Source organism: Mycobacterium sp. NGS49 (assembly GCF_059812565.1).
Window position 1 is genome coordinate 1 of record NZ_JCALCX010000023.1, and the last position, 104425, is coordinate 104425.

Sequence of the window (104425 nt, forward strand, 5' to 3'; positions counted from 1 at the left end):
ATCGACCCGATCGGGGTGGGTGCGTTCACGCTGCCCGACATCACCACCGCGCAGTTCTCGACGCCGCCGATCCAAATCCCGCCGATCGGTCTGGCGCCGTTCAACACGCCGCCACTGACCATCCCGAGTATCCATCTGCCAAGCACTTTGATCACCGAATTCAACATTCCCGCCGCACCGGGATACCTGAACTCGAGCGCAACTCCGTCATCCGGATTCTTCAACTCCGGCGCCGGTGGCAACTCCGGGTTCGTCAACAACGGCTCTGGCCTGTCGGGGTGGTACAACTCCAATGGTCCGGGCCTGCTGGGCGGATCGGGCTTCCAGAACTACGGCGGCCTGATCTCGGGCCTCAACAACCTGGGCAGCGGTGTCTCTGGAATCGCCAACACCGGCGTCCTCGATCTCGCGCTGAGCAGTTTCGTGTCGGGCTTTGCGAACGTCGGCAACAACTTGTCGGGGCTGTTCTTCCTCAGCACGACATAAAGCTGACCCCATCAACGCAATTCGCGCCTGCCCTACCGGGAGGCGCGAATTGCGTTGTGGCGACAGGGACGATCAGTCCTCCTTGAGGACCAACTTCCGTAGCGCCACCCGGTCCGGGTTCAACAGCTCCTCGATGCGCGGCTTGTTCACGTCGGCGACGATGATCTCCCCGACCTCTTGGTAGACCTCGCTGAAGATGCCGTGCGACTTCATCTTCTCGGTCTGGTACTGGTTGTCCTCGGTCGGCGTGACGTAATACACCGCGTCAGCCTTGAACCGGTGCACCAGCCAGAGGTGGATCAACGTCATCAGCCGCTTCTGCCGCAGCTTCTCGGCGAAGGTGTTCTGGTCGCGCACCTGCAGGATGCTGCGGCCGTGCCGGTCCTTGATCGGGTCGACGACGACGTTGGCCAGCTGCTCGTCGCCCTCGCCGTAGATTCCGAGTTCCAGCACGTCCGAGCCGGCGCGGCGGGGCCGCAACGTGACCCGCAACTTCTCGCCCAGCTGGTAGTGCTCGCTCCACAGCGCCAGCCACTCCTCCAGCAGCTTCTTGGGCACCTCGGTCTGCACCAGATGCTGGTGCTGGGTAGAGCCTTTGCCCATCGATTTGGTGGTCGCGGTGCGACCCGACGACGCGGCCAGGGCCGCGTCGCTGCGCGGCCCACCGACCAGGGTCTGCGGGGTGCGGTAGGGCGATTCGACCAGACGCATCTTGCGCTGCAAGCGGGCCAGCGCCAGCATCCCGTCCTGCCTGAGGTTGGTCGCGAACTCCTCGGCGGCCACCCCGTCGATCTGGTGCCCGCCGTAGGTGATGAAGTTGAAGACGAAGCCCATCTTGCCGAGCTCGACGGGGAACTGGCGCATCTCGTCGTCGGTCATCCCGGTGGTGTCCCAGTTGAACGACGGCGAAAGGTTGTAAGCGAGCATCTGGTCGGGGAACACCGCATGGATCGCCTCGGCGAATTGGCGCGCGTCAGCGAGGTCGGCGGTCTTGGTCTCCATCCAGAGGATGTCGGCGAAGGGTGCGGCGGCCAGTGACTTGGCGATGGCATAGGGAATGCCGCCGCGGATCTGGTAGTAGCCCTCGGGGGTCTTGGCCAGCTCGCAATCCCAATTCGCGTCGGCACCCAGTTCTTTGGCCTTGGCGCGCGCGGCAAAGAGGGACGCGGTGGAGGCGAACTCCCGCCATTCCGCGGGACTCATGCCCGACGGTTCGCCTTCGCTCTCGCCGAATTCGAGCTTCTCGGCCACGGCGTCGCCGTAGGTCATCACACCGGCGGCGTCCTCCCAGGCGGCGACGAAACGCGACTCGACCTCGTCGTACACGTCGTCGATCGACAGTTCCGCGCTGTCACGCCACTTGTTGATGGCCTCAGTGACGAGTTCGAGAATTCCCTGGCGTTCCAGCCACGCGTTGGCGGCCGCATATTCGGCGTCACTGAGCGCATACAGCAGGTGGCCGTTGATCTCCTCGACACCCTGGTCGTAAAAGCGCCGCATCATGGCCAGGAAACAGCTCTTGTACGACGGGATGCTCAGGTTGGTGGCGCCCAGCAGGAACGGCTGGTCGCGCTCATCGCCGCGGCTGTCGATCAGGTTGGCGGCCTCGGCGTCGGTGCGGGCCACGATGATGCCGGGAACCCGCATGATGTCGAGCTGGAATCGGGCGGCGTTGAGTCGCTTGATCTGCTCGTCCGACGGCACCAGCACCTTGCCACCCTGGTGGCCGCACTTCTTGGTGCCGGGGCGCTGGTCCTCGATGTGGTAACCCGGTACGCCGACCTCGACGAAGCGCCGAATGAGGTTGCGAACGTGCGGGTCACCGCCGTGACCGGTGTCGGCGTCGGCGATGATGAACGGCCGGTAGTCATACCAGGTGGCCGACGCCCGCTGCCGCTCGCTCATGTTGAGCCGCTGGTACTCCTGGTTGCGGTCGGCGGTGAGCAGGGCACGCACCAGGACCGCGGCATCGTCGGGCACCTGGCTGAGCGGATAGCTGGCCAGGTCGGGCCCGGGGTCCTCGGTCGTGGAACCCTTCGCCGAGGTCGCCCAGCCACCGAGATAGATGCCCTCGATTCCCATCCGCTTCATGCTCACGGCCTGGCCCGGTGAGTAGGGGCCGAACGTGGTGATGCTCTTCTGCTCGGCGTACAGCTCGCGCAGGCGCTCGTAGAAGGCGGCGGCCGCTTCGCGTGCCACGGCGTAGTCGGTGGGGATGGTGCCGCGCTGCTCGACGACCTGTCGGGCGGTGTAGAGGCGGGTGATGCCGTTGAATCGCGGGCTTTCGAAGTACCGCTGGGTGGCGGCTAAGTCCTGCTCGAACGGTGATTGGACTGCGTTGTCCGTTTCGGCGATGGCCATGGCCTTCTCGCTCCTCCTAAGCCCCGGTTCCGCTGACGCAGTGAGTGTATGCCCCCCGGGCGTGAGCTAGATCACCGGCCGAGGCCCGCGCAGTGCCCCCCGGCTACTAGATCGGTTCAGTCCGACGTGCTACTGAGCCGGTTTGGGGTGGCCGGAACCCGCAGTGGTCCGGATCCGCACGTTTCGCTTGCCGGAAGAGACCGCCAAAAACTCTCGCTGACAATGGCTTTCGCATCAAACACCTCGGCTACGCGGCGGCCGCGCTAAACCCCTCGCGGAGTCGGTTGCGCAGGCGTACCGTACCCGTTCATGCAGGCCGAATTGCGCTTTGACCGGTGGTTTCTCCCGTTAGCGGTGCCGCTCGGGCTCGGACCCGGACACAGTGAGCTGTGGGTCGAGGCCGGCAACCTCCACGTCAAGATGGGGTGGGCGTTCACTACCGACATCCCGCTGACGTCGATCAAGAAGGCTGAAGCGAGCAATGCGCGGGTCTTCGAAGCGGGTGTGCACTTCAGGGGCTCCCGGTGGCTTGTCAACGGTTCGCGTAAAGGGTTGGTGGAGCTGACGATCGACCCGCCGGCTCCGGTGAAGTTCTGGCTCAAGTCGATGATGGTCAGTTCCTTGATGCTCAGCGTCACCGAACCCGACGCGCTCGTCTCGGCGTGTACCTCGGCTGCCCGGTAGCACGCAGCTCAGTCGCCGTGACCCGCGGCGTGCATGCGCAGCCAATTTTGTTGGCTGCGGACGAACTCCGCGTCGACCACGCTGCCATGTCCCGGCACGTAAATGGCATTTGGGATCGTCAGTAGCCGGCCGAGGGTGACCGGCCAGGCCGTCACGTCGGAATCGGCGTCGATTGCCGGATCACCGGATTCCTCGATCAGGTCTCCGGTGAACACCACGGTCGGATCCTCCCGTCGGCGGGCCGGCGCCCTGACGACCAAGTCAGCGCGGGTGTGGCCGGCGCCCAGGTAGGCGACGGTGACGGTCCGGTCACCGAGATCGAGGACCGCGTCCCGTATTCCATGCTCCGGTACCCGCAAGGCCGCGATCGCGCGATCGATCGCCTGGGCATCCGCACCGTGTGCCAACGCGTCGGCGCGCAACTGTTCGGTGGCCGAGGAAAGGTAGTCCTGCACCTCGGGTGCGCAGTAGATCTGGGCTCCGGTGAAAACCGAAGAGCCCAATACATGGTCGAAATGCTGGTGGGTCAACACGACGTGACTCACCGGGCGATCGGTCAGCCGGCGGACGTCCGCCGCGACGGCTCGGGCCTCTTCCAGGGTGGTACCGGTGTCGATGAGCAGCGTTGCGGTGTGACCGCAGACCAGGCCGATCGTGACGTCGCAGAACGGCAGGCGACAGCGGTACACGCCGTCGCTGAGGTGTTCCCAGACGTGGTGCATCAAACCGGAATCTGCGAGTCGTCGCTCACCTGCGAAACGCTAGATGGCGGCCGCCATCCGGTTGCGGGTAGCCATCCGGCGTGTATTAAGGAGACGTGTTCGAGGATGCGACTCATGAGCAGGCCTGTGCGATCCTCGCGGCCGCGCACCGCGTGGTCCGACACGCGACCGATCCCGCCGATCCCCGCTCGGGTCGGGGCGACGGCGTGGTCGTAGCCGCCGGTCGGTTGCTTTTCCGCCCGGCCGTTGACGTCGAGGTCGGTGCCCTGCCGCGAATCGAACCGCAGGACTTGGCGCGTGCCGTCGGATCGGACCGTGATCTGGCCGAGCATGCGGCGGCGCTCATTGCCTGCGCGTCGCTGGCCGACGGGCAGATCGACCCGCAGCGGCTGCGCAAGGTTGTCGAGTATGCACACGCCATGCATGTCCGAGAGGGGTGGGTGCGAGACGTCCTGCAGGTGGCTCGGGGCCGGCTGGCCTGGGCGATGGCCGACATGGCGAGGCGCAACGTGTCAACCTTCCCCGGTTGGGCGCGCCCCGACGACACCATGCCGCCGATGCTGCCCTATGAGGCGCAGACCGACGACGACAAGCGCCTGGCGGCGCGCTTCCTGGAGCTGGAGGAACTGCCCAAGGCCACCTTCGGTCATCAGTTCTGGGCACACTTCCGTAGGCACGGCTTCGGCTTTCCGGGTGAAAAGGAGGCATTCACAGGGCTGTTCGCGGTGCCGCACGACGGCTTGCACGTGCTGTCGGGTTACAGCACCTCGATCCAGGGCGAACTTCTGGTGAGCACATTCACCGGCGCAATGCATCGACGCGACGCCTTGCGCGCGCATATCTTGCCGGTCATCTTCGAGTGGCATGTCGGCCACGAAGTGAACGGTATCGGCGCGCAACAGGGCGCGCTGGACCCGGAGAAGTTCCTGGTGAGTTGGCAGCGCGGCGCGTCCACAACCGCCGACGTGCTGTCGCCGGACTGGGACTTCTGGGCGGTCGCCGCACGCGACCTGGACGAGCTGCGCGCCGATTACGGCATCACGCCACTGCTGCCGGCTCACGAGGCGGACGGCGAAGAGGTGGTCGTCGCGGGCAAAGCTGACCCACACGCGACCTGAGGCGTCGGACGAAGTTGACATGTCGGAATTTCCCGACATATATTCAGCGGGTGGCCAACTCCGACCGCATCTGTGATCGGATCTTCACGGCGCTGGCAAATCCGGTGCGGCGCAGCGTTCTTGAGATCTTGAGCTGTCAGCCCCTGTCCGCGGGGGAACTCAGTGAACGGTTCGAGCTCAGCCGGCCCGCCGTCGCCGAACACCTCAAGGTGCTCCGCGATGCCGGGTTGGTCGCCGATGAGGCACAGGGCCGTCGACGCATCTACCGGTTGACCGCGGAACCCTTGGCCGAGCTCGGTGACTGGTTGCATCCTTTCGAAAAACTCTGGCGGGCAAGGCTTGTGGCGCGCACGGAAAAGGCAGACAACGAGTAGACCGCCACCGGCGGTTCAGAGATTCCGAACCAAGGAGGAACCACATGCGCTCAGTCGTCATCACCAGGCATGGCGACCCGTCGGTCCTGCAGGTGCAACAGCGGCCTGATCCGCCACCGCCGGGCCCGGGCCAGCTACAGGTCGAGGTCCGGGCTGCCGGCGTCAACTTCGCCGACCACCTGGCGAGGGTCGGCCTGTATCCCGACGCACCCAAGCTCCCCGCGGTCGTCGGTTACGAGGTCGCCGGCACGGTGAGCGCTGTCGGCGACGGTGTCGATCCCGGCCGTGTCGGCCAGAGGGTCTTGGCGGGAACGCGCTTCGGCGGCTACTCGGAAATCGTCAACGTCGCCGCCGCCGACTCGGTGGCGCTGCCCGACGCGGTGAGCTTCGAGCAGGGCGCCGCGGTACCCGTCAACTACGCCACCGCGTGGGCCGGTCTGCATGGTTACGGGTCGCTGCGCGCCGGCGAACGGGTGTTGATCCACGCCGCTGCCGGTGGTGTCGGCATTGCCGCCATCCAGTTCGCCAAGGCGGCCGGCGCCGAAATCCACGGCACCGCATCGCCGGGCAAGCACAAGCGGCTCGCCGAACTGGGCGTGGACCGCGCAATCGACTACCGCCAAGACGGTTGGTGGAAGGGCCTGGAGCCCTACGACATCGTGCTGGACGCACTGGGCGGCACCTCGTTGCGGCGGTCCTATCACCTGCTGCGCCCGGGCGGACGGCTGGTCGGCTATGGGATCTCCAACATGCAGGAAGGCGAAAAGCGGTCGCTGCGCAGGGCCGCGCCACACGCTCTGGCCATGCTGCGCGGTTTCAACCTCCTGGACCAGCTCTCGGAGTCGAAGACGGTCATCGGGCTCAACATGCTCAAGTTGTGGGATGACCGGGGCAACCTCGGGCCCTGGATCGCGCCGCTGAGTGAAGCGCTGCACGACGGGACCGTGTCGCCCGTCGTGCATGCCGCCGTGCCGTTCGCGGAGGCTCCGGAAGCGCATCGAATCCTGGCGGCCCGGGAGAACATCGGCAAAGTAGTGCTGGTTCCCTAGCGGGTGGTTTCATTCGGCGCCGGCAGGGTTATGTTTGCGGCATGGCTGTCACCGAGTCCCGGGAGGTCGTCATCGAGGCGACGCCTGACGAGATCATGGATGTGTTGCTCGACATCGAGACGCTGCCGGACTGGTCGTCGGTGCACAAGACGATCGAAGTCCTGGAGCGAGATGACCAGGGTCACCCGCTCAAGTCGCGGCAGGTCGTCAAACTCGTAGGATTCACCGAAGAGCAGGTGCTGGCCTATGTCGTCCACGACGACGGCGTGAGCTGGACATTGCTCGAGGCCAAGCAGCAGAAGGCTCAGGAGGGGCGCTACACCCTGACCCCCGACGGCGACTCGACGCGCGTGCGATTCGATCTGACGGTCGAATTGAGTGCGCCGGTGCCCGGATTCTTCGTCCGGCAGGGTGCCAAAGCACTGATGGACACGGCCACCAAAGGCCTGCGCAAGCGGGTCCTCAAGGTGAAAAAGGGCGGCTAATTCGCGCTGGACGCGTCCTCGAGTGCTTGATATGCGGCGTTGTATCCCGGCGTGAAGGTGATGCCGGGTCCGCCGTGGCATCCCGCGCCGCCCAGGTAGAGCCCGGTGATCGGTATCGGGAGATCCAGGAATCCGTTGGGCCCGGGACGATTTGGCCCCATCAGGTCCGGGTGCAGCAGCCCGTGGCAGAAGTCCCCGGCGGGGGCGGCGAACATGGTGTCCATGTGATAGGGGGCGAACGTGATGTGGCGGATCACGATGTCCTTGAAATTCGGCGCGAATCTGCTGATCTTGTCGATAACCCGTTGCGCCATTTCGTTTTTGAGATGCCCGTGCCGGTCGCGGGGGACCTCCACCGGGAACGCGTACGCATAGGCGCTGGCGGCGTGCTTGCCGGGCGGTGCCAGGCCCGGGTCGTGCACCGACGGGATCTGCAGGCCCATCGACGGGTTGTCCGGCACGATGCCGCGGCGACAGTTCTCCCAGTGCCGCTGCTGCTCTTCCGGTGAGCCGAAGATGCCGACCGACATCTGCATGCCCTCGCCGTTCAACAGCTCGTAGGGCGGCGCGAACTCGGGCAGTCCGTCGAGCGCGAAGTGCATCTGGATGAAGGAGGCCCGGTGATCCCGGTCCGAGACGCGTGAAATAAGTTCGGCCGGAAGATGTTCGGGATCGATCAAGCCCGTCAGGGTGAGATCGGGCGCCAGGTTCGACACCACAACGGGCGCGTTGACCGTCGAGCCGTTCCGCAACCGAACGCCCGTCACCGCGCCGTGGTCGACGAGTATCTGCTCGACCCTGGCACGGAACCGGATTTCGCCGCCATGCGAGAGGAAAAGCTCGCGCAGGTGTTCGGTCAGCGCGCCGATGCCGCCCTTGAGCTTGGTCATCATCGACGTGCTGTTGTCCGGCACTGCCAGGGCGAAGGCCAGGCAGGTCGCGCTACCCGGCGTATAGGGCCCTCGGTAGGTGGAATTCACCGCAAGGAACGCCAGCATGCCCCGCATCACCGCATGCTTGTCCTTGTCCGGCAGGCAGCGGTCGATGACGTCCATCGCCGACCCGAACAGCATCTCGTGAATCGCCCGCCGCTCCGGCTCGTTGGCCGCGCAGGCGTACATCTCGTCGAGTGTCTTGGGTGGTGTGCGAACATCGAAGCGTCCCAACGCCTTCGCGGGGCCCTGGCTCCAGGCGATGAGCTCGGCCATTCCGGTGACCGCTTCGAAGCCGTGCTTCTCGCCCAGGTGCGTCATCAACTGCATCGGGTCGCGGTAGAACACCATCGGCTCTTCCCCATGTTCGCCGATGTTGGTCGACATCACCTCGGGTTCCACGGTGGGCAGCGTGTCCAGACCGAGCTCCTTGATGATCTGGTGCGCCGTCGGGAACTGCACCGAACCGGCGATCTCATACCGGAAGCCGTCGATCAACTCGACGGTCGCCGCCATTCCCCCGGCGTAGGTGTTGGCTTCCAGGCAGACCGTGCGCAGCCCCGCCCGCTGCAGGATCGCTGCGGCGGTAAGCCCGTTGTGCCCCGCTCCCACCACGATCGCGTCGTAATCAGTCACCGCGCCGACCTCCTCGCTGACCCTGCGTGTGGCAAGATTATGTCAGTACTGACACAATCGGAAGATGTCAGCACTGACTAGTTCGGGTCGGATATCTTCCGGTGTGCAGCTGCGCGCGCCGATGAACGGTCACGAGATCCGTCGCAGGTCGACGCGCGAGGCGCTGCGGGGGGCGGCGCTGAAAAGCTTTGCCCGCAAGGGATTCGCGAACGTCACCGTTTCGGAGTTGGCGCGCGAGGCAGGTGTCACCGAGCGCACCTTCTTCCGGCATTTCCCGACCAAGGAAGCGGTGCTGTTCCAGGACTACGAAACGCAGCTGGAATGGCTGTCCGAGGCGCTGGCGCAACGGCCGGCATCGGAATCGCTGTTCGACGCGGTGCTCGCGAGCGTTGCCGCCTTCCCGCACGATCTCGAAGTGGTCCGGCAGGCCGCCACCGCCCGCGCGGAGCTGATCAGTGCCGAGCGCATCGCCGTGCATCTGCGGGTGGTGCAGGCGTCATTCGCCGCCGTCCTCACCGGTTTCGTTCGGGCCCGGCACCCCGAGTTGCCCGACATCGAGCTGGCCGCCGAAGTGGCGGGTGCGACGCTGGCGGCGGCTCTTGTTGTGGCGGTTGAGCATTGGGGCCGCAACGGTTGCCATGACGACCTCGGCGCGCTGGTGGCCGGCAGTCTGGACCTGGTTCGCTCCGGGTTGGCCAGGTGCTGCTGACGGCCGCGCCGGACAAACGTCTGCCCCGCCCGGCTCGCACCGCGGGATTGCCTGGCCCGACGGCGGCGTTAACACAACTATGACGCTGAGAACCCGTCTCACCGATCTCTTCGGCATCGCACACCCGATCCTGCTGGCGCCGATGGCCATGGTGTCGGGCGGGCGGCTGGCCGCAGCGGTCAGCGCGGCGGGCGGCCTGGGCATCGTCGGCGGTGGTTACGGCGATCCGGAATGGTTGCAGGCACAGATCGCCCGGGCCAAAGGTGAGCGCGTCGGATACGGCTTCATCACCTGGAGCCTCGCGCGCGCACCGGAGCTGCTCGAGACGGTCCTGGCGCAGCACCCGCCGACGGTCATGCTGTCGTTCGGCGACTTGGAGCCGTTCGCGGGGCGCATCCACCGGGCCGGCGTGCCGTTGACCGCCCAGGTGCAGACCCTCGCCCAGGCGCGACGCGCCCTGGATGCCGGCGCGGACATCATCGTCGCCCAGGGCGGCGAAGCGGGAGGGCACGGGATGAGCGTGCGCTCGTCCTTCACTTTGGTGCCCGAGGTGGTGGACCTGGTGCACGCTCGGTCCGCCGCAACGCTGGTGGTGGCCGCCGGCGGAATCGCCGACGGCCGCGGGCTGGCGGCGGCGCTGGCGCTCGGTGCCGACGGCGTGCTCGTGGGCACCAGGTTCTGGGCGGCCACCGAGGCGCTGGTGTCGCCGCGAGCTCGACAGCGGGCCATCGCGGCCGGCGGCGACGACACGATCCGCACGCGGGTCTTTGACATGGTGCGGCAACGAGATTGGCCTGACGGCTATGATCTGCGGTTGGTCAGCAACGCGCTGATCCGGCGCTGGCACGGCCACGAGGACGACTTGCGGGCACAGCTGCCCGATGCGGTCGCCGCCTATCAGAAGGGCGTCGCCGCCGAGGACTTCGATGTGGACACCGTGCTGGTCGGTGAGGCCGCCGGACTCATCCACGACGTGCTGCCCGCGGCCGGCATCGTGTCGGCAATGGTGACCGATGCGGCTCGAATCTTGAACCGCGGCAACGCTCAAGAATGTTGAGAAATCAATTCGGCGAGCAGGTTCCGATCGACCTTGCCGGTGGCGTTGTACGGAATGTCGTCGACGACGGCCAGCCGTTCCGGCAGCTTGAAGTAGGCGATCGTGGTGCGGCAGTGCGCCCGCAACTCTTCGAGCGTCACCGGCGCCCGGGTCACGATCGCAGCACCGACCCGCTGGCCCAGTTCGTCGTCAGCCATTCCGGCAACCGCGACGTCCCTGATCGCCGGGTGGGAGCGCAACGCCTCCTCAACTTCGATCGGCCCGAACTTCTCGCCGCCGCGGTTGATGGTGTCGCGCAATCTGCCGCTCGGATAGATGTACCCGTCGGCATCGACGCGGCCCAGATCGCCGGTGCGCAACCATCCCGCAACCGCGTTGACCGGGGAGTTCACCCACAACTCCCCGACCGCGCCCTGCTCGACGTCGGCGCCGGTTTCCGGGTCGACCACTCGCACCGCGACTCCCGGCAGCGGCCGTCCGACCGACCCGGCCCGAGCCGGATCATGATGATCCTCCGGTGTCAGGTGCGCGTAGGTCCCCAGTGTCTCGGTTTGGCCGAACACGTTGGTGAACGCCACCTGTGGAAGAGCGGCTATGGCCTTGCGCATCAACGCCGTCGGCGCGGCCGCGGCGCCGTAAGTGATCCCGGCCAGCGACGACAGATCGGTGTCGGCGAAGTCGGGATGCTGCAGAATCCGGTGCAGCATCGTCGGCACCAGAAACATGCCGGTGACCCGATGCTGCGACGCCAGGCGCAACCACTCGCCCGCCTCGAACCGCTTCTGCACCACCAGCGTGTTGCCCGAGTACAGGCTGGCGAGCAGCCCCAGCGAACCGCCCACGTGGAAGTAGGGCACACACATCATCACCGGGACGGGTGGTGTGTCCGGCGAGAAGGCCTGCGACGTCCTGCCCAGGCGCGCGGCCAGCTGACGACCGCGGATCTCGACCGCCTTCGGCAAGCCGGTGGTGCCACTGGTGAACAGGACCATCGCCGCACGACCGTCGTCGCAGGCAGGGTCCGCCAGTTCGGGCACGTCCACTCCGATGAGATCCGCGGCCGTCAGCGTCGTCGCGGTCGCCGGGAGCCGGTCCTGGAACGCCTCCCCTGCCACCACCACCCCGCAGCAACCGGCGCTGTCGAGCAGTGCGCGCACCTCCACCGGAGTCAGCGCGGGGTTCATCAGTGCCGCGGCCGCACCGATGCGCGCCGCGGCGAGCAGCGACGCGATCGCCGGCGGGCTCGCCGCATCGACGACGCCGACCCGATCACCGGCTCTGACCCCGGCCGCGAGCAGCCCCGCAGCGCACCGCCGCACGGCTACACCGAGCGTGCCGTAGCTGATCCGCTCACCGTCGATGATCAGTGCAATCCGCTGCGGGTCTGCGGCCGCGGCGGCGTCGATGATGGTCCCGAGATTCATGGGTCTCAGGACAGGGGCGACCAGGTGGACGTGCGCAGCAGTCGGCTGGTCCATTGGTCGCGCAGGTCCAGCGCGTCGTGCAGCCAGGTGCCGGGTGTGCGGTATTCGGCCGGGATGTGGGTTCGGAGCAGGTCGAGCAGCGCCTCGGGCCGGCTGATCCGTTGCATCAGAATGACTTCCCTGCGCAGGTGGCTGCCCAGCGCGGGTTGGAACGAGGCGTCCATCGTCAGCATGGACGACGGCTGCTCGAGGCTGCGGGCGTACACCTCGCCGCACCGGACGATGTACTCCTCGAACTTGTCCTCGTAGGGCCACATGGTGTCTTCCATGTACAGGCTCATGTCGTGTTCACGCCCGTCGACGGGCACCTCATCGAAATTCACATCCTGCATCGGCGACCAGGGCAGCGGCACCATCAACTTGGCATCGACGCCGTGCCGCAGCTCGTCGGTGTGACGCATCCAGTCCCGTAGGTCACCCTGCTGGACCCGTTTGGTCAACCGCTCCCAGGCTGCTCCGTCGCGCACCGCCGTTACCGTGATGACGGTATAGGCGGGTCCGCTGCCTTGGGCCTGATTGGTATACCAGAGCAGTCGCGCTTCGTCGCCGGCACCCAGCATGGGCATCCAGCCGTCGCGAAATGCAGTCTCGAATTCGTCCTCGCTGCGGCCTCGCACCGTGTGGACCTCGTGCATGAAAAGCAACGCCACTACCTCCCGCGCGGCGCTGCCTTCCGAACGCCCGCTCGCTATGGGCAGGACGGTAGTAGCAGCGATTCCTGATGTCCAAGTCGGGTCGACCCCGGCGTCAATTGCCACCCAGAATTGCAGCGCCGAGGCCGTTCGAGCATGCCGCGGTATTTTCAGACGCGGACGGGCTCAGTGAAGGGGACGGATGGACATCGCTTCGGTCGACGAATTGCTCACCACTACCCGGGCGGTGCGCAAGCGCCTCGACCTGACCCGGCCGGTAAGCCGTGACGTGATCATGGAATGCATTCGCCTGGCGATGCAGGCGCCCACCGCCAGCAACGCCCAGGACTGGCGCTGGTTGGTGGTCAGCGACCCGGACAAGCGTGCCGCAATCGCCGATATCTATCGCAGTGTCGGCGCCGAGTATCTGGTCCACGCGGAAGCGAACGCGGCAGATCCGCAGACCCGGCGCGTCTACCGCAGCGCACTGCGCCTGACCGACACGCTCGCTCAGGTCCCGGTACATGTCATTCCGTGCCTGCTGCAGACCATCGATGAAACCAATCGGCTGGTCGCCGCGTCGGCCTGGGCCTCGATCATTCCGGCCGGCTGGAGTTTCCTGCTGGCGTTGCGCTCGCGCGGTCTGGGCTCAGCTTGGACGACGATGCACCTGGCCAAGGAACGTGAGGTGGCTGCGGTGCTGGGCATTCCGAGCACCGTCACCCAGGCCGCCCTGTTCCCGGTGGCCTACACGATTGGGACGGATTTCCGGCCTGCGGCGCGGCCGCCGGCCGAAACGATCACCTTCTGGGACGAGTGGGATGCACGCGCAACGCCGGGTTAGAAATCGGCCGCACCGGCCGCTAAGCTGATTAGTTATGGGCTCTAAGCAAAGGGCGGTACGCGCTGGTGCTGCAGCGCTGACGATCGTCGGCTGGCTCGCGGCGGCGGGTGTCGCCGGCGCCGATCCCGACCCGGTGCCTTCGCCGGCTCCCACTCCGGCCCCCGGCGCACCGGCGCCGGCCGGATCGCCCAAGACGACCATCGATCACGACGGCGTCTACAACGTTGGCACCGATATCGCACCAGGCACCTACAGCTCGGCGGGGCCGGTGGGTACCGGCACCTGCTATTGGAAGCGGACGGGCAACCCCGACGGCGCGCTCGTCGACAACGCGATGACCAAGAAGCCTCAGGTCGTTCAGATCCTGCCCACCGACAAGACGTTCAAGACCAGCGGATGCCAGCCCTGGCAGCCCTCCAGCGATGCTCCCCCGCCCGACGTTTCGGGTCCGCAGCTGCAGGCCGGGCTCGGAATACTCAACGGGCTGCTCGCCCCCGGCGGTCACTGAGCCTGATACGCCGTGTTCAGGCAGGCGGAGCCAGCGCCGCCTCGACAGTCGTGTACATCGGCAGCAGACGGCGCAGGCCGCACGCGGCAATGGTGCGGGCGACGATCGGCTGGTTGCTGACCAGCCGCAGATTGACGCCCCGGCGACGGCAACGCACCGACTCCTGCGCCAGCACCGCGTAGGCGCAGGAACCCAGGAAATCCAGCTCGCGGATGTCGATCACGAACGGCCCGGGCGCAATCGCGATCGCGGCACTCCTGCTCACCAGCCGGTGCCAGACGGTCTCGTTACTGGCGTCGACGTCGCCCCCGACATGCACCACCACTGCCGACCCGGTGCACTCGGTTACCGCCCGCAATCCGCTGTTCGGGTCGGTCAATTGCGTACTGAGCCGCGTACTCGAAGGACCTGGCGATGACCCGATCGCGACAGTGTTCATCTTCGGCGGTATCCCGTCTTCGTAGGGCAGCGTGGTTCGTATACGTGCCGAGAGACAGCGTAGATGTTCGGCGGACTTGGCAGGCGGTCTTCGTAAGCACGGTGTTAATCAGCATATGTGCAACAGGGCCTGACAACATAGGGTGTCCACGCGAAATTTCTTGAGGTGGCCGGCCGTTTCAGTTCCGCCGCCGGGTGGCTCGCCGAGTGAGCAGCGACAGCAGCCAGCTAACGATCGACAATGCGATCGCTGCCTTTATGGCGGTCCACCAGAAGTGGTCGATCTGCAGCCCCCAGTGGGTGGTGTCTTTGGTGATCTGTTCGGTAATCCACAACATGAACGCATTGATGACGATGTGAAAGAGGCCGAGGGTCAGTACGTACATCGGTATCGCCAGAATTTGGACGATCGGCTTGACGATGGCGTTGACGAATCCGAAGAGTACCGCGACGACGAAGACGATGCCGATTCGTTGCAGCGTGGTGTTACCGCCGACGAAGGTCAATCCGGGCACGAGAAGGGTGACGATCCATAACGCGAGCCCGGTCAATGCCGCGCGCAGCAGAAATGGCACCATGCGCCGATCTTGCCACCGCACCCGGCGGCGGGACGCTCAATTCAGCCCGTAGAAGCGCAGCGCGTTGAGACCGCCGATCTTCTCGCGCGACTGCTCACTGATATCGGGCCGCTGCCGCAAATGCTTCGTGCTTTCCGGCCACTCCCCGTCCCAATGTGGGTAGTCACTGGCGAACATGATGAAGTCGTCGCCGAGCACATCGATCACGCCGGGCAGGATGGGCTCTTCCGGTTCGCAGGTCACCCAGATATTGCCGGCCCGCAGATAGTCATGCGGATCCCGCCGCCAGCCGCGTTCGATCCAGTCGCCGCGCTTCTCGAAGTGCTCGTGCAGGCGATCGATGAAGAACGGAACCCACCCGGCGCCCGCTTCCAGAAAAGCGACCCGCAGATCGGGATGGCGGTCGAAGACACCCCCGGAGACCAGTGCGGTCATCGCAGTCATCTGGTCGAACGGAAAGCTGATGCAGTGCACCTGAATGTAGTTGGTGAAGCGGTCGACTCCGATCTTCGGCAGGTGAACGCCGGGCGCGCCGTGAATGCCCAGCGGCATGTCCAGTCGCACCGCTGCGGCGTAGAAGGCATCGAGGTCGGGGTGATCGAGATTGCGCGTCTTCAGCGCCGGAGGAACCAGGGTGGCGACCAACCCGAGCTCTTTGGCCTCGGCCATGATGTCAGCGGCCACCGCTCCGTGTTCAATCGGCGTCACGGCGACCCCGCGTAACCGGCCGTGGCTCGGGGCACAGAAATCCGCGATCCACTGGTTGTACAGACGGGCGAAACCGGCGGCGAAATCGGGATCCTCGAGGCTCGGCACGCACAGCCCGAGGCTGGGATAGAGCACCATCGTGTCCAGGTGGTCGCGCTCGGCGTCGGCCAGCACCCCCTCTGCGGTCGAGCAATTGATGCCCGGTGCCCTGGTGATGCCGTGTTCGGGGGGACATCCCGCGCCCGGCCCTTCGTCTTCGGGGTAGTTGCGCCCTTCGATCGTCAGCCGCGGCCGGCGATCATTGCTCAGCTGCACTCGATCGGGCCAGCGTTTCAAAGCTTCGAACGCGAGGGTGGAGTTCTCGGCAACATGTCCATCGGCGTCGATGATCCGCATAAGTCGGGAACATACTCCGCCGCGCGGCGGACTCGCGGTATCGCGACGGTTAGGCCACGATGCTCTCGTGGCCACACAGCGGTTGACCAGTGACCAGCGCAACTCCTTTCTGGCGGCGTTCCTGGGCTGGACGATGGATGCTTTCGACTTCTTCATCGTCGTGCTGGTCTACGCCGACATCGCCGAGACGTTCCACCGCAGTAAGACCGAAGTAGCGTTCGTCACGACGGCCACGCTGGTGATGCGACCCGTCGGCGCCCTGGTGTTCGGGCTGTGGGCCGACCGCGTCGGCCGCCGGCTCCCCCTGCTGGTCGACGTGCTGTTCTACTCGGTGGTGGGATTCCTGTGCGCCTTCGCCCCCAACTTCACGGTGCTGGTGATTCTGCGATTGCTCTACGGCATCGGGATGGGCGGGGAATGGGGGCTGGGCGCGGCACTGGCCATGGAAAAGGTGCCCACTGAGCGCCGCGGCTTCTTCTCCGGCCTGCTGCAGGAGGGCTACTCGTTCGGATATCTGCTGGCCAGCGTGGCCTCGTTGGTGGTGATGAACGGGTTGGGTCTGTCCTGGCGCTGGCTGTTCGCGTTGAGCATCATCCCCGCCCTGATCAGTCTGATCATCCGGTATCGGGTCGAGGAGTCCGAAGTATGGGAGGCGGCGCAGGATCGTATGCGGTTGACGCAGACCCGACTTCGCGACGTGCTACGCGAAGCCAAGGTGATCCGCCGATTCTGCTATCTGGTCTTGCTGATGACGGCTTTCAACTGGATGAGTCACGGCACCCAGGACGTCTACCCCACGTTTTTGAAGGCGACCAATGACCACGGCGCGGCGCTGTCGAGCGCCACCGCGCGGTGGATCGTGATCGCGTACAACGTCGGCGCCATCATCGGCGGGCTGGCGTTCGGAACTTTGTCCCAGCGCTTCGGCCGCCGCTACACGATCGTGTTCTGTGCGGTATCGGCGCTGCCGATCGTGCCGATCTTCGCCTATTCGCGCACCGCGGCGATGCTGTGCCTTGGGTCATTCCTGATGCAACTGTTCGTACAGGGCGCCTGGGGCGTGATCCCGGCGCACCTCACCGAGATGTCCCCCGACGCCATCCGCGGCCTGTACCCGGGCGTGACCTATCAGCTCGGCAACCTGCTGGCCGCGTTCAACCTGCCGATCCAGGAGCATCTGGCCGAAACGCACGGCTATCCCTTCGCCTTGGCGGTGACGATCGTGCCGGTGCTGGTGATGGTGGCGTTGTTGACGCTGGTCGGAAAGGACGCCACCGGAATACGGTTCGGTTCCTCCGAGAGTGCCTTTCTGCCGGCTAAGTGAGCGGTTGACTCGGCACTCAGCACCCGACTTCCAGCGGATGACGCCAGCGCAGACGGCGGAAGCGTGCGAATCCACGGTCCGCGCTCAGCCACGTCGCGTTGTTCTCCAGTGAGTAGGCCGCCAGGTAGGCATCGGCGATGTCGTTGCCGCGCGCGTCGACGTCGGCGGCGAGCTGGCGAAACAAGCCCCAATGGCGCCGCCCGGCCGCCAGCTGCATCGCCGCCGGGGCGGCAAGTAGGGCGTCGACCGCTTGCCACGCTTCATTGGCAGCCGTCGGTTCGGAAAAGATCCTGCGGTTGGAGACGACCCGTACGAAACCACTGAGCGTCAGGTCGGGTAGACCCAGGGGCTGTTCATCGTTGGCCAGCCGCTCGAGCAGCCGTCGATAGTCCGAATGTTCCGGCAGATCCTCCCGGTGCGCATACACCAGGACGTTGACGTCAACGCACAGCATCGACTTCGGCGCCTTCGTCCATCGACTCGGCGAGGGCAGCGTTCGACGACAGGTCCACCCCGGCCCGCAGCCCGCCCCGGCCTGACGTCCGGACCACGTAGGGTCCTGCGCTGCGCTGCTCTGATGCCGTGAGACCGCGACGTACCGCGTCCTCCAGGACGGACGCCACGGTGCGCCCGGTACGGGCGGCCTGTGTCTTCACCTGGCGATAGAGCTCGTCATCGATTCTGATGGTGGTGCGCACGTATCACCTTAGCATCACCCGGAGGCATAAAGATGCTCGCCGCTGGCCCGCCGAATCGCCTACTGAGATTCGCCACCGGAGAGTGCGGTCAACAGCAGGTGCATGGCCACGGTGGTCGAGCGTTCGCGGACGTCGGAGCGGTTGCCCGGCAGCCGTAACGTGCGGGTGACGTTCGGGCCGTCGCTTCGTGCAACGGTGAAACAGACTGTCCCGACGGGCTTTTCATCGGTTCCACCGCCCGGGCCGGCGATTCCGGTGATGGCGACGGCGGTGTCGGCCTCGAAGCGCTTCAGCGCGCCCGCGGCCATCGCTTCGGCCACCGGTTCGGATACCGCGCCGTTGGCTTCGATCAATGCGGCGTCGACGCCGAGCAGTTCCGTTTTGGCGTCGTTGGAGTATGAGACCACCCCGCCGGCAACGTAATCCGACGATCCGGGGCGCTCGGTCAGCCGCGCCGCGAGCAGGCCGGCGGTGCAGGATTCGGCCGTCGCAATCCGGCGGCCCGTCAACAACCTGGCAACCAGATCGTCGACCTGCGAGCCGTCTTCGGAGAAAACCTGGTCGCCGTGCCGATCGCGCAGCAACTGGGTCAGCTGCGCGTAGGTTTCGCTCGCGTCGGGCTCGTAGCGTGTCACGATTTCCAGCTCGCCGCGCCGCAGGCAGGTGGTGATCTCCAGCGCGGCGAAGCCGGGGATGGCGGTTTCGGCGTCGCGCAGGGTCTCGGCCAGCCCCGACTCGGGCAGCCCGAACATCCGCACCATCTCCTGCCGGTAGACGGTGCGGCCGGCGATCGCTTCCTGCACCCCGGCGGTGTCGATTGCCTTGCGCCACATGGGTTGCAGCTCGCGCGGGGGCCCTGGAAGCACCAGCACCGTCGGCGGGCCCGGCACCACCACGCCGGGTGCGGTGCCGACCGGATCGAGGACCTGCGACCCCAGGGGAATCATCGCCTGTTTACGGTTGGCCGCCCGCACCGACTCGAACTTGCCCGGTTCCATCAGTGCGGCAAAGGCGGGATTGCGGGCCATCATGGCCTTCAGGATCTCGGCGATCCGATTCTCCAGCGCTTCGTCGAGCACCAGATCGCGCCCGCAGAACCGGGCCACCACTTCGACGGTCATGTCGTCGGCCGTCGGGCCCAGGCCGCCGCTGGTGATGATCAGATCCACACCCTGGTCGGCCAGGAACCGCAGCTGAGCCTCGATGTCGGCGGGTCGGTCACCACAGATGGTGATGTGGGCCAGTTCGACGCCCAATTCCAGCAGCCGGTCGGCCAGCCACGGGCCGTTGCGGTCCTGGACCCGTCCGGTCAGAACCTCGGTGCCGGTGACCACGATGCCTGCGCGTGCGCTCACCGTGACGAGCCTACGCACCCTGGCGGCCCGTACGTCACCGAGCACTCGCCGGGGCGCAGCTGATCGGAGGTGTCTTTTATTACCGCGTCAGCAACACTTCATCGCGACGTCGATCCAGGCTCGGCAAGCTGGACGGTCACACGACGATGCCGTTTAGGCCCGTAATTCCGCCCGCACCGCCGGCACCGCCGGTGCCGCCGCCACCGCCGACACCCGGTGTCGGAGTGCCGCCGACGCCCGCCTTGGCATTGCCGCCGTTGCCGCCGTTGCCGCCGCTAATCCCCTTGCCTGAGCTATCGCCGCCCTTGCCGCCATCACCACCGGTGCCGAACCCACCTCCGGTGGTGGTCCCGAAACCGCCGACCCCGCCGCTGCCGCCCGTGGTGCCGTCACCGCCGTCGCCGCCGTTGCCGCTGGTCGCCGCAGCTGTGGAGCCAGCGTTGCTGATCTGCGCGGTGCCGCCGGTGCCGCCCTTTCCTCCGCTGCCGGTGGTACCGGTGCCGCCGTCCCCGCCGGCGCCGGAGTTGACGTTTCCGAGCCCACTGGAAGATGCCGATCCGCCGTTGCCGCCGTTGCCGCCGTTGGTGGCGCCGTCGCCGCCCTGACCGCCGTTGCCGCTGGTAGCTGTGGCCTTGGAGCCAGCGTTGCTGATCGTCGCATTGCCGCCGTTGCCGCCGTTGCCGCCGTTGGTGGCGCCGTCTCCGCCGGAACCGCCGTTGCCGCTGGTGGCCGTGGCGGTGGAGGCAGCATTGCTGATCGATGCACTACCGCCGTTGCCGCCCTTTCCCCCGGTGGTACCGGTGCCGCCGTCCCCGCCGGCGCCGGCGTTGACGTTCCCGGTCCCAGTGGAAGATGCCGTTCCGCCGTTGCCGCCGTTGCCGCCATTGGTGGCGCCGTCACCGCCGTTGCCGCCATTGGCGCTGGTGGCTGTGGCCGTGGAGACGGCGTTGCTGGTCGACGCAGTACCGCCGGTGCCCCCGTTTCCGCCGGCGCCGGTGGTGCCGGTGCCACCGTTGCCGCCGGCGCCGGAGTTGACGTTTCCGATCCCACTGGTAGAGGCCGACCCGCCGGTGCCGCCGTTGCCGCCATTGGTGGCGCCGTCACCGCCGGTGCCGCCGTTGCCGCTGGTGGCTGTGGCCATGGAGACGGCGTTGCTGATCGACGCAGTACCGCCGGTGCCGCCGTTTCCGCCGGTGCCGGTGGTGCCGGTGCCGCCGTTGCCGCCGGCGCCGGAGTTGACGTTTCCGATCCCAGTGGTGAAGGCCGACCCGGCGCTGCCGCCGTTGCCGCCGTTGGTGGCGCCGTCACCGCCGGTGCCGCCGTTGCCGCTGGTGGCTGTGGCCGTGGAGACAGCGCTGCTGATCGACGCAGTACCGCCGAAGCCGCCATTTCCGCCTTTGCCGGTAGTGCCGGTGCCGCCGTTGCCGCCGGCGCCGGAGCTGAGGTTTCCGATCCCAGCGGTGGAGGCCGACCCGGCGCTGCCGCCGTTTCCGCCCGTGGTGCCGTCACCGCCGTCACCGCCGTTGCCGCCGGTAGCCGTGGCGAAAGATGCGGCATTGTTGATCTGTCCAAGACCGCCGCTGCCGCCGTTGCCGCCGATGCCGGTGGGGCCTCCGCTAATGCCATCGGCGCCGTCCCCGCCGGTGGCGTTCCCCGTGCCGCCGTTGACCGCCGAACCGCCACCGCCGCCGGCCCCGCCACCACCGGGTCCCGTTCCGCCGGTGCCGGCGGCCCCGCCGAAGGCATCGCCCGCCCCGGAGTGGGACGCTTGACCGCCGGTGCCGCCGCCGCCGCCGGTGCCGGTGGTGGCGTTGCCGCCGTTGCCGCCGGTGCCGCCGATTGCTGCAGCGCTGTTGCTGCTGGAAAACGCGTTCCCACCGGCCCCGCCGCGGCCCGAGAACGATGAGTTGTTGTTGCCGGTGCCGCCGTTGCCGCCGGCGCCGCCCTTGGCGGTCGCGGTCGACGCGGCATTGGAAATGTTTGCGTTACCGCCGGTGCCGCCGCTGCCGCCGTTCCCGGTGGAACCGGTGCCGCCGTCGCCGCCTGTTCCGGGTGCGACGTCTCCGATCCCGACGGTCAATGCGGCCCCGCCGATCCCGCCGTTTCCGCCGTTGGTGGCGCCGTCACCGCCAGCCCCGCCCGCCCCGCCGGTAGCCGTGGCGGTGGAGGTGGTGTTGGTGATCTGTGCCAGACCGCCGTTGCCGCCAATTCCGCCGATGCTGGTAGGACCGGCGTTGGCGCCGCTGTCGCCACCGGCGCCGCCCCGACCACCGGTGGCGGTCCCGGATGCGTTCTGAACTGCGTTGCCGCCGTTGCCGCCGTTGCCGCCCCTGCCGGTGTCAGCTCCGTTGCCGCCATCCCCGCCGTTGCCGCCGGTAGCTGCCGTTGCCATAGAACCGGCGTTACCGCCGGCCCCGCCGTTACCGCCGATGCCGGTACCAGCGGCATCGCCGCCGTTCCCGCCGTTGCCGCCTTTGCCGTGCGTGCCGCCAGCGCCGCCGGCCCCACCTTGGCCGCCGTTGCCGCTGACGGTTTCGTTGTAGCCGGCGCCACCCGTCCCACCGTCGCCGCCGGCGATGATGGCCCCGCCCACACCGGTCGCGCCGGCCATCGCTCCGGCGCCGCCGGCCGCCCCTCCGGTGCCGCCGCCGCCCACCAAGCCGGGGTTGCCCCCGTTGCCGCCGCGGCCACCTGCAGTGGCTGCGTTCGGGCCGGCCCCGCCAGATCCGCCGTCACCGGGCGCCCCGGTATCCCCGCCGGCACCGCCGGCCCCGCCGTCGCCGTTTACGCCCGCAGCGCCGAACAACAACGATCCTTTACCGCCAGCACCGCCCATCCCACCGGAACCGCCGCTGCCGCCGTTGCCGCTGTCGCCTCCGTTGCCGCCGTTGGCACCCAGAGTTGTGGCGTTCCAACCATCGCCGCCAGACCCGCCGGCGCCCCCGGCCCCGCCGACCCCACCCGCGCCCCCGGCGCCGCCGGCGCCGAATAACAGCCCGGCATTGCCGCCGGCCCCGCCGGTACCGGCGGGGCCCCCGTCGCTGCCGCCGATGCCGGTGGTCCCGTTCGGAGATACCGGGGTGCCCGGGGTGCCAGGACCACCCGGCGTCCCCGCAGCCCCGGCCCCGCCGACTCCGCCGGCCCCACCGTTGCCGAACAGCAGCGCGCTGCCCCCGAGTCCGCCGGCGCCGCCTTTGACGCTGGCACCGCCAACTCCGCCGGCGCCACCGGCCCCGCCATCACCCCACAACCACCCACCGGTCCCGCCGGCACCGCCGGCGCCGCCACCAACCCCGCCTGCACCGCCGACACCACCAGCACCGAGCAGCCCCGCTGCGCCGCCGGCCCCGCCGGCCAGCCCCGGCGCACCTGAACCCCCGTTACCGCCGTTGCCCCACAAAATCCCGCCCGCCCCACCGGCTGCCCCGGTACCCGGTGCCCCATCGGTGCCGGGCCCGATCAGCGGACGCCCCAACAACGCGTTGGTGGGGGTATTGATTACGCCCAGCACGGCTTCTTCCAGGGTCTGCAACGGTGTGGCCCCAGTTGCTTCGGCCAGCGCATACGAACCCCCGGCAGCGTTCAATGCCCGGATGAACTGCGCATGGAACGCCGCCGCCCGCGCACTGATCGCCTGATACTGGCGGGCGTGGTCAGAAAACAGAGCCGCGATTCCCGCCGACACCTCATCACCGGCAGCGGCCAGCATCCCGGTGGTCGGACCCGCAGCCAATATCTGGGCCGCGCTCAGTGACGAACCGATGCTTGCCACATCAGCTGCGGCCGCCGACAGCATCTCCGGAATTGCCAGGACATAGGACATCGTTACCTCCACAGCCCCCGGTCGGTTATATCGGCCGGCCGATCGTATGCCGGATTGGCCAACAGCGAAAGACTTATCCGAGCCTCTTTGGTCCGTGTCAGGCGCCAATCGACGATGAATTGATTCCGCGCGGGTTGTCGAAACGAGGGAAGCGCACTCTGATTGGAATGAATTCAGTTCTCAGGCACTGACCAGCCCTGTGCGGATGCGCTACCGAAAACAACCGTGCGACACATCAATTCTTGCTGCGGATACTTCGCCATCGAGACCTCGACCGCCGGCCGGGCAACCGCGGCATGTCGCAGCACAGCGACACAATTGACCGCTCCACTGATAGTGAGTTCTGTTGTTTAACAGTGACATACGCTATAGCTGGCCGGTGCCGGCAGGTTACCTTCAGGTGATCTTCCACCGCTACCGCGTTGCGGCGCCAGCGGATTGCGTCGGTCGCTGGCGCCATGAAGAATCCGCGTCATCCGATGATCGCGATGCGGCAGCGCCACGCACACTTGGGATCAAATTGAATTCATATAATACGGCGAAGTACAGCCATTGGCGAAAGTGTCGAGCCCAGGCTGACACACAATACGCAAATCACATTCAAAAGTATTCGCCAATTCGGTCCGCAGGGCCAGTCAAACCATCGCATTCCACAGGGTCGCCCGCGCCTTCCGAACCAACGAGACCGGGCCGTCGCCGCCACTACTCGCAGCCGCAGACGACCATTCCGGAGGAGTCGGTGTTACGGAAATGACGACGAGGCGTTAAATGTAGGAAACGTCGACTAACTCAGCCGGCGTATTTCCCAGTTGCTCGTTCTGTTCCAATCGTTTCAGCCAGGCTGGTCGGGCTACCCTGGCTGACCTCCGCGTCCTGGACCCGTCCGGTCAGAACCTCGGTGCCGGTGACCAACGATGCCTGCGCGTGCGCTCACCGTGACGGCTTACGCAAGTGCGGTCAGGCCGTCAGACAACCGTTCCATCCAGGCCCGACGGACCCGGAAATGCGCCGGGACCGCCGGCGCCGCCGGCGCCGCCGCTGCCGGGTAAGGCGTTGACAACGTTGGCCGAGGATGCATCTCCGCCGTCTCCGCCGGCACCACCGTTGATCCCGTCGGCCGAGCTATCGCCGGCGTCGCCGCCGTTGCCACCGATAGCGGGCCCGGTGCCCTCGGTGAACCCGGTACCGCCATCGCCGCCGGTGCCGCCGGAGCTCCCATTGCCACCGGCTCCACCGGCCCCGGCCGTGACGGTAGCCGTCGAAGCGACGTTGGCTATCGCCGCTGTTCCCCCGATGCCGCCGGCACCACCTGTCCCGGTGCTTCCGGTGCCACCGGCGCCGCCGGTACCGCCCGTGGAGTTGCCGGTGCCTGCGGTCGCGCCGCCACCGCCGCTGCCGCCGTCGCCTCCGCTGACGCCGTTTCCACCGTTGCCGCCGGTGCCCCCGGTAATGGCACCGTTGGACAGGGAGTTGGCGATTGCGCCCAGGCCGCCGTTGCCGCCGTTGCCGCCGGCGCCGGCGGTTCCCTCGCCGCCCTGGCCGCCTGCGCCGGTGATCACGTTTCCCGTTCCGTCGTGGGTGGCGACACCGCCGTCGCCACCGCGCCCGCCGGCGCCGCCCTTGCCGCCGTCGCCGCCGTTGCCCGCGGTGACGGTGCCGTTGGACGTGGCATTCGTGCTCTGCGCGCTACCGCCGTCCCCACCCCACCCACCGGTGCCGGTGCTACCGGCGGTACCGCCCAGTGCTCCGGCGCCGCCTATCGCATTGCCGGTGCCGCTGTTGACGGCAATACCACCGGTGCCGCCGACCCCGCCGCTGGCCGGACCGCTGCCTCCTACGCCGCCTTCGCCGCCCGTTGCGGTGCCAGCGCCGCCGTGCGTACCCGTCCCGCCGCCGCCGCCCCCGCCACCAGCGCCGCTGCTGGCCGCACCGCCTGCGCCGCCCCGGCCGCCAGTGGCCGTGGTGGTGGCGAGGCTGCTGTTGGACAACGCGTGGCCACCCGATCCGCCGCTGCCCACGAAGGTGCCGGCGTTGTCCACGCCCGCACCGCCGGCCCCTCCGGTGCCACCGATGGCGCTGACGTTAGAAGTCGTGCTGAGTATCGACGTGTTGCCTCCCTGGCCGCCGTGCCCGCCGCCGGCGGCCGTGCCTGTGCCGCCCGCTCCCCCGGCGCCTGCGGTGGCGTTGCCGGTCCCGTTGGTGGTCACCGAACCACCGATTCCGCCGTTGCCGCCGTTGGCGCCGGTGCCACCGGCTCCACCATTGCCGGCTGTGGCGGCGCCGGCGGAGGCCAAATTGCTGATGGTGGCGGTGCCGCCGTTGCCGCCGTCGCCGCCGGCGGCCGTACCTGCCTGACCGCCCGCCGCGCCGTTGCCTGCGACAACGCTGCCGGTCCCGGTGGTGGACGCGTTGCCGCCGCTCCCGCCGACCCCGCCGAAGGCGCCGCCGTCTCCGCCGATCCCGCCCTTGCCGCCCGTAGCGGTAGCCGTGGAGGCAGCGTTGACGATCGTGGCCAGGCCACCATTGCCGCCCTGGCCGCCGTTGTTGGCGGTGCCGGCGCCGCCAGCGCCGCCGGTGCCGCCGGCGGCGGTGCCGACTCCGCTGTTCGAAGCCTGACCGCCACCCCCGCCCTGCCCCCCGAAGGTGCCACCGACCCCACCGGCTCCGCCGTCTCCGCCGGCGGCGTTGCCGCCGGCCGCCGTGGTTACGAACGCGGAGCCACCTGCGCCGGCGTTGCCGCCGAGGGTGGCTCCGGCCCCGCCGTCGCCACCGGTCCCGCCCCTGGCCGGCCCCGTACCGGTATTGCTGGCCAAACCGCCATTGCCGCCGCTGCCGCCGGATCCGGTGCTGCCGGTGCCGCCGTTTGCACCGGCACCCCCGCTGGCGCTGCCGACTCCGGCCGCGCTGGAAACGGTCGCTTGGCCGCCACCGCCGCCGGCCCCGCCCCCGGCGCCGTTGCCGCCGGTCCCGCCGTCGCCGCCGATGGCCGATCCGGTCGCAGCGACGGCGAGGGCTCCGTCACCGCCTTTGCCGCCGGCACCGGTGGTGCCGTTGCCGCCGGCCCCGCCGGCGCCGCCGGTAGCGGATCCGGTTCCATCGTTGGAAACGACCGCTCCATTGCCCCCGTTGCCGCCCACGGTGCCGTCGCCACCCGCACCGCCGTTGCCGCCGGTCACGTTGCCCGTGGCGGTGCTCCCGAAGAGATGCATGCTGCCGGCATTGCCGCCGTTGCCGCCGTTGCCTGTTGTCCCGCCGCTGCCGCCTTTTCCTCCGTCGCCACCGATCAGGATCCCACTGGCGTTCGCAGAGTCTCCCCCACCGCCCGTACCGCCATCGCCACCGCCACCGGGGCCGTCGCCGCCGTTTCCGCCCGCACCTGCAATGGCTTTGCCGGAACCTCCGATAATCAGTCGGGCACTACCGCCGCCGCCGCCCGAACCGCCTACGCTGCCGTTACCACCGGCACCGCCACCGCCACCGATGGCCGTTCCCGTAGCAGAGGCGTTCGTGATGTCCCCGTCGCCACCCGTTCCGCCGATTCCGCCTTTGCCGGAGGTGCCACCGCTGCCACCGTCGCCACCGGCGCCACCGGTGACGTCGACGGTGGCTGACGTGCTGCTGGCGCTACCGCCGCCGCCGCCCGCACCGCCGCCGGCGGCGCCGCTGCCTCCGGCTCCACCATCACCGGCAACGGCCTTGCCCGTGGCGACGGCGTTGTTGATCACGGCGTTCCCGCCGGTGCCACCGTTGCCGCCGGTCCCGGTATTGCCGCCGCTGGTGCCGTCGGTTCCGGCGCCCCCGGTCGCGTTTCCGGTGCCGTTGTTCGTTGCGGTGCCGCCGTTTCCGCCGTTGCCACCGCCGGTAGGTCCAGTACCGCCCACCCCGCCGGCACCGCCGATCGCGTCTCCGGTTCCTGAGTTGGTGGCGGTGCCACCGGCGCCACCGTTACCCCCGCGACCGCTACCCGAGGTGCCGCCCTTGCCGCCGTCGCCGCCGATTGCGTTGCCCGGGCCGAGGCTCTGGCCGCCGCCACCCGTGCCGCCGTTGCCACCGGCGCCGGTGCCGGCGGCGTCACCGCCGTCACCGCCATTGCCGCCGATCCCGGCGATCAATCCGCTGCTGCCGCCCGCTCCGCCGTTGCCTCCGGCACCGGAACCCGGCGCCGAATTACCACCGGCACCGCCGATTCCGCCGTTGCCGTAGCTGCCACCGTTCCCGCCCGCGCCGCCGTTGCCCCCGGAGGTGCCCGGAGCAGCAGCGGTGGCGTCATAGCCGTGGCCGCCGGCACCGCCATTGCCGCCGTTACCCGCGATGATGGTGCCCGCGACCCCGTTCGCTCCGGCGCGGGCACCAGCGCCACCAGCCGCACCACCGCTACCACCCAGTCCGAAATTGCCGGGATCGCCACCGTTGCCGCCCTTACCGGCAAGGGTGGTGGCGTTCCCGATGCCACCGGTACCGCCATCGCCGGGTGCCCCGGCGTTTCCGCCGACACCGCCGGCCCCGCCGTCGCCGGCAACCCCCTGCGTGCCGAAAAGGGCCGAACCGCGTCCGCCGGCACCGCCCATTCCACCGTTGCCGCCATCGCCCCCGGTGCCACTGTTGCCGCCGGCGCCGCCGTTTGCACCGTCGGTGTTGGCGTCCCAACCGGCGCCGCCCACGCCGCCGACTCCACCCGCACCGCCAACCCCGCCCTGCCCACCTGCACCACCCGAGCCGTACAGGACGCCGCCATTGCCCCCGGTCCCGCCTGCCCCGGCATTCCCGCCGCCACCGCCCGGTCCCCCGGGGCCGCCCGCCACAAAGGCGGTGCCCGCGGCGCCCGCAGCACCGACGGCGCCGGCCCCGCCGGCGCCACCAGTGCCGCCGGCCCCGCCGTTGCCGAACAGCAGTGCACTGCCGCCGCTGCCGCCGGCACCGCCGTTGGTGCCGATCGCCCCGATCCCGCCGGCCCCGCCGGCACCGCCATTGCCCCAGAGCCATCCGCCCGTGCCGCCGGTGCCACCCACCCCGCCACCCACTCCGCCGGCACCGCCCACTCCGCCGGCGCCGATCAGTCCTGCCGCGCCGCCGGCACCGCCGGGCCCACCGGGCGCGCCCGATCCGCCGGCACCGCCGTTGCCCCACAGGATCCCACCCGCTCCGCCGCTCTGGCCGGTCCCGGCTGCGCCGTTGGTGCCGTTTCCGATAAGCGGACGCCCTAGCAGCAGGTTGGTCGGAGCATTGATCACCCCCAGCACGCCCTCTTCGATGAGTCCCAACGGCGTGGTGCTGGCGGCCTCGGCGGTCGCGTAGGACGATGCCGCGTTGCTCAACGCCCGCACGAACTGCGACTGAAATGCAGCCGCCTGGGCGCTCAGTGACTGATAAGCCACACCGTGGCCGGAGAACAACTCGGCAACCGCGGCCGAGACCTCGTCCCCGGCCGCGGCCAGCAGTCCGGTGGTATGCGCTGCGGCGGCGAAATTGGCCGCAGTCAATGACGAGCCGATACCCGCCGCTTGTGCTGCTGCTGCTGTCAACAATTCCGGTGCTGCGATCACGAATGACATCGTGTGGCTCCCGACTGGCGACCCGATGGGCAAAAATGTGCCCACAACTATTACCAGCCGCTACGGCAAAATTGACCGTATCGATCAATTGAATTTCAGGTGATTTGCGAACCGGTCAAAGCGCATCCGCACATGTGTCCCGACCGAAGCCCCGGTTGGGAACGGGGCTTGGCCGCTACCCGCTATTCGCCGTCAACCCGACCAGGTTGACCCGGCTGTCCCGGCTGTCCCGGCTGTCCCGGCTGTCCCGGCTGTCCCGGCTGCCCTGGTTGACCGGGCCTCCCGTCGCCGCCCGCTTGGCCGCCCTCGCCGGGGGCACCGCCAAGGCCGGGCTCGCCGCCGTCGCCGCCGTGGCCACCGTCGCCGCCTCGGCCGCCGTCGCCGCCTCGGCCGCCATCGCCGCCGCGGCCACCGGCACCGCCCCGGCCGCCGGCGCCACCGGCGCCGCCCCGTCCTCCCGCACCGCCCTGCCCCGCAGTCATGCGTTCCCAGCCGGCTTCGTGACGAAGTAAGCCATAGTGTGTGCCTCCTGTAAGCCGGGCGAGTTCCCCGGTCCGCGTCAAGCTACCCCATTCGAGCGACAATCAACTGACTGCCGGCTATACCGTCCATGGCCTCCCGCGCCGGGCAGGCCTTGCCGACAGCCTCAGCCGTCAGACAGGTGCCGCTCCACGGAACGCACCTTCTGCGTTATCGCGTCCGTCACCCCGGCGCGCCAGTCCGCCTTGATCACGGTGCTGACCCGGGGTGCCCGCGCGGCCACCGCCTCCACCGCCCGCTGCACCACGGCCATCACTTCGGCCCAACTGTCGCCTTCGATGACGGTGAACATCGCATCCGTCTGGTGGGGTAACCCCGACTCGCGAACCACCCGGACTGCCTCCGCGACGATCTCGCCGACACTCTCCCCCACACCCAGCGGCGTGACCGAGAACGCGACGAGCACAGACACCCGCCGAGCGTACCGGCCGTGGCATGGCAGCATCGAAGTCCATGCGGGTTTTGGTGCAGCGGGTCGTCTCGGCCGCGGTGGTGGTGGACGACCAGGTGGTCGGCGCCATCAAGCCGTCGGGACAGGGCCTGCTCGCCTTCGTCGGCGTCACTCACGGCGACGGTCCCGAGCAGGTGCGGCGCCTGGCTGAAAAGCTCTGGACGCTAAGGATTCTCGACGACGAGAAGTCGGCCTGCGACGTCGACGCACCGATCCTGGTGGTCAGCCAGTTCACCCTGTACGCCAACACCGCCAAGGGCCGCCGGCCGTCCTGGAACGCCGCAGCGCCGGGGGCGGTGGCCGAGCCCCTGGTGGCCGCCTTCGCCGAAGCGCTGCGCGACCTGGGTGCGCACGTCGAGACGGGGACCTTCGGCGCGCACATGCAGGTGGAGTTGACCAATGACGGCCCGGTGACCTTGTTGCTCGAACTCTGACGGGTACGTTCGGGTGTATGACTCCGCTTGAATCAGGGCCTGAATCAGGGCCGGAATTCGGATCTTTGCGTTCCGACGACGACCAGTGGGACATCGTCAGTGGCGTCGGCTACACCGCACTGCTCGTCGCGGGCTGGCGTGCGGTGCACGCCCTGAGCGCGCGGCCGCTGGTCCGCGACGAATTCGCGCAGCATTTCATCACCGCGGCCGGCGACCCGTACCTCACCGGATTGCTCACCAATCCCGGGACCTCAGCAGACGAAACCACCTTCCCGCGTCTGTATGGCGTGCAAACCCGATTCTTCGACGACTTCTTCACCAACGCCGGCGAAATCGGTATCGACCAAGCCGTGATCGTCGCCGCCGGGCTGGATTCGAGGGCATATCGCCTTGACTGGCCCTCGGGCACAACGGTTTTCGAGGTAGACCTACCGAAGGTGCTGGAGTTCAAGTCGCGCGTGCTCGGCGAGATGGGCGCCGAGCCCAAGGCGCGCCGGGTCGAGGTCGCAGCCGATTTGCGCGCCGACTGGACCGCTCAGCTCGCCGCGGCCGGCTTCGACCCGCAGGTCCCGAGCGCCTGGTCGGTGGAGGGTCTGTTGCCCTACCTGACCGGCGATGCCCAAGAAGACCTGTTCGCCCAGATCCACGAGAACAGCGCGTCGGGAAGCCGGCTCGCCCTGGGCGCCCTGGGATCTCGTCTGGACCACGAGCAACTCGCCGAACTGGAACAAGCGCACCCCGGCGTCAACATGTCCGGCGATGTCGACTTCTCCGCCTTGACCTACGGCAACCCCGCTGATCCGGCGCAGTGGCTCAGGGATCACGGATGGTCTGTCGAGCCCGTCCGCAACACGCTGAACCTGCAGGCCGGCTACGGATTGACCCCGCCCGCCGTCGACGTGAAAATCGACGGTTTCATGCGCTCGCAATACGTCACGGCGACCCGTTGACCGGTCCGAACGCGGCGCGCGCGACGTGGCGTCGGTAGTAGCGCCGGCCGTGCATGCGTTGGTAGTGCCATACCGCTGACGGCAGCGCTCCCCGGTGATGCAACCAAAACCTTTCCGGCACCGTTGAACTGGGCTCACGACGCCCAACCGCGACGTCCGCGACGACGACCCCCCGGCCCTCGGCGCGCGCGGCCAGGACGCTGCCGTCGGCCGCCACGATCATGGTGCCGCCTTCGAACCGACCCGCATATCCCAAGGGCAGCCATGGCATCCGGCACCGCACAGCGCCCGCGTGTGCCGCGTGCAGGACCGGGGCACCCACGTAGCCGGCGAAGGACGCGGCCGCCCGCCGGGCTGTGGACGCATTGCGCTCTTCCATCCGGCGAAAGGCCGCCCGCGGCCACCAGTCCGGGATCGACCACCACCCCGAACCGGTCATCGCCAGATCGATCCGGCCACGCAGCCGACGTGCCGTCTGGGTGCGCATCAGCTCCCAGCACACCGCCGCGCCCACCGTCAGGTTGCCGACCTCGATGACGCCGTCGTCATGGCCGCCGACGTAGAAGGCGTTCTCCCACATGGTCGGCAGGTCTTTGTCATGCCGGCCCACCACGCCGTCCGACGTCACGACCAGATAAGCGTTGCGGACATCGCCGTCGTCGTCCCGCACCAGCAGCGAGCCTCCGATCATCACCTCGTGGCGCCGCGCCAGAGCCACCAGCAGTTCGGTGGCCTTGCCATCCACCGGCAGCGCCGCATCGGCCAGCTCGGGCCAGAATCCGATACCGGTGGTGAAGAATTCCGGCAGGGCGACGGTCTGCGCACCGGCAGCAACCGCCTCCTCGACCAACTGCTCAACGCTGGCCAGGTTGGCGTCGACGTCGGCCGGCACCGCTTCGAGTTGGATTGCGGCACAGCGCATAGAGGCCATGCTGCCACACCCGGCTAGGGCTTCAAAAGAATCTTGACGTCAGACCCGGATCGCGCCGCCGCCGTCGCGTAGCCTTCGGCCGCCTCGTCCAGTGGCAGTGTCGTCGTGAATATCCCGTCGACATCCAGGCGGCCGGACTGCAACAGGGGGATCAACTCCGGCCAGGTGCGCTGCACCGGTGCGGTGGTCCAGCGCACGGTGATGCTGCGAATCAGGCACGCCAATGCCGGGAAGGGAAACGGCTGCAGGTCATGGACGCCGACCACCGAAACAGTGCCGCCCGGCCGGACCGCGTACAGCGCGTCGGTCAGGGACGCGTCCGTCGCGACGGCATCGATCACCGCGTCGGCGCCACGCCCTCCGGTAGCGGCCAGGATCGACTCCACGGTCGATGAGGCGATCGGGGTGGCACCCCAACCGGTGGCGCGCTGCAGCCGCCCCGCGACGCGATCGACCGCGAAAACGGTTGCGGCACCTTGGGCGAACGCGCTGCGCAACGCGCATAGGCCGACCGCGCCCAGACCGATCACCGCGACCGTGCCGCCCAGCGGAATGTCGGCCCGCTGTGCCGCCGCCCATCCGGTCGCCAGGTTGTCGGTGAGCAGCAACGCCTGCTCGGTGGTGATGCCCTCGGGAATCTTGCGCACCTGGAAGTCGGCGGCGTGTACCGCGAGCAGATCGGTCTGAGCGCCGGGAAGCGCGCCGCCGCCGAAGATCTGCAGACCCGAGTGGCACATCACGGGGTCATTGGTCGCGCACCCGGGACACGCACCGCAGCCGGCCACCGAGGACACCAACACGTCGTCTCCCACCTTGACCGAGCGAACGTCAGGGCCGGCCTCAACCACCGTGCCGATGGCTTCGTGACCAAGCGACACCGGTTCGGGCAGTGGATAGTCGCCTTCGTAGAAGTGCAGGTCTGATCCGCAGATGCCGGCGGCGCTCACGGCGACGATCACACCGTCCGGTCCGGTGAGCGCGGGGTCGGGCCGGGTCTCGACCCGGATGCTGGCGGGCCCGTCGATGACTACGGTACGCATTCACTTCTCCTGTCGCAGAACGAAATCGGACCAGACCGGTTCCCGCACCGCCGCCCAGTATTCGTGCAGGCGCCACGGGCTGACGGTGTGGATCTCCCCGTCGGCGTTCTTGAAATAGGAATGCTTGACGGCGGGGTGCGACCACACCATCTTCTTGATCTCGGCCTGGGTCCGGCGATGCCACCGCTCGGCCGCGTCGGCGGTGGGCTCCAGTGCCACGATGTGATGCTCGGCCATGTGCTGCAGGCACCGGTTGATGTAGCGCATCTGCAGTTCCGACTGGAAGATCAGGCTGCCGCCGTGTGCGAGGTGCGTACCCGGCCCGTAGACCAGGAAGAGATTGGGAAATCCCGGCACCGTGATGCCCAGGTGCGCGTAGGGCCGGCTGCCCCACCACTCGCGTAAGTCAATTCCATTGCGGCCGATGATCTTCAGCGGCCACAGGACGTCGGTGTGCCGGAAGCCGGTGGCGTAGACGATCACGTCGACGTCGTGTGTGACACCGTCTTCGGTGACGATGCCGCTCGGCGTGATCCGTTCGATCGGTGCGCGGACCAAGTCGACGTCGTCGCGCTGCAGGGTCCGCAGCCAGCTGCCGTTGTCCTGCAAGGTGCGCTTGCCGGTGGCCGGGTAGTCGGGCATCACCTTGGCCAGCAATTCCGGGGAGCCCTCGTCGATCTGGCTGGTGATCCACTGGCTGAACATCATGCGTGCCGCGGCGTTGATGTCGCTGACCGCATAGTCCTGACCGGCATAGTTCGGGTCGCTGCGGGCCGCGTCCAGTCCTTTGTCGGCACCCGGCCACAACAGCAGGAACCGGTACCACCGCCCGTAATACGGCAGGTGTCGCATCGCCCAGCGCGCGCCCTCGCCGACCTCGTCGTGATACATCGGGTTCGGGAACATCCACTGCGCGGTGCGCTGGAAAACCGTGAGGTGCTCGACCTGACCGGCGATCGCCGGAGCGATCTGGAACCCGCTGGCACCGGCGCCGACAAGGGCGACGCGCTTGCCGGTGAGGTCCACCGAGTGATCCCAGGCCGCAGAGTGAAACGACGGCCCGGCGAAGGTGGCGGCTCCCGCGAAATCGGGAACGTAGGGTCGATTCAGCTGACCGACCGCCGTGATGACCGCCCGCGCCCGGATCGTGTTGACCACGCTGTCGGGACCGCGTAACGACACGTTCCACACGGCTTTCACGTCATCCCATTCGGCACCGAGAACTTCGGTGCCGAACCGAACATGAACGTCCAGATCGTGCCTGGCCATCACCGCGGTGAAGTAGCTCTGCAACTCGGGCTGCTCGGCGAAGAAGTGCGTCCAGTCGTTGTTGGGTTCAAAGCTGTAGCAATAGAAGTGATTCGCCACGTCGACCCGCGCGCCGGGGTAGCTGTTCTCCCACCAGGTCCCGCCGGGCCCGTCGTTCTTCTCGAGGATCGTGAACGGAATGTTGGCCTGCTGCAAACGGATTCCGGCCAGGATTCCGGATTCACCGCATCCGATCACCACCACCGGGAAGCCGGCCATGCTTTCGGGTGGCAACGCCACGGGACGGCGCGGGTCAACTCCCTCGAGGTCCATCTCCTCGCGCGCCAGCGGCAGATAGTCATCGGGAACGTGCTCGCAGGCCGCCCAGTCGAGCATCTCGCGGATCAGGTCGTCACTCAGCGGCGCCGGTTCCGGACAGCCGCGATCGCGGTAGTCGGTGAGCACCGGCAGCGCCTCGGCCCGCGCCCTGGCTTTGTCCTCCTCGGACATGAATCCCTGCACCTCGTTGAGGAAAAGGCCCATCTGCTTGAAGTCGCGGATGAAGCGCGGGTCGCCGGTGATGTGCACCAGCGACAGCAGCAGCGTCGGGATGCTGACATCCTGCAGTGCCGCGGCGACGTCCGGCGTGGACGTGGTGAAGGGTTCCCCGGCGTACCGGCTGCGCATCTGGTGCGGTCCTTTCGGTGGGTCGCAATTACGCTACGCTTCGTTTCGTAATTGGCAGCCTTACGGTACCCGCGGTGCCATACCCGGTTCAAGGGTGTCCGCCTGCCCCGGTGCGTGCGACGATCTCTCCGTGGAGCGTGACGGCCCGGAAGAACGCATCGCCGACGCCGTGGCTGCGGCGTTGCGGGCGTCGTCGGGGGCAACGTTCGATCCCCACCGCGCACGTTGCGCCCAGCGTGCGCGCCGCAGGGAACGCATCGGTGAGACCGCCGCCAAGGTCGCACTGCTCTTCGGGATCTGCGTGGGGGGCGCCGCGGCGGTGACCTCGGTCGTCCCGGCCACCGCTGGGTGGACAAGCCCAATCGTCTGCCGCGGCGGGGCCGACCTGGCGTACACCGCCTCGCGCGTTACCGATAAGTCCGGCCGGTCGAGCACCAGCGTGGCCTTTCAGTGCCTGGACGAGGCAGGTGGGTATGACGCAAACATTCTCGCGATCGGCGTGCTGCAGTCCCTGTTGGTCGCGTTCGTGCTGGGCACCGCCCTGTTCGCCTGGCGCATGATCGAGCGACGGCGGGCCGGCGACGGTTAGCTCCCCGGCCGCGACAACGGAAGGCGGGCACTAGATGGCACCGCTCCTGACCGCCTGCAGTGGGTTTCTGCTCGCCGTGCTGTGGATGGACCTGATCTTCGATGTGCAGGTGTTCGGGCACCGCAACGGCGCCGACCTGCCCGAAACCGTGCTGGCCTCCATTTCGGGCTACTATCGCCGCGCCACCACCACCTCTCGGCCGATGAGCCGGCTGATTGGACTGGTGATGGTGATGTTGTTGAGCGCGTTGGCATTTGAAGCGGTGCACGGCAACGGCCCAGGCTGGCTGCTGCTCACGTCGGCCGGGACGGCGGGTGTTCCGGTAGGGCTGGCACTGGCGCACACCGTACCCACCGCGGTTCGTCTGGGCGGTCGTGTTGACCCGCCGGCCGTGCAGAGCCGCCTGGCGCGCGCCGTGTGCCGCGATCACCTCGTCTGCTTTGCCTGCATGCTCGCATTCCTGGTGCTGTGGGTGGCGTACGGCCTGGTGATCTGAAGGGGCCTAGTCGCAACACACAAGACCTGGCTGGCCTTGTCGACAAGACTGGTATTAAACTAGAACACGTTTCAATTTTTGCGTCGGTCCCGCGCCCCACAGGAGTAGGCATGCATACCGCCTTATGCGATCAACTCGGTATCGAATTCCCGATCTTCGCTTTCACCCACTGCCGCGATGTCGTCGTCGCGGTGAGCAAGGCCGGCGGCTTCGGCGTACTGGGCGCTGTCGGCTTCACCCCTGAGCAGCTCGAGATCGAACTGAACTGGATCGACGAGAACATCGGCGACCACCCCTATGGCGTCGACATCGTCATCCCGAATAAGTACGAGGGTATGGACTCCCACCTGTCGGCCGAGGAACTGGCCGACACACTGCGCAAGATGGTGCCGCAGGAGCACCTGGACTTCGGCAAGAAGATCCTCGCCGACCACGGCGTCCCCGTCGAAGACAGCGATGGTGACAGCCTGCAGCTGCTGGGCTGGACCGAGGCAACCGCCACCCCGCAGGTCGAGGTCGCACTCAAGCACCCGAAGGTGACGATGATCGCCAACGCGCTGGGCACTCCCCCCGCGGAGATGATCGATCACATTCACGCCGAAGGGCGCAAGGTGGCGGCGCTGTGCGGTTCGCCGTCGCAGGCCCGCAAGCACGCCGACGCGGGCGTCGACATCATCATCGCGCAGGGCGGTGAGGCCGGCGGTCACTGCGGCGAGGTCGGCTCGATTGTGTTGTGGCCTCAGGTGGTCAAAGAGGTGGCGCCGGTGCCCGTCCTGGCCGCCGGCGGCATCGGCAGCGGTCAGCAGATCGCCGCGGCCCTGGCGCTGGGCGCGCAGGGTGCGTGGACCGGTTCGCAGTGGCTGATGGTCGAGGAATCCTCCAACACCCCGGTTCAGCAGCAGGCCTACATCAAGGCAGGCAGCCGGGACACCGTGCGCAGCCGGTCGTTCACCGGGAAGCCGGCCCGCATGCTGCGCAACGACTGGACCGAGGCGTGGGAGCACCCGGACAACCCCAAGCCGCTGGGAATGCCGCTGCAGTACATGGTTTCCGGGATGGCCGTGCGGGCCACCAACCGGTATCCCAACGAGTCCGTCGATGTGGCTTTCAACCCGGTCGGACAGGTCGTCGGTCAGTTCCAGAAAGTGGAAAAGACCTCAGCGGTGATCGAGCGCTGGGTGCAGGAGTACCTCGAGGCCACTACCCGGCTCGACGAACTCAACACCGCCGCCGCCATCTGAGGCTGAGCATCCGCGAAAGCCGGGCGCTCAGTCCAGTTCGTCGTCATCCTTGCCGGTGAAGACCTCTTTGACCCGGTCGACGGCGTGGGTACCGATCTCGATGGAGTTCTGCACAATTCCGCTGGCGCCCCCGGCGATGTCGCCGCGGATGATGTCGCTGGCGTGCTCGACGATGTCCGACGCTTTCTCCACGGCGTTGGTGGCGATGTCGCGGACGGCGTCGACGGCATCTTTGGGATCGAAGGCCATGGTAAATCTCCTATTCGGGGCTGCTGTTGGACGTGACAGCTGGGTATGACTGTAGGTGGTGGCCGTCAGTAGTCGACGAGGGTGCGCCAATAGTCCTCGGGGATCTCGCCGCCGGACCGTAACACCCGGGCCAGCCCGGCGGCCATCGCTATTCCCAGTAGGCCCAGCCATAACCCCGCCAGTCCGATGATCCACCAGAGCACCGCGGTCACCGTCGGCCACGGTGACGCCACAGCCAGTATCGGGGCAAAGAAGAATCCGGTGCCGATGTACCACGCGGACCCGGCACGGTCGGACGCCAAGACGAATCGCAACCATCGCGGAATCGGGGCGTCCGCCATCGGGTCAGTCGCTCAGATCAGGCGGGAAGAACCCGGCTCCGGTGAACCACCCCTCCTGCCAGCCCTGTGCGCCCAGGCACAGCATCGGCAGACCGGCCGGCGACTGGGCCGCAACCTTCGGACCAGGGCAGGGCGCACCGATCTGCTGGACACCGCGGAGCGGGTAGGAGATGACCCAGTATCCGGTGGTGGCGGCCGGGAACTGATTGGGCGGCGGGAAGTGGCAGGCCTCGGCCTGGCCGCTGGGGCCGCGTCCGAAGATGAAGCGTTCGTAGTTGTCACATGGCGCGCCCAGCGAGGCGTCGTAGTTCATCCCCGGTACGTCGCCCTCCCAACGTCCGTTATCGGCACTGGCGACCGGCGCCACTCCGATCACCGAACCCGTGATCGCGGCGGCGGCGAGTAGTTCGCGAATCATGTCTTTCGCTCGTCCTTTCCTGGCACCGGTGCCTTGTTCAAAGAGCATAACGTTTGCTGCAGCCGCCACAAGGCCGTATCGGCGAGCGACGTCCGCCGCCGGCGTGGACGGTCGCTTCTGTTTGCCCGGTCACGCGACTGAGCAACGTAGGGTTTGCAATACCACAACGGCACTATTTGCTGTGCGGCTTCGCTGGTGGTTGACGCAGACGGGCCGCCGCTGGACGGGTGTAGGCATCGAGCCGCAAATCACGGAATACGGGATCGACGCGCCAATGGGCCTCGGCATCAAGCGCCCGGTGAACACGTTTCAGTTCTGCTTCGTGTCTTCTGCTTCCATGCTTCCCAACCGCGGTGTAGCAATGAATTAATAGCACCAGACGACCAGTGAAGACGGTTACGAGGAGTAGGCATTGTCAACGACGCCAGCCGAACCGCAAGCCAGGCCGAACCTGCCGCCCGGGTTCGATTTCACCGACCCCGACATACACGCCGAGCGTCTGCCGGTGCAGGAACTGGCCGAACTACGGCGCACCGCACCCATCTGGTGGAACGAGCAGCCCTACGGAGTGGGCGGGTTCGACGACGGCGGCTTCTGGGTAGTGACCAAACACCGCGACGTCAAGGAAATCTCCCGGCGCAGCGACGTCTTCTCCAGCCTGGCCAAGACCGCCCTGCCCCGCTACAAGGACGGCACCGTCGGTGAGCAGATCGAACGGGGCAAGTTCGTTCTGCTCAACCAGGACGCCCCACAGCACACCCACCTGCGCAAGATCATCTCCCGGGGTTTCACTCCCCGGGCCGTCGAGCGCTTGCGCGACGACCTCGCCGAACGTGCGCGCCGCATCGTGGAAGTAGCGGCTTCGCAGGGTTCCGGAGACTTCGTCGAGCAGGTGTCTTGCGAGTTGCCGCTACAGGCCATCGCCGGGCTGCTGGGGGTGCCGCAAGAGGACCGGATGAAACTCTTTCACTGGTCCAACCAGATGGTGGGTGACCAGGATCCCGAGTTCGCCACCAACGACGCCATCACCGCCTCGGTGGAACTGATCATGTACGCCATGCAGATGGCTGCCGACCGGGCTCAGCACCCCGGCGAAGACATCGTGACGAAACTGGTTCAGGCCGACGTCGACGGCCACAAACTCACCGACGACGAGTTCGGCTTCTTTGTCATCCTGCTGGCGGTGGCCGGCAACGAGACCACCCGCAACTCGATCACGCAGGGCATGATGGCGTTCACCGATTTCCCGGACCAATGGGAGTTGTACAAGCGGGAGCGACCGGTCACCACGGCCGACGAGATCGTCCGCTGGGCCACGCCGGTCACCTCGTTCCAGCGCACCGCCTTGCAGGACTACGAGCTGTCCGGGGTGCAGATCAAGAAGGGTCAGCGGGTGGTAATGGTCTACCGCTCAGCCAATTTCGACGAGGACGTGTTCGAAGACCCGTTCACATTCAACATCAAGCGCGACCCCAACCCGCACGTCGGATTCGGTGGCACCGGCGCGCACTACTGCATCGGTGCCAACCTCGCTCGCATGACGATCGATCTGATGTTCAACGCGATCGCCGACGCCATGCCGAACCTGGAATCGGTCGGCCAGCCCGAGCGGTTGCGTTCTGGCTGGCTCAACGGGATAAAGCACTGGCAGGTCGATTACCACACCGTCGGAACAGCACCCGGTCGGCAATGCCCCGTGACACACTGACACCGACAATGGACACGCCCAAAGCACGGGGACAGACACAACGAATGGGGATACGCATGCCGTCGCACAAGGCCGTCCACGTGCAGTCAGTGGGCGCACCTTTGGAACTCAACGAAGTCGAGACGACACCACCCGGTCGCGACGAGGTACGCATAGCGGTCACCGCCTGCGGCATCTGTGGCACCGACGCGCACTTCGTCAACGGCGGCTTTCCCGACATGTCCTGGCCATTGACCCCTGGCCACGAAATCGCCGGAACCATAGCCGAACTCGGCGACGGTGTGGAGGAGTTCGCGGTCGGTGACCGGGTCGCGGTCGGCTGGTTCGGCGGCAACTGCAACCACTGCGATCCCTGCCGCAAGGGCAATGTCATTCACTGCGCCAATATGAAGGTTCCGAGCTGGCAGTATCCCGGTGGATATGCCGAATCGGTGACGGTCCCGGTTACGGCGCTGGCGCGAGTTCCGGCCGGGCTCAGCGATGTTGAAGCCGCCCCCATGGGCTGTGCCGGAGTCACGACGTACAACGCGCTGCGCCACACCAGGGCACTGCCCGGTGACCGGGTGGCGATTCTGGGTGTCGGCGGTCTGGGTCATCTCGGCGTGCAGTTCGCCCGGGCAATGGGTTTCGAGACCATCGCGATTGCGCGCGGCACCGGAAAGGCGCGGGACGCCAAGACACTGGGTGCCCATCACTACATCGACTCGACGAGCGGCAACGTCGCCGAAGCGCTGCGTGAACTGGGTGGCGCAACGGTTGTGCTTGCCACGGCGGGCAACTCGGGGGCCATGGGTGACACGGTCGGCGGGTTGCTCCCCCAGGGTGAACTGGTCATCATCGGGGTGACCCCGGAGCCGCTGCCCATCAGTCCGGTACAGCTGATCATGGGCGGGATCAGCGTGATCGGTCATCCGTCGGGAACGGCCAAAGACATCGAGGAGACCATGCATTTCGCCGTCGTCTCCGGTGTTCGGGCATGGACTGAAGAGCTGCCGCTGGCGGCGGCCGCCGACGGCTACGCAGCGCTGGAGCAAGGTCGGGCGCACTACCGGACCGTCCTCACCGTCTGACCCGTGGGTACCGACAAGAATGCCTCGTGGACGTTTGGTCCTGCCGACGGTGAGCTGACCCTGAACACCGGGGTCGCCGGTCGCGCGGCGCGGATGGGCCACCGTCTGACCATCGCGTTGACCCGGTGGCAGGCAGGCGTGAATTGGGTTGGTGGTCAACCTGATACGGCAACGCTCGTGGTCGAGGTGGATTCGTTGGAGGTGGTGCGCGGGGAAGGCGGCGTCAAGGGCCTGTCCGGTCCGGAAAAGGCGCTGGTTCGCTCCAATGCGCTGAAATCGTTGTCCGCCAATAAATTTCCCGAGGTCCGTTTCAACGCGAGTACCATCGCCAAGACCGACGCCGGCTACCGGTTGAACGGGGTCCTGGAGATCCGGGGCAAGCAGCGCGAACACGCCGTCGAGCTGCGCACCGAGGAGCACGCCGACTCGTGGCGCCTGTCGCTGCAGTCCACGGTTCGCCAGTCCGATTTCGGCGTGAAGCCGTACTCACTGCTGATGGGATCGCTGCAGGTGGCCGACGAGGTGACGGTGTCCTTCACCGCCACCCGGCGCAAGGCCTGACTGCTATTCCGGCGGCCGTCCGGGCTCGGCGAAGGTCCCCGGAATGTGTTCGAGCACCCTACTGAGCCGCAGTGGGCCGTTGGCCGGATCCGGTTCGGGCACCGCGCCGGTGGGTTGAGTGTCCGGCGCGGATTCCTCACCCTGCTCACCGGCGGTGAGACGCACCGGTTCCTGCTGTACCGGAGCCTGGGCCGTCGACACGGGGATCACCTGCACGGGGGGTGGAACCGGTGAGGAAGCCACCTCGGCCATGGGCGTCGTCGACTTGTGCGGGGTGGGTGCGGACTCCTTGCCCGGCGCCAGTTGCAGGCCTATGGCCAGCGAGACCGATGCCACAAAGGTGACCGTGGCCGCTGCCAGGGCGGTCGCCGCGCCGGCGTACTGCCGTGACCGCGCTGGTGTCACCGCAACGGGCGCCAAGGTGTCCGGCAGCAGTTCGTCGTCGGTGAATTCGGTGCTTTGGGCGGCGGCCAGGGCGGCGCCGCGGGCGACGGTCACCTGCGCCATGGTCTGCGCGAAGACCGGTACCGGCAGAACTTTTTCCAGCTGCCAGGAGAAGTCGCTCACATCGGCCTGGGAACCGACCACCACTACACCACCCGGGCGCCAGGTGCTGCGGTCGAACATCCCGGTGAGCCAGGATGTCAGCCCGTCGTAGCCGCCGCGTACGTGCTTGACGGCGGTCTGCGTCTCACCGTCGTGGGTGTCCACCATGACGACGGTGGCCCACTCACGCTCCAGGATGCATACGGCGGTCTGCTCGTAACCGATCACCGGCGCGATCGCCAGCGCCAGTGTCTCGACGGCGTCGAGCTGGCGGACGGGGACCACGTTGTCGAACCCCGCATCGGTGAGCGCTTCCAGCAGCAGCGCCGCCTGGGCCGAGGCCTCGTCGCTCCACGTCATGCCGACGACACGCAACCGGTGATTGTCCGCGACGGCGGTCTCGCGGGCCCGCAACACTTCGGCCATGACCTGCTGGGCGGTACTCACGGCACGCAACCCGGGACCGCCCTGCATGCCGTCGCGCAACTGCGCTTCGCGGTGGTCAAGGATGGCACCGTCGGCACCGTGCCCTTCAGCGAGGACCCACCCGACGGCTGCCGGTGTCACAGATAGCCCAAGTACCGTATCCAAATTTGTCGCACCTCAATCATTCCCGGAGCCAACCGCACTCAGCCGCGAACCACGGGCACCAAGGGGCAAGGTGCTGTGAGGCGGGAGTGCCGAAACGGCCCGGGATAGCGTGTGTATCCGTCGGCTTGCTCCGAGCGAGCCTACGCGCTCGGCGCGAGTTCGTCTTGGCCGGTGTTCAAGTTCCGGGGAAACGCGCAGGTGACTCTCAATCATTCGGTGTGCGCTTTCTGCGGGCCCCAAACCGGCCCCGCCCGGCCGGTGAATCCGCCATAGGTTGCCACGCGGGTCCGATCGAAGCGCCGCCCGGAGCGTTCCGGCTCCTTGCGCGCCGGCGACCGCGCGATCTCAAGGCCCGATGTCAAGTGCGTAACGCCTGCATAACGCCGCGGCGTGTGTCGCGTCCGGGCGTGTCGGTGGCGGGCTATAACGAATGCGGCCATCCGACGAGGTTGCGGTAACACAGTTGCTGTATCCACCGGCGGTAACCGATACAGAACTGGAATGTGATTGCGTCCGAATCGACATTCGGCCCAGTCACGCGGTAAGTTCTGCCGGGAAACAAAGACATAAGGACAGGGGCACAGGTATGACAGACGTGAGCGGGAAGATTCGGGCCTGGAGTCGCCGACTCCTGGTCGGTGCGGCCGCGGCCGCGACCCTGCCGGGCCTTATCGGACTCGCCGGTGGCGCGCCGACCGCGGGAGCGTTCTCCCGGCCAGGTCTGCCAGTCGAGTACCTGCAGGTGCCGTCGGCAGCGATGGGTCGCAGCATCAAGGTGCAATTCCAGAGTGGCGGCGACAATTCTCCCGCGGTGTACCTGCTCGACGGACTGCGTGCGCAGGACGACTACAACGGATGGGACATCAACACCCCGGCGTTCGAGTGGTACTACCAGTCCGGTCTGTCGATCGTCATGCCGGTCGGTGGGCAGTCCAGCTTCTACAGCGACTGGTACAGCCCGGCCTGCGGTAAGGCCGGTTGCTCCACCTACAAGTGGGAGACCTTCCTGACCAGCGAGCTGCCCTCCTACCTGCAGAGCAATCGCAGCGTCAAGCCGACCGGGAGTGCCGCGGTGGGTCTGTCGATGGCCGGGTCGTCGGCCATGATCCTGGCCGCCTACCACCCCGCCCAGTTCATCTACTCCGGCTCGCTGTCGGCGCTGCTGGACCCGTCCCAGGGCATGGGCCCGTCGCTGATCGGTCTGGCCATGGGTGACGCGGGCGGTTACAAAGCGGCCGACATGTGGGGGCCGTCCAGCGACCCGGCGTGGCAGCGTAATGACCCGACGATCCAGATTCCGACGCTGGTCGCCAACAACACCCGCCTGTGGGTCTACTGCGGTAACGGAAAGCCCAGCGAACTGGGTGGCGCGAACCTGCCCGCCGAGTTCCTGGAGAACTTCGTGCGCAGCAGCAACATCAAGTTCCAGGACGCCTACACCGCGGCCGGTGGCCACAACGCCGTCTTCAACTTCCAGAACGACGGCACGCACAGCTGGGAGTACTGGGGTGCACAGCTGGTGGCCATGAAGGGTGACCTGCAGGGCGCCCTGGGCGCCCGCTGAGGCTGACCCGCTCTACACCGCTGCTACTGCGCTTGACGGCCACGGCCGTCAAGCGCAGTAGTGCTTTTCCCGGGGTTCAACCGCCGGGATTGATCTCGCCGGTGACATCCACCCACCCTGTCATGTCACGGCGGTGATCGCTGGTGTTGCGGCACTCGCCGTACACCCGTGCCACACCCAGGTTCGCGTTGTCGTCGTCGCGGTAGATGAGCGCGGTGACCGCGTTCCTGGACAACGACTTGCCGTACGGGTGGCCGCCGGGGGCCAGGCCTTCCACCCATCCGTCGGCGACCAGCGCCTTGGCGACGCCCGGCAGGTAGACGTCCGCACGGGTACCGGCGGGGATGGTGAAGCTGAGGTACACCGCCCCCTGGTACGGCGGGTTCTCCCGGTCCCGGCACGACATCAACAGATAGCCCGCCGACGTGGTATGCAGTTGCGCGGCCGCGACGACATCCTTGGCCGCCCCCACCGCCTGGACCCGGCTCTGTTGGTCGGAAAGCGCCGGGCCCGGACGGTCGAGGGCATCGGCGGGCGTGGCGTGCAACTGGTCTACGGCCAGGAATGCGCCGCCGAGTAGCAGCGAGGTTCCCAGGGTCACGGCAAGGAGGGACCGGGCCTGGGTCGAGCGCAACCAGTTCGCACGCATGCCACCATTGTTCGCCAGCCGCAGCGGCGCCCCGGACCCGGCCATCCAACAATCCCGTTTGACTTCCGTGCAGACTGCACGTAACTTACATACTGAGAGTTTGTAAGTTGGTTGAGGAGGTCGCCGTGCCCCATGTCGTTCTGAAGCAGGCCACGATTCCCTACCGGGTGTTGGGGCCGGAGAACTCGGCGCATCCCCCGGTGCTCTTTGTGCACGGCATCCTTGCCGACGAACGTCTCTGGGTTCCGGTGGCCGAAGGCCTCGCCGAATTGGGGTACCGGTGCATTCTGCCTACCTGGCCGCTGGGTTCGCACACCATCCCGGTCAACGAGGGTGCCGACCTGTCCCCGCGCGGAATCGCGGCCATGATCCACGACTTCATCGTGGCCCTGGACCTCACCGACGTGACGCTGCTGGGTAACGACACCGGCGGCGGACTGTGCCAGTTCCTCATCGACAGCCATCCTGACCGGATCGGCCGGCTGGTTCTCACCAACTGCGACGCCTTCGACAAGTTCCCGCCTTTCCCGTTCCCGCTGGTCTTCGCGCTGCTGCGGGGCCCCGTATCCATCAAGACGCTGTTCGCGATGATGAAGTGGGCCCCGCTGCGGCACTCCCCGATCGGCTACGGCCTGCTGCTGGCCCGGCCCGATGCGGAGCTGACGAAGTCTTGGACCATGCCCTGCCGCAACGACGCGCGCATCTGCCGCAACCTTGCCGAGCTGCTGCGCCATGTCGCGGTCACCGATCTGACCGACCTCTCGACCAGGTTCGCGCACTTCAGCAGGCCGGTGACGCTCGTCTGGGGAATGGGCGACCGCTGCTTCACGCCGTCGCTGGCCCGCCGGATGGCGGCGCTGTTCCCGAACGCGACCATGATCGAAGTGCCCGGTGCAAAAACTTTCGTCGCGCTGGACAACCCGGCCGCGGTGATCGACGCGATCGTCACGGTCGACGCGCGCCGGAGCTGACGTGGGCTCAGGTAGGTGCGGGCCGGGCCGGGCGTGCTGCACGGTCCTGATCGCCCTGGCGTCGGTGGTCGTCGGCGGGGCGCCGCAGTCCCGGGCCGACGGCGCCGGGCCACTCGACGCGCTGGTCGACGCGCTCGCCGAGCGGCTGGCGATCGCCGAGCCGGTGGCCGCGTACAAATGGCATTCCCACGGCGCGATCGAGGACCCGGTCCGCGTCGAGCAGGAACTCGCCACGTTGCGCGCGGATGCCGAGGCGACGGGCATCGACCCCGATTACGTTGCCCGGGTGTTCGCCGACCAGATCACCGCCACCGAGGCCATCGAGTACCGCCGGTTCGCGGACTGGAAGCTCGACTCGGCCGCGGTACCACCTGCGCCGGCGGACCTGGCCGCGTCACGGGCCGCCATCGACGCCTTGAACACTAAGATTTTATCTCACATTTCGCTTAACTGGGGTTTGCTGAACTCCCCCGGGTGCGCCCGGTCGCTGCGCACCGCCCGTGCTGACACGATACGGCTGCGCGCCTTGGACGACCTGTACTCACGTGCGCTTACCGCGGCGACCACCGCTTACTGCCAGGCTCGGCAACCGGCCTGAGACACCCGCGGCAACGGCGTTTGCGCCAATCTCAATGCAGTAGACGACTGATCTCATAAATTTCTCTTCTGGGTAACGCTTTGAACACGTCCGGCGAAATGCCGGTCATGACGAACCTCGCAAAGCCCCTCATCAAGTCCGCGATCACCGCCGGATTCATCGCGACCGGCATGTCGTTGTCCACCGGCACCGCCGAAGCCGACACCATGAACTGGGAAGCCGTCGCGGAATGCGAGTCGGGCGGCAACTGGGCCGCCAACACGGGGAATGGTGCATACGGCGGTCTGCAGTTCAAGCAGGCCACCTGGGAGGAGTTCGGCGGGGTCGGAAACCCGGCGAAAGCCTCCAAGCAGCAACAAATCGCCGTCGCGAACCGGGTTCTGGCCGGCCAGGGACCGGGCGCGTGGCCGAAGTGCGCCAGCGCCGGCGGCATGGGCCCCGGGATCGCCGCAGTGCCCAAACCCGGTCAGACGCTGACCCAGACCATCACGCAGATCATCGGGTTGTTCACCCCCAAACAGTGATTATCGGCGGGCCGGCGCGATTCGTTACATGGAACGTGATTGGATCCTCCTATGGAGGGTTCAGCAACAGTTCACATGGCGGCGCCGGCGGACAAGATCTGGGAATTAATTGCCGATATTCGAAATACCGGACGCTTCTCACCGGAGACCTTCGAGGCCGAGTGGTTGGGTGGGGCGACCGGTCCGGAGCTCGGAGCGCGCTTTCGCGGCCACGTCCGCCGCAACGAGGTCGGGCCGGTGTACTGGACCACCTGCGAGGTGACAGCCTGCGAACCCGGTCGCGAGTTCGGGTTTGCTGTCTTGGTGGGCGACCGGGTGGTGAACAACTGGCACTACCGCTTGGAGCCGGCCGGGCCGGATGGGCAGTCCACGGATGTGACCGAGTCTTTTCGGCTCGCACCGTCCCCGTTCAACCACGTCTACCTGGTGTTGGGAGGCTTCTTACGTAAACGTCGCAACATACGAGACATGACGAAGACGCTGCACCGCATCAAGGATGTGGTCGAAGCAGGCTGAGGGGCTGGGCGGAGACCAGATCGATGAGGACGATATTCATCACCGGTGCGGGCAGCGGGATGGGCCGGGAAGGCGTCAAGCTTTTCCACGCCAAGGGCTGGCGAGTCGGGGCTGTTGACCGCAACGACGACGGACTGGCCGCGCTCAGTGTGGAGCTGGGCGCCGGGCTGTGGACCCGCGTCGTCGACGTCACCGACAAAGCGGCACTGGATGCGGCATTGGCCGACTTCTGTGCCGGCAACGTCGGTGGCGGACTCGACATGATGTGGAACAACGCCGGGATCGGTGAGGGCGGTTGGTTCGAGGACGTGCCGTACGAGGCCGCCATGCGAGTCGTCGACGTGAACTTCAAGGCCGTGCTGACGGGCGCCTACGGGGCACTCCCCTACCTGAAGAAGGCGCCGGGCAGCCTGATGTTCTCGACGTCGTCGTCCTCGGGCACCTACGGCATGCCGCGCATCGCCGTTTATTCGGCGACCAAGCACGCGGTCAAGGGACTGACCGAAGCGCTGAGTGTCGAATGGCAGCGCCACGGTGTGCGGGTCGCGGACGTGCTGCCCGGGCTGATCGATACCGCCATACTCACCGCCACGCCGCAGCATTCCGACGGGTCGGAGGTCCAGATCTCCCGGGACGACCTGCGTGCGGCGGCGCCCAAGCGGGGCATGTTTCGGTTGCTGCCGGCTTCCAGCGTCGCCGAGGTGGCCTGGCAGGCCTACCAGCACCCGACCCGCCTGCACTGGTACGTGCCGGCCAGCATTCGCTGGATCGATCGGCTCAAGGGCATCAGCCCCGAGTTCGTTCGAAGTCGCATCGTGAAAGCCCTGCCCAGGCTTGACCCGAAGCAGCCATAATGTGCTGGTGCAGAACCGGATGGTCGCAGCGGCAGGAATCGCACTCGCAGTAACCGGCGTCGTATCCGGTTGCGGCGGGGCCCAGATCATGCCCCGTAAGGCCGCGCAGGTGACCATCGACGGTGCCGCGCACACGACACGTCCGCCGGCGTGCAGCCAGATCGAGGCCTACCGGACCATCGACATCCGGGAGCGGGACGGCCACGTGCAGGCGGTGATGTTGATCAGCGGCGACCGGGTCATCCCGCAGTTCGTCAAGATCCGCAACGTCGACGGGTTCACCGGCAGCTATTACGAGGGCGGGGTGGGCAACGCACGCGTCGTCGTCGACAAGAACGCCTACACCATCACCGGCAGCGCATCGGGCATCAACAACGACAACCCGAACAAGGTCGTGACAACAGACTTCAAGATCAGGGCCGAGTGCTGAACGCCTTACCCTGGCGGACATAACACTCGACCGATGGAGCAACCGTGAAAGACAGACTGCACTGGTTCGCGATGCACGGTGTGATCCGCGGCATCGCGAAAGGCGGGGTCCGGCGGGGCGACCTGCAGGCCCGGTTGATCGCCGATCCCGCTGTCGCCGACAACCCGGTGCCCTTCTACGACGAGGTCCGACGCCGCGGGCCCCTGGTGCGTAGCCGGGCGAACCTGATAACGGTCGACCACCGCATCGCCCATGATCTGCTGCGATCGGACGACTTTCACGTCGTCACGTTCGGTGACAGCCTGCCGAAACCGTTGCGCTGGCTGGAGGCGCACACCCGCGACGACAAACTGCATCCGATGCGGCCGCCCTCCCTGCTGGCAGTCGAACCCCCCGATCACACGCGCTACCGCAAGACCGTCTCGGCCGTGTTCACCTCGCGGGCAGTGGCCGCGCTGCGCGACCGGGTCCAGCAGGCGGCGGACGAGTTGCTCGACCGGCTGGTCGACCGGTCCGGCGCAGTCGACATCGTCGGGCGATATTGCTCCCAGCTGCCGATCACCATCATCAGCGAGATCCTCGGTGTCCCCGAGTACGACCGGCGGCGCGTCCTGGAGTTCGGCGAGTTGGCCGCGCCGAGTCTGGACATCGGGCTGCCCTGGCACCAGTACCTCCGCGTGCAGCGAGGTGTCGCGGGATTCAACGCGTGGCTGGTTCAGCACTTGCGCCAATTGCAGCGCAACCCGGGTGACGACCTGATGAGCCAGTTGATCCAGACCGCACAAAGCGGTGACGCGGAGAACTATCTCGACGACTCCGAGTTGCAGGCCGTTGCCGGCCTGGTGCTGGTGGCCGGCTTCGAGACAACGGTCAATCTGCTGGGCAACGGAATCCGGATGCTGTTGGACCATCCCGACGGGCTGAAGAAGCTGCGGGAGCGACCGGAGCTGTGGCCTAACGCCGTGGAGGAGATCCTGCGGCTCGACTCGCCGGTGCAACTGACGGCACGGGTAGCCAGCCATGACCTCGAGGTGGCGGGGATGCCGATCTACCGAGACGAGGTGGTGGTGATCTACCTGGCCGCCGCCAATCGCGACCCGTCGGTGTTCACTGACCCGCACCGCTTTGACATCGAAAGACCTAATGCCGGAAAGCATCTCGCTTTCTCCACGGGCCGCCACTTCTGCCTGGGAGCCGCGCTGGCGCGGGCCGAGGGCGAAGTGGGGCTGCGCACGTTCTTCGACCGCTTCCCCGAGGTGCAGGCCGCGGGTGCCGGAAGCCGGCGCAGCACCCGGGTGTTACGCGGCTGGTCCACGCTTCCGGTGCAGCTCGGCCCGGCCCGGTCGATGGCCACCCAGTAGCTCACACCTCGATCCGTGAACCCATCACCACGGTGCGCTCCGGCGGCAGCCCGAAGTACTGCGCGGCGTCCGCCGTGGTGTACGAGGTGGCGATGAACAGGCGTTTGCGCCAGCCTGCCATGGTGGGCGCCGAGCCTTTGACCAGTTCGAGCTTGGACAGGAAATAGGACGCGTCGTCGAGGGCGATCGGACCCTCGGTCTGGCCGGGTTCGAGCAGACGCAGGGCGGCGGGGATATTCGGCGTCTCCATGTAGCCGAAGTGGGCGGTCACGTGAATGATGCCGTCCTTGGCGTAGCCGAGAGCGTCGACGTCGATGCGCTCCGCCTCGGGCACCCGCGGCACCGGCAAGGTGTCGACCGCCATGATGACCACCTGCTCGTGCAGCACATGGTTATGTTCGACGTTGGCCCGCATCGCCAGCGGCGTGGTCTCTTTTCCGCGGTTCATGAAGATTGCCGTTCCCGGTACCCGGGTGAAGGGCTGCGCCCGGTGGGCGAGGCCGTCGACGAACGCGCGCAACGAGCCTTCGGCCTGCTCCCTTGTGCCGGTGACGATCTCGCGACCGCGCTGCCAGGTGGTCATCACGGTGAACGCGATCACCGCGATCAGCAGCGGCAGCCAGGCCCCGTGCACCAATTTGGTCAGGTTGGCCGCCAGGAACATCAGATCGACCGACAACAGAGCCGCGCCGCCGCCGACGATGAGCCACCGCGGCACCGACCATCTGATGCGGGCGACGTACAGAAACAGCAGCGTGGTGATGGTGATGGTGCCGGTGACCGCCATGCCGAAGGCAAACGCCAGCGCGGCAGAACTGCGGAAGGCGAAGACCAGCGTGAGGACGGACACCAGCAACAGGCCGTTGATCCACGGAACGTAGATCTGACCGATCGTCGACTCCGACGTGTGGGCGATCCGCAGTCGCGGCAGGTAACCGAGTTGCGCCGCCTGTGACGCCACCGAGAAAGCCCCGGTGATGACGGCCTGCGATGCGATCACCGTTGCCGCGGTGGCCAGTAGCACCATCGGCAGGCGCCCCCAGTCCGGGACGAGCAGAAAGAACGGCGCGCTGGCCGCCTTGGAGTCTTTGAGCAACAGCGCCCCTTGGCCGAGGTAGCTCAACGCGCTCCCGGGCAACACGAGCAACAACCACCCCGACGTGATCGCCCGCCGGCCGAAGTGACCCATGTCCGCGTAAATCGCCTCGGCGCCGGTAACCGACAGGACGACGGCCGCGAGCGAGAAGAAAGCGAAGTGAAAGTGGCCCACCATGAACTTGACCGCATAGACCGGTGAGAGCGCCTTGAGGATTTCCGGGTTGTCCGCGATTGCCGTCAGTCCGCAGGCGCCGATCGCCGTGAACCAGGCGATCATGACCGGGCCGAAGAACCGTCCTACCGCGCCGGTGCCGTGCCGCTGCACGGAGAACAACATCACGATGATCACCGCGGTGAGCGGCACGATCCACGAATCCATCCGGGGTGCGATGACCTTGATTCCCTCCACGGCAGACAGCACCGAAATCGCCGGTGTGATCATGCTGTCGCCGAAGAACAGCGCGGCACCGAAGAGCCCCAGCCCGGCAAGGGCAATCGCGGTGCGGCGGCCGCCGTATCGTCCCAGCAGCGTGATGAGCGCCATGATGCCGCCCTCGCCGTGGTTGTCCGCGCGCAGCACCAAGCTGACGTAGGTGAACGTCACGATGATCATCACCGACCAGAAAATCAGCGACACAACGCCGTACACGTTTTCGGTGCTGATGGGGACGGGGTGCGGGTCGTCAGGGTTGAACACCGTCTGAATGGTGTAGATGGGGCTGGTGCCGATGTCGCCGAAGACGACACCCAGTGCGCCCACCATGGTGCCCAGCGCCGCGACCGGTCCGCGCCTCTTGGTGCCCCTGACAGGCTCGGAATTTGTCTGCACGGCAACGGTCCTCGCTAGCGGTCGCGGTCTGGCGCACTGATCCTACTGCGCGGTAGGTCAGCGCAGGCGCAGTGTGCGCAGCGGCGCTGCGGTTGACACCCGCGCGGCGGCCGAGTTTATTGACGGGTATGCCAGAAGCGATCGCAGCCGAAGATGTCGTGACCGGGATGTGGCAAGCGCTTTCGCGGCGCGACTGGGATGGCGTGCAGGCTTTTCTGTCCGAGGACTGCCTCTATGTCGACATGCCGGTCCCGGCGGTGTCGGCTCGTGGTCCGCAGCACATCGTGACGCGGCTCAAGATCGGCCTCGCCGAGCTGGCGGACTATGAGAATCACGACGGCGTGCTGTTGTCCAACGGATCCGATGTCATGTATGAGCACTCCGAGACCTGGACCTTCAAGACCGGCGAGCAGGGGAAGCTGAGATTCGTCACGGTGCACCGGGTGGTCGACGGGAAGATCACGGTCTGGAAGGACTATTGGGACTTCAACAGCCTGGCGGCGTTTGCTCCCCCGCAACACTTCGAGAATCTGGCCGGCGGCGACACGTCCTGGATCTTCGACGCCAGCGCCCTGGTGTAGACGCTGTTGCCGATCCCGCACGCGGCCTACGAGGCAATGCGCGCAGCGCATTTGGCGGCAGTGCAGGCCGCGCTGGAAGACCACATCGCACGCCTGGACTGGCCGCGACATCGGATCGAGCGTTATCAGACCTACCGATTGCGCGCGTTACTCGCTTACGCCAAGGAGCGCTCGTCCTTCCATGCGCGGCGACTGGCGGCGCTCGATCCGTCCCGTTGCACCGTCGCCGACCTGGCGTCGATTCCGGTGATGACCAAACGGGACGCCCAGCAGAACTGGGACGCCATCACCACCACCCCCGGCCTGGACCGGGCCGGGGCCGAACGAGTTCTCGCTGAGCAGCAGTGGTTTTCGTATGTGGGATCGCAACAGGTGTTCAGCTCCGGCGGCTCCAGCGGGGTGCGCGGGGTCTACCTGTGGGATTGGGATTTCTTCATCTCGGCGGCCTGCCTGGCCTGGCGGGCCCAGGCCCGCGAAGAGCGCCGTGCGCCAACCGGTTCCGCGCGGTTGGCCGTGCTGTCGGCCGGTGTCCCACCGCACGCCAGCACCCCGCTGTTCGATGTGCCGACCACCCCCGGGATGCAGACCGTCGTCATCTCGGTAGGTGCACCCTTCGACGAGGTGCTGGCGTCGGTGGCGGCCGCTGAACCCACGCATCTGGTGGGCTACCCGAGCGTGATCGGGCGCCTGGCCCGCGCGGTGACCGCCGGTCAACTGGACATAGCCCCGGTACGGGTGAGCACCAACTCTGAGCCGCTGCTCGACGAAGACCGGCGGGCGATCGTCGAAGCCTGGCGACCGATGATCCACAATCTTTGGGGTTCAACGGAAATCGGCGTACAAGCCGTGGGCTGTGGCCGTGGTGCGGGCCTGCACGTGTGCGAGGACGAAGTGGTACTCGAGCGGGTCGACGCCGACGGGATGCCGGTGGGTCCCGACGAGCCCGCGGCGCGGACGCTTGCCACCGGGCTGGCCAACCGCTCCTTTCCGTTCATCCGCTATGACCTCGGTGATCAGGTGCTGGCAGTTGACGGCGCATGCGCATGCGGTAGCGCGTTCGCGCGAATCGCCGATATCGCCGGCCGCCGCGACGACGACTTTCAGTACGACAACGTCACGGTGCCCGCACTGGCCTTTCGCCACGTGCTGGGAAGCGATTCGCACGTCACGGAGTACCAGGTCGTCCAGACCGCGACCGGAGCCGACATCGCCGTGGTCGGCGCACCCGATACCGGGACGCTCACCGACGCCCTGACCGCTGCCCTGCAACGTTATGGGTTGGCCCGGCCCGCCATCCGGATCCGGTTGACCGAGAGCCTGGAGCGTCATCGGGGCAGCGGGAAACTGCGCCGGTTCATCCCGCTGCGGTAATCGGGCCACGAGGGTCGCCGCTGGCCAAGCGGTAGATGCGCGCCGCGTTGTGGTGAGCGATCAGGTCCACCACCCGGATGGCGTCGGTTTCGCTCCAGTCGCCGGCCTGCACGAAGCCGCGCAGGACCCGATGAATCCCGTTGCGCCACAGGGCTGCTCCGAGGAAATGCAGTTCGGGTGGCCCGAAACCGTCTGACGAGTACAGGATCTTGCGGAACGGAGCCAATTCCAGCAACCGGGCGATGAACGCCGGCGCCCGGGCGCCGAGATGGTTCACGGCCAGTCCGCCGTCGAGGTAGACGTTGTTGAAGGCCTGGGCCAGGTAACCGGCCTCGCGTTCGTAGGGGTAACAGTGCAGCAACACAATCGGGGTGTCTCCGGAACTGCGCAGAAAATCGAGCAGATAGAGCGGATTCGCCTTGTGCAAGTCACAATCCCGGTCGCCGAAACCGACGTGGAACTGCAGCGGTTTACCGAGTCGCAGCGCCTGGTACAACCCGAATCGCAGCAGCACCCGGTCGCGCAATCGGACGCCACCCTCGTCGCGCCAGCGCTGCGCGGCGGCTCTGACCTGGGTCGCCGGCGGCTCACTCAGGTCGCCGTCGAAGCCCCCCCGGTAGGCCAGAATCGACTTGGTGCCGACGGCGGCGGCGGCGCGACGGGTCAGGATCTCTTCGAATGCGGACGCGTAGTCACCGCCGGCCTGCGCGGCCTCCTCGGCGACCTGCTCGAGACGCACCACTTCGTAGGCGCGGCGACCGGACAGTTCGCCGAGTTCGGCGACACCTGTCACACCTTCGGCGAATCCGGTGTCGACGAGCCAGTTGCTCACTCCCGCGGCCGGCAGGAACAGCCGCGCCAGTTCGTTCTCGCTGAACCGGCTACGGCGCTCCCAATAGGATTGCGGGTCAACATGTCTGGGAAGGTCCAGGATGGCGGCGCAGTGGTTGCGCACCGCGAAGCCCAGTTGGGTGTCGAAGCCGGAATCGAAGTTGGCAAGGGGCTGCGTATTGGCCTCATTGAGTGCGTTCTCGAAACGACGCCGGTCCCCGGCCCGCAGCCAGCAGCCGTGCACGTGCTGGTCGATCAACGGCACGTGCCGAATGTGCTCCTCCAGCGCGGAATCTGCCTGCGCGGTCATAGGCTCCAGGCCATCCGGAACTTGTCTGCGAGTGCCTCGGGTTCGAGGTCTGCGTAGCGGTCGTGCTCCATCCGGCGCACCGCCGTCACCATGTCCACCACCGGATCGCCCAGCAACCGCCGCATCAGTGCCGACTCATCAAGTGCGGCAATGGCTTTGACCTGTTCGCCGGGTAGCATCCGGGTCCCGGCGGCGGACCGCTCCGCTTCGGACAGCTGCGCGGGGTCTATCGTCGTTTCCGGCGGCAGCGTCGCTTCGTCACTGATGCCGTCAAGTGCCAGCGCCAGAATCGCCGCCGACGCCAGGTAGGGGTTGGCGGAGGGATCGACGATTTTCACTTCGACGTTGGCGCCGTGCGGACTGCCGGGACCACCCTCGACGAAGCGTACTGCGGCTTCGCGGTTCTCGATCCCCCAACAGGCATAGGCGCCGGCCCAGTTGCCGGGGCGCATCCGCAGGCCGGACACGATCGAACCGCACAGGATTGCCTGCGCCTGCGGGAGCCCGCGCAATACCCCGGCCACGGCGGCCTGCCCTGCCGCGGTCATTCCGCCCGGCCCGGTGCCGCCGGAGAACAGCGACTGCTCCGACCCCCGCTCGGTAAGCGAAAAATGTTGATGGGCACCGGAACCCACGCTGCCGGCAAACGGTACGGGCGACAAGCTGATCCGCATCCCGTTGCGGCGGGCGGCGCGGCCGATGATGATCCGCATCAGCACCAGCTGGTCGGCCGCGGCCACCGGCGGCTGCGGCGCCAGCGAGAGCTCGAACTGGTTGGGGCCGTACTCGGGATGGAACTGCTCGATCACCACGCCGGCCGACGTTGCGCCGGCGATGACATCGCGGACGAACGTTTCGTGTTCGAGGACCCCGGCCAGCCCGTATTGCGCCCACAGCGTCGCGGGTAAGCGCCCACCGTCGGGACCCACCAGCAGGAACTCGATCTCGTGGCCCACCAGGGCCGCGATGCCGGCGTCGGCCAGTGCGCCCTCGATCCGGCCGAGTGTCCCCCGGCTGCACACCGGCACCGGGTCGCCGTCCTGTTCAAAGAAGCCGGCGGGCGCCCATGCCAGACCGTCACCGATGAGGCGCAACGCCGACAGGTCGATGCGCAGGCGCTGATCGCCCACCACGCCGACGTCGTCGGTGAAGGCGATGCCGGTTTGATCGATGGCGAAGGCGTGCCACGACGGGCTCGCACCCAGCCCCGGATCGGCGAAGGTATTGGTGCGCCGGATCGGCACGGTCTTGGCATGGGTGAGCCCGGCGGGGTTCACCACGGTGCCGATGACGGTGTCGACGCCCTCGGCCTCGAGCTGGGCGATGGCGGCGGCGGCGAGCGGAGTGGCATCCATGGCGGCCATTCTTCCGGCCCTGGTCCCGGCCTGAGCCTGCCGCCTCGTCGCGGTCAGGCCCGGCTTGGCAAGGTCAGCTTGCACGCCTGACCGATGTCCAGGGTGCGCAGCACTCGCCCCATGCCCACCCATAACGCGCACGAGATCGCCAGATCGGCCAGCAACTCGTCGGAGAAGTGTTCAGCGGCCCGGTTCCAGAAGTCCTCGTCGTCGCGCAGCGCGGTGTGGTCGGTGGAGAAGCGGTGCGCGAACTCTGCGGCCAGCCGTTCCTGCTCGCTGTATCCCGGCCAGGTCCGCCACTCGGTCGCGTGGTCGTAGAGCTCTTCGTCGACGCCGGCGGCCGGCCCGTCGGCGTCACGGGTGTTGGCGCACACGATGCATTCGTTGTTGTCGGCGATCACCGCGCGCGCGATCTCGCGGGTGCGCAACGGCAGCCGGTTGCTGGTGTACACAGCCCGGCTGAAGTTGGCCATCGCGCCACCGAGTTCAGGGGATTTCAACACCCAGCCGGCCACGTCGTCGTCAGCGAAAGTTCCGATTCGGCTCATGGCGAGATGGTACGCCCGGGCCACCGGCGTGCGGCGCAGACTCAGCCGGCGCTCTCGGCGCTTAGCCGTCGCGCGGATTCCGGCGGCTGGCCGCTGCGGTTCGGGCGGCTGATCAGCTGTGTGAGTAACCGCCCTCCGCCGATTCAACCGGCCAGCGCGCGCGGCTCCGCCAGCTCATCGAGGTCTTGGTACCAGTCGCGCTGCACCAGGACACCATCGGTGACGCGCTGTAGAGCGGCGTTGAACTCCTCGTGGCCGGGCTGATCGGCGAATTCCGCGGAGATGGCGAGGTGGTCGGTCAACCACCGGCGGATCAGCGCACCGAGGGAGTCGACTTGGCGCTGGCCGGCCGGGGTGAGCGAAAGCCGGTCGCCGTCGCGGCTTGCGTATCCGGTCTGGACCAGGCGGTCGAAGACGGGCTCGAGGACCTGTGGGGGTACGTGCAGGTGCTTGGCGATATCGGTGAGCAGTGCCGTCTCGAAGAACCGCTCGTATTGGCAGATGCGCAGTACCCCCCACAATCCGGCCACGTCGAGCTCACAACCCGGTTGCTTGGCGAGATCGTCCAATCGCACCTTCGGCGCCTCGGCGAGCAGGTGGCCCACCGCAATTTCCAGGACATCCTCGGGTGATTTGGTTCTGGGTACGGCGAACCCGTCACCGAGGCAGCCCGGGCTGTCGTGAATATCGTTGAGCGGGGACTCACTCAGAAACAGCGCGAAGACGAATCCGGCCAGGGCGACGAACGCGGCGCAGAGAAACACCTCACCCAGCGACCCGGCATAAGCCCGGACTATGGGAGCGGCGACCTCCTGCGGGAGACGGTGCAGAGCGGTTGGAGAATTCGCGGCATCGGCGGGTACACCGCCGGCCGCCAATGCCGAACCGATTCGCCTACTCAAGAAGTTCGCGAACAGCGCGCCGAAGATCGCGGCGCCGAATGAGCCGCCGGCAACGCGGAAGAAGGTCACACCCGAGGTGGCCACGCCGAGGTCTTCGAACCGCGAGGTGTTCTGCACTATCAGGATCAGCACCTGCATGGAGAAGCCGATGCCGGCTCCCAGCACGACCAGGTAGAACGCCTGCACCGGCCACGGCGTCGACTCGTCCATGCGTGCCATCAGCAGAAATCCGACGGCCATCAGCGCGGTTCCTGCCAGCGGGAAGATCTTGTATCTGCCCGTTCGGCCGACCAGAATGCCCGCTGCCAACGAGGTGGTCAGCAGGCCCAGCACCATGGGCAGCGTCCGCAGACCCGACGCCGTGGCCGAGACGCCGTTGACATAGCGCAGATACATGGGCACGAAGGTCAGGGCGCCGAGCATGGCGAAACCGACGAGCAACGACAAGACGGCGCACACGGCGAAAACCGGGCTGCGAAACAGCCGAGGCGGCAGGATGCCCGCTGCGGCCCGGGTCTCCACCCACACGAAGACGGCCAGTGTGGCGGCAGCGCCGGTGAACAGCCCGATGATCTGCCCCGAGCCCCAGGCGTAGGTCGTCCCGCCCCAACTCGTGGCCATGATCAACGCGGTCATGGCCAGCGCAATCAGCAGTATCCCGAGATAGTCGATGGCCGGCTTGGGGCGGCGCGGTAACGCGGGGATGGCGGTGGCAGTGACCGCGAGGACGGCTATCGAGAGCGGCACGTTGATCCAGAACGACCACCGCCAGTTCAGGTAGTCGGTGAAAAGGCCACCGAACAGCGGCCCGGCCACGGTGGTCACGCCGAACACCGCGCCCAGAATGCCCTGATAGCGGCCCCGGTCGCGGACCGGGAAAACCTCACCGACCAGCGCGGCGGCGGTGACCGAGATCGCGCCGGCTCCGATGCCCTGCAGCGCGCGGCATATTGACAGCATGGTCATGGAGTCCGCAGACGCACACAGCACCGAGCCGGCCAGGAAGAGCGCAACAGAGCTTCCCAGCACCTGTTTGCGGCCCAGCAGGTCACCGAGCTTGCCCGCTACCGGGACAACGACGAGTCCGCCGAGGAAGTAGGCTGCGACGACCCACGACTGGTGAGCGGCGTCGCCCACGTCTTCGACGATGCTCGGCAATGCGGGCACCACGATGGTCTGGTCCATCGCAGCGACCAACACGGCGAACATCAGCGCCGAGAAGATGACGTTGCGGCGTACCGGACTGATGGATGTGCACGGGGACTGGGTACCGGCGGACGTGTTCGCCGGTGCGGTCGGGCTCTGCATGATGAGCTCCCGTATCTCGGAGCCCGCGCGGGTGGCCCCGGATTAAGTTGGCGGCCGGGAGACGCACTGCGCCGAGTACAGCGCCTCTCCGAGTTTGTCCATCAGTTCCAGTTGGGTCTGCAAGTAGTCGAGGTGGAGTTCCTCATCGGCGACAATTTTTTCTAGCAGCTGAGCACTGGTGCTGTCTTGCTTTTCGCGACACATGACGATGCCGGGTTTTAGCCGATTCAAGACCTCGATCTCGATCGCGATATCGCTTTCGAATTGCTCGCGCAGCGTTTGCCCCACGCGCAGGGAGCCGATGCGCTGGTAGTTCGGTAGACCGTCGAGCAGCAGAATGCGGTCGGTGATCTGCTCGGCGTGCCGCATTTCGTCGAACGACTCGGCACGGGTGTGCCGCGCGAGCTCGGTGAAACCCCAGTTCTCCTGCATTTTCGCGTGCAGGAAATACTGGTTGATGGCGGTGAGTTCGCTGGTCAGTTGCTCGTTGAGAAGGCGTAATACGTCAGGATCGCCTTGCATGATCACTCCTACGGTGTGACGGCTGTCAGTCGATCCGCCGGCGGGCTGGGCTGGAGCGCGCCGTGCGGGTGAAGCTGCACGGTTAGGTGCCGGTTTCAATGTAGTGCAGCCATGCCGGGTGAGCCCACGCTTAACTGCGCCGTCGGCGCGTCACCCCGAGGCGCAATCGTGATCACCCGTTTTTACTTAGGTTAGACTCTACTAAGCGACTTAGGTTAGACTCCACTAATATGACGACACGGTACGTGCCCCCTGCGAATGCGGGTGGGGTCTGCTGATGTATGTCTGCCTGTGCGTCGGAGCCACCAACCAGACGGTGTGTGATGCTGTGGCGCGAGGCGCCTCCACCTCGAAAGAAGTCGCTGCCCTCTGTGGAGCGGGGGGCGATTGTGGGCGTTGCCGTCGCACGCTGCGGGCGATCATTTCCGCGGCCCGCGTCGATCAGGCGCAGCTGCAGGCCGCGTCTTCCGGTTAGCGACGCCGGCCGCCGAACTCCGCCAACGCCGCGGCATTGGCCTGCGCCCCCATCAGCTCGGCGAAGTGCGCGTTCTCTCGCGCCGTCGCAGCCGCGATCTCCGGGCGGACCGGCTCGACCATCGTGTGCTTGACCGCCATCAGGCTCGAAATCGGCCGTGCGGCAAGGATGTCGGCATGGCGGCGGGCCTCCGGTAGTAGCTCGCCGGGCTCGCACACCCGCCACACGAGTCCCATTCGCAATGCTTCTCCGGCGTCGATCCATTCCGAGGACATCAGCAGCCAGGCCGCGTTCTGTCGCCCGACCAGTTGGGGCAACAGGTACGACGACGCCGCTTCGGGAGCCACCCCCAAACTGGTGAACGGGCACTTCAGCCGGGCGGTGGTCGACATGAAGGCCAGGTCGGCGTAGCCGAGGATGGTGGTGCCGATGCCCAGCCCGATGCCGTTGACGGCGCAGATCAGCGGCTTGGGGAAGGCGCTGAGCGCATCGATGAGTCCGCGGAAACCGAATGTGCCGGGCTTGAAGTCGGGGTCGCTGATCATGGCCTGCATGTCGGCGAGGTCGGTGCCGGCGCTGAAGGCGCGGCCCGCGCCGGTCAGCAGGACGACGGCGACCTCGGGGTCCTCGGCGGCGTCCAGCAGTGCTTGCGCGGTGGCGTCGTACAGCGCTTCGTTGAAAGCGTTGAGTGCTTCGGGCCGATTCAAGGTGAGAGTGCGGACCCGGTTCTCGTCATCGATCAGCAGCGTCACCGCTGCAGCCTATCCGTTGCTGTAGACGCGGATCGGCTCGATCAGCACCGCTGCGCGCCGATCCCGCGCCATCACCCGGTCGTATTCGTCCCAATCGTCGTGGGTGCCACCGGCCGCGGTGAAGACGTCGCGCAGCAGCAGCCGCAACTGGTCCGGCCCGGACAGCCAAAGCTGGGCGTCGTCGGGGCCGGCCAACTCCGCACGGCCTTCGACCGTGGCCCATTGCCAGCCGTTGCGGAACGTGACGGCCAGCTGCGGCCGCGCCCGCAGGTTGGCGAGTTTGACCTTGCCGTAGGTGGTGAAGCCCAGGACGGGCTGTCCCCCGGCCGGGTGCGGCAGCAGGCCGACATTCACCAGGGATGCCTGCACGGTGCAGTCGGCGCGGACCGTGGAGATCACCGCAAGCCCGCTTTCGGACGCTGCCAGCGCCACCGCATCGTCGAGTGTCGTCATCTGCGCTTCCTCACTCCTGCCGAAAACGGTGTCCGGATTACATAGCGGCTGGTTGGCACGGTGTCGACATTCTGGTTGGCGCCGAAGGCGGAAGTGCTGGCCACCATCCGACCCACCCGATGCTGCAAGTCATCGTCGTCGGCGGCGCCGAAGAAGGCTTTTAAGTCGGTCACCGCTTCCATCGGGAACAACTCTTCGACGATGGCCGAGATTCCCGGGGCATGCGGGGTGAGGGTGCGGACCACCCAGTTCTGCGTGTAACCGAAGGTGGACTGCGTCTCGATGGCCACCGGGGTGTGGTCGAGCTGCCACCGATCCAGCCAGCTCGCCTGGTCCAGGTCCGCCGGTCGGCGCAGCAGCGCGATATTGGCCAAACCCGTTGTGCGGGAACCTAATTCAGGCTCAGGACCAGGCATTGGGACCGACTCGGTGACCAGGTAGGCGGCGAGCTGGTCGCATTCGGCGGCCAACAGCCGGAGCGCCGCCGTCATCTGTTCGCCGTAGCACTGCTGGGTCCACACGCTCACCAACGCGGCGACCGGCGGGTCCAGCGTCGTCAGCGTCATCAGCGAGTCGCGGACCGGGCTGTCGCGGACGTTGACCGTCAGACCGGGCAGGCCCAGCGCCGACAGTTCGGTGGCCACCGGGCCTCGCAGCCGGGCACACCACTCGTCGTCGGACTCGGCCCGCCGCAGTGCAACGATCACTTTCTCCATGGCGCTGAACCTAACCCCTGTCGGTGATCAGCTCGGTGATGATCCCGGCCAGTCGGCGGTAGGACTCGTCGCGGCCGGACGAAGAACGAAACACCAGACCGATGTTGCGGTGCGGGCGCGGGGTGGCGAACCGGGCCAGGCCGACCCGGCTGCGCGCGGTTTCGACTGCGACGGCCGTCTCCGGGATCAGGGTCACGCCCAATCCCCCGGCCACGCACTGCACCGCGGTCGCCAGGGACGCCGCCCTGGTGTCCGCCGGTTCGGCGCGCACCCCGGCCTCCCGGCAGGCGTCCAGTGCCTGGTCCCGCAGGCAGTGCCCCTCATCCAGCAAGAGCAGGGGCAGGGCCGCCAGTGCCGCGGCGGGCAATCGCTGCTTTCCCGACAGCGGATGTCCCGGCGGCAGTGCCAGCAGGAAATCCTCCTCATACATCGCGATGGCGCTCAGGCCCCGCGAATCGGTGGGCAGTGCGATCAGTGCGGCGTCCAGCGCGCCATTGCGCAGCATGCTCAACAGCCGCTCGGTCTTGTCCTCGACGACCCGCACGGTCAGCGCCGGCAGACGATCCGGCAGCCCGGACAGCACGGCGGGCAGCACGTAGGGCGCGACGGTGGGGATCAATCCCAGCCGGATCGTGCCGGCCAGCGGATCGCGGGCCCCGGCGGCGGCACTGGTGAAAGCCTCCGCCGCTTCGACCACGGCGCGAGCCAGCGGTAGCAGTGTCTCGCCTTCGGTCGTTATGCGGACTCGGCGGGTGGAACGCTCGACGAGATTGGTGCCGAGCCCGGTTTCCAGCGTCGCCAGCGCCTGCGATAAGGTCGACTGGCTGACGCCGAGATTCGTTGCAGCGCTGCCGAAATGCTGTTTCTGTGCCACCGCGACGAAGGCTCGCAGGCCGGCCAGCGTTGGTTGGAAACTCTTATCGGGCATACCTATCAGTGTAGTGCGACAAATCACCTTTACTTCATGGCTGGCACGGGGCAACATGGTGGCGGACGCAGCTAATCTTGAATAAATCCAGATAAGGAGCACTATGTCTCTGTTGACGATCGGCGAACAGTTCCCGGCCTATCAGCTGACCGCACTGATCGGCGGTGACCTGTCCCAGGTCGACGCCCAGCAGCCGGGCGACTACTTCACTACCATCTCCAGCGACGACCATCCCGGCAAGTGGCGGGTGGTGTTCTTCTGGCCGAAGGACTTCACCTTCGTCTGCCCCACCGAGATCGCCGCCTTCGGCAAGCTCAACGAGGAATTCGAGGACCGCGACGCGCAGGTGCTCGGCGTCTCGATCGACAGTGAGTTCGTGCACTTTCAGTGGCGGGCGCAACACGAGGATCTGAAGAAGCTGCCGTTCCCCATGCTGTCGGATATCAAGCGCGAACTGTCGCAGGCCACCGGGGTGCTCAATGCCGACGGGGTCGCCGACCGCGTCACCTTCATCGTGGATCCGAACAACGAGATCCAATTCGTCTCTGCGACCGCCGGTTCCGTGGGGCGCAATGTCGACGAGGTGCTGCGGGTGCTGGACGCCCTGCAGTCCGACGAGCTGTGCGCGTGCAACTGGCGCAAGGGCGACCCGACGATCGACGCCGGTGAACTGCTCAAGGCTTCGGCCTGATCCGGCCGACAGGAGAAAACGATGACCGTCGAAAACCTCAAAGCCGCCCTGCCCGAGTACGCCAAGGACCTCAAGCTGAACCTGGGCTCGATCACCCGCACCACCGCGCTGAACGAAGAGCAGTTGTGGGGCACCCTGCTGGCCTGCGCCGCGGCGACCCGCAGCGCTGAGGTGCTGGGCGAGATCGGCGCCGAAGCAGCGGACATCCTCTCGGAGCAGGCCTACAACGCAGCGCTGGGCGCCGCGTCGATCATGGGGATGAACAACGTGTTCTACCGTGGTCGGGGCTTCCTGGCAGGCGCCTACGACGACCTGCGCGCCGGATTGCGGATGAACATCATCGCCAATCCCGGCGTGGACAAAGCGCACTTCGAGCTGTGGAGCTTCGCGGTGTCGTCGATCAACGGGTGCGGTCACTGCGTGGCGGCCCACGAGCACACACTGCGTGAATCCGGAGTGAGCCGCGAGGCCATCCTGGAGGCGCTCAAGGTTGCGGCTATCGTTTCCGGTGTGGCACAGGCAATCAGCGTGGCCCAGACGCTGGCGGCGGTCGGCTGAGTACGACCGGGCCCGCCTGGATCGAACACGCGATCTGGTGGCAGGTGTATCCCCTGGGCTTCGTCGGGGCCTTTCCTTCCGAAAGCCCGCCGGGCCCGGGGGAACACCGGTTGCGCCGGCTCGTCGACTGGTTCGCCCACGCCATAGCGCTGGGCGCCTCCGGCGTCGCGCTGGGACCGATCTTCGAATCCCGCACCCACGGTTACGACACCACCGATCACTTTCGGATCGATCGGCGCCTCGGTGACGACGCCGACTTCGATTATCTGGTCGAACAGGCGCGCGGGCGGGGCCTGCGCGTGCTGCTGGACGGTGTCTTCAATCACGTGGGCGTGGACTTCCCCCGCTATGGCGAGTCCGGATCGGAACACTGGTCGCATTGGTTTACCGGCGACACCTTCGAGGGCCACTCGGAGCTGATCGCTCTCAACCACGGCGACCCAGAGGTGGCCGACTATGTCGTCGAGGTGATGGCGCACTGGTTGGACCGGGGCGCCGATGGTTGGCGGCTCGATGCGGCTTACACTGTGCCACCGCGATTCTGGGCCGAGGTGCTGCCCAGGGTCCGTGACCGTCACGCTGACGCGTGGTTCGTCGGCGAACTGATTCACGGCGACTACGCGGCGGTCGTGAGTGAAGCGCGGTTCGACTCGGCGACCCAGTACGAGTTGTGGAAAGCGATCTGGAGCAGCCTCAACGACGGCAATTTCTTCGAGCTGGACTGGGCGTTGCAGCGGCACAACGCGTTCCTGGAAACCTTTGTACCGCAGACGTTCATCGGCAATCACGACGTCACGCGGATCGCCAGCCGTCTCGAGGATCCCGCTCATCCGGCCCACGCACTGGTGATTCTGCTGACGATCGGCGGGGTGCCCAGCGTCTACGCCGGTGACGAGTTCGGTTTCCGCGGCTTCAAGGAAGAACGCTACGGCGGCGACGATGCGGTGCGTCCCGAATTCCCCTCTCCCCCAATGCATCTGGACGAATCCGGGGCCGATGTCTGGGCTTCGTACCGGTACCTGGTCGGGCTGCGCCGCCGTCACCCCTGGTTGCACAGGGCGACCACCAGCGCCGTTCGCCTGCAGAACAAGCACTATGTCTATGAAACCCGCAGCGGCCGGGACGCGCTGCTGGTCGCGCTCAACATCGACGACGAGCCGCTCCGGCTGTCGCTGCCGGAACTCGGCACCACACGTGCCCGGCTGATCGCCGGTTCGTCGGCGCCGCCCGAAGAGGTCGTCGACAGGGTGGAGATCGAACCGCACGGCTGGCGGATCCTGCGGCCTAGCTGAGCCGCTCCAGCGTCAGCGGATCATGCTCCCCGCCGTAATACTTGTCGAGCAGCGCCAGGAAATCGTGGTTGTCGTCGGTGGCGCGGGCGAACAGGGTCACCGACGAACGCAGCTTGAGGTCGTCGGGCCAGCCGAAAATCTGCTCGGCGGAGCGGCCTTGGATCTCGTTGACCAGTGCGACGCACTCGCGCAACCGCGGCCCCAGCACCGAGTGGTCCAGGTACGCGCGGGCCTCCTCGAGCGAGGCGATCCCGTAGTGCTGCGCGGTCGGACTGCTGCCCAGCCCGCGCAGTTGGGGGAAGACGAACCACATCCAGTGGCTGCGTTTGCGTCCGGCCCGCAGTTCGTCTAGCACGCTGTCGTAGACCCGGGAGTGCGCCTGAACAAAGCGCTGCAAATCTGCCATCTCTCCACGGTCGCACACTGGTTAGATGAACTGATGGCAGTGAAACGGCAGGTGCCCAGAATTCGAGACCTCGCCCCGCTGCTGCAGTTCAAGGGGCCGCAGTTCGACCGCACCGCCCGCCGCCTCGATGCCGCCCTGACCATCGAGGACTTGCGCCGTATCGCCAAGCGGCGCACGCCGAAGGCGGCTTTCGACTACACCGACGGCGCCGCCGAGGACGAACTGTCCCTCGCGCGGGCTCGACAAGCGTTCCGCGACATAGAATTTCACCCGACCATCCTGCGTGACGTCACCAACGTGACGGCCGGTTGGGACGTCCTCGGTGGCCCGGTCGCGCTTCCGTTCGCGATCGCGCCGACCGGTTTCACCCGCTTGATGCACACCGAGGGCGAGATCGCCGGTGCGCGCGCCGCTGCCTCCGCCGGCATCCCGTTCTCGCTGTCCACGCTGGGTACCACCGCGGTCGAAGATCTGGCGACCGCTGTCCCGCAGGGCCGCAAATGGTTTCAGCTGTACATGTGGCGAGATCGCGACCGGTCGATGGAGTTGGTGCAGCGTGCGGCTGACGCGGGTTTCGACACCATGCTGGTGACGGTGGACGTACCGGTCGCCGGGGCCCGGCTGCGCGACGTCCGCAACGGCATGTCGATCCCGCCGGCCCTGACCTTGCGCACCGTGCTCGACGCGGTCCCGCACCCGCACTGGTGGTTCGACCTGCTGACCACCGAACCGTTGTCGTTCTCGTCCCTTGATCGCTGGTCGGGCACCGTGGGTGAGTACCTGAATACCATGTTCGACCCCAGTGTCACCTTCGACGATCTGGCCTGGATCAAGTCCAAGTGGCCGGGCAAGCTTGTCGTCAAAGGAATTCAGACGCTCGACGACGCGCGCGCCGTGGTGGACCGCGGCGTGGACGGGATGGTGTTGTCCAACCACGGAGGCCGCCAACTTGATCGGGCGCCGGTGCCGTTTCATCTGCTGCCCACGGTGGCCCGGGAGCTGGGCACAGACACCGAGATCCTGATGGACACCGGCATCATGTCCGGCGCCGACATCGTCGCGGCGATCGCCCTGGGCGCGCGCTGCACGCTGGTCGGGCGGGCTTACCTCTACGGCCTGATGGCCGGTGGCCAGTCGGGCGTCACCCGCGCGATCGATGTCCTGTCCGAAGGTGTGATCCGGACCATGCGACTGCTGGGTGTGACGTGCCTCGAGGAGCTGTCGCCCAAGCACGTGACGCAGCTGCGGCGTCTGGTGCCCGGGCAGTAGCGCTACTGCATCCGCGCGAGCTGCTCGGTCCGGTTGCGCACCAGGTCGTTGTAGGCCTGGCCCGGCCCGATGTGCCGCCACAGCTGCGGCGGATAGTGCGTGACGTACATGGTCCGGCGACCGCCGGCGCCGGTCGGCCGGGGTGAGGCGTGCATCAGGTCCTGCACGTGGACGGTGACATCACCGGGTGCCGTATCGATGCTCACCACCGGCACGTCCGGGAGCCGCTGCTGCCACCCGTAATGGATCGCTTGGCCGTGGCTGCCGGGAACCACCCGCAGATTGCCGGTTGAGGCATCCGAGCCGGTGAGCTGAATCCCGACGCTGACCGAGGGGCACAGGACGGCGTGCCCGCCCAGACCGCAGTCCTGGTGCCAGGGAATGTTGGACAGCCCGCTGGTGCTTCCCGGCACCTTGATCAGCACCGTGCCGCTCTCCATCCGGTCGGGCGCCGTGCGCAGCGCGGGGTCGAGCAGGGTACCCAGCCTGTGCACTCTCGGGTCGCCCTCGAGGGCCGCCAGAACCGGTGAGCGCAGCGTCGCATAGACCAAACGGCACAGGACGCTGCCGCCGTCCTCGGCGGTGACCCACCACGACTGGTCGTCCCCGGGACGCGCGGCCGCCGCGAGGCGGTCGACCTCGTGGTTGGCGGCCTCCATTTCCTCGGGGCCGAAGACCCCTTTGACGTGCAGGTAGCCCATTGTCCGCAGCTGTGCAGCAAGCTCGGCATCGTCCGCATCGTGGGTGAAGGCGGCCAACGGGTCGCGTCCCTCGAAGTCAGCCCGCGCCGGGTGGTACGGCGGAATGCCGGCGTGCAGGTAGCGCAGGATCGGATCCCAGTCGGCCAGCTGCTCGAATCCTCCCCGCTCGAAGGCGAGTTCGTCGCTCAGCAACAGGTTGATGACCGTGCGGATCTGGCCGGCCATGTCGTCCCAGGCCTGCCGGGAAAGACGCACGACGGCCGCGCTGTCGCCAGCGCCCCGGCCCTGCTCCATGCGAATCGTCGGCCCGTCGACGCCGTAGGTGACCGCGTCTTCGCCGACGAGGAAGGTGATTGGACCGGTGGGAGCGACGTCGCGGGCCGCGGACTCGAGGATTTTCGGATCGAGAGCGGGCCGGGCGGGAAGCGTCAGTGCCACTCGACCGATTATGCAAGAACCTTCTTACTGGTGCAAGAAGTATCTTGCAACCATGGCGCGAGACACTCGGACGCGGATCCTCGATGCGGCCCTGTCGCAGTTCGTCAGGCGCGGCGTCGACGCCGTTGCGGTGACCGATCTGGAGAAGGCCGCCGGGCTCTCGCCGGGCAGCGGGAGCTTCTACCGCCACTTCCGCTCGAAGCGCGACGTTCTGGCCGCCGTCGTGGCGCGCGAGCTCGAACGCGCCGAGGCCAGGCGGTCCTGTTTGGTCGCGGGGACCGACCTGGCAGCGGAATACGGCCACGCTCTGGATTCCCTCGTCGCGATGCGGCCATTGATCGCGCTGCTGGTGCGCGAGGGCCCCACGCTGCCGGACGTCGAACGCATCCAGGAGGTCCTGGCCGAGGGCGGCGCGCGCGTCGACGCGGAGGACCTCCGGGCCCGCATGAACGCCGGCGAGATCCCGGGACGGGACGCCGAGGCGGTCGCGACCGCGGTGATGATGTCGATTGTCGGCTACCACCTGGCCGAGCAGTTCTTCGGCGCGCCCGTGGGAGTGGACCGCGACCGATTCGTCAAGGCGCTCGCATCGCTGGTCGGCGCCTGAGCCGTCGCGGGGAACAAATCACCTCCCAGCTGGGTTTAGCGAAGCAGACTCAACTTTGGAGGATTGATGGCTGAAGCCAAATCGGTTCCCGTGCTGTTCGTCACCGACACCATCGTGTTGCCCGGCATGGTCGTGCCGATCGCACTGGACGACGCTGCCCGAGCGGCAATCGACGCCGCGCGGGCCAGTGAATCCGGGCAGTTGCTGATCGCACCCCGACTCGACGACCGCTATCCGTCGCACGGCGTGATCGCGAAGATCTTGCAGGTCGGTCGCATGCCGGGGGGCGGCAGCGCGGCCGTCGTGCGCGGTGAGACCCGTGCGCAGATCGGCGCGGGCGCCGCGGGCCCCGGTGCCGCGCTGTGGGTCGAGGTCGCCGAGGTCGCCGAGACAGAGGTGACCGACGAGATCAGGGCGCTGGCAGCGGAGTACAAGAAGGTACTGTTGGCCATCCTGCAGCGGCGGGAGGCCTGGCAAATCGTCGACTACGTCAACAGCCTGACCGACCCCTCGGCGCTGGCCGACACGTCCGGCTACGCCTCGTATCTCAGCGATGTGCAGAAGCGGCAACTGCTCGAGACCGTGGATGTCGCCGCCCGGCTGCGGGTGCTGATCGAGTGGACCGGCGAACACCTGGCCGAGACCGAGGTCAACGACAAGATCGCCGAAGACGTGCGGGAAGGCATGGAGAAGACGCAGAAGGAGTTCCTGCTGCGCCAGCAACTGGCGGCCATCCGCAAAGAGCTGGGCGAAACGGACGACGCGACAGGGTCTTCCGAGAATTACCGGTCCCTTGTCGAGGCTGCCGAGTTGCCCGAGAAGGTGCGCGAGGCCGCGCTGCGCGAGGTCGGCAAGCTGGAACGGGCCAGCGACCAGAGCCCGGAAAGCGGCTGGATCCGCACCTGGCTGGACACGGTGCTGGACCTGCCCTGGAATGTCCGGACCCAGGACTCGACCGACCTGGCCGGCGCGCGGGCCATCCTGGACGCCGACCACCACGGCCTGGACGACGTCAAGGACCGCATCGTCGAATACCTGGCGGTACGCACGCGCCGTGCCCAGCGGGGGCTGCATTCGGTCGGCGGCCGCGGGTCCGGCGCCGTGATGGTGTTGGCTGGTCCGCCCGGTGTTGGCAAGACCTCGCTGGGCGAGAGCGTGGCCCGCGCGCTGGGCCGCAAGTTCGTCCGCGTCGCCCTCGGTGGCGTGCGCGACGAGGCCGAGATCCGCGGGCACCGGCGCACCTACGTGGGTGCGCTGCCGGGCCGTATCGTCCGGGCAATCGGCGAGGCGGGTTCGATGAATCCCGTTGTGCTGCTGGACGAAATCGACAAGGTCGGCTCCGACTACCGGGGTGACCCCAGTGCGGCGCTGCTCGAGGTGCTCGACCCCGCGCAGAACCACACCTTCCGCGACCACTACCTGGATCTGGACCTCGACCTGTCCGACGTGGTGTTCCTGGCAACAGCCAACGTGATCGAGAACATCCCGTCGGCGCTGCTGGACCGCATGGAGCTGGTGCAGATCGACGGCTACACCGAGGACGACAAGGTCGCCATCGCCCGCGACTACCTGCTGCCCCGGCAGCGGGAGCGCGCCGCGCTCAACGACGACGAGGTCACGGTGACCGATGCCGCGCTGCGCACGATAGCGGCGGACTACACCCGCGAGCCCGGGGTTCGGCAGTTCGAACGGCTGCTGGCCAAGGCGCTGCGCAAGGTGACGACCCAGCTCGCGTCCAGGCCGGACGGGACCGGTACCCCACTGGTTGTCGACGAGCCGGATCTGGTCGGCTACCTCGGGCGCCCGCGCTTCACGCCGGAATCGGCCGAACGCACGGCGGTACCCGGCGTGGCCACCGGGCTGGCCGTCACCGGCTTGGGCGGTGACGTGCTGTACATCGAAGCCGGAGCCACCGACGGCGAACCCGGGTTGCAGTTGACGGGCCAATTGGGCGACGTGATGAAGGAGTCGGCGCAGATCGCGCTCTCCTACGTACGCTCGCACGCCGACGCGTTGGGCCTGGACCCCACACTGCTGGACCGCCGCATCCATGTGCACGTCCCGGCCGGCGCGGTGCCCAAAGACGGTCCGTCCGCCGGGGTGACGATGGTGACAGCGCTGGTCTCGATGGCCACCGGCCGGCAGGTCCGCTCGGATGTGGGCATGACCGGAGAGGTCACGCTGAACGGGCGGGTGCTGCCCATCGGTGGGGTCAAGCAGAAGCTGCTTGCCGCTCAACGTGCCGGGCTGTCGACCGTCTTCATCCCGGCCCGCAACGAACCCGACCTGGAAGATGTGCCGGCCGAGGTGCTCGATGCGCTCGACGTGCGGCCGATGACCGACGTCGCCGACATCATCGCCCACGCGTTGCAGCCGACCGCGCCGGCGGCCACGTTAGCGGCCTGAGACCGCCGGGCAACGCGCAATTGCCCGCGAAGTCTGTCAGTTGGTTGTCGACTGCCTGGGAGATTCCTGAAAATTAATCGGGATGAATACGTTTTCGCCTTCCTGGGCCCGGGTAACTGAGAGTGAGGGGCGAAACCCCATCCCGATGAGCCCAAATCGCGGGACTCGGGAACAACTGAACAACACGTCAATGCTGTTGCGCTGCCTGCGTGGCAGTTTCACTGCTCGACAAGGAGTTCACATGAAGCTCAATAAGTTCGCAGCCGCCGCCGCGATGGCGGCCGGCCTAGGGTCCGCGGCATTCGGGATCGGCGCTGGTCTGGCGCAAGCCGACCCCGGCCCGAACATTCCGGGTCCGAACATTCCTGGTCCGAACATTCCGGGTCCGAACATTCCGGGCCCGAACGTTCCCGGACAGGGACAGGGACAGGTGCCGGGCTTGCCGGCCGGTTGCATCGGGCCCGGCGCCAACTGCTACGGGCCGGGCAGTCCGCTGCCTCCCGGGCAAAACGGATTCCCGCCTCCCGGGCAGTACAACGACCCCGTCCGTTACGGATTCCCGGCAACCTATACGTTGCCCAATACCAATGTGACGCTTCCGGTCGTGTTCAACCCTGACCTCGGTCAGTGGGGCGTCCAGACGGATACCGGTTTCCAGGTGGTCACACCCGTCGGCGGGGCCCAGGGCCAGGCCGGTGGCGGCGGCAGTGTCGGCTAGACGCCGCGCCTAAAACCGCAATGAGGCAGCCGCCCCCTAACCCGGGGCGGCTGTTCTCGTTGCGGGCGACTTCGCTCAGACAGGCATTATGGTGCACCAATGGCTGTGTTCCTTCGCAAGATGCTCGGAATCGGCAAGCTGCCCGCGGACCTGCGGGCCGCGGTCGAGATCGAAAACGTCATCCACCTGGCAGAATTCGTTCCCGTCACATTTCGCTTCAGCGGCTCGGTGCCCGGCACGGTTTCCCAGGGCAACATCCGCAGCTATGCCGGCGCACTGGTGATCACCTCGCAACGGGTGGTGGGCACACTGTCGACGGTGCCCCGGCGCGCCGGGCGGGCGATCGATGTTCGCTGGGGTGCGCCGAGCCAGGGCCCGGTCCGGGCGGACTTTTCCCGCGACGGCCTTTCGCTGGACGTCGACGTCAGCCAGGTCGACCCCGCGTTTGCCGGGCGGCTGTCGCTGACGTACAAGACCTCGATTCCCGAAGCCGTGCTGACCACCATTCCAAGCCGGTCGCTGTCATTCAGCGTCCCGCCGCAATGGGTGCTGCGCGCCGTGGGGGTCCCCGCCGCACAATCAGCTACATGAGGCTCGAGCGCCGGCTCGGCCACCGGGTGCCAGGGCTTCGCGGTGTCGGGGTGCGCTTGATGGGCACCGACCTGTCGACCATTCGAGTGGATCTGGACTGACGGGCGGTGGCATACGACACCGACCTCGCGAACCGGATTCGCCGAGCTGTTGGCAGCCCAGCCGACAGACGAAGGGCAGATGTTCGGTGATTGGCTTTCCTGGTCGGCTGCGCGTTGCTCCCTACGGGGTGAAAACCAAACGCCAACTGCAGAATTGGGTCACCCGTGGGATTAGCTACGCGCGCAGCCTGCCGCCCACCTGACCGCATCCGTTTGGCCCGCCGCGGTGCGGGTACGCCGACCGTGTGGATGCCTCAGAGCAGCGGGTACGGCGGCTGCTCAAGGTGGCGGGCACCACCTACTCGGAGCAGGCCGGCATCCGTCTCGACGACAAGGCGATGCGGCTGTTTCAACTGCTTGTGCTGTGTATGGTGGCCAGCAAACCGATCGACGCCGCGATCGGTTCGAGCGCCGCGAAGGAACTCTTCAAAGCCGGCCTGCGCACGCCGAGGGCCGTCCCGGAGTTCGGCGGCGACCTGCGCGAAATCGCCCGCCGCAGCGATCAGAACCCGGCCCAAGGGGCCCGAAGTGCAAGATGTCTGGACGCCGCCAAGTTGCTCAAACTTCCCGCCGATCCGGCCAAGCTGTCAGTCTTCGCGCCGCGTACCAATGCGCGACTGGCCGCGGCGCTGGTGCGCGCCTCCCTCGACGACGAGGTGCGCCGGTGGGTAACCGGTTGACGGGTCGATGACGGCACGGATCGGCACCTCCGGGTGGTCCTATGACCACTGGGCGGACGTGCTCTACCCGGCGGGCCTCCCATCCGCTCGGCGGTTGCGTCGCTACGTGGAGGTCTTCGACACCGTCGAACTCAATGCCAGCTTCTATCGCTGGCCCAAGGACGCGACCTTCGCCGGATGGCGGGACCAGGTGCCGGACGGATTCACCATGTCGGTGAAGGCGCATCGCGGTCTGACCCACTACCGCAGGCTCGCCTCGCCCGAACCGTGGATCGAGCGGTTCGAACGCTGCTGGCAGGCGCTGGGCGACCGGCACGGAGTGTTGCTGGTGCAGTTGCATCCAGACCAGCAACGCGACGACGCCCGGCTCGATTCGTTTCTGCGGAGCATGCCGCCGTCCATCCGGACGGCCGTCGAGCTCAGGCATCCGTCGTGGCAGGACCCCGCCGTCTTCGCACTGCTGGAACGGCACCGAGCCGCCTACGTCGTGATGAGCGGTGCCGGACTGGCATGCATCCCCTGCGCCACCACCGACCTGGTGTATATCCGGATGCACGGCCCCGGCCAGGACGCCCTGTACACCGGTTCCTACCCACCTGACGAGCTGCGCGGCTGGGCCGATCGCATCACCGAGTGGGTCAGCGAGGGCCGCGACGTGTGGATGTACTTCAACAACGACCTGGGTGGGCACGCGGTGCGTAATGCCCTGTCGCTACGGGAGATGCTGGGTCACGGGAGTTAGGGCCGCGATCGTGCCCGCGTCGTCAGTCTGCCCGATTCCAGGCGCGGTCGATGATGTCGGGCGGATGCTGCGCTTGCAGGCGTTCCCGCTCGGCGCGCCGACGCTTGATTCGCAGCCGGGCGTCGACGGGCATGGCCACGAGTTCGTCGCACAGCAGGTAGTACACGTCGTCCACGCTGTCGATCACGTCCGTCGCTACTCGACGGGCTCCCAACTCGCGCAATGTCATTCGAAACTCGTGAGTGAACCGGATGGTGGTGTCGTGGGCCAGTTCCCGCGAATTGCGGGCGCTGTCGGCCAGTCGATGCGCCAGCGATGCGGGGATCGACGGGGCTTCGGGTTCCGCAGCGGCCTTGGCGGCCAGCGAAAGCAGCAGTCCCGGGTCGTCGCCGAAAGTCGGGCTGGCCAGTTCGGCTTCCCCGCGGCCACGGTGCCCCAGAGCGGCGACCGCAGCGTCGAGGGCGGCGGCGGCGGCCGGCGACAGGGCGCGGATGCTCCCTACGTTGCCGTCGGCGGCCAGCGCGCACAACGGCGGGTCGGCACGCAACAACGCCGCGAGGGCCTTGGTCTCAGCCGCGACGCGCCCGCTTTCCATGATCACGCCGACGCCAGAAATGCCGGATGCCGCGCGGGTGTGCTCCAGCGTCGCCGCGGTGATCCCCGAGTCGATGACCCACAAGGCGGTCAGTATCCAACCTTGGTGAATGCGGTCTCGCAAGAGCCGAATCCGGACTTCCAGTGCGGCGTCCGGCAGGGCGGTCAGCTCCTCGCCGCCGAGATGCTCTTTGGTGGCGGCGGCCACATACGCCTGAGTGTCGGCGCGCAGGTGCCGCAACAACGCCAGCGACCGCGCCGTTACGACCGCCTTGGCGACCGATCCCCGCGGACCGCCGGTCAGTTCCGGCCGTCCGAACGGCAACAACTCATCGGCCGGCGGCTCGGAGCCGAGGGTGCAGCGGGCCACGGCGTGTTCGTCCCACCCCGGCAGCTGGGCGGCCGCGACGATATTGGCCGAGACCCCCACGTAGGGCCGGTGGCCGAAGACGGCGATGGCTCTGCTGGCCCACTCCTGGGCAACCACGTCGCCCAGCGCCAGCACCCGTCCCATCGCCTGACCGGCAGCGCGCAGGCCGCTGCACTGGACATCCAGGGTGATCGGAGTCAGCGGCCCCGGGAGCGCGTCGTCAAGGCTGGCCGTGCTGAAGACCGGAAACCGGGGGTCGACCCGGTCGTCGAACTCCCCCTCGAGCCCGTCGGGAGCAACGCTGCGCAACGACTCGTCGGCCGGGACCAGATGCGGCCGCGTCTCCACCGGTAGCGGGAGCTGTCCGGATCCACTGATCGCCCCCTGGGGATCGAGCTTGCGGCCCACCAGGCCGCGGCCCGTATCCACCACGGCGTCCAACGCCAGCCAGCCATACTGGAAATTCCAAATTTCTTGTGCCGCCGTGATATCCAGATCCGGGACCAGATTGTCCCAGCCGCGCACGCCGTGCAGGCGCAACCGCGGGTCGACAGATCGCAGCACCCGCCAGGCGGTGATCAAGTTGATGGTGTCCGGGGTGGCCAGGTCGACGGCACCGGATCGGTCGGTGCCGACCGCGCCGACGAGAAAGCGAACCAGGTCGTCGACGTGCAATACCCGGATGGGCCGCGCGGACACCTTGCCGCGCATCAACGTGGCGACAGTGCGGCAGGCCATCCAGTCGAGCTGGCGGCCCAGCAGCGGTGCGATGCGGATGACCACGCTCGGCGCCCAGCCGGTGGACACCAAGGTCTCGGCGGGTCCATACAGGTCCTGGCGCCCGGCAGCCTGCGACACGAACAGCAGCCGGGACCCCGCGCGTGCGGCCGCGTTGGCCACGTGCGCGACGCCGGTGACGCCCTCCCCACCCGGTGCGCTGGTATCGACCGGGGCCAGATGGATCACGACGTCGGCGTCGGCGGCCAACCGCAGCAGAACCGGGTCACGCAGCGGCGCGCAGACGAAGTCGACGCCGGGATCCAGGCAGTCGTGCGAGTAGGGGGCGATGCCGCTGACCGTGTGTCCGGCCGCGATCAGCTGGCGTGCGACCAGCCGCCCGACGGTGCCTGCGGCGTCGGTCAGCAGCACGTGCACGTGGCGTCACCTCCCCGGGGTATGCACACGACAATAAGCACGCCGGCCCGGCTTGCGCACTATTGAGTCTGTACCGTGACCCGGCCGGTTACTACAGTTGCGCGGTGCCGTCGGCGGCAACGGCGACCTTGGCGCCGGCGATGTCGTCGCGCACCGTGTCGGCCGCGGCAGCGGGATCGGTGATCACCGCAAGGACGCGGGCGCCGTCCGGCGTGCGGACGGCCACGAACGCCTTCTCCGGCTGTCCGTCCCGATCGAACGGCGTCGTCCACGCTTCGACGGTCCCGGTCCCTTCCCACTCCACCAGGCCGACCGTGGTGGGTTCGGAATCCACCGCCGCTTGCACGTCCTCCCACAGAAATTCACCATCGCCCGGCTCGGTGCTGTAGACGCCGAAACTGTGCTTGGTGAGGTAGCCGCCGTTCGCGGTGATCAGGCCCCGCCGGCCCGGGTTGGCGGTGAGCAGTTCGGCCATCGTGGCGATGGAGTGCGTGACGTAGTTGCTCCACGGTCCGCCGGCGAAGGTCAGCCCGCCGGTGACGGTCAGCGGGCGGGCCGGATCGTCGGTGGCCAGGCCCAGTTCGGCGGCCGCGACCTGGACGGCGGACGGAAAGCACGAGTAGAGGTCCACGTAGTCGACGTCGTCGATGTCCAGACCGGCCAGCTCCAGCGCCCTGCGTCCGCCGATCCGGATCGCCGGGGAGCGGTGCAGTTCGCCGCGTTCGGCAATCGCCGAGGTGTCGTGGGCGTCCGTGCCGGCCAGTGGGTACACCCAACGTTCGGCGGGGACCTGCAGCTTCGTGGCTTGCTCGACCGAGGTCAGGATGAGCGCAGCGCCCTGGTCGACCATGTTGTTGGAGTTCATCAGCTTGGTGTAGGGCCAGCTGATCATCCGGTTCTGCGGGCTGGGCTGCCGGATCTCCTCGGCGGAGTGGGGCCGGCGGATCCACGCATGCGGGTTGCCGGCCGCGACGGCGCTGAACCGCGCCCACAGCTCGCTGACCCGCTTGCCGTGCTCGGCCACCGACTCGCCGTTGGCGATCCGCAGTGCCTGTTCGAACAGCGGGTACACGTAGGCGGGCCGGTCCAGCTTGATCCTGACCTCGCCGTCACCGACCATCGGCACGTCGTCGCCGGCGATTTCGGGCATCGGCACCGAATTGTCCTGCTCGGTCCACACCAGCCGGTGGCCCTGCTTCTTCAGCGCGGTGCGGGTGCGCCAGGTTTCGGCGGCCGAGATCAGCACGACGCCGGCGCGGCCCTTCTGGATGTCCAGACAGGCCTGGTTGACCAGCGATTGCGGGGTGTTGCCGCCGACCCTGCTGTAGCTGGCGGCGAAGTTGGCCAGCCCCAGGCGTTCGCCGAGCAGCTGTCCGGGGTTGCGGTAGTGCGCCGACAGCATGTGCACCGCCCGGATGGAGTCGACCGCCTCGATCACCCGGGCATCCGCAGCGTGCCGGGTGGCGGTGACCATCAGGTCGACCGGCTCGATGGAGGGTCCGCTGGGGTCTGGGTCGTCGCGGTAGTTGACCTGGCCGTAGCCGATCAGCACCGGGGTCCTGGGGTCAACGGGCATGGGTCGAACCTATCGCGGTGGGAATGAGCGCGCAGAAGGGCCACGAGTGTGACGCCAGCGTCACCCTCGACCGGCGCTAGGCCGGTCCCGTCCGGTAGATCGACTTCAGCGTCCGGTACGCCTCGAGGCCCTCGGGACCCAGCTCGCGTCCCATCCCGCTGGCCTTGACTCCCCCGAAAGGAGCGCGTACGTCGAGGGCGTAGTCGTTGACCCCGATGGTGCCGGTGTGCACGGCCCGCGCGACCGTGGTCGCCCGGTCGACGTCGGTCGACCAGACGGTGCCTGCCAGGCCGAACTCGGTGTCGTTGGCCAGGGCGATCGCCTCGTCGTCGCTGTCGTAGGCGCTGATGGTCAGCACCGGGCCGAAGATCTCCTCGCGCGCCAGCCGGTCGGAGTTGTCGACGTCGGCGAACACCGTCGGCGCCACGAACCAGCCGCGCGGTTGCTCCTGGGGAACCGATCCGCCGGCGACCAACCTGGCGCTGCTGTTCTTGCCGACGTCGATATAGCCCAGCACCCGCTCGCGTTGCCGCGAGCTGACCAGCGGGCCGATCTCGGTGCCCGGATCCAGCGGATCACCCACCGCCATGCTCTCGGCCAGCGCCGCGACGGCGTCGACGATCTCGTCGTAACGGGATCTCGGCGCCAGGATGCGTGAGCTCAGATGGCAGGTCTGACCGTTGTTGACGAAGGAGGCGTTGCGCAGTCCGCCCATCGTCGCGTCCAGGTCGGCGTCGTCGAGGATGATCGCCGCGGACTTGCCGCCCAACTCCAGGGTCACCGGCCGCATCAGGCGTCCGCAGGTCTCGGCGACCAGCCGTCCGGTGGCCGTCGAACCGGTGAACGCGACCTTGTCCACACCGGGATGCGACACCAGGTAGGCGCCGACAGCCGGTCCACCCGACACCACGTTCAGTACCCCGGGCGGTAGCCCGGCCTCGACCGCAGCCTCAGCGAAAACCAGGGCATCCAAAGCGGTTTCGGGTGAGGCCTTGAGCACCACCGGGCAACCCGCGGCCAGCGCGGGCGCCACTTTCATCGCCGCCAGCGCCTGCGGGTAGTTCCACGGCACGATCGCGCCGACCACTCCGACGGCCTCACGGCGCACGATGGTGTGCCCGGTCATGCTCGGCCGGATCTCCTCGACCGGAACCTCGGTGACCAGTTGCGCGTAATACCGCAGCAGCAGCGCCGGGAATGCGCCGTTGGCGCCGCGCGACAGCCGGATGGGCATGCCGTTTTCGCGGGTCACCAGTTCACTGGTTTCCTTGGCGCGCGCCTTGAGCGCGTCGGCCATCGCGTTCAGGATTCCGGCGCGGTGTTCGGGTGAACTGCCATGCCAGTCCGGCAAGGCCCGGCGCGCGGCGGCAACGGCGGCGTCGATGTCGGATTCGCTGACGACGGCACCTGCGCCGAGTGGCTCGCCGGTCGCCGCTTCCACCACCGGTTCGGCGTCGTCCGCGGTGCGGAACCGGCCGTCCACGAAAAACCGTGCGGGCGAAGATGTCATGGTTTTGCCTCCTGCGCCTCCGGTGCGAACAGTACGCCCTTCTCGATCAACCCCTCGACGTCGTCCGGACTCATCCCGAGCAGTTGTTCGCAGATCGCCCGGGTGTCCTGGCCGGGCTGTGGCGCCGGGCGTTGCGGGGCCGGTGGGATATGGCGAAACGGCGCCGGTCCGGTTTCGGCGGGCAGGACCCGCGCGATGAGCGGATGTGTCATGTCGCTGAACAGCTTTCGATCGATCAGTTGCGGATCCTCCAGGAGGTCCGGCGGCCGGTGCATCGGGCCGGCCGCCACGCCCACGTCCTGCAGAGCCTGGGCCGCCTGCAGCGGTGTGCGGGTGCTGGTCCACCGCTTGAGCGCCGCAATGAGTTCGGTGCGGTCTGATTCCCCCAAAAATGCTGCCACGCAATCCCATTCAGCGTCGGACTGGATTGACACCACACACCATTCGTCATCGCCGGCACACGGGCAGACGGCGTGCACGCTGGTGTCGGGGTGGACGTCTGCGACGCCCGCGGCAAGCGTGGCCTCGGTGACGAACAACGTGTCGAGTTGGTTGACGACGACCTCGGCCTGCGAGATGTGCACATGGGCGCCTTGAACAGCGCCTCCGCCGTCGCGGTCGCGGCGGATCAGCGCGGCCAGGGCCAGGATGGCGGCGATGCGGCCCACGACATGGTCGGGGAAGATCGTCGTCGCGTCGTAGAAGGCGTGCCGGGCGCCCTCGGCGGGGGCGTCACCGGATGTCCACGCGCGGGTGGCGCCCGTCGTCGCCCGCACCAACGGGCCGTACCCCAGCCGGGTGCTCCACGGACCCGTGTTGCCGAACGCGCTGCTGCCCGCCAGCACGATTCGGGGGTTGAGCGCGGTCAGCGTGTCGTAGTCAAAGCCAAGGGAGGCAAGGGTTCCCGGCTTGAAGTTGGCGAACACCGCGTCGGCCTCTTTCACCAGACGCGAGAAGATCTCCTTTCCTTTCGCGTTGCGCAGGTCGATGCCCAGGGCGCGGTGGTTGCGGTGGGTCCAGGCGAACGATTCGCTCATCGCGTCGCCGGCCCGGGCCTGCCGCAGGCCGTCGGGATATTCGGCGGACTCGACCTTGATGACGTCGGCGCCCAGGTCGCCGAACAACCGGCCCAGCTCGCCGCCGGCGACGATGATGCCCAGGTCCAGGACCCGCAGACCCTGCAACGGGTAGCCGCCCACCTCGCCCGACGGTGCCGGTACCGGCGTGGGCTCGGCCAGCCAGCGGGGTTCGTCGCGCCCGACGGCCGGCGCGGGTGTCCGGAAGCCGCAGTGCTCCCCGTCGACGACGAAATAGCCGGTGGGCACCTGAGTATGCACACCGGGCACCAATTCGGCGTCGGTGATCGCCCCGACCTCCTGGAAGTGCTCGGACGCTAAAATCCGGGCGGGGGTCAGCACCGCAGCGATGGGCACCCCGTGCGCCTGGCCGGCGGTCACCAACTCCTTCATCGTCTTGCCGGCGAACATCGCCTCCACCAGGACGCTGATCTGCGGCCACGCGGCGAAACGTGCGCCGATGGCCTCGTACTTGGGGTCCTGGAAGTCCTCCGGCTCCCCCAACCAGCGGCGCAGCCCGCGCCATTGGCGCGGCGCCATGACGCACAGTCGCACATAGCCGTCCTGGCACGGATAGATCGGGTAGGCGTCCTGGTTTTTGGGCCGACCGCGCCAGCGACTGCCGCTGCGGACGCCGGCGGCGGCCTGCCCGTGCGCTCCGAACGCCGGGTCCAGCGCCATGACCACTGCGTCGAAGCGCGAGAAGTCGATGTAATCACCTGTGCCGCAACGCAATCGGTTGTAATAGGCGGCCAGGGCTGCCCACGCCGCCTGCGCCGCCGCGGTCGCCGAGGCAATCCCCGTCGGCGGTAGTACCGGAGTGCCTACCGTGGGGCCGGTACGCGACAGCGACCCCGACATGGCATACAGCACCGCGTCGGTCGCGCGCCAGGACGAACGCGGGCCGGTCGCGCCGAAATCGCTGATCGACAGCACCACCAGGTGCGGATAGCGGTCGGCCAGTTCGGCCCCGGATGTGTCGTAGGCGCCGACCTGGCCGGTGTCGACGAGGATGTCGGCCGTGGCGATCAGATCATGCAGTCGCCGACGGTCGCCGTCGTGGTCAGGGTCCAGGACCGTGCTGCGTTTGTTGGCGTTGTGCACCGCGAATCCGATGGCGGTGCCGGCCAGTGTCGGCAGTGTGGCGCGGGCGGGGCTGCCGCCAGGCGGCTCGACCTTGAGAACGTCCGCGCCCAGATCGGCCAGCAGGCGGGTGACCGCGTCGGCGTCACCTACCGACAAGTCCACCACGCGGACCGCATCGAGGAGCTTTGCGGGCATGGCATCACCGTAGCCAACCCAGCGTGCGCCGGTACCGCACCTCCTCCACCGGCCGGCCGCCGTAGACCCGGGTGCGCCGGATCCCGTCGGAATGCCAGCCGTCGCGTTCGTAGAACCGTCGTGCCCGGTGGTTATCCCGCAGGACCCACACGACGGCACCGGTGAAGCCACGGGCGGCCAACCGTGCCCGGGCAGCGTCAATCAGCAAACGTCCAGTGCCCGTACGCAAATGGTGCGGATCGACGTAGAGCGCCATGAGCTCACCGAGATCGGCGAGGTCATCGTCCCGGCACAGACCGACACTGGCAAAGCCGCAGACGGTGTCGTCGCGCACGGCGACCAGCGTGGACGGGACCCGCAGGCCCACCCGCCCGAAGTCGTACCGGGACGCCCATGCCTCGGCCGTGAGGCCGTCCAGGTAGTCCTGGTCGAGCAGGCCCCGGTATGCCGACCGCCAGGACCGCACGTGGACCTCGGCCACCCGGTACGCATCTGCCGGGACGGCGTCACGCACCTCCGTCATCGTTGCAGTATCCAGCCGCCTAACGTGTCTGCCATGACAGATTCGGGATCGGTCGGGTTGAGAGTCGCGGGCAAGGTGGTAGTGATCACCGGCGGCGCGCGGGGCATCGGGCTGGCGACGGCAACCGCACTGCACAAGCTGGGTGCCAAAGTCGCGATCGGCGACATCGACGAAGCGACGGTCAAGGAGTCCGGTGCTGACCTGGGCCTCGAGGTGTACGGCAAGCTCGATGTCACCGATGCGAATTCGTTCGCGGATTTCCTGGATCAGGTCGAACGACAGCTCGGGCCCATCGACGTGCTGGTCAACAATGCCGGCATCATGCCGGTGGGGCGGATCATCGACGAGCCCGACGCCGTCACTCGCCGCATTCTCGACATCAACGTCTACGGCGTGATCCTGGGTAGCAAGTTGGCGGCTCAGCGCATGGTCCCCCGCGGGCATGGGCATGTCATCAACGTCGCCTCACTGGCCGGCGAAATGCACATCGTCGGGCTGGCCACCTATGTCGCCAGCAAGCATGCGGTGCTTGGTTTCACCGACTCGGCGCGGCTCGAATATCGTTCTGCCGGCGTACATTTCTCCTCGGTGCTGCCGACGTTCGTCAATACCGAACTCGTCTCGGGTACTTCCGGGATGAAGGGATTCCGCAACGCCGAGCCGGCCGAGATCGCGGACGCCATCGTCGGGTTGATCGCGCAGCCCAGGCCGCGGGTGCGGATCACGAAGATCGCCGGGGCCATGGTCACGTCGCAGAAGTTCTGGCCGCGCCGTGCCGCCGAGGCATTGAATCGGATGATCGGCGGCGATCACGTCTTCACCGATCAGATCGACGTGGAAAAACGCCGGGCCTATGAGGCCCGCGCCCGCGGGGAGGAGTGAGCAACTACCTGGTGTTCATTTGAGGCCTCGACAATCGGGTAGATGAGCTCAATGAGTCCAGAGACCGCGCCCGCGACCCTTACCGATGACGAACTGGAACTGATCCACGCCTACTGGCGAGCCGCCAACTATCTCTCGGTCGGTCAGATCTATCTGCTGGACAACCCGTTGCTCGCCGAACCCCTGGCCGCGGATCACGTCAAACCCAGGCTGCTCGGACACTGGGGCACCACGCCTGGGCTCAACCTCGTCTACGCCCACCTCAACCGCATCATCCGCAATCGCGACGCCAACGTCATCTACATCACCGGACCGGGCCATGGCGGACCCGGACTGGTGGCCAACGCCTACCTCGAAGGCACCTACAGCGAGGTGTACACCGGCATCGAAGAGGACACCGACGGCCTGCGAAAGCTGTTCCGGCAGTTCTCCTTCCCCGGCGGCATCCCCAGTCATGTGGCCGCGCAGACGCCGGGGTCCATCCACGAAGGAGGCGAACTCGGATACGCCCTGGTGCACGCGTACGGCGCAGCGTTCGACAATCCCGACCTGGTGGTCGCCTGCGTGGTGGGCGATGGTGAGGCGGAGACCGGCCCGTTGGCCGCCAGCTGGCATTCCAACAAGTTTCTCAATCCCGCAGTCGACGGTGCGGTGCTGCCGATCCTGCACCTCAACGGGTACAAGATCGCCAATCCGACGGTGCTGGCGCGCATTCCGGAGGCCGAGCTCGAATCGTTGATGCGTGGATACGGCTACCGGCCGATCACCGTGGCCGGGGACGACCCGGCCAGCGTGCACCGGCAGCTGGCCGCCGCCCTGGACGATGCCTTCGACGACATTGCGGCGATCCAGCGTGCGGCGCGCTCGGGTTCGGCAACCGAGCGGCCGGCGTGGCCGATGATCGTGTTGCGCACCCCCAAGGGCTGGACCGGTCCCAAGGTGGTCGACGGGCATCAGGTGGAGGGCACCTGGCGCGCACACCAGGTCCCGCTGGCCGCCACCCACGAAAACCCGGAGCACCGCGCGCAACTCGAAGAATGGCTGCACAGTTACCGGCCCGAGGAGCTGTTCGACGGCGACGGCAGGTTGCGACCGGAGCTGAAAGCGATTGCACCGCAAGGCAATCGGCGGATGAGCGCGAACCCGCACGCCAACGGCGGCGTGCTGCTGCACGACCTGGACCTGCCCGACTTCCGCGACTACGCCGTGCCGGTGGAGCGGCCCGCGGCCGCGACGCACGAGGCCACCCGGGTGCTGGGCACGTTCCTGCGTGACGTCATCAAGCGCAACCCCGACCGCTTTCGGTTGATGGGGCCCGACGAGACGGCCTCCAACCGGCTCGATGCGGTGTTCGAAGCCACTGACCGGGTGTGGCTTTCGGCGACGGGACCCGACGACGACCACCTCGCGCCGGACGGCCGAGTGATGGAGGTGCTGTCCGAGCACCTGTGCCAAGGCTGGCTGGAGGGTTACCTGCTGACCGGCCGGCATGGGCTGTTCAACTGCTACGAGGCGTTCGTGCACATCGTCGACTCGATGTTCAACCAGCACGCCAAGTGGCTCTCCACCAGTCGCGAGTTGCCGTGGCGGCGGCCGATCGCGTCGCTGAACTACCTGTTGAGCTCCCACGTGTGGCGCCAGGACCACAACGGCGCCTCGCATCAAGACCCCGGCTTCATCGACCTGGTCGCCAACAAGCGCGCCGAGGTGACGCGGGTGTACCTGCCGCCGGACGGCAACACGCTCCTCTCGGTGGCCGACCACTGCCTGCGCAGCCGCAACTACATCAACGTCATCGTCGCCGGGAAACAACCGGCGCTTTCCTACCTGTCGATGAACGAAGCGGTCCTGCACTGCACCCGGGGCCTCGGGATCTGGCCGTGGGCCAGTACCGCGACCGGTGACCCCGACGTGGTGCTGGGCTGCGCCGGCGACATTCCCACGCTGGAGGTCCTGGCGGCCGCCGACATTTTGCGACGAGAACTGCCGGACTTGGCCGTGCGGGTGGTCAACGTGGTGGACCTGATGCGTCTTCAGCCGGATTCAGAACACCCACATGGCCTGCCCGACAAGGAATACGACGCGTTGTTCACCCAGGACAAGCCGGTGATCTTCGCCTATCACGGCTACCCGTGGCTGATCCATCGCTTGACCTATCGCCGGGTCGGCCACCAACACATGCATGTGCGCGGTTTCAAGGAACGTGGCACTACGACAACACCTTTCGACATGGTGATGCTCAACGACCTGGACCGTTTCCACCTGGTGATCGATGTGATCGATCGGGTGGACGGTTTGGCCAGCAGCGCGGCCGGGCTGCGCCAGCGGATGGTCGATGCGCGCCTGTCGGCCCGCCACTACACCCGCGAGCACGGCGAGGACGACCCGCAGATCTCGGGGTGGACCTGGCAGGCGGAGTGAGCCCCGTCAGTACGGGGTTTCGCTCAAGGGCTGCGTTGGGACGCGTGGGATTGGTGAGGGGATTGCCCGTCGCGATTCTGTTGGGGCGTTCAACGTCGCGGTGTTTGCCGCGGGCCATTTGCTGGCCTTTGGGGGGTGTGACTTAAGCCCCTAGAGCACGGGACTTGTGTCATCAGTTCATAGAGGTGCGGCAATGATTCGGGCGGGCGGGCGTAGCGTCGCGACACGGTCCTGAGAGTTATCTCGGACATGGGCCGCCCGCTCGTTGTGGAGGTTAGCGTGTCTTCTTTTGTGTTCGCCGCGCCCGACGAGTTTTCCGCAGCATCTTCCAGCTTGACCAGCCTGGGGTCGTCGATCAGGGCGGCCCATGTGGCGGCGGAGGGATCGACGACGTCGATTATGGCGGCGGCTGAGGATGAAGTGTCGGCGGCGATCGCGAAGCTGTTTGGTGGTTACGCCCAGCAGTTCCAATCGCTGGGCGCGCAGGTGTCGCTGTTTCATGACCAGTTCGTGCAGACGCTGAATGGCGGTGGGTTCTTGTATGCGGCCGCGGAGGCCGCCAGCGCGTCGCCGCTGCAAGCGGCCGGGTCTGCGGCCTCGGGGGTGCAAGACGCCGTCAACGCGCCGGTCCAGCAGTTCACGGGGCGCCCGCTGTTTGGGGCGGGCACCAATGGGGCGCCGGGCACTGGGCAGGCCGGTGGGTCCGGTGGATGGTTGTGGGGCGATGGCGGCAATGGCGGGTCGGGCACGCCGGGTACGGCCACCAGTCCCGCCGGTGGCAGTGGTGGGGCCGGTGGGTCGGCGTTCTTGTTCGGCAGCGGCGGTCACGGCGGGTCCGGCGGGACCGCCTATGCGGGCAGCGGCGCAGCCGGGGGTACTGGAGGCAACGGTGGTGCCGGCGGGCTACTCCTCGGCTGCGGTGGGTCCGGTGGTCTCGGCGGACTGGGTGCGGCCGGTTCGCCCACTGCGGCGGCCGGTGCGGGCGGTCATGGCGGGGCCGGCGGCACCAGCTATCAGCTGTTTGGAGCCGCGGGCGCCGGTGGTGCCGGCGGGCAGGGCGGACCCGGCTATGACGCGGCCGCCGACCCGATGGCCGCGCCCGGCGCGTCTGCCGGCCGGAGCGGCCCCGGCGGGGTCGGTGGCGTCGGTGGCCACGGGGTCGGGCTGTTCGCGGACGGCGGGGCCGGCGGGGCCGGCGGGGACGGCGGCGTGGGTGGCACAGGCGCGCAGGGCGCCCCGGCCACGCAGTTCTCCGCGGCCGGTACCGGCGGTAATGGCGGTGAGGGCGGCACCGGTGGCGTCGGCGGGGCCGGCGGCTCCGGCGGATTCTTCGGGTCCGCTGGTGCCACAGGCGGCGCCGGTGACGGCGGCAGGGGCGGCACCGGCGGCCTGGGCGGCGTCGGCACCCCCGCGACCGGGGGCGCGGCTGGCGGTACCGGCGGCAGGGGCGGCCTTTCTGGCGGCATCGGCGGCACCGACGGTGCCGGCGGGGACGGCGGCCAGGGCGGCGGCGGCGGGGCTGTCGGTACCGGTGCGACCGCTGGCGCCGGCGGGGCCGGCGGCGCGGGCGCCGCACCCAGTAGCGGCGGGCCGGGCTACGGCGGTGGCGGCGGTGGTGGCGGCGGGAGCGCCAGGGTGCTAGCCACCGGCGGTGGCATTACCAGCGGTACCGCCACCGGTGGTGACGGCGGCGTCGGCGGCGCCGGTACCACCGTGGCCGCGGGCGGGACAGGCGGCTCCGGAGGCAACGCTACCCTCGCCGCCACCGGTGTCGGCAGCTCCGCTAGCGGTACCGCCACCGGCGGGGTCGGCGGGGCCGGCGGCACCAACGACGCCAGCGGCGGCCGCGGAGGCACGGCACTGATCAGCGCCAACGGGGGCGGCAGCATCACTGGCACGGCCATCGGCGGCGTCGGGGGTGCGGGCACCACCGGTGGCCGCGGCGGTGCCGGCGGTTCCGGCTACCTCTTTGCCCAGAATCCAGGCAGCTCCACCAGCGGCACCGCCATCGGCGGGGTCGGGGGCGCGGGCACCACCGGCGGCCGCGGCGGCTACGGAGGCCAAGCCCGGATCGGCACTTATGGCGGCGGCACCGCCACTGGCACGGCCACCGGCGGCTTCGGGGGTGCGGGCACCACCAACGGCCGCGGCGGCACCGGCGGCGCCGCCTTCGCTTCCGCTAGCGGCGCGGGCAGCTCCGCCAGCGGCATCGTCGTCACCGGCGGCTACGGGGGCGCGGGCACCAGCGGCGGCTACGGCGGCGGCGGAAATTACGCCAGCATCAGTGCTAATCCCGGCAGCACCGCCACTGGCACGGCCACCGGCGGCTTCGGGGGCGCGGGGGACGGCGGCCGCGGCGGCTTCGGCGGCGCCGCCTTGATCCGGTCTTACGGTGCGGGCAGCTCCGCCAGCGGCACCGTCACCGGTGGCTACGGGGGCGCGGGCACCACCGGCGGCTACGGCGGCCGCGGAAGTTACGCCAGGATCAGAGCTTATAGCGGGACCGTCACTGGCACGGCCACCGGCGGCTACGGGGGTGCGGGCACCACCAACGGCCGCGGCGGCTACGGAGGCGCTGCCAACATCTTCGCTAACGGCGCGGGCAGCTCCATCACTACTGGCTCCGCGACCGGCGGGGTCGGCGGGGCCGGCAGCGGCGGCGGCATCGGCGGAATCGGAGGCTCCGCCCGCATCGACGCCACCGGGGGCGGCACCGTCACCAGCAGCGCCACCACCGGCGGGGGCGGCGGTGACGGCATCACCGACGGCACCGGCGGCACCGGCGGGGGATCCACCTTCACCGCAAACGGCGTCGGCACCATCACCACCAGCACCGGCACCGGCGGCAATGGCGGTAGCGGCACCGGCGCAGGCAACACCGGCGGCAACGGCGGGGCCGCCGACCTCATAGCTCCCCCCGACGCGACGGGAGCGGTCGTTATCGGTACACCCGGCGCGAATGTGCCGTGATAGTTCGCCGCTGATCGAAACGCCAACCGTCATACGGTGCTGCGACTGCTCGGCGCGAGGCATCAGGCTGCCGCTGCCGAGCATGGGATGAACGCACCTGGGACAGTCTCCGAGCCCATGTGCGGGCTGGTCAGGCGATGTGGATGCCCGGTCGCTCCAGGTGGGCCGGTGCGAGCGACTGCGCGGAAACGCGCGCCACACGCGACGCCGCTGTTCGCTCTTCAAGAGAGAACAAACCTCACACGACCCTCAGCCCGGCGGGAATCCTCTCCGGGTCGCGCCAGAAGGCGTCGTGGATGAAGCGGTCGAACAGATCCGGCGGTAGCAACGGCTCGCGCGGTTCGGCCGCGACGGTGGGGCGCACGGTGTGCAGCCCCGGTGTCCCGGCGCGCTCGTCGAACTCGGTGACGTCGTACTCGACGTGGCTGAAGGCATGCTCGAAAACCGGCTCACCGAGAAACGTGTAGATGGCCCGCATCGCCTTGGCCGGGTCGGTGCTCAGGGTTTCGTACTGCAGCAACAGAATCCGATCCCGTTGCGCGCCATAGCATGCCTGCCGCAGGGCATCGTAGGGGCCACCGACCATGCCATCGGGCGCCACCACACTCGTGGCACGGCTATAGACCGTCCCGCCGGCGCTGTAGTTGAAGATCGACGACGGGCTAAAGACGTTGCGTTGAATCAACCGCTCGATGCTGTCCACCACCCACTGCAGTTCACGCACGCAGGCAATCACTTTCGCCTCGGGAAACAGCCGGGCAATCGCGGGCATCCACGCACACCAGCCGCGGTTGGTGTCAAAGACCACCTCGGCGGTGGAGTCCGCATAGAAATCGTCGAACAACCCGCGCAGGATGCGCTCGCGCTTGGCATCGTCGATGAACATCGAAAACTCGTTGCGCCCGCTCATTTCGTCGAGCAGGGCGCCGAACAGGCCGGCCAGCGGACCCGACATTCCCGCCTGGAACCGCGGGTTTTGTCGCAACAACGCGGCCAGCAACGTCGAGCCCGAACGCGGCAGACCCGAGATGAAATGAATGGCTACCAAGGCACACCCCGACCTATGTTCCGCACCACGAAACGCCCTCCGGACGTCTACCCTGTGCGATGCCGTCATATTAACCGATCGCAATGGGTGTATCGGCTGATCGCACATGAGCGCGGCCGCTCGCCACGAGCCAGCCTCATCGAGATCGGCCGGCGGGAACACCGAGGCAGAGAAATTGTCCGTCGAGGCCCGCGCTTGTCATGGCGGCCGCACGGCGCTGCCGCGGTCTCGCTACCCTTTTCCGATGCCGAAAGTGTTGTCCGTCAACGTGGCTCAACCCCGGACCAATCCCGATCCGCGCGCGCAGTCCAAGGTGACCGGCATTTACAAGGTCCCCACCGACGGCGCCGTCATGGTGCAGGCACCGGGCAAAGCCGGCAGCGGTCTGGCCGGCGACTCAGTTGGCAACCCGAAGTTCCACGGCGGCGACGACCAAGCCGTCTACGTTTATGCGCGCGAAGATCTCGACGGCTGGGAAACCCAGCTCAAGCGCACGCTCTCCGACGGAATGTTCGGGGAGAACCTGACCACCCATGGCATCGACGTCACCGAGTCCCGGATCGGCGAACGCTGGCGCGTCGGCACCGACGGCCCGGTCTTGGAGGTCTCCGCGCCGCGGACGCCATGCCGCACCTTCGCGGCGATGCTTCAGCAGCGCGGCTGGATCAAGACGTTCACCCAGGCCGGCATCCCCGGCGCCTACCTGCGGGTGCTCTCACCGGGAACCGTCCGCGCCGGCGACGACATCACCGTCGAGCATCGTCCCGACCATGACGTGACCATCGGACTCGTCTTCCGGGCGCGCATGTCCGAACCGGAGCTACTGCCCCGGCTCATGGTGGCCGATGCGCTCTCAGCAGAAATCAAAGCCGAGGTCGCGCAGCGCACCCGCAGGTAGACTCGCGGAAATGTCCGACCAAGCCCAGCCCCCCGCGAACCGGTTGCGCCTCCACGCTGACATTGCGGTGGTGGTGGCCGTCCTGGTGCTGACGAATCTGGTCGCGCACTTCACCACGGCCTGGGCGAGCATCGCGACGGTCCCGGCGGCGGCCGTCGGCCTGGTACTTCTGGTTCGATGGCGCGGTTTGGACTGGGCCGAACTCGGGCTCGGCCGCGAGCACTGGAAGTCCGGCATGGGCTATGCACTGGCCGCCGTGGCGCTGGTGGTGTCGGTGATCGCGGTCGGTGTCGCGCTTCCGGCCACTCGCCCGATGTTCCTGAACAACCACTATGCGACCGTCTCCGGCGCGCTGATCGCCTCGATGGTCATCATCCCGCTGCAGACGGTGATTCCCGAGGAACTCGTTTTCCGCGGCGTGCTGCATGGCGCGCTGCACCGGGCCTGGGGTTTCCGCGGGGTGGCCCTGGCCGGTTCGCTGTTGTTCGGGCTGTGGCACATCGCGACCTCGCTGGGCCTGACGAGCAACAACGTCGGCTTCACCCGCCTGTTCGGCGGAGGGGTGTTCGGCATGCTGGCCGGCGTGACGATGGCCGTGCTGGCCACCGGTGCCGCCGGGTTCGTGTTCAGTTGGCTGCGCCGGCGCAGCGGGAGCCTGATCGCGCCCATCGCCTTGCACTGGTCGCTGAACGGCGTCGGCGCCCTGGCCGCCGCGGTGGTCTGGCATCTTTCGACCTAGACCAAAAGCACGGCGGCGCCGGCGATTTCGCCGGAACTGAGGTCGGTCAACGCGCGGTCGGCTTCGGCCAGCGGGTATTCCGGTGTGGTGACCTCGATGTGATGGCGGCCGGCGAAGTCCAGGAAGGCACGGGCATCCGCCCGGGTGTTGGATGTGACCGACCTGATCTGGCGCTCCTGAAACAGATGACGCTGGTAGTTGAGCGCCGGAATATCACTGAGGTGAACGCCCGCCACCGCCAGCGTGCCGCCGCGGTCGAGGGCAACGCTCCAACTGCTCTGCGCCACTGGACAATCACCGAGCGCGGCGGCGCACGACCATGTGACGGTGGCGTCCGCGCGTATTCAACTCGATGGACTGGTAACCGTCGAAGTGGCGACGCCGGTGAGTAGCTGCGCCACACCAACACCCAACAACGCGATGGCCGCCGGCAACAGCATGGATTGCGACATCGCAAGGGCCAAAGGTTCACGCAAAGACTCGGGCACATGCAGGGCAGCGCCTTTGCCGGCGGTCGCAGTGCGCAGACCCGGACTGCCGCCAATCGACGGCATCTCGGCTGCGATCCGCCATGGTATGAACGCCGCAATCCCGGCGCTGCCAAGCACCATTCCGAGCTGGCGGGCCGCAATGAACACACCCGATCCGGCGCCGGCCAGGTGTGCCGGAAGATTGCGGGTGGCCGTCGCAGTTAACGGCGTCCATAGGCATGCCATCGCGACGCCCAGCGCGGCGATCGGCGGCACCAGCCGCCAGATCGGTGTAGCTGGGGTCATCTCGATCGAGAGCCAGGTCAGCGCGATCGCCAGCATTGAAAATGCGAAACCAATCACCCACCGTGGGTGAATCCTGTCACTGCTGCTGCCAATAGCCGGGGCAAGCAGGGCAGCCACGATCGCTATCGGCGCGGTCAGCAATGCAGAGCGGGTCGGCGACAGGCCGCACGCCTCTTGCGCGAAGAACATCACCGGCACGATCGACGCCGTGGACGCGACCGAGCCGACCGCCATTCCGAGGCTGGCCACGGCGAAATTCCGGTCGCTGAAGATCGCCAGCGGGAGCAGCGGTTCCCGGGCGTTGATCGACTGCCAGTAGACGAACACCGCCGTCAAACCGACCCCGACAATGATCAAGACCCAGATCCAGGGCGCCCAGCGAGCGGACTGGCTTTGTTGCAGCGCGAAAACAATCAAGAACACGCCCAGTCCCGACAACCCCACCCCGACCAGGTCGAAGCGGTGCGGGTGGGTGGGTAGCACCGGCATCAACCGGAGCGCGAGCGCCAGTCCGACGATGCCGATCGGCACATTGATGAAGAAAATCCATTCCCAGCCCAGCGTGTCGACCAGCACACCGCCGGCCAACGGTCCGGCCAGGCTCGCGACGCTTCCGGTCGCACCCCACACACTGAACGCCAAACCCTGCCGCCGCGGCGGGAAGATTCGCACGATCATCAACAGGGTTTGCGGGATCATCAGCGCGGCGCCGATACCTTGTGCAACTCGAGCAGGGATCAGCATCTCGATTCCGCCCGACAGGCCGCACCATAGCGAGGCGCCGGTGAATAATGCCAGGCCAATCAGATAGATGTTCTTCGGGCCGTACCGGTCGCCGAGTCGGCCGGCCAACAGCAGCGGGACGGCACACGCCAGCAGGTAGGCACTGGTAACCCAAATCACCATGCTGTAGTTGGTGTTCAGTTCGATCATGATGCTCGGGTTGGCGACAGTGACGACGGTGGCGTCGACCATGATCATGAAGGCGCCGATCAGCATCGCGCACAGCGCATACCAGGGGCTCCGAGAGTTGGTGCGGGTCACACGTTCCCTTCGCGTAGCGATGGCCCTTTGCGCGGCCTCAGGCGCCGTCTGGGCGTCGTCACCGAGCTATCCGCCGACCAACGTCCAATCCTCGAGTCCCTCGTAGAGCGGGTATTCGCTGGCCAGCCTTATCACCCGCTGCCGCAGCGCATGCAGATCGGCCGCAGCGCCGGCCATCAGGGCGGTGGCGATTATATCGGCTACCTCGGTGAACTCGGCGTCCCCGAAGCCGCGGGTCGCGAGCGCCGAGGTCCCCACCCGCAGGCCAGAGGTCACCATCGGCGGCCGTGGGTCATTGGGCACCGCGTTGCGGTTGACGGTGATGCCGATCTCCTCCAGTAGATCCTGAGCCGCCTTGCCATCCAACTGGGAGTCACGCAGGTCGACCAACACGAGGTGGACGTCCGTGCCGCCGCTGACCACTGACATGCCCGCCTTGGCGACAGCTGGGGCCATGAGGCGGTCCGCGATGATCTTGGCGCCCGACAGGGTGCGCTGCTGACGTTGCGCGAACTCTGGTGTCGCAGCGATCTTGAGTGAGACCGCCTTGGCGGCGATAACCTGCATCATCGGGCCGCCCTGCTGGCCGGGGAACACCGCGGAGTCGATGGCCTTGGCAAATTCCTGTTTGCCCAGGATCAGGCCGGAACGGGCACCGCCGAGCGTCTTGGTGACGGTCGTGGACACCGCATCCGCGTGCGGCACCGGGGAGGGGTGCAATCTCGCGGCAACCATGCCCGCGAAGTGCGCCATGTCCACCCACAACTTGGCGTCGACCTCGTCGGCGATCGACCGGAACGCCGCGAAGTCGAGGATCCGCGGATACGCCGACCAACCGGCCACAATCACCTTCGGCCGAAACTCGAGCGCCTGAGCGCGCACCACATCCATGTCGATCAAATGCGTCGTCGGATCCACACCGTAGAAGCCGTTCTCATACAACTTGCCGGAGAAGTTCAGTCGCATGCCGTGGGTCAGATGACCACCGTTAGCGAGGTCCAGGCCCAACAGGCGCTCCCCCGGCGACATCAGCGCATGCAACACCGCGGCGTTCGCCTGGGCACCGGAATGCGGCTGCACGTTGGCGAAATCGGCTCCGAACAGCGCCTTAGCCCGGTCGCGGGCGATGTTCTCCACCACGTCGACGTGCTCACACCCACCGTAATAACGCTTGCCGGGAAGGCCCTCGGCGTACTTGTTGGTCAGCACGCTCCCCTGCGTTTGCAGCACCGCGCGCGGGACCAAGTTCTCCGAGGCGATCATCTCCAGGGTGCCACGCTGACGGCGAAGTTCTTTGTCCAACAGGTCCGCGATCTCGGGGTCAACCGTTGCGAGCGGGGCGGACATTGCCGAAGAGGCAGCGGGGGCACCAGGCAAGACAGTCACGGGTTTCCTTCTAACCGGCTATCTCGGAAATCGGTGCTAACAATTTCCTGAGCTGTTCGCCGTACATAGTGAGCGCTTCAGTAGTCAACATGTCGACATGCGCGCAGTCGACCGAAAATTCTGTAATTTCACCCGCAATATAAGGTCGCCAACATTGCCTTAACGACCAACTCCGATCGGCTGCACTCTGCGCGGCCCAAAAGATGATTGCATTACCACCGTACACGCCGGGCGTGTGCTCTGCCAGATGCGATTCAGCGTTCTTGAGATTTTCGATCACGAATTCCAACAGCTGTCCGGGTCCAGTGTCGCTTCCTAGCTCTTCGCCTGGCTGGCCACCTAAATCCGCTGGATCCAATCGATTTTCCGGCAGGCCAAGTTCTAATATTTCACGCGCATAATTTTTGACAGCACCATTATCGCCCGTAGCCTGGTTTCTCGTTGAAGTGCCCGAATCGGCAAAGTGCACGGCGTCAAGGAGTATCAGGCATTGGACTTCGAATCCCTGGCGCGAAAGCTCAATCGCGATTTCCTGGGCGATCATACCGCCCATAGACCAGCCGAGAAGTTTGTAAGGTCCGTCGGGATAGTTTGCCTTGACCCGCTCCGCATAGACTTCAGCCATCTCGTGAATTGATCTAGGCTGAATTTCTTCACGTTCAAAGACTTGTTGAATGCCAATGATCGGACCGTCCACGTAATCGCCCAAGACCCGGTACGCCCAGGCAACCCCGCCACCGGGATGAATACAGAACAACGGAACGCCGGTACCGCGCTTGAGCGTCTCGATCGGAACGATGTCTACCGAGCTGCCATGTCTACCCAAGTGCTGACTAAGTCCTCGGACCGAGGGCGCGTCGAACATGGTGCGAATCGAAAGGTGGGCGCCAAGGGAAGCGTTGATCGCGGCGACAGCCTTCATGCCCAGCAGTGAATCACCGCCGAGTTCGAAGAACGATTCATCGACACCGACCCTGTTCAAGCCCAGTACGTTGGCGTAGATGTCGGCGAGGACCTGCTCGGTGGGCGTGGCAGGTGCCCGATACAGGCCGGCGTCACCGTAGTTGGGGGCCGGAAGTGCGCGCTTGTCGAGTTTGCCGTTGACGGTCAACGGCATAGCCTCCACAACCACTACGGCTGCGGGCACCAGGTATGCAGGCAATCGCTCGGCCAGCGCTGCACGCGCCGCGGCCACATCGACCGTCCCTGTTACGTAGCCCACCAGACGCCTGTCACCGTGGCGGTCCTCGCGGGCTATCACCACCGCCTGATCCACCCCGTCGAGCCCGGCCAATGCGGCGGTCACCTCACCTAGTTCGATGCGGTAACCCCGGATCTTGACCTGCTCGTCGGCACGCCCGACATACTCCAACTGCCCATCAGCGCGCCATCGCACCAGATCCCCCGTGCGATACATCCGTAGCCCCGATGCTCCCGCGCCGCCGAACGGACACGCCACAAACCGCGACGCGGTCAGCCCCGGTCGGCGCACATACCCAGAGCCCACCCCATCGCCTGCCACGTACAACTCTCCGACCATCCCGGTCGGCAACGGCCGCAACCACGCATCCAGCACGAACAATGCCGCCCTCGCCACAGGCGAACCGATCGGCGGCACACCTGAACCCGCAACCAACGGTGCGCTCACCGACACATACACCGTGGTTTCGGTCGGGCCGTACCCGTTGATCATCATGCGTCCAGGCGCCCAGCGATCCACCAACTCCGACGGGCAGGCCTCAACACCGATCAGCAATGCCGCCGGTCCCAGGCCCTCCGGTGACAACATCCCCAGAGCAGTCGGGCTTTGGCAAAAGACATCAACCTGCTCGGAGACCATCAAAGCATGAAAGTCCTTCGGCGAGCGGGCCACCGCTTCCGGTACCGGGACGAGCCGCCCCCCACGCAATAGGGCACCCCACATCTCCCAGACCGAAACGTCGAAGCCGTGCGAATGAAACTGTGCCCACACCCCGCCGACGGGCAGGTGCGAATCCAGTGACTCAATCAGTTGGGTGACGTTATGGTGCGTGATGGCAACCCCTTTGGGGATCCCGGTGGTGCCGGAGGTGTAAATGATGTAGGCGATATCGTCTGGCGCCGGAGCGGGCAAGCCCGTGCACGGGTAGGTGGCGATTCTGGGGTCATCGGTGTCGATGATCGGCAGGTCTTGCCTGCGTAGCCGCTCGCGCATCCCGGCGGTGGCGACGACGGCGACCGGGGTGGCGTCGTCAACCATGAACGCGATCCGCGCCGGCGGCAGCGTCGGGTCGATGGGCAGGTAGGCTGCCCCGGTCTTGAGCACTGCCAGGACCGCCACGATGGCGTCTGCGCCGCGCTCACACAACAGCGCCACGCACCCGCCCGGGCCTACACCGTGATCGGACAGTCGGTGCGCCAACCGGTTGGCCGCCTCCTCGAGCTCGAGGTAGGTCAGCGAAGATTCGCCACAACTAATCGCCACTGCCGACGGGCTGCGCTCCACCTGCGCGGCGAACAACCTCGGAATCGACACCGGTGCCGCGGAAGCGCCCGAGAGCACCGCGCGGTTGCTGCACAAATCCAACCGGGCCTGCTCAGCGGCGTCGAGCAGGTCTACCGACGACAACCGTCGGCCGGGGTCGGCGATCATTTCCGCCAGTACTCGCTTGAACCCATCGATGAGCGCCTCGATGCTTGCCGCCGCGAAAACGTCGGTGCGGTACTGGACGCGAAGTTCCATCTCCCGGCCTGGCATGGCCTGCAGCGTCAGCGGGTAGTGGGTGGCCACGTGGCTGGTGACGTCGGTGATGGTCAGTTCGTGGGCGCTCAGCGGCACGGCGGCGTCGATCGGAAAATTCTCGTAAGCGAAGAGGGTATCGAAAAGCACGTCCTGGCCGGTGATGCGGTGAATCTCGCTCAACGCCAGGTGCTGGTGCTCGAGGGTGTCGTTGTGGTCGCGTTGCAGTTGGCCGAGAAGGCTTGCGGTGGTGGTGGCCGCGGTGATGCTCGCCCGCACCGGCACTGTGTTGATGATCAGGCCCACCATCGATTCCACGCTGGCCAACTCGGCCGGCCGCCCCGAGACCGCGATGCCGAAGGCGACATCTTGGTGGCCCGTAAGCCACGTCAGCACCTGCGCCCAGGCGCCCTCCAACACAGTGCTGACAGTGGTATGGCATGACCGTGCCAGGTGGGTAAGCGCCAAGGTGGTTTCGGCAGGCACCCGGAATGATTGAACGTCTCGCTGCCCGAGCCCGGACCGGTCCGGCGGACTGACCAGTGTCGGGGCTTCAAAGCCGGCGAATACCTTGCGCCAAGCAGCGTGAGCGGCCGGGTGATCCTGCTCCGCCAGCCAGCCGAGGAATCGGCGATACGAGCTGACAGCAGGCAGGTCATCTCCGCTATACATGGCGAATAGTTCCCGCAGCAGGATCGGCAGCGACCAGCCATCCAGCACGATGTGGTGATTGGTCAGCACCAGCCGGTGCTGCCCTGCTGTGACACGGATCAGAAGAGCGCGACTGGGTGACTGGTGAGCCACATCGCAGACAGCGGCACGCTCGGCGGCACAGAGCCGCTCGACCTGCTCGTCGGAGTCGAGATCGCCGGTAGCCAGGTCAACGTAACGCCACGGCACTACCGGACCATCCTGAACTATTTGCACCGGCTCGCCCGAGCGCAGGTAGACGAACCGGGCCAGCAGATGCGGATGGCGGCTGAACAGCATATGGACTGCATCGCGTAGGCGGTTGAGATCGAGCGGGCCGGCCAGACTGATACCGAGCTGCATCGCGTACAGGTCACCCAGATCCGCGGGAGACTCCGCGCAACTGGCGTGGAAGAGCAGTCCCTGCTGCAACGGGGTCAGCGGCAAAATGTCGGCGCTCTGATATTGCGATTGCAACTCGTCGACTTCCTGCTGACTCAAGTGGACAGGCAGCAGGTCGGATGGGGTCAACCCGCCCCCGCCTTGTTGGACGTGAGCGCAGATACCGCCCAGGGCGTCAAACCACAGCTGGCTCAGCCGAGCGATCTGGGTGCGATCAAGTGCGGACGAGGTCCACGTCCATTCGGCGCGCAGCCGCGCTCCGGCGTCGGTGTCGGTGTCGGTATCGAAGGCGAGGGCGCAGACTTCAACGGTGTGCGGCAGCGGCATCGGCACAGTCGCATTCGTAGCGGCCAACGACAAGCCTCCGTCGCCGATCCGCCACCGATCACCTTCCGCCGAAACCGCGGCGGGTGCCAGATGTCCCAGGTAACTGAAGCCGAGCTGTGGGTCGGATCCGGTGAGCTCAACGCGCGTGTTGAGGTAGCGCAACAAGCCGTACGTCAAGCCGTCGGGATGAGCTCGAAGCTGCTCTTTGATGTCCTTGACTACCGCCCCTAATGCCGCCTCGCCGGCCACCACCTGCTCCCAGCTGATGGCGCCCACGACCACCGCCACCGGGTGGCTGGCGGTGAAGCACCCCACCGTGTGCGACAGGTCAGTACCCGGAAACAGTTCCTCGCGGCGCCCATGGCCCTCGACGTCGATGCAGATCGGCTCGGCGGAATTGTCCTCGAAATGCGCCCACGCCAGGGCGAACGCGATCAACAGGATGTCTTGCGTCCCGGTATGAAACGCCGCCGGCACCTCATCGAGCAGCAAGCGGGACGGCTCCGCCCCCAGCATCACCGACAACTGCCCGGCGGTAGCCAACCTATCCACCGCAGGGCTCACCGCGGGCAGCGCCGGCCGAGCCGGCAGCATCCGCCGCCATACGCCCGCCTGGTCCACGACCGCGGGTTCGCGCGCGTACTCACGCAGCAGCGATGCCCACCGGCGATACGACGTCCCCGTCACCGGCAACGCCACTTCCCGCTTGTCGCGCCGCTGCCCCCAGGCGACATTGAGGTCGTCCAGCAATATCTGCCAGGACAGCGCGTCGACGGCCACGCGATGAATGACCAGCACCAGCTGAGCGGCGGGGGCAACCCAGAGGGCGCTCAACATCACCCCGGCGGCCGGATCCAACCGGGACCGGGCCTGCAGCAGGGCATGGTCGGACAACACCTCAACCGGCTGCAGGCATTTGTTCGCATCCACCGAACCCGGTTCGGTGGCAAACCACTGCCAACCTCCGGCATCGTAGTCATCTATCCGCATCCGCAGCATCGCGTGCCGATCCAACACGGCCTGGAGCACGATCACTGCGTCGTTGACGGTCACTCCCGCAGGAGCCTGCACAATCATCGTCTGGCTGAACTGCTCGACCGGGCCGTCGACACTTGCCAGCCAGCACATGGCCGGCGTGGGCAACACCTGCCCGATGGCCTCGTCAGTGACCTCGCCCTCACCACGCATGAAATCGGCGACCCGGGCCACTCCGGCAACAGTCTGCTCGACAAAGATGTCGCGCGGCTTGCACACGACACCGGCGGCACGGGCCTGTGCCACCACCTGTATCGACGAAATGCTGTCGCCACCGAGGTCGAAAAATGAGGCATCGACACCTACGCTGTCCACCCCCAGCACCCGGGCGTAGATGTCGGCAAGGATCTCCTCGACCGGAGTGGAAGGGGCCCGGTAGCCGCGATCGCGGTATTCCGGCGCCGGCAGGGCCCGCTTGTCGAGTTTGCCGTTAAGGGTCAGCGGCAAGTCCTCCAACACCACCACAGCCGTCGGCACCATGTACTCGGGCAGTCGGGCGGCCAGTGCTTTGCGGATCCCCTCGCCATCCGCGGTCTCGGTGACCCCGGTGACATAGCCGACCAAACGCTTGTCGCCGGGGCGGTCCTCACGGGCAATGACCACCGCCTGCCCCACCCCCGGGAGGTTTTCCAGCGCGGCGGCCACCTCGCCCAGTTCGATGCGGTACCCACGGATCTTGACCTGCTCATCAGTGCGCCCAAGAAACTCCAGCTGCCCATCGCGGCGCCAGCGCACCAAGTCCCCGGTGCGGTACATACGTTCCCCCGCCGCTCCCGCGCCGCCGAACGGGCAGGCCACAAACCTGGACGCCGTCAAGCCCGCCCGACGCACATACCCGCTACCCAGCAAGATGCCCGCGACGTACAGTTCTCCGGCCACGCCTACCGGCACTCGCCGCAGCCATCTGTCCAGCACGAACAGCGCCGCCCTTGGCACCGCCGAACCGATTGGCGGCGCCCCCGCATTCGCCGTCAGTGACGCGGTCCAAGTGGCAAAAACCGTTGTCTCAGTAGGCATTGATCATCACCCGCCCGGGCGCCCACCGGTCCGCCAGCTCGGCCGAGCACGCCTCCCCAGCCACCACCACCGCCACCGAGTCCAACTCCTCAGGCGATAACATGCCCAGAGCCGAAGGGGTCTGACTCAAGACGTTGACATGTTCGGCGACCAGGAGGGCGTGAAACTCGGACGCCGACCGCACCACCGACTCGGGCACCACAACCAGCCGCCCGCCACTCAACAGCGCACCCCAGATCTCCCACACCGAGAAGTCGAAGCTATACGGATGCCACTGCGACCACACCTGCTCCGGTCCTGGTGGCAGGCCGGCGGGCGGTGATTCGAACAGCTGGGTCACGCTGCCGTGGCTGACGGCCACACCCTTGGGAATGCCAGTTGTACCCGAGGTGTAGATGATGTACGCGATGTCGTCGGCGGCCGGCTCCCCTGAGTGGTGAGCCAAACCGGTGCCCGGAAGGGTGTCGATCATGGGGTCCTCGACATCGATCACCGCCAGGTCGTGCCCGTCCAGCTGCGGACGCACACTGGCGGTGGTGACAGCGGCCACCGGCCCCGCATCCTCGATCATGAACGCGACCCTGGCGGGCGGCAGCGCCGGGTCGATGGGCAGGTAGGCCGCGCCGGTCTTCACAACCGCCAGGATCGCAATGATGGCCTGGGCGGAACGCTCAAATAACAGTGCAACGCACTCACCCGGCCGCGCGCCGTGGCCGGCCAGTAGGTGTGCCAAGCGGTTGGCCGCCACATCAAGCTCGCGGTAGCTCCACGAGTGCCCCCCACAAGTCAGTGCCACTGCTGACGGGTTGCTCTCCACCAGCGCGGAGAAAATTTGCGGAATCGACAACGGTGCCGCCGAAGCAGCTGACAGCACCGCACTGTTACCCCACAGATCCAACTGCGCGTGCTCATCGGAATCGAGCAGATCCACCGACGACAACCGCCGCCCCGGATCAGCGGTCATCGCCGCCAGCACGCGCTCAAATCGGTCGATGAGCGCCTCGATGCTGGCGGCATCGAAAACGTCGGTGCGAAATTCCACCCCCCCGACAATGCCGGCGGGCTCACCAGCGCTCGTCCAGCGCTCAGTGAGAACGAAAACGAGGTCCATCCGGGCGGTTTGGGTGTCCCCTGGTGTCAAAGTCACCTCCAAATCACCCAGGACCAACCCGGCTCCGGGCTCATCGATCTGCCGGGCGAAGTTCTGCCAGGTCAACATCACCTGGATCAACGGTGAATGGGTCATCGATCTGGCCGGGTGCAGCCGTTCGACGAGCAGCTCAAAGGGCACGTCTTGATGTTGGTAGGCCGCCAGGCAGCGCTCTCGCACCTGGGCGAGGAGTTCGGTGAAGGTGGGATCACCGGCCACGTCGGTACGCAGCACCAGAGTGTTGACGAAGAAACCCACCAGACCATCCAGCGCGCTGTCACCGCGACCAGCGGTCGAGAAGCCCACCGCGATATCGGTGCTCGCGCTCACCTTTGACAGCAGCACGGCCAGGGCCGCCTGGACAACCATGAAGCTGGTCGCGTCGTGCTCGCGAGCAACACCGGCCACCCGCTCCTGCAGTCCCGCCGGCCAATCAAAAGCGACATTGCCGCCGCGGTGATCTTCAACCAGCGGATAGGGCCGATCGGTGGGAAGCTCAAGGCGTTCGGGCATCCCGGCCAGTGCATGCTCCCAATAGGCCAGCTGGATGGCGATGGGGCTGTGGTCGTCCGCCAGATCGCCTAGGGTTTCCCGCTGCCAGAGTGTGTAATCGACATACTGCACCGGCAATTCCACCCAGCTCGGAGCCTTCCCGGCGCACCGACTGGCGTAGGCGGCACCCAAATCGGCGAACAAGGGGGTGAACGACCAGCCATCCGCGGCGATATGGTGCACAGTGAGCACCAGCAGGTGGTGCCCGTCGGCGACGGCAAAAAGTGTTGCACGCAGCGGGATTTCGGTTGCCAGATTGAACGAGTACCGCGCCGCGGAGTCCGCAGCCTGGCGCAGTTGACTTGCCGGCCATCCGGTCGCGTCGACGAGATCCCAGCCGAAATCTGCCCACACGGCGGGCACAATCACTTGCTGCGGTATTCCCTCGACGGCCGGGAACACGGTGCGTAGGCTCTCGTGACGGCCGACCACATCGGTCAACGCCGCGGCTAACGCATCGGCATCGAGTGCGCCGCGCAACCGCAAAGCGAACGCTATGTTGTAGGTGGGTGAGGGCCCCTCGAATTGATCGATGAACCACAGGCGGCTCTGCGCAAACGACAACGGAACCACTGCGCGTCGCGCAACCGGCACCAACGGCTTGAATCTGCCTGAAACCTGTCCCCCGATGTGGGATTTCACCTGGTCGACCGCCGGCGCAGGGAGCAAGGTGAGCGCACCTGGATTCTCTTGAATCGTTCTGGTGATTTCTTCCCACAGGTGCTGGGTGAGGGCGGCCGGTGTGGAATGGTCGAAAACGACGGTAGGTGATAACGCCAGCCCGGTCGCGGTCTGCAGCCGCTTGCGCAGCTCGATGGCGGTCAGGGAATCAAAACCCCGATCCTGAAACACGCGGTCGGCTTCGATGGCGGCGGGATCAGCACCTAAGACGGTTGCGGCATGGGAATTTACCAGCTGTAGAAGCATCGATCGTTGCTGTTCATCGGAGAGTTCGGCCCATCGCTGCTCTAATGCCGACCGCGAAACCGCCGCATCGCGGTCCGAGACCACCGAACGCCGCCGTGGACCCTGCGGCTTGAACAACCGACCAGACCGGCCACCGCCAGCGGCCGCCGCCGATTCCAACTGTTCAGCCGATAGCGGGCCGGTGGTCAGCGCGCCCACCGACAACACCGGCCCACCCGCACCGTCGGCCAACTCCACCGACACCGCCCCAGCCCCCACCGGCGCGATCCGCGCCCGCAGCACCCCCGCCCCGGCCGCATGCAACGACACCCGCTCCCAGACAAACGGAACCGTCAGGTCCCCTTCATCAGCAGCCGCCGCCATTGCATGAAGTGCCGTGTCGAATACCGCCGGATGCAACCCAAACCCGCCCACATCTACCCCAGCGTCCTGGGGCACCCCGACCTCGGCGAACAACTCCTCACCACGGCGCCACAACGACCTCAATCCGCGAAACGCCTGCCCGTACTCATAGCCACGTTCGGCCAACCGCGCATAAGCATCGGAGATATCCACGCTCAGCGCGCCCTGCGGCGGCCACGCGGACAGATCCGCCCAGGGGCCAGCCCCTGCCGCCCCGAGCATCCCCTCAGCGTGCCGCACCCACCCCGAATCAGCCTCGCCACCC

At 67.3% G+C, this 104425-nt stretch carries 86 protein-coding genes and 5 pseudogenes; 46 read left to right on the plus strand and 45 right to left on the minus strand.

The window, feature by feature from the left end; all coding sequences use genetic code 11:
• Positions 1–486 (plus strand): annotated as a pseudogene (locus AC5Y7D_RS21915) (PPE family protein); the annotation flags it as partial.
• Positions 487–558: 72 nt separating this feature from the next.
• On the opposite strand, the gene aceA reads toward AC5Y7D_RS21915, so the two are convergent.
• Positions 559–2847 (minus strand): isocitrate lyase ICL2, encoded by a 2289-nt coding sequence (gene aceA, locus AC5Y7D_RS21920; protein ID WP_499927653.1) that lies wholly within the window; start codon positions 2845–2847, stop codon positions 559–561.
• A 309-nt stretch (positions 2848–3156) separates the two neighbouring features.
• Here aceA and AC5Y7D_RS21925 point away from each other — a divergent pair, with 309 nt between their 5' ends.
• A complete protein-coding gene (locus tag AC5Y7D_RS21925; RefSeq protein WP_499927655.1) occupies positions 3157–3531 on the plus strand; it encodes a hypothetical protein in 375 nt (124 codons plus the stop codon).
• 8 nt (positions 3532–3539) lie between these two features.
• On the opposite strand, the gene AC5Y7D_RS21930 is transcribed toward AC5Y7D_RS21925, so the two are convergent.
• Complete coding sequence (locus tag AC5Y7D_RS21930; RefSeq protein ID WP_499927657.1) at positions 3540–4253, minus strand: MBL fold metallo-hydrolase; 714 nt, start codon at positions 4251–4253, stop codon at positions 3540–3542.
• A 95-nt stretch (positions 4254–4348) separates the two neighbouring features.
• Here AC5Y7D_RS21930 and AC5Y7D_RS21935 point away from each other — a divergent pair, with 95 nt between their 5' ends.
• The 4 genes from AC5Y7D_RS21935 to AC5Y7D_RS21950 are packed head-to-tail and all read left to right on the plus strand — an operon-like array spanning position 4349 to position 7279.
• Positions 4349–5371 carry a hypothetical protein gene (locus AC5Y7D_RS21935; protein ID WP_499927659.1) on the plus strand — a complete coding sequence of 341 codons (1023 nt, stop codon included), beginning with the start codon at positions 4349–4351 and terminating at the stop codon, positions 5369–5371.
• A gap of 50 nt (positions 5372–5421) precedes the next feature.
• Positions 5422–5745 carry an ArsR/SmtB family transcription factor gene (locus AC5Y7D_RS21940; protein WP_499927661.1) on the plus strand — a complete coding sequence of 108 codons (324 nt, stop codon included), beginning with the start codon at positions 5422–5424 and terminating at the stop codon, positions 5743–5745.
• A 44-nt stretch (positions 5746–5789) separates the two neighbouring features.
• Positions 5790–6794 (plus strand): zinc-binding dehydrogenase, encoded by a 1005-nt coding sequence (locus AC5Y7D_RS21945; protein WP_499927663.1) that lies wholly within the window; start codon positions 5790–5792, stop codon positions 6792–6794.
• A gap of 41 nt (positions 6795–6835) precedes the next feature.
• The gene (locus tag AC5Y7D_RS21950) at positions 6836–7279 is read left to right on the plus strand and encodes an SRPBCC family protein (RefSeq protein WP_499927665.1); all 444 of its coding nucleotides are present in this window, start codon (positions 6836–6838) and stop codon (positions 7277–7279) included.
• Here AC5Y7D_RS21950 and AC5Y7D_RS21955 read toward each other — a convergent pair.
• Complete coding sequence (locus tag AC5Y7D_RS21955; protein WP_499927667.1) at positions 7276–8847, minus strand: phytoene desaturase family protein; 1572 nt, start codon at positions 8845–8847, stop codon at positions 7276–7278. The two genes, AC5Y7D_RS21950 and AC5Y7D_RS21955, sit on opposite strands and share 4 nt — an antisense overlap.
• Positions 8848–8956: 109 nt before the next feature.
• Between AC5Y7D_RS21955 and AC5Y7D_RS21960 the strand changes: the two genes are divergently transcribed.
• Both AC5Y7D_RS21960 and AC5Y7D_RS21965 read left to right on the plus strand, forming a co-directional pair.
• Positions 8957–9556 carry a TetR/AcrR family transcriptional regulator gene (locus AC5Y7D_RS21960; protein WP_499927795.1) on the plus strand — a complete coding sequence of 200 codons (600 nt, stop codon included), beginning with the start codon at positions 8957–8959 and terminating at the stop codon, positions 9554–9556.
• 79 nt (positions 9557–9635) lie between these two features.
• Positions 9636–10613 carry an NAD(P)H-dependent flavin oxidoreductase gene (locus tag AC5Y7D_RS21965; protein WP_499927668.1) on the plus strand — a complete coding sequence of 326 codons (978 nt, stop codon included), beginning with the start codon at positions 9636–9638 and terminating at the stop codon, positions 10611–10613.
• On the opposite strand, the gene AC5Y7D_RS21970 is transcribed toward AC5Y7D_RS21965, so the two are convergent.
• Both AC5Y7D_RS21970 and AC5Y7D_RS21975 read right to left on the minus strand, forming a co-directional pair.
• Complete coding sequence (locus AC5Y7D_RS21970; protein ID WP_499927669.1) at positions 10601–12037, minus strand: class I adenylate-forming enzyme family protein; 1437 nt, start codon at positions 12035–12037, stop codon at positions 10601–10603. The two genes, AC5Y7D_RS21965 and AC5Y7D_RS21970, sit on opposite strands and share 13 nt — an antisense overlap.
• 5 nt (positions 12038–12042) lie before the next feature.
• Positions 12043–12732: a hypothetical protein gene (locus AC5Y7D_RS21975; RefSeq protein ID WP_499927796.1), complete on the minus strand. Its 690-nt coding sequence runs from the start codon at positions 12730–12732 to the stop codon at positions 12043–12045.
• A gap of 199 nt (positions 12733–12931) precedes the next feature.
• Between AC5Y7D_RS21975 and AC5Y7D_RS21980 the strand changes: the two genes are divergently transcribed.
• Together AC5Y7D_RS21980 and AC5Y7D_RS21985 are read left to right on the plus strand one after the other, a co-directional pair.
• Positions 12932–13573: a nitroreductase family protein gene (locus tag AC5Y7D_RS21980; RefSeq protein ID WP_499927671.1), complete on the plus strand. Its 642-nt coding sequence runs from the start codon at positions 12932–12934 to the stop codon at positions 13571–13573.
• 34 nt (positions 13574–13607) lie between these two features.
• Positions 13608–14081 (plus strand): Rv1352/Rv1906c domain-containing protein, encoded by a 474-nt coding sequence (locus AC5Y7D_RS21985; protein ID WP_499927673.1) that lies wholly within the window; start codon positions 13608–13610, stop codon positions 14079–14081.
• A gap of 16 nt (positions 14082–14097) precedes the next feature.
• Here AC5Y7D_RS21985 and AC5Y7D_RS21990 read toward each other — a convergent pair whose 3' ends face one another.
• The 3 genes from AC5Y7D_RS21990 to AC5Y7D_RS22000 all read right to left on the minus strand — a co-directional run bounded on the left by AC5Y7D_RS21990 (position 14098) and on the right by AC5Y7D_RS22000 (position 16201).
• Complete coding sequence (locus AC5Y7D_RS21990) at positions 14098–14520, minus strand: anti-sigma factor antagonist (protein ID WP_499927675.1); 423 nt, start codon at positions 14518–14520, stop codon at positions 14098–14100.
• 178 nt (positions 14521–14698) lie between these two features.
• On the minus strand, positions 14699–15097 hold the full coding sequence (locus tag AC5Y7D_RS21995) for a phage holin family protein (RefSeq protein ID WP_499927677.1): 399 nt from the start codon (positions 15095–15097) through the stop codon (positions 14699–14701).
• Between the two features lie 36 nt (positions 15098–15133).
• A complete protein-coding gene (locus tag AC5Y7D_RS22000; protein ID WP_499927679.1) occupies positions 15134–16201 on the minus strand; it encodes an amidohydrolase family protein in 1068 nt (355 codons plus the stop codon).
• A gap of 67 nt (positions 16202–16268) precedes the next feature.
• On the opposite strand from AC5Y7D_RS22000, the gene AC5Y7D_RS22005 reads away from it, so the two are divergent.
• Positions 16269–17525, plus strand: coding sequence for a sialate:H+ symport family MFS transporter (locus tag AC5Y7D_RS22005; protein ID WP_499927681.1), 1257 nt, complete (start codon positions 16269–16271; stop codon positions 17523–17525).
• A gap of 16 nt (positions 17526–17541) precedes the next feature.
• Here the strand turns inward: AC5Y7D_RS22005 and AC5Y7D_RS22010 are convergent, their stop codons facing one another.
• The 5 genes from AC5Y7D_RS22010 to AC5Y7D_RS22030 form a co-directional block, all read right to left on the minus strand.
• Positions 17542–17979: a type II toxin-antitoxin system VapC family toxin gene (locus AC5Y7D_RS22010; RefSeq protein WP_499927683.1), complete on the minus strand. Its 438-nt coding sequence runs from the start codon at positions 17977–17979 to the stop codon at positions 17542–17544.
• Entirely contained in the window at positions 17966–18223 is a 258-nt protein-coding gene (locus tag AC5Y7D_RS22015; protein ID WP_499927684.1) for a ribbon-helix-helix protein, CopG family, read from the minus strand. Before AC5Y7D_RS22015 ends, AC5Y7D_RS22010 begins: the two co-directional genes overlap by 14 nt.
• Before the next feature lie 59 nt (positions 18224–18282).
• Positions 18283–19578: a competence/damage-inducible protein A gene (locus AC5Y7D_RS22020; RefSeq protein WP_499927685.1), complete on the minus strand. Its 1296-nt coding sequence runs from the start codon at positions 19576–19578 to the stop codon at positions 18283–18285.
• A 136-nt stretch (positions 19579–19714) separates the two neighbouring features.
• On the minus strand, positions 19715–23401 hold the full coding sequence (locus AC5Y7D_RS22025) for a PE family protein (protein WP_499927687.1): 3687 nt from the start codon (positions 23399–23401) through the stop codon (positions 19715–19717).
• A 965-nt stretch (positions 23402–24366) separates the two neighbouring features.
• Positions 24367–28953 carry a PE family protein gene (locus AC5Y7D_RS22030; protein WP_499927689.1) on the minus strand — a complete coding sequence of 1529 codons (4587 nt, stop codon included), beginning with the start codon at positions 28951–28953 and terminating at the stop codon, positions 24367–24369.
• A 134-nt stretch (positions 28954–29087) separates the two neighbouring features.
• Between AC5Y7D_RS22030 and AC5Y7D_RS22035 the strand changes: the two genes are divergently transcribed.
• The gene (locus AC5Y7D_RS22035; RefSeq protein WP_499927690.1) at positions 29088–29465 is read left to right on the plus strand and encodes a hypothetical protein; all 378 of its coding nucleotides are present in this window, start codon (positions 29088–29090) and stop codon (positions 29463–29465) included.
• A gap of 134 nt (positions 29466–29599) precedes the next feature.
• On the opposite strand, the gene AC5Y7D_RS22040 is transcribed toward AC5Y7D_RS22035, so the two are convergent.
• Entirely contained in the window at positions 29600–29905 is a 306-nt protein-coding gene (locus AC5Y7D_RS22040) for an MTH1187 family thiamine-binding protein (protein WP_499927692.1), read from the minus strand.
• Positions 29906–29946: 41 nt separating this feature from the next.
• Here AC5Y7D_RS22040 and dtd point away from each other — a divergent pair, with 41 nt between their 5' ends.
• Both dtd and AC5Y7D_RS22050 read left to right on the plus strand, forming a co-directional pair.
• Positions 29947–30378 (plus strand): D-aminoacyl-tRNA deacylase, encoded by a 432-nt coding sequence (gene dtd / locus AC5Y7D_RS22045; RefSeq protein WP_499927797.1) that lies wholly within the window; start codon positions 29947–29949, stop codon positions 30376–30378.
• 17 nt (positions 30379–30395) lie between these two features.
• On the plus strand, positions 30396–31328 hold the full coding sequence (locus tag AC5Y7D_RS22050; protein WP_499927694.1) for a class I SAM-dependent methyltransferase: 933 nt from the start codon (positions 30396–30398) through the stop codon (positions 31326–31328).
• Here AC5Y7D_RS22050 and AC5Y7D_RS22055 read toward each other — a convergent pair.
• From AC5Y7D_RS22055 to AC5Y7D_RS22065, 3 genes are read right to left on the minus strand one after another with little or no spacing between them, the layout of a single operon-like run.
• Positions 31312–32250 carry a carbon-nitrogen hydrolase family protein gene (locus AC5Y7D_RS22055; RefSeq protein ID WP_499927696.1) on the minus strand — a complete coding sequence of 313 codons (939 nt, stop codon included), beginning with the start codon at positions 32248–32250 and terminating at the stop codon, positions 31312–31314. The genes AC5Y7D_RS22050 and AC5Y7D_RS22055 overlap by 17 nt on opposite strands.
• 23 nt (positions 32251–32273) lie before the next feature.
• Positions 32274–33299, minus strand: coding sequence for an alcohol dehydrogenase catalytic domain-containing protein (locus AC5Y7D_RS22060; RefSeq protein WP_499927698.1), 1026 nt, complete (start codon positions 33297–33299; stop codon positions 32274–32276).
• The gene (locus tag AC5Y7D_RS22065; protein WP_499927699.1) at positions 33300–35234 is read right to left on the minus strand and encodes a flavin-containing monooxygenase; all 1935 of its coding nucleotides are present in this window, start codon (positions 35232–35234) and stop codon (positions 33300–33302) included.
• 130 nt (positions 35235–35364) lie between these two features.
• On the opposite strand from AC5Y7D_RS22065, the gene AC5Y7D_RS22070 reads away from it, so the two are divergent.
• The 3 genes from AC5Y7D_RS22070 to AC5Y7D_RS22080 all read left to right on the plus strand — a co-directional run bounded on the left by AC5Y7D_RS22070 (position 35365) and on the right by AC5Y7D_RS22080 (position 37560).
• Positions 35365–35823, plus strand: coding sequence for a hypothetical protein (locus tag AC5Y7D_RS22070; protein WP_499927701.1), 459 nt, complete (start codon positions 35365–35367; stop codon positions 35821–35823).
• A gap of 34 nt (positions 35824–35857) precedes the next feature.
• Complete coding sequence (locus AC5Y7D_RS22075; protein ID WP_499927703.1) at positions 35858–36319, plus strand: hypothetical protein; 462 nt, start codon at positions 35858–35860, stop codon at positions 36317–36319.
• 110 nt (positions 36320–36429) lie between these two features.
• The gene (locus tag AC5Y7D_RS22080) at positions 36430–37560 is read left to right on the plus strand and encodes a nitronate monooxygenase (protein ID WP_499927705.1); all 1131 of its coding nucleotides are present in this window, start codon (positions 36430–36432) and stop codon (positions 37558–37560) included.
• A 27-nt stretch (positions 37561–37587) separates the two neighbouring features.
• Here AC5Y7D_RS22080 and AC5Y7D_RS22085 read toward each other — a convergent pair whose 3' ends face one another.
• From AC5Y7D_RS22085 to AC5Y7D_RS22095, 3 genes are all read right to left on the minus strand, one after another.
• Positions 37588–37809 carry an Rv1893 family protein gene (locus tag AC5Y7D_RS22085; RefSeq protein ID WP_499927707.1) on the minus strand — a complete coding sequence of 74 codons (222 nt, stop codon included), beginning with the start codon at positions 37807–37809 and terminating at the stop codon, positions 37588–37590.
• 65 nt (positions 37810–37874) lie between these two features.
• Positions 37875–38150 carry a hypothetical protein gene (locus AC5Y7D_RS22090; RefSeq protein WP_499927709.1) on the minus strand — a complete coding sequence of 92 codons (276 nt, stop codon included), beginning with the start codon at positions 38148–38150 and terminating at the stop codon, positions 37875–37877.
• Between the two features lie 4 nt (positions 38151–38154).
• Positions 38155–38568, minus strand: a complete 414-nt coding sequence (locus AC5Y7D_RS22095) for a hypothetical protein (protein ID WP_499927799.1) — start codon at positions 38566–38568, stop codon at positions 38155–38157.
• A 412-nt stretch (positions 38569–38980) separates the two neighbouring features.
• Between AC5Y7D_RS22095 and AC5Y7D_RS22100 the strand changes: the two genes are divergently transcribed.
• The 3 genes from AC5Y7D_RS22100 to AC5Y7D_RS22110 are packed head-to-tail and all read left to right on the plus strand — an operon-like array spanning position 38981 to position 41907.
• On the plus strand, positions 38981–40276 hold the full coding sequence (locus AC5Y7D_RS22100) for a cytochrome P450 (RefSeq protein ID WP_499927711.1): 1296 nt from the start codon (positions 38981–38983) through the stop codon (positions 40274–40276).
• Between the two features lie 56 nt (positions 40277–40332).
• Positions 40333–41346 carry an alcohol dehydrogenase catalytic domain-containing protein gene (locus tag AC5Y7D_RS22105; RefSeq protein WP_499927713.1) on the plus strand — a complete coding sequence of 338 codons (1014 nt, stop codon included), beginning with the start codon at positions 40333–40335 and terminating at the stop codon, positions 41344–41346.
• A 3-nt stretch (positions 41347–41349) separates the two neighbouring features.
• Positions 41350–41907 carry a YceI family protein gene (locus tag AC5Y7D_RS22110; RefSeq protein ID WP_499927715.1) on the plus strand — a complete coding sequence of 186 codons (558 nt, stop codon included), beginning with the start codon at positions 41350–41352 and terminating at the stop codon, positions 41905–41907.
• A 3-nt stretch (positions 41908–41910) separates the two neighbouring features.
• On the opposite strand, the gene AC5Y7D_RS22115 is transcribed toward AC5Y7D_RS22110, so the two are convergent.
• The gene (locus AC5Y7D_RS22115) at positions 41911–43044 is read right to left on the minus strand and encodes a DUF7159 family protein (RefSeq protein ID WP_499927717.1); all 1134 of its coding nucleotides are present in this window, start codon (positions 43042–43044) and stop codon (positions 41911–41913) included.
• A gap of 586 nt (positions 43045–43630) precedes the next feature.
• Between AC5Y7D_RS22115 and ag85B the strand changes: the two genes are divergently transcribed.
• A complete protein-coding gene (gene ag85B, locus AC5Y7D_RS22120; RefSeq protein WP_499927719.1) occupies positions 43631–44608 on the plus strand; it encodes a diacylglycerol acyltransferase/mycolyltransferase Ag85B in 978 nt (325 codons plus the stop codon).
• Between the two features lie 76 nt (positions 44609–44684).
• On the opposite strand, the gene AC5Y7D_RS22125 is transcribed toward ag85B, so the two are convergent.
• A complete protein-coding gene (locus tag AC5Y7D_RS22125) occupies positions 44685–45257 on the minus strand; it encodes a lipoprotein LppJ family protein (protein WP_499927800.1) in 573 nt (190 codons plus the stop codon).
• A gap of 125 nt (positions 45258–45382) precedes the next feature.
• Here AC5Y7D_RS22125 and AC5Y7D_RS22130 point away from each other — a divergent pair, with 125 nt between their 5' ends.
• The 7 genes from AC5Y7D_RS22130 to AC5Y7D_RS22160 all read left to right on the plus strand — a co-directional run bounded on the left by AC5Y7D_RS22130 (position 45383) and on the right by AC5Y7D_RS22160 (position 50511).
• A complete protein-coding gene (locus AC5Y7D_RS22130) occupies positions 45383–46228 on the plus strand; it encodes an alpha/beta fold hydrolase (RefSeq protein WP_499927721.1) in 846 nt (281 codons plus the stop codon).
• A 1-nt stretch (position 46229) separates the two neighbouring features.
• Positions 46230–46826: a chorismate mutase gene (locus tag AC5Y7D_RS22135; RefSeq protein WP_499927723.1), complete on the plus strand. Its 597-nt coding sequence runs from the start codon at positions 46230–46232 to the stop codon at positions 46824–46826.
• Between the two features lie 107 nt (positions 46827–46933).
• A complete protein-coding gene (locus AC5Y7D_RS22140; RefSeq protein ID WP_499927725.1) occupies positions 46934–47350 on the plus strand; it encodes a transglycosylase family protein in 417 nt (138 codons plus the stop codon).
• Between the two features lie 51 nt (positions 47351–47401).
• Entirely contained in the window at positions 47402–47866 is a 465-nt protein-coding gene (locus tag AC5Y7D_RS22145) for an SRPBCC family protein (protein ID WP_499927727.1), read from the plus strand.
• 23 nt (positions 47867–47889) lie between these two features.
• Positions 47890–48720 carry an SDR family oxidoreductase gene (locus AC5Y7D_RS22150; protein ID WP_499927729.1) on the plus strand — a complete coding sequence of 277 codons (831 nt, stop codon included), beginning with the start codon at positions 47890–47892 and terminating at the stop codon, positions 48718–48720.
• A gap of 7 nt (positions 48721–48727) precedes the next feature.
• Positions 48728–49150, plus strand: a complete 423-nt coding sequence (locus AC5Y7D_RS22155; RefSeq protein WP_499927801.1) for a lipoprotein LpqH — start codon at positions 48728–48730, stop codon at positions 49148–49150.
• Between the two features lie 44 nt (positions 49151–49194).
• Entirely contained in the window at positions 49195–50511 is a 1317-nt protein-coding gene (locus AC5Y7D_RS22160) for a cytochrome P450 (protein ID WP_499927731.1), read from the plus strand.
• Position 50512: 1 nt separating this feature from the next.
• Here AC5Y7D_RS22160 and AC5Y7D_RS22165 read toward each other — a convergent pair whose 3' ends face one another.
• On the minus strand, positions 50513–52372 hold the full coding sequence (locus AC5Y7D_RS22165) for a potassium transporter Kup (protein ID WP_499927802.1): 1860 nt from the start codon (positions 52370–52372) through the stop codon (positions 50513–50515).
• Between the two features lie 194 nt (positions 52373–52566).
• Here AC5Y7D_RS22165 and AC5Y7D_RS22170 point away from each other — a divergent pair, with 194 nt between their 5' ends.
• On the plus strand, positions 52567–53019 hold the full coding sequence (locus tag AC5Y7D_RS22170) for a nuclear transport factor 2 family protein (RefSeq protein WP_499927732.1): 453 nt from the start codon (positions 52567–52569) through the stop codon (positions 53017–53019).
• Between the two features lie 36 nt (positions 53020–53055).
• A complete protein-coding gene (locus AC5Y7D_RS22175) occupies positions 53056–54390 on the plus strand; it encodes a phenylacetate--CoA ligase family protein (RefSeq protein WP_499927803.1) in 1335 nt (444 codons plus the stop codon).
• On the opposite strand, the gene AC5Y7D_RS22180 is transcribed toward AC5Y7D_RS22175, so the two are convergent.
• From AC5Y7D_RS22180 to bfr, 5 genes are all read right to left on the minus strand, one after another.
• The gene (locus tag AC5Y7D_RS22180; protein WP_499927734.1) at positions 54374–55531 is read right to left on the minus strand and encodes an amidohydrolase family protein; all 1158 of its coding nucleotides are present in this window, start codon (positions 55529–55531) and stop codon (positions 54374–54376) included. The genes AC5Y7D_RS22175 and AC5Y7D_RS22180 overlap by 17 nt on opposite strands.
• Positions 55528–56886, minus strand: coding sequence for a type I glutamate--ammonia ligase (locus AC5Y7D_RS22185; protein WP_499927735.1), 1359 nt, complete (start codon positions 56884–56886; stop codon positions 55528–55530). The genes AC5Y7D_RS22180 and AC5Y7D_RS22185 overlap by 4 nt, the downstream gene beginning before the upstream one ends.
• A gap of 53 nt (positions 56887–56939) precedes the next feature.
• The gene (locus tag AC5Y7D_RS22190; protein ID WP_499927737.1) at positions 56940–57434 is read right to left on the minus strand and encodes a carboxymuconolactone decarboxylase family protein; all 495 of its coding nucleotides are present in this window, start codon (positions 57432–57434) and stop codon (positions 56940–56942) included.
• Between the two features lie 143 nt (positions 57435–57577).
• Positions 57578–59644, minus strand: a complete 2067-nt coding sequence (locus AC5Y7D_RS22195; RefSeq protein WP_499927739.1) for an MFS transporter — start codon at positions 59642–59644, stop codon at positions 57578–57580.
• Positions 59645–59686: 42 nt separating this feature from the next.
• On the minus strand, positions 59687–60166 hold the full coding sequence (gene bfr, locus AC5Y7D_RS22200; protein ID WP_499927741.1) for a bacterioferritin: 480 nt from the start codon (positions 60164–60166) through the stop codon (positions 59687–59689).
• 277 nt (positions 60167–60443) lie between these two features.
• On the opposite strand from bfr, the gene AC5Y7D_RS22205 reads away from it, so the two are divergent.
• Positions 60444–60641: a (2Fe-2S)-binding protein gene (locus tag AC5Y7D_RS22205; RefSeq protein WP_499927742.1), complete on the plus strand. Its 198-nt coding sequence runs from the start codon at positions 60444–60446 to the stop codon at positions 60639–60641.
• Here the strand turns inward: AC5Y7D_RS22205 and AC5Y7D_RS22210 are convergent.
• Genes AC5Y7D_RS22210 through AC5Y7D_RS22225 form a run of 4 tightly spaced genes read right to left on the minus strand, consistent with a single transcriptional unit; the run spans position 60638 to position 63490 of the window.
• Positions 60638–61393, minus strand: coding sequence for an enoyl-CoA hydratase/isomerase family protein (locus AC5Y7D_RS22210; protein WP_499927745.1), 756 nt, complete (start codon positions 61391–61393; stop codon positions 60638–60640). The genes AC5Y7D_RS22205 and AC5Y7D_RS22210 overlap by 4 nt on opposite strands.
• A 9-nt stretch (positions 61394–61402) precedes the next feature.
• Entirely contained in the window at positions 61403–61846 is a 444-nt protein-coding gene (locus AC5Y7D_RS22215; RefSeq protein WP_499927746.1) for a TIGR03618 family F420-dependent PPOX class oxidoreductase, read from the minus strand.
• Positions 61843–62562 carry an EthD domain-containing protein gene (locus AC5Y7D_RS22220; protein WP_499927748.1) on the minus strand — a complete coding sequence of 240 codons (720 nt, stop codon included), beginning with the start codon at positions 62560–62562 and terminating at the stop codon, positions 61843–61845. The genes AC5Y7D_RS22215 and AC5Y7D_RS22220 overlap by 4 nt, the downstream gene beginning before the upstream one ends.
• A gap of 10 nt (positions 62563–62572) precedes the next feature.
• Positions 62573–63490 (minus strand): hydrogen peroxide-inducible genes activator, encoded by a 918-nt coding sequence (locus AC5Y7D_RS22225; RefSeq protein WP_499927750.1) that lies wholly within the window; start codon positions 63488–63490, stop codon positions 62573–62575.
• A 103-nt stretch (positions 63491–63593) separates the two neighbouring features.
• On the opposite strand from AC5Y7D_RS22225, the gene AC5Y7D_RS22230 reads away from it, so the two are divergent.
• The 3 genes from AC5Y7D_RS22230 to AC5Y7D_RS22240 are packed head-to-tail and all read left to right on the plus strand — an operon-like array spanning position 63594 to position 66031.
• The gene (locus tag AC5Y7D_RS22230) at positions 63594–64181 is read left to right on the plus strand and encodes a peroxiredoxin (RefSeq protein WP_499927751.1); all 588 of its coding nucleotides are present in this window, start codon (positions 63594–63596) and stop codon (positions 64179–64181) included.
• A gap of 21 nt (positions 64182–64202) precedes the next feature.
• The gene (gene ahpD / locus AC5Y7D_RS22235) at positions 64203–64739 is read left to right on the plus strand and encodes an alkylhydroperoxidase, AhpD family (RefSeq protein WP_499927753.1); all 537 of its coding nucleotides are present in this window, start codon (positions 64203–64205) and stop codon (positions 64737–64739) included.
• Positions 64736–66031 carry an alpha-amylase family glycosyl hydrolase gene (locus tag AC5Y7D_RS22240; RefSeq protein ID WP_499927804.1) on the plus strand — a complete coding sequence of 432 codons (1296 nt, stop codon included), beginning with the start codon at positions 64736–64738 and terminating at the stop codon, positions 66029–66031. Before ahpD ends, AC5Y7D_RS22240 begins: the two co-directional genes overlap by 4 nt.
• Here AC5Y7D_RS22240 and AC5Y7D_RS22245 read toward each other — a convergent pair.
• Positions 66024–66437 (minus strand): DUF1810 domain-containing protein, encoded by a 414-nt coding sequence (locus AC5Y7D_RS22245; RefSeq protein WP_499927755.1) that lies wholly within the window; start codon positions 66435–66437, stop codon positions 66024–66026. The genes AC5Y7D_RS22240 and AC5Y7D_RS22245 overlap by 8 nt on opposite strands.
• A gap of 33 nt (positions 66438–66470) precedes the next feature.
• Here AC5Y7D_RS22245 and AC5Y7D_RS22250 point away from each other — a divergent pair, with 33 nt between their 5' ends.
• The gene (locus tag AC5Y7D_RS22250; protein ID WP_499927757.1) at positions 66471–67706 is read left to right on the plus strand and encodes an alpha-hydroxy acid oxidase; all 1236 of its coding nucleotides are present in this window, start codon (positions 66471–66473) and stop codon (positions 67704–67706) included.
• Positions 67707–67708: 2 nt separating this feature from the next.
• On the opposite strand, the gene AC5Y7D_RS22255 is transcribed toward AC5Y7D_RS22250, so the two are convergent.
• A complete protein-coding gene (locus AC5Y7D_RS22255; RefSeq protein WP_499927759.1) occupies positions 67709–68845 on the minus strand; it encodes a phytanoyl-CoA dioxygenase family protein in 1137 nt (378 codons plus the stop codon).
• Positions 68846–68897: 52 nt separating this feature from the next.
• Between AC5Y7D_RS22255 and AC5Y7D_RS22260 the strand changes: the two genes are divergently transcribed.
• From AC5Y7D_RS22260 to AC5Y7D_RS22285, 6 genes are all read left to right on the plus strand, one after another.
• Entirely contained in the window at positions 68898–69452 is a 555-nt protein-coding gene (locus AC5Y7D_RS22260; protein ID WP_499927761.1) for a TetR/AcrR family transcriptional regulator, read from the plus strand.
• Between the two features lie 66 nt (positions 69453–69518).
• Positions 69519–71858 (plus strand): endopeptidase La, encoded by a 2340-nt coding sequence (gene lon / locus AC5Y7D_RS22265; protein ID WP_499927763.1) that lies wholly within the window; start codon positions 69519–69521, stop codon positions 71856–71858.
• A gap of 241 nt (positions 71859–72099) precedes the next feature.
• Positions 72100–72576 carry a hypothetical protein gene (locus AC5Y7D_RS22270; protein ID WP_499927765.1) on the plus strand — a complete coding sequence of 159 codons (477 nt, stop codon included), beginning with the start codon at positions 72100–72102 and terminating at the stop codon, positions 72574–72576.
• 99 nt (positions 72577–72675) lie between these two features.
• Positions 72676–73167 (plus strand): hypothetical protein, encoded by a 492-nt coding sequence (locus AC5Y7D_RS22275; protein ID WP_499927767.1) that lies wholly within the window; start codon positions 72676–72678, stop codon positions 73165–73167.
• A 346-nt stretch (positions 73168–73513) separates the two neighbouring features.
• Entirely contained in the window at positions 73514–73948 is a 435-nt protein-coding gene (locus AC5Y7D_RS22280; RefSeq protein WP_499927769.1) for a hypothetical protein, read from the plus strand.
• Positions 73949–73955: 7 nt separating this feature from the next.
• Positions 73956–74690 carry a DUF72 domain-containing protein gene (locus AC5Y7D_RS22285; protein ID WP_499927770.1) on the plus strand — a complete coding sequence of 245 codons (735 nt, stop codon included), beginning with the start codon at positions 73956–73958 and terminating at the stop codon, positions 74688–74690.
• 22 nt (positions 74691–74712) lie between these two features.
• Here AC5Y7D_RS22285 and AC5Y7D_RS22290 read toward each other — a convergent pair whose 3' ends face one another.
• From AC5Y7D_RS22290 to AC5Y7D_RS22310, 5 genes are all read right to left on the minus strand, one after another.
• Positions 74713–76809, minus strand: a complete 2097-nt coding sequence (locus AC5Y7D_RS22290; protein ID WP_499927773.1) for a Rossmann-fold NAD(P)-binding domain-containing protein — start codon at positions 76807–76809, stop codon at positions 74713–74715.
• Positions 76810–76900: 91 nt separating this feature from the next.
• Positions 76901–78385 (minus strand): acetyl-CoA acetyltransferase, encoded by a 1485-nt coding sequence (locus AC5Y7D_RS22295; protein WP_499927775.1) that lies wholly within the window; start codon positions 78383–78385, stop codon positions 76901–76903.
• 76 nt (positions 78386–78461) lie between these two features.
• On the minus strand, positions 78462–79895 hold the full coding sequence (locus AC5Y7D_RS22300; protein WP_499927777.1) for an aldehyde dehydrogenase: 1434 nt from the start codon (positions 79893–79895) through the stop codon (positions 78462–78464).
• Complete coding sequence (locus tag AC5Y7D_RS22305) at positions 79892–82252, minus strand: CaiB/BaiF CoA-transferase family protein (RefSeq protein WP_499927778.1); 2361 nt, start codon at positions 82250–82252, stop codon at positions 79892–79894. Before AC5Y7D_RS22305 ends, AC5Y7D_RS22300 begins: the two co-directional genes overlap by 4 nt.
• A 4-nt stretch (positions 82253–82256) precedes the next feature.
• Complete coding sequence (locus AC5Y7D_RS22310) at positions 82257–82775, minus strand: GNAT family N-acetyltransferase (RefSeq protein WP_499927780.1); 519 nt, start codon at positions 82773–82775, stop codon at positions 82257–82259.
• Positions 82776–82808: 33 nt separating this feature from the next.
• Here AC5Y7D_RS22310 and AC5Y7D_RS22315 point away from each other — a divergent pair, with 33 nt between their 5' ends.
• From AC5Y7D_RS22315 to AC5Y7D_RS22325, 3 genes are all read left to right on the plus strand, one after another.
• Positions 82809–83657: an SDR family oxidoreductase gene (locus AC5Y7D_RS22315; protein ID WP_499927782.1), complete on the plus strand. Its 849-nt coding sequence runs from the start codon at positions 82809–82811 to the stop codon at positions 83655–83657.
• Positions 83658–83699: 42 nt separating this feature from the next.
• A complete protein-coding gene (locus AC5Y7D_RS22320; RefSeq protein ID WP_499927783.1) occupies positions 83700–86078 on the plus strand; it encodes a phosphoketolase family protein in 2379 nt (792 codons plus the stop codon).
• Positions 86079–86357: 279 nt separating this feature from the next.
• Positions 86358–89048, plus strand: coding sequence for a PE family protein (locus AC5Y7D_RS22325; RefSeq protein WP_499927785.1), 2691 nt, complete (start codon positions 86358–86360; stop codon positions 89046–89048).
• A gap of 238 nt (positions 89049–89286) precedes the next feature.
• Here AC5Y7D_RS22325 and AC5Y7D_RS22330 read toward each other — a convergent pair whose 3' ends face one another.
• A complete protein-coding gene (locus AC5Y7D_RS22330) occupies positions 89287–90165 on the minus strand; it encodes a sulfotransferase family protein (protein WP_499927787.1) in 879 nt (292 codons plus the stop codon).
• A gap of 175 nt (positions 90166–90340) precedes the next feature.
• On the opposite strand from AC5Y7D_RS22330, the gene AC5Y7D_RS22335 reads away from it, so the two are divergent.
• Positions 90341–90994 carry an MOSC domain-containing protein gene (locus AC5Y7D_RS22335; protein WP_499927789.1) on the plus strand — a complete coding sequence of 218 codons (654 nt, stop codon included), beginning with the start codon at positions 90341–90343 and terminating at the stop codon, positions 90992–90994.
• A 10-nt stretch (positions 90995–91004) separates the two neighbouring features.
• Positions 91005–91733 carry a CPBP family intramembrane glutamic endopeptidase gene (locus AC5Y7D_RS22340; protein WP_499927791.1) on the plus strand — a complete coding sequence of 243 codons (729 nt, stop codon included), beginning with the start codon at positions 91005–91007 and terminating at the stop codon, positions 91731–91733.
• On the opposite strand, the pseudogene AC5Y7D_RS22345 reads toward AC5Y7D_RS22340, so the two are convergent.
• The 5 genes and pseudogenes from AC5Y7D_RS22345 to AC5Y7D_RS22365 form a co-directional block, all read right to left on the minus strand.
• A pseudogene (locus tag AC5Y7D_RS22345) lies at positions 91730–91996 on the minus strand (alcohol dehydrogenase); the annotation flags it as partial. The gene AC5Y7D_RS22340 and the pseudogene AC5Y7D_RS22345 overlap by 4 nt on opposite strands.
• 111 nt (positions 91997–92107) lie before the next feature.
• Positions 92108–93508: pseudogene (locus AC5Y7D_RS22350) on the minus strand (DHA2 family efflux MFS transporter permease subunit); the annotation flags it as partial.
• Between the two features lie 111 nt (positions 93509–93619).
• Entirely contained in the window at positions 93620–94900 is a 1281-nt protein-coding gene (glyA, locus tag AC5Y7D_RS22355; protein ID WP_499927793.1) for a serine hydroxymethyltransferase, read from the minus strand.
• 49 nt (positions 94901–94949) lie between these two features.
• Positions 94950–103728, minus strand: a pseudogene (locus AC5Y7D_RS22360) (amino acid adenylation domain-containing protein); the annotation flags it as partial.
• Between the two features lie 198 nt (positions 103729–103926).
• Positions 103927–104382, minus strand: a pseudogene (locus AC5Y7D_RS22365) (polyketide synthase dehydratase domain-containing protein); the annotation flags it as partial.
• Positions 104383–104425 lie beyond the last annotated feature (43 nt).

What these genes read in the sequence shown, in the direction of transcription:
- AC5Y7D_RS22310 (WP_499927780.1), bottom strand. Translation starts at nt 82,775, where the DNA reads ATGACGGAGGTGCGTGACGCCGTCCCGGCAGATGCGTACCGGGTGGCC.
- AC5Y7D_RS21970 (WP_499927669.1), bottom strand. Translation starts at nt 12,037, where the DNA reads ATGAATCTCGGGACCATCATCGACGCCGCCGCGGCCGCAGACCCGCAG.
- AC5Y7D_RS22315 (WP_499927782.1), top strand. Translation starts at nt 82,809, where the DNA reads ATGACAGATTCGGGATCGGTCGGGTTGAGAGTCGCGGGCAAGGTGGTA.
- AC5Y7D_RS22260 (WP_499927761.1), top strand. Translation starts at nt 68,898, where the DNA reads ATGGCGCGAGACACTCGGACGCGGATCCTCGATGCGGCCCTGTCGCAG.
- AC5Y7D_RS22205 (WP_499927742.1), top strand. Translation starts at nt 60,444, where the DNA reads ATGTATGTCTGCCTGTGCGTCGGAGCCACCAACCAGACGGTGTGTGAT.
- AC5Y7D_RS22030 (WP_499927689.1), bottom strand. Translation starts at nt 28,953, where the DNA reads ATGTCATTCGTGATCGCAGCACCGGAATTGTTGACAGCAGCAGCAGCA.
- AC5Y7D_RS22000 (WP_499927679.1), bottom strand. Translation starts at nt 16,201, where the DNA reads ATGCGGATCATCGACGCCGATGGACATGTTGCCGAGAACTCCACCCTC.
- AC5Y7D_RS22320 (WP_499927783.1), top strand. Translation starts at nt 83,700, where the DNA reads ATGAGCTCAATGAGTCCAGAGACCGCGCCCGCGACCCTTACCGATGAC.
- AC5Y7D_RS21925 (WP_499927655.1), top strand. Translation starts at nt 3,157, where the DNA reads ATGCAGGCCGAATTGCGCTTTGACCGGTGGTTTCTCCCGTTAGCGGTG.
- AC5Y7D_RS22025 (WP_499927687.1), bottom strand. Translation starts at nt 23,401, where the DNA reads ATGTCCTATGTCCTGGCAATTCCGGAGATGCTGTCGGCGGCCGCAGCT.
- glyA (WP_499927793.1), bottom strand. Translation starts at nt 94,900, where the DNA reads ATGTCCGCCCCGCTCGCAACGGTTGACCCCGAGATCGCGGACCTGTTG.
- AC5Y7D_RS22065 (WP_499927699.1), bottom strand. Translation starts at nt 35,234, where the DNA reads ATGCGCAGCCGGTACGCCGGGGAACCCTTCACCACGTCCACGCCGGAC.
- AC5Y7D_RS22295 (WP_499927775.1), bottom strand. Translation starts at nt 78,385, where the DNA reads ATGCCCGTTGACCCCAGGACCCCGGTGCTGATCGGCTACGGCCAGGTC.
- AC5Y7D_RS22225 (WP_499927750.1), bottom strand. Translation starts at nt 63,490, where the DNA reads ATGCCCGATAAGAGTTTCCAACCAACGCTGGCCGGCCTGCGAGCCTTC.
- AC5Y7D_RS22270 (WP_499927765.1), top strand. Translation starts at nt 72,100, where the DNA reads ATGAAGCTCAATAAGTTCGCAGCCGCCGCCGCGATGGCGGCCGGCCTA.
- AC5Y7D_RS22090 (WP_499927709.1), bottom strand. Translation starts at nt 38,150, where the DNA reads ATGGCGGACGCCCCGATTCCGCGATGGTTGCGATTCGTCTTGGCGTCC.
- AC5Y7D_RS22170 (WP_499927732.1), top strand. Translation starts at nt 52,567, where the DNA reads ATGCCAGAAGCGATCGCAGCCGAAGATGTCGTGACCGGGATGTGGCAA.
- AC5Y7D_RS22195 (WP_499927739.1), bottom strand. Translation starts at nt 59,644, where the DNA reads ATGCAGAGCCCGACCGCACCGGCGAACACGTCCGCCGGTACCCAGTCC.
- AC5Y7D_RS22250 (WP_499927757.1), top strand. Translation starts at nt 66,471, where the DNA reads ATGGCAGTGAAACGGCAGGTGCCCAGAATTCGAGACCTCGCCCCGCTG.
- AC5Y7D_RS21950 (WP_499927665.1), top strand. Translation starts at nt 6,836, where the DNA reads ATGGCTGTCACCGAGTCCCGGGAGGTCGTCATCGAGGCGACGCCTGAC.
- AC5Y7D_RS22055 (WP_499927696.1), bottom strand. Translation starts at nt 32,250, where the DNA reads ATGCGCTGTGCCGCAATCCAACTCGAAGCGGTGCCGGCCGACGTCGAC.
- AC5Y7D_RS22305 (WP_499927778.1), bottom strand. Translation starts at nt 82,252, where the DNA reads ATGCCCGCAAAGCTCCTCGATGCGGTCCGCGTGGTGGACTTGTCGGTA.
- AC5Y7D_RS22285 (WP_499927770.1), top strand. Translation starts at nt 73,956, where the DNA reads ATGACGGCACGGATCGGCACCTCCGGGTGGTCCTATGACCACTGGGCG.
- AC5Y7D_RS22180 (WP_499927734.1), bottom strand. Translation starts at nt 55,531, where the DNA reads ATGACCGCGCAGGCAGATTCCGCGCTGGAGGAGCACATTCGGCACGTG.
- AC5Y7D_RS21980 (WP_499927671.1), top strand. Translation starts at nt 12,932, where the DNA reads ATGGACATCGCTTCGGTCGACGAATTGCTCACCACTACCCGGGCGGTG.
- ahpD (WP_499927753.1), top strand. Translation starts at nt 64,203, where the DNA reads ATGACCGTCGAAAACCTCAAAGCCGCCCTGCCCGAGTACGCCAAGGAC.
- AC5Y7D_RS22340 (WP_499927791.1), top strand. Translation starts at nt 91,005, where the DNA reads ATGTCCGACCAAGCCCAGCCCCCCGCGAACCGGTTGCGCCTCCACGCT.
- AC5Y7D_RS22335 (WP_499927789.1), top strand. Translation starts at nt 90,341, where the DNA reads ATGCCGAAAGTGTTGTCCGTCAACGTGGCTCAACCCCGGACCAATCCC.
- AC5Y7D_RS21930 (WP_499927657.1), bottom strand. Translation starts at nt 4,253, where the DNA reads ATGCACCACGTCTGGGAACACCTCAGCGACGGCGTGTACCGCTGTCGC.
- AC5Y7D_RS22145 (WP_499927727.1), top strand. Translation starts at nt 47,402, where the DNA reads ATGGAGGGTTCAGCAACAGTTCACATGGCGGCGCCGGCGGACAAGATC.
- AC5Y7D_RS21995 (WP_499927677.1), bottom strand. Translation starts at nt 15,097, where the DNA reads ATGGTGCCATTTCTGCTGCGCGCGGCATTGACCGGGCTCGCGTTATGG.
- AC5Y7D_RS22050 (WP_499927694.1), top strand. Translation starts at nt 30,396, where the DNA reads ATGACTCCGCTTGAATCAGGGCCTGAATCAGGGCCGGAATTCGGATCT.
- AC5Y7D_RS22275 (WP_499927767.1), top strand. Translation starts at nt 72,676, where the DNA reads ATGGCTGTGTTCCTTCGCAAGATGCTCGGAATCGGCAAGCTGCCCGCG.
- AC5Y7D_RS22125 (WP_499927800.1), bottom strand. Translation starts at nt 45,257, where the DNA reads ATGCGTGCGAACTGGTTGCGCTCGACCCAGGCCCGGTCCCTCCTTGCC.
- aceA (WP_499927653.1), bottom strand. Translation starts at nt 2,847, where the DNA reads ATGGCCATCGCCGAAACGGACAACGCAGTCCAATCACCGTTCGAGCAG.
- AC5Y7D_RS22190 (WP_499927737.1), bottom strand. Translation starts at nt 57,434, where the DNA reads ATGAGCCGAATCGGAACTTTCGCTGACGACGACGTGGCCGGCTGGGTG.
- AC5Y7D_RS22330 (WP_499927787.1), bottom strand. Translation starts at nt 90,165, where the DNA reads ATGACGGCATCGCACAGGGTAGACGTCCGGAGGGCGTTTCGTGGTGCG.
- ag85B (WP_499927719.1), top strand. Translation starts at nt 43,631, where the DNA reads ATGACAGACGTGAGCGGGAAGATTCGGGCCTGGAGTCGCCGACTCCTG.
- lon (WP_499927763.1), top strand. Translation starts at nt 69,519, where the DNA reads ATGGCTGAAGCCAAATCGGTTCCCGTGCTGTTCGTCACCGACACCATC.
- AC5Y7D_RS21985 (WP_499927673.1), top strand. Translation starts at nt 13,608, where the DNA reads ATGGGCTCTAAGCAAAGGGCGGTACGCGCTGGTGCTGCAGCGCTGACG.
- AC5Y7D_RS22215 (WP_499927746.1), bottom strand. Translation starts at nt 61,846, where the DNA reads ATGACGACACTCGACGATGCGGTGGCGCTGGCAGCGTCCGAAAGCGGG.
- AC5Y7D_RS22165 (WP_499927802.1), bottom strand. Translation starts at nt 52,372, where the DNA reads ATGGTGGGCGCACTGGGTGTCGTCTTCGGCGACATCGGCACCAGCCCC.
- AC5Y7D_RS22245 (WP_499927755.1), bottom strand. Translation starts at nt 66,437, where the DNA reads ATGGCAGATTTGCAGCGCTTTGTTCAGGCGCACTCCCGGGTCTACGAC.
- AC5Y7D_RS22220 (WP_499927748.1), bottom strand. Translation starts at nt 62,562, where the DNA reads ATGGAGAAAGTGATCGTTGCACTGCGGCGGGCCGAGTCCGACGACGAG.
- AC5Y7D_RS22150 (WP_499927729.1), top strand. Translation starts at nt 47,890, where the DNA reads ATGAGGACGATATTCATCACCGGTGCGGGCAGCGGGATGGGCCGGGAA.
- AC5Y7D_RS22300 (WP_499927777.1), bottom strand. Translation starts at nt 79,895, where the DNA reads ATGACATCTTCGCCCGCACGGTTTTTCGTGGACGGCCGGTTCCGCACC.
- AC5Y7D_RS22105 (WP_499927713.1), top strand. Translation starts at nt 40,333, where the DNA reads ATGCCGTCGCACAAGGCCGTCCACGTGCAGTCAGTGGGCGCACCTTTG.
- AC5Y7D_RS22060 (WP_499927698.1), bottom strand. Translation starts at nt 33,299, where the DNA reads ATGCGTACCGTAGTCATCGACGGGCCCGCCAGCATCCGGGTCGAGACC.
- AC5Y7D_RS22085 (WP_499927707.1), bottom strand. Translation starts at nt 37,809, where the DNA reads ATGGCCTTCGATCCCAAAGATGCCGTCGACGCCGTCCGCGACATCGCC.
- AC5Y7D_RS22080 (WP_499927705.1), top strand. Translation starts at nt 36,430, where the DNA reads ATGCATACCGCCTTATGCGATCAACTCGGTATCGAATTCCCGATCTTC.
- AC5Y7D_RS22230 (WP_499927751.1), top strand. Translation starts at nt 63,594, where the DNA reads ATGTCTCTGTTGACGATCGGCGAACAGTTCCCGGCCTATCAGCTGACC.
- AC5Y7D_RS22140 (WP_499927725.1), top strand. Translation starts at nt 46,934, where the DNA reads ATGACGAACCTCGCAAAGCCCCTCATCAAGTCCGCGATCACCGCCGGA.
- AC5Y7D_RS22010 (WP_499927683.1), bottom strand. Translation starts at nt 17,979, where the DNA reads ATGCTGTGCGTTGACGTCAACGTCCTGGTGTATGCGCACCGGGAGGAT.
- dtd (WP_499927797.1), top strand. Translation starts at nt 29,947, where the DNA reads ATGCGGGTTTTGGTGCAGCGGGTCGTCTCGGCCGCGGTGGTGGTGGAC.
- AC5Y7D_RS22175 (WP_499927803.1), top strand. Translation starts at nt 53,056, where the DNA reads ATGCGCGCAGCGCATTTGGCGGCAGTGCAGGCCGCGCTGGAAGACCAC.
- AC5Y7D_RS21990 (WP_499927675.1), bottom strand. Translation starts at nt 14,520, where the DNA reads ATGAACACTGTCGCGATCGGGTCATCGCCAGGTCCTTCGAGTACGCGG.
- bfr (WP_499927741.1), bottom strand. Translation starts at nt 60,166, where the DNA reads ATGCAAGGCGATCCTGACGTATTACGCCTTCTCAACGAGCAACTGACC.
- AC5Y7D_RS21965 (WP_499927668.1), top strand. Translation starts at nt 9,636, where the DNA reads ATGACGCTGAGAACCCGTCTCACCGATCTCTTCGGCATCGCACACCCG.
- AC5Y7D_RS22185 (WP_499927735.1), bottom strand. Translation starts at nt 56,886, where the DNA reads ATGGATGCCACTCCGCTCGCCGCCGCCGCCATCGCCCAGCTCGAGGCC.
- AC5Y7D_RS22075 (WP_499927703.1), top strand. Translation starts at nt 35,858, where the DNA reads ATGGCACCGCTCCTGACCGCCTGCAGTGGGTTTCTGCTCGCCGTGCTG.
- AC5Y7D_RS21975 (WP_499927796.1), bottom strand. Translation starts at nt 12,732, where the DNA reads ATGCACGAGGTCCACACGGTGCGAGGCCGCAGCGAGGACGAATTCGAG.
- AC5Y7D_RS22095 (WP_499927799.1), bottom strand. Translation starts at nt 38,568, where the DNA reads ATGATTCGCGAACTACTCGCCGCCGCCGCGATCACGGGTTCGGTGATC.
- AC5Y7D_RS21945 (WP_499927663.1), top strand. Translation starts at nt 5,790, where the DNA reads ATGCGCTCAGTCGTCATCACCAGGCATGGCGACCCGTCGGTCCTGCAG.